This is a genomic window from Leptolyngbya sp. FACHB-541, assembly GCF_014695875.1.
Taxonomy (GTDB): domain Bacteria; phylum Cyanobacteriota; class Cyanobacteriia; order Elainellales; family Elainellaceae; genus JAAUTN01.
Genome location: NZ_JACJPC010000130.1, coordinates 1 through 114,847 on the forward strand (window position 1 = coordinate 1; position 114,847 = coordinate 114,847).

The following is a 114,847-nucleotide window of genomic DNA, read 5'->3' on the forward strand; positions in this document are numbered from 1 at the left end:
GCTGGAATCGCACGGGGGCGACCGCAGGGTTCCTTTTTCTCCAGCATCTCGCTGAGTCCTCCTGCTCGATAGCGCCGTAACCACTTCTGAACGCTGACCCGGTTGCGTCCAAGCAATTGCGCTGCTTGCTGTATCGTTGCCGCTTGCCTACTTTTGAGCAGATACAGCAGTTGTATCCGTTCTTTGCCTGATGCAGTTTTCTGCTCTCTCAGTAACCCTTTGAGGTCTTCCTCACTCTCACTAATCTCTAGCTTGTATACCCCTGCCATCCTTCGTCTTTGAACCCATCAAAAGCTTTGTACCATCTGTAGCCTTACTTTGAAGAATTGGTATTATAACGTGAATCTAATCCAACAGCCGCAACGAATTGCTTTCAGCCTCGCCCTGCTGACCGTTGCTCTAGAACGCCGTTTTCGGTTTCACCAAGCTTTTCTGCAAAACCAATTGCAACAACTAATTCCAAAAAATTGCTGAATTAGCGCGATTACTTAATAGGGCGATCGCTGATTCAAGAAGTATTAGTTTTTAGTGGTGTGACAAGGAGGAAACTGTGAGAGTCCTAACCGTTTTTGGAACGTGTTTTTTGCTGCTGTTGGCTTTATTGTGGTCCCGTACAGAGAGCTATTTTCCGCTCTATCCCTTGATTGATACTCGACTACCGCAGGGCTTTTCAGAGCAGAAGTTTAAGCAAATTACACCCGGAATGAGCAAAGCAGAAGTTGCAGCCGTTTTGCCTGGTTCACCTGAATCTAGCAGCACCCGGTGGCAAGAATCATATTGGTTCTATGGAAACGATGGCGGATGCCACGGCATGTGCGATTTAGCCTGGGTCGGCTTCGAGGTTCAGTTTGATGAGGCAGGAAACGTCACTACGACTAAACGCTCGGTATTCGGGGATTAGTTCCTGTTTAGACTTAGCTCAATGTCAAAAATTTCTCTAGTGCATCTACCAAGGCGGGTGACCAACGGCGCGTATGAGCTACCCAGTCAAGGTTTTTGTAGCGCGAGTCCAAGCCAATGGTCGCGACCCAGTTGCTTTCAGCTTCGCCCTGCTGCCCGTTGACCCAGAGGGCTGCCGTGAGAGCCGCCCGCATGTCGGCAAAGCGGGGATATTTACGAACCAGGTTTCGCATGGTGCGGATTGCTTCTTCGGTCTCGCCAACCTGGTAGAGGGCGATCGCATAATTCGCCCGCGCAAATGCATACTGAGGAGCCATGTCAGCCGCCGTTCTGTAATCGGCGATCGCCTCTTCCCATTGCCCTAATCCGGCTTTGGCGTTGCCGCGATTGTTGTAAGCAGCTGGGTCTTGGGGTTCCAGTTCCAGAACGCGATTGTAGTCGGCGATCGCTTCTTCCCAGCGACCCAATCCTTCTAAGGCAGTACCGCGATTCAGATATGGGTCGGGTGCATCCGGTGCCAGTTCAATCGCTTTGTTGTAGTCGGCGATCGCTTCCTCTAGCTTGTTCTGGCTGACCCTGGAATTTCCCCGATTGCTCCAGAGAGCAGGGTTATCAGGTAGCTGTTCGATCAGCTTCGTCCAAGACTCTTCTGCGATCGCAAACTTTCCTTCATTAGTTGCGGTAAACGCCTGGTCGCGGAGCGTTTCAACCGTTTCTATCTCAGCAGCAGACGGGGTTTCCATCGCCTGAGCTTGAGCAGGAAGAAGGCTTCCTGTCCAGGTCATAATCAGCAGCAGCAGTGCAAGCAAAAATCTCAGCATAATTCCTGATCATGGCAGGTCTTTCAAATCAGGACAACTGAGTTGGGCAGTGTTTTCTGATCCGGGTACATAGCGCTATGGCAGATGGTACTGATTCACCTGGCTTTCCCTCGCGTTGAAAGCCATTATTCTTGCATCAAAATCAGTGTGATAAACCCACTGCTGTCCGCCGTCCGTGACAACGATGCGCCAGCCCGTAATTCCAATTGCAGCACATCCAACCTCTTCTGGTTCACTAATGCCCATACAGCCATCCCACTCCCGTTCTTCGATTTGGGTAGCGCGCAGTTGCCCAACTGGAATGTTAGATTGTCGTGCAGTAGCGTGAAGAACTCGATCAAGAGCGGTTTGCAAAAAACGGCTAAACTCTGTTGTGGAGTATTCAGACTTCACTTGCGGGGCATCAGCGTTTGCGCGATATTCCCAAGTTTGATCATTGGCTGATGCAGTAATGCGCCAGCCCTCAGTTAGCTCCTGAGTGCAAGATTCTCCTGAGACGGGTATGCCAAGACAATCATCTGCCCACGTAGCTGCTCAATTCTGACAATTCGCACCTCGCTGCGATCGATATTGAGCTGTTGTGATAATTCTTGCTGTACTCTTTGCAAAATTGATTGAGGTGCTGCATTAGGTTGTGGCAGTAGAATGGGCTGCGGTGTAGAATGCTGCACTACTGGTGAGGTGAATTCCGTTAGCGATAAAGCGCTTCTATTCAGTTCTTGAAGCAGGAGAGTGCCTACAATCAGAAGAACTGTACTGATGGGCTGGAGCAAACGAGGCGAGTAGTTGTTGTCTTTCATAGGGCACTCGTTCAATAGAAAAAACGGGTGAATGAACTACAGATGAGCTAACATTTCTCTGTTGCACTCACCTAAGAACACTCTATTTAGCTAACTCAGGTTCGGCAGCCTGAAAAAGTTAGCTTTGGTACTTTGAGAAAGTCAGAAGATATGTAGATTTGAGGCAATTAACGCTCAATCCACAACTGCTGCTCACCGCAATTCAATTGCGCTCCACCTCAAAATTCTTGAGGAGCGCTGCGGAATTATTGAGAAGCGCTACAGAATCACTGAGGAGCAGTGCGGAATGGCAGAGAAGCACTGCGGAATGACTGAGGAGCACTGCGGAAATATTCAGGAGCATTGCGCAATGACTGAGGAGCACTATAGAATTACCGCGAATCGCTGCAAATCACTGCAAAGTTACGACTGATACGAAATCCATTTCGTAAAGAAGAACTCTTTGGTGTGCGGGCGAAGCATTAGTCACAATTCCTGCCACTGAAGCACAGTTCTTTTGCCGAATGCTACGCCCATACCGATACCGCTACTCCACAGACGGGTTTGGTATGAGTACTTTAGGGGCTGTTATTCAGCTATTGCAATTTGGCGATCGCTCCCTTATTGACCAACACCTCACCCGTCAGCAAATCTTCCACTGTTGCAACCAGTACCCGCTGTTCATTCACTTCAAATTGAACTGAGACGCGATCGATACCCACTTGTCCGGGTGGGTTAAGGTGAGCAACGCAAACCTGGTCGTGCTGCGTGTCGAGCGAGCGATAGGTTTCCTGTTTACGGAGAGGAGCACTGGTCATTCTGCCTTGAGCATCGAAGGCAACTTCTGCCTGGGCGACTTCTGCCACTTCGCCAATATCTAGACGAATTTCTCGCTGTCCATCAATAGCCACCTGAAGCGTGAGAGGTTCTGGACGCTGACAGGGATATTTTGCCCCCTGAGCAAACAGCGAAAAGTAGGAATAGTTTTTGCTGTAAGGTTCCCAGAGGCGAATGGCGTAGCTGTGGTGCAGGTAGTCCTCTATGCTAGACAGTTGGCTAAGCGCCAAAGCACCGTGGGCAACGGCTTCAAAGGGTTTGTCCATTTTGACCCGCTGCCGCCCAAAGTAGGAAACGATGAGTTGCTGCACCGCCGGAATCAGGCAACTACCGCCAACTAGCAGCACTTGCTCGATGTCTGATTTGGCAATACCTTTGCTGAGGGCGATCGCCAGCGTTTCGTCGAGTGCCTGCCGCAACTGTTCTAGAAACTGACGGACTTCTAAAATTTCCTCAAGCTGGCTGCGGCTAAGCTGTAGCTCGTAGGACGTAAAACTTTCCTCGTCGAGCCAGCTTTCTTTAGCGACTTCGGTTCCAGATAGGCGAATTTTTAGGCGTTCGGCGATCGCCAGCAAATTCTGCCAGCCAACTTCCCCGATTAATTGTCGCGACGAGCCAACTTGACGCAAATAATCTTCCACAATCCACTGGTCAATGTCCTCACCACCCACATAAGCATCCGATTTTGCCAGCACCTCCGCCCGAATAGCTGCCTGTTCTTTGCCTGCGATCGCATCTCCTTGGGTTGCCGTGCGAACTAAACTCAGGTCAAGCGTGCCACCCCCAAAGTCAATGACTAGCACGAGCGAACCAGGTCGCTGCACCGCATAACCTAGCGCCGCAGCAGTCGATTCATCTACCAGATGCACTTCAGCTACGCCCAAGCGTGACCCGACTTCACGAAACCAGCCCAGGTAACGCTCAAAAGCTCCAATCGGAACGGTAAAAATGACTTGATCAGGCTGAATTTGGTGCAAAACTTGCTGCCAGATTTGCTGCAAAAACTGCTCGGATACTGTGGCGGCTGAGTAGCTTACCCCATCAATCTGACGGGGTGGCGGCTGAAAGTCAGCGGCAAGATCGCGCTTAAAGGCTTTGAACAGGCGATCGGGTTGGGTCAGCCCCAATCGTTGCGATCGCACTTGTTCGCCAATCACCCACTGTTCCTGAGATTTGACAAATACCAGCGTTGGCACAACCGGAATTTCTTGCTCCCCCTTCGACGTACTCAGGCGAAACAGCCGGGAAATAGCACTAAATCTAAGGGATTTAGGCGTTTGCGTATCTGGTTCTAGGATACTGACGACCGTATTACTGGTACCAAAATCAACCGCGATCGCAATCACTGTGCCCCTCCCGGCAACGTGCGGCTGACTTTCGCGGGACAAAGAATGCGATCGCCCTGCCGATAGCCCACAAATCGAACGTAAACCTGTTCCCCGACCGTAACGTCATCCTCATCGGGCTGGTGAATCTGGGGATCATAAGCAACCTGCTCCCAAGCAGAACCAATCAACTCAACACCCCAACCTTGCAGCAAATTTTCTAATGGTGTGAACAGTGCAATCAAGTTTTTGGCAGGCAGATCGGGCTTTGCTTGAGCCATTTTTTGAGCGCTGGGGTAGTTTGTTAGCAGCGTTTGAATTTGCTCGAACGTCGCCTCCTGAAAGTCGGCTGTGAGTTGAGTTTTTTGCTGCTGAAGTTGTTCTCTCAGTCGCAAACATTGCTGCTGCAATGCAGCCATTTCATCTGCCATTTCCTGAGTGTGAGAGGCAGGAGGAACAGGGGTAGTAATTGCTTCCTGGCTCTGAGCATTGTTCTTTGCAGGTTGTTTTCTCGACCCAACAAAGCCCAGAAATAGCGCAATAGTACCTAACGTTAGGACATAGTCAAATCCTATAAGGCTAGAATCATCTCCCATAATGTGCTTCAAGCTAAATCATGAAGTACTCAGACAAACTCTAAAGACCAAGAGCCAATAGGTTGGGTGAAGCGCAGCAGAACCCAACACTTGCAATTGCCAAAGGCCTTTCGTTGGGTTGCGCCTTGCTTCACCCAACCTACATTTGAGTTAAAGATTGAGTTTCATCTGTTTCAAGATCAATCTCAGTCTCGTAGTACTGCGGCAAAAGTTCTTGAGATTCCACTTCACCTAATGCTTGCTCTATCGCTGAAGTCGTCTCAATGCAGTCTGCACCAGAGGCGTTGAGTACGGTTTCAACAATCTTGCCGTCTTTGCCAATGCGGTACTCAATTTTGCGATATTCAGCCATAGCAGTTTTGTTTAATCCGATTTGTTCAATTATGGCTGACGGAAGGGAGGGGCTAGGGGAAGGAGGTATTTCCTCATTCTGCATCCCTCATCTCTCAACCTTCTCTCGCACTTCTATCCAGAGGCGACGATACAAGGCGATCGCCCCCTCTGATAGCGGTTCAAGAAATTCGCTGCGCTCCAGCACTGCGGCAGAGGGTAACAGCACACTATTCTGCTGAATCGGAGCAGGCAGATCGGTACGATTTAGTATGGTCAACACTGGGGAAGCGGCTGTACCTAGCAGCGAGAGATTGACTGCATTTTGGCGCTGCCAGCAAAAGTTAATCCATTGCTCGACCAGCGTAAGTTCATCCCCTGTGCGGGTAACAGGTTTTGCTGCTGCCGGACGCACCCAGACATCAGCAGTGAGAATGGTGCCCGATTCTGGCACGATGGCAGCAATACGGCGATCGCGCTCCAGCACAGGCAACACATCCGTAGACCAGCCCAGCGCTATCCAGGTGTCTCCTAGCAACAGCGGTTGTAAATAGTTGTCAGAACTGTAAAACTTGGTCTGCTGGTGGAGCGCTTGCAGTTCAGCTTGCAGTTCTTCACCCAAATCCGTTGGGTTGAAGGACTGTCCTAACTTCTTAGAGGTCACTCCGATCACGGCTGTAGGGCTATCCAGCAGTGACACATGTCCTTTTAGCTCTGGTCGCCACAGGTCTTGCCAGTCGGTAGGTGTCCAGCCCAGTTCCTCAAATTCCTCAATCCGATAGGCAATTACAGCACTGCCCCAGCGATAGGGAGCAGCCCAAAGTTCTCCTTCAGGGTTAAGCTGTCCCTGGCGATCGCGTCGAACGAGTGCCTGCCAGCGATCCGGCAGCTTTTCCCATTCCGGCAAAGTCTCCAACTCAAGCGGCTGAATTAGCTCCTGTCGAATTGCCGAAGCTAACCAGTAATCTCCCAAAGTCACTAGATCCGCCACGTTTTCAGGTTGGCGGTTTGAGTTGAGGAAAGGGATTCTTTCCCTCCAGCCTGAGCGAACGGGTTCGGCTTCAGCTTGCTTCCAGGTTTGCAGCAGATCATATAAGTCAGAAAGTTGGGGCTGAGGCAAAAAATCTAGAGCAAGCTGTTGCTCCAGGTCACGCTGAAAGGCTCGCAACAGTTGCACCGGAACGGAGCCATCGAGCAACCGCACCCGCAGGGCCGCATTGCTGCGACTATTGCATCCTGCCAGGAGTTGAGCGAGTGCCAGTGCCCCTGCGCCTGCCAAAAGCGATCGCCGCTTGATCATGCCTTCCTGTTCCTACTGTTTTTTCTACTGTTTGCGTTCTACGCCAAAGCCAATCGGGTCAATCACCGTTAGCGTTGTTCAAAACGTCTGGCGATCGCCCCTGTTTCAGGATAGCCCTTGTCTCGCCAGTAATAGCCCTGAACCACTTCACTGTCAGGCGCAACCTAGATCTAGGCGGCAAAAGGAACGGCAGTGGCACAACCTGCAAGTAGGTATTAGGCAGAAACAGCACCTTTCAACTCATCGATACTTCTTGCTCAGTTTCAGAGCGGGTATCAAAGGCGATCGCAAATTCTGGGGTTGCATCAGGCTGTAAAAATCCTGAAAACTTAACGTTTTCTGATGCAGCCCTCTCTAATTTCTTGCCCCTCTCATCTGTCCAAAGCATTCTAAAACTTACATCAGTACACTGCTCTCTCCATTGAAACGGATAAACGAACTCTAGTATGCATAAATACTCAATCCCTTAGAAAGGATGACTCTGTTGGAATAATTTTGAGCGGCAATAAATTGTTGATGTAGATCGCTTTACGCGCGATTAACAACTTCATAGCAGATCGAAATAACTCGACTAAACGGTCAAAAATAGCAGTTTTACAGATATTTTCGACGGCTATTTTTAGAATCCAAGTATTTCAATTTAAAACTTTTAATTTCTATACTTAGCGATGACCTGAAACCAATATCTGGACGGCACTTCAGTATTTATGTTCTTTCGTGAAGAAGACGGATTTTAGCAATCATGCAGGTAAGATAGATGAGTAATCTGATGAAGATGAAATTTAGGGTTTTCAAGTTACTTCCTAGTTAGGAATACTTAGATTCTTTGCAACAGCTTTCTGAAAAACCCAAATGGTACTCCGACGGCTGACTTCTAATTTCTTCATCCCAAGCGTGGGCTAAACGTTAAATGATTCAGGAATAAACCTGGATATGCCCAATGCTTTTTTAGTATGGACTGTAAGCAATTCAAAAAATGGGGCATTGCATGGATTCCCTTCAGGAACAAGTTACGGGCTTAAGTTTGAAAGTTGACGCACTGCACCAGACTATTGAGCAGCTCGGCAACAAAATTTCAACAGCTCTGTCTGACACAAAAACGACATCAGATAGCAGCTTCCTGGCTGCATCTGGAATTAGCATAGGGCGCAGCTATTACCAACGTAGTCGGACGGTGGATAGCTCAATGGAACACAAAGATGTGCTGGTCGACTCTAATTACCCCGAATCTGACAGCCAAACAGGCGATCGCGCCCTCGCTCCAGAGATTCAAATTCAGCGTCTAACGGCTCAATTGACCGCAGCCTACAACCGGATTGCGGCATTAGAAGAGCAATTGCTGTCTCAGCGTATTCACTAACTCTGAATACTCAATCTGAATACTCACTCACTTTGAACGCATTCGAGACGTTCTGCTAAAGCCTCGATCGCTTGCATCAGCCTAACTTGATTCCATTGCTGGTAGAGGTGAGCGGCGATTGCACATCCGCCTGCGCCAACGCCTTCTTTGACATACCCCTGCTCATAGGCCCGCAGTTGAGCATACCGAGAATTCGCAAAATTAAGCTGTGTCGCCATCAGGGGTGCATTTAGAAGTTTTGCCAATTTCACGGTGTCGCCAGTTGGGTCTTCAGCCACCCAGCGTGTTGTACCCACTACAACTTGTTGAGGGTTCCAGGGATGAGTACGCGTTTGGCTAATGGCTTCTGCTAACGTGTAAACTGCCAGCATTTGAGTGCCGCCTGCCAGTAAAACGCCACAGGTGCGGCTGGCTGCAATTGCCATCCCTGCCACCACCACCTGCATCGGATCGCCCACTGCCGCTACGACAGCCAGGGGATCAGGAGAGTTATCTAATCGATGCGCCTCTCGAAGAAAACCTGATTGAGCTAGCCCAGCCGTGACAACTGCTAGCTTTTGGTCATGATTGCAGGTTGGGTGACTGCTGTTGACTTTACCCGCAGCATCCCAACCCAGAGCTGTCAGCACAGATAGAGCCGTGGTTGTTCCTCCAACCACACATTCTCCCAAGATTAGATATCCTTGGGGATTTTGCGCTGCCAACTTTTCACCCCAAATTAGTCCTTGCTGCAGCAAGTGCTGCACGGTTGCGTGATCTAACGCTTTCCCTTGGGTTAAACAGCGAGCTGGAGTTCCTCCTAGATCAATACAGGGAACTGAAGGTAGGTGCGGCAACCCAGCACTAAATAGGTATAGGGGAATTTTTTGGGCTGCGACAACAGCACGAGAGATCAGAACAGGAGAAGCACCTGCGTGTAGCGGTGGCAGTGGATATTGAGGAGCAGGTTGAGGCCCATTGTAGAGAAACTCAGCATCTGCGATCGCCGTGTATTCCCGATCTGCTGGAGTTGCCCCCGCTGCTGAAATCCCGGGGATCAATCCCGTTTCTGTAAAGCCCAGCACGCAGGCAAAGAGAGGCGATCGCCCCTCAAACTGTTGCAACCACTCCCGCCCCCACTCAAGCTGGGAGTAAACCCGAATCATTCTTTATCCCTCATCCTTGGATCCTTTATCCTTCCTCTTCCAGCAACACCTGCACCCAGCTTGGAGGTTCTGGAATCGGGTTGCCCAACCGTTCCAAGAGGAGCCATGCCGCCAAATGGACCGTGAACAGGTAAACCAGATCACTACAGATGATGGCCCCAATCGTCACAAGCTGAATCACCGTCAAGTCAGGTTGTCCCAAGGCGCTAATTCCAAGTAGTCCCCAATCAACCAGCTTGGTTAAGATCCATTCGGTGAAATCTGTGATTCGGTTAGTTAAGTAAATCCAGAGGTCTTCACCCAGGAAGGTCGATAGCAGCCAAATTCGGAAGAAGAAGCCAAAGGTAGAAATTAGCGTTCCGGTGCCGATTGACATCGTCCAGCCAGCCTGTCGCTTCCACAATGCTCCAAGCTGTACGCCCAACAGCCCATAAGGGACGAAAAATAATAGGCTCAGGTAGGGGCCCATCAGAACGGATAACAGTAAACCTGTTACTAGCGCTGACATCCAGGCAGCTCGATGTCCCCAACGCAGATAGACTAAGGCGATTGGAGTGGGAAATAAAATCCGCATCCAGGCACCAATACTGAGGTAATAGCTGACGAGCCAGAGCAAGCTAGCCGTGCTGGCAAGAAACGCTGTCTCTACCATCGCGAGAGGCGGTAAAGCAGCCTTGACTTCGGGAACGACCAATTCAGGCTGTCCTGTTTGCTGTTCTTCTGCTGAATCAGCCACCACTGCGAAGGGATCGTCTAAAAATTTTTCTTCAGCTTTAGCTTGAGCAGATTGGTCTGATTCAAAGGCAGGATCGCTTTTCGGATCAGAGGAAGATTTAGGTGAAGATTCCTGTTTCCGAGTTGGGTCAGATCGATCGCCTTCAAATGAACCACTCATGCAAAATCCGAGAAGATAGCAGATCTACTCTATCGCTATATCTGCTCAATCAGCAGGGGCTAAATTTGAAACGCTGTTATACGGTAGGTTGAAGGAATGAAGCATTGCTTGTCTTGTAACCTTCTATGACCCTCAACTGGTTTGCCCAAGCGTTCCGCTTGAAAGGCTCGGTAGCGCTGACGGTGCTGCCGCGATCGCTGCTATTTGGGATGTTTGGCTTACTTGTTTCACTTCTGCACTACTTCTATCCCCTACTTTCGCTGAAAGTACTGGGAGACTTGACCACCAATGTCGTTTTTAATCTAGTACTGGGTTTGCTGCTGATCTTTCGCACCAATTCAGCCTACGACCGTTACTGGGAAGGACGCAAAGCTTGGGGACAGTTGGTTTTTAACATTCGGAACTTAGCTAGAGAAATTAAATTGGGGATCGCAGCCCCAGAGCCAGCCGACGAAACAGAAAAACAAATGGTACTGCGTCTATTAGCGACGTTTGCTCTGACGACGAAACATCATCTTCGGCAAGAGTCGGTCGGTCATGAAGTCTCCGACCTCATTGCTGAAACACAAAATCTAGTGCTAGAGGGCTCTAGCAATTCTCCATTAGAAATTACTCTGTGGCTGGGTGATTATCTTCAGAAGCAGTTTCAGCATAATCATCTGGATTCGATGCGGCTGGTGGCACTTAACGGAATGCTCAGCAATATGGTTGAAGGGTTGACCAGTTGCGAACGGATTCTACGAACCCCCATTCCGATCGCCTATGCAATTTATTTAAAGCGCTTAATTTTAATCTACTGTGTGGGTTTGCCGTTTCACTTGGTTGACGATATCGGCTGGCTAACTGGCATCAGTCTAGTGATTGTCAGCTTCATTCTGTTTGGGGTAGATCAGATTGGCGATGACATCGAAAACCCGTTTGGGTGTGATGCAAATGATCTGTTGCTAGACTCGATTTGCGATACGGTCAAAACTAGCGTTGATCAGGTGATTGAATTTATGCCGGTTGGCGATCGCCCCCTTCCACTCGCATTTTAGTCAAAGAAGTTTGAGCAGTTGGAGCTTGAATGATCAGCACGGCACAGGGGGCATGGTGTAGCACATAGTTACTGACGCTGCCCAAAATTGCCTCTGTCAGACCTTTTCGTCCTCGTCGTCCAACTACTATCAGGTCAGCATTCCAATTTTTTGCGATTTCGCAAAGCCCCTGCCCTGGATCAGCAACTCGGTAGCTGATTTCAGTCGCAATGCCTTGGCGAGTAGCAGTTTCACCGTAGTGACTGAGTAACGCCTTTGCCGCCTCGATCTGTTGCTCTAGATAGGTGTATTGTGCCTGATGAGTTTGGCTGACAAAATGAGCCGACAAACCCAATTCACCGGCCGCAAAAGTGGGGGATGTGGTCACAACATCTGCCGTCAGGTAATGACAAAGTAGTAGCTTGGAGCGATTGGTTTGAGCCAACTCCAGCGCTTGCTCAAACACCGGTTGGCTGAGTGCAGCGTGATCAATGGCAACCAAAATTCTTTTGAAGCTCATAACCTCTCCTTGAGACAGTCCGTGGGGTGGAAGACGGCTCAAGCGATACGTAACTCAACCAAAGCGTTTTTAACTAATGGCGATCGCCTCACCCACCCGTCTCACGTCCGCTTCAAGCCTCACCTAAAACTTATCTCAACTTTCAGGTAAAACCACGGTTTTGCAACATGGCTTCAAACATCTCAAAAGCGCAGCCTTGGCACCGTGTTTGAGCAGAAGATTACTGCTTTGCACAAGCATCATCAGCGGGCGTTTGGGTTTCAACAGAAGAGTTGGCATAGCCTGCGGTGGTCAGCAGTTGGCTAACCGCCAATTCTGCTTTGACGTTGGCTTCTTCAAGAATGCCTTGAGCGCAAGCCGCTTCTACTACCTTTTGCAGCGTTTCCTGCTGGGCAAGCTGCTGAAGATCAGGGGCAGCATCTGGACCTAAACCCAAAAAGCCTCGGTCATAGTCATAGACTTTCGAGCGGTTTACATCAATTTTGCTGTCCAGAATTTCGGGTGATGGCAACTGCAGGCGAATAGCGTCACCCGTAACCTGAATATCATTTTCGTCTAGCTCAGCCAGGTCAACTCCAGCCCGAACTTCTCCGTAGGCGATGTAAAGCAGAGTCGTCTTGCCGATTGTGTAGCCACCCAGAGTGCGATCGCGACTCGCAGGTACAACTGCCTCCATCGCAAAAATCGCCGTGGTCAACTCGCTAACTCCGCGTACTTGCTGTACGACGAGCGATCGCACATCCACTTGGGGAGGGGGTTGCGGTGCGGTAAACATTGCCTGCACATTCTCAAAAAATCGTTCGCCACTACGCCAAACGCCCACGACCGTAAATAACGCCAGCAAAACAGTGCCACCCGTCGCCATCAAGGACAGGTTTCTGAATACGGCACCAATATTAAGCCTCTGTCGCTTTTGAGACTCGTAGCTGCCCATGCGATCGCTCCCTCTGCTGGCAAACCGAACACGGCCGTTTCCAGTCTACTGTTAAAGGCGAGAGATAGGGATGGGGCAAGGATGAAGGGGTTGGGAATTGGAAGGGGGGAGCAGGGGTTAGAGACTGGGGTAGGAATGAAGGATGAAGGCTTCCCACCTGTCCGCCAGTCCCTAAACCTCAACTCCTCATCCCTAAGCTTGCTGCTGTTTGAGCATGAATTTTTTTAAGCTTACAGCCACTACTAGGCAACCGACCTGAATAAGTGTGGGGGCAATGATGATTCCTGCGACGAGGAAAGTAATTGCCAGCATTCCAACAACAAGGGCTGGAATTTCTTCGGTAGTTTGCATGAAGAGGCGGCCCAAACAGAAGGCGATCGCAAACAGAAGCAGGCAGCTTAAAAACATGAGGTATTAATTTTCTGTAATTTTTTGACCAGAGTTAGACACAGTGCGAATGACGAAGTTTCCGCAAAGGTTGACCCGTATTTTGATATTTTAAGTAGCTTTCTTTGCTTCGAGAAGGCGGATTCTACGGAGAAATCTGTTCGGTCTGCTGAGCAAAGTTTGCAAAATTTGCTGATTTTGATTGAAGAGTTCAGAAATGGTGATGAGAGAGATTGGGTTAAAGGGCTGCGATCGCCCCGTTGACGCTTTAGAATGAATCAGAATCCTGCCGCATCCGTGTGAACACCCTAATTTCTTATGCTGCTTAAGTCCACTACCCGGCACATCCGCATCTTTACGGCTGAAGTTGACACTGCTAACGATGAGCTTCTACCCAGCGAGGATAAGCTGACATTAGATGTTGACCCAGATAACGAATTGCTCTGGAATGATGAGGCACTCCAGGAGGTTTATCGCAAGTTTGATGAGTTAGTTGCTGCTTCTGCCGGGGCAGACCTGACTGATTACAATCTGCGTCGAATTGGCTCTGATCTAGAGCATTTTGTGCGATCGCTACTGCAAGCAGGCAAGATTTCCTATAACCTCAAAAGCCGCGTCCGCAACTACAGCATGGGCTTACCAAAAGTGTCTGTTGACGAGTCTATCTAGGGATGTAATTGATTTTTGATAGCACATCCTGCTCGCAAGAATTAAGCCAAACCTGGTTATACCCGTTTGTGTAACACGTGTAAGATGGTCTGTTGGCGGAAGTCTGAGATATCCTGAGAAGACCGCTGTATTCCTGGCTTCATGCAAAACGCCACAGCAACAATCTATTGCCCCAACTATAGTTGTCAGGCTCCCAATCCGGAGGGTCATCGGTTCTGCCAGAAATGCCGTACCTTTTTGCCGAGGCATTATCTCTGGGCAGTGGGACACGATGCCGATGCCTATCAACCTGGAGAGGTGCTGGCAAATCGTTATATCTGTAAGAGTCCTCGGATCTTCCTGGATGCAAAACCGGGCATAGTTTCCCAGGCTCCGACGGAAATTCCTCAATCGATATCGGCTTATCTGCGACTTTCCCCCTATCGGCTCCACGTTCCTCAGGTCTACGGGCTGGTGCAGGCAGATCAGTCTGGAGCAGACATTCTGCTGTTGGAACAGGCAGCCCTGTTTGTGCCGCCTCTCTCTACTCAGGCTGGTACTGAAGCAACCATTCCCTCCTTGTTACCTGCCCTGACCGAAGTGTGGCAACAGGCAACAGGGTTGCGCCAAATCAATTGGCTGTGGCAGATCGCTCAACTCTGGCAACCCTTAACGCTAGAGCTGGTTGGAACCAGTTTGCTGGAGCCTGATCTGCTGCGAATGGAAGGACCCCTAATTCGCTTGCTAGAGCTACACCCCGAGCATGGAAGCAATCCGCCAACGTTGCCTCAATTGGGTCATCTCTGGGCAGGATGGGCTGAGACGGCTCAAGCAGCGATCGCCCCTTTCCTCCGGCAGCTCTGCCAAGATCTAATTCAAGGAACTATTCGCAGCGGCGAACAGCTTGTTGATCGGCTAGATGAAGGCTTGTCACTAGCAGGACAGCATCAGTCGAGGCAAATTCAAGTTGCGACTCGCACAGACCAGGGACCAAGCCGCCAGCGCAACGAGGATGCCTGCTACCCGCCCGGTGGCACCTTCAAGACCATTACCCTGACTGCTGGAACAGCGGCTCCTGATTCTTCGTTGGTGATTGTCTGTGACGGAATTGGTGGTCATCAAGGGGGAGATGTCGCCTCGAACCTGGCGATCGAGGCAATTTGGGAACGAATGCAGCCGCTGCGCCCAGAATCCCTATCGCCTGCTGCTCTGTCGGTTGAAATTGAAAAAGCTGCCTGTGCTGCGAATGACCTGATCAGCCAGCGCAACGACAGTGAAAAACGGCTCGATCGCCAGCGTATGGGTACAACGCTGGTCATGAGTTTGGTTAGAAACCACGAACTTTATACTGCTCATGTGGGTGATAGTCGCGCCTATCTGATTACTCGCTGGGGCTGTCACCAAATCACCTTGGACGATGACATTGCCTCACGGGAAGTGCGCCTGGGCTACGGATTTTATCGGGAAGCTTTGCAGCAGCCGAGTTCTGGTTCGCTGGTGCAGGCTTTGGGCATGGGGTCTTCTAATAGTCTGCATCCGACAGTGCAGCGGTTTGTGTTGGATGAAGACTGCATTTTCTTGCTCTGTTCTGATGGCTTAAGTGATGGCGATCGCGTTGAGGAATGCTGGGATACAACTATTTTGCCGGTGCTAGACGGTAAGTTTGACCTGGCTGCGGTGAGTCAGCAGTTGGTTGAGATTGCCAACACCCGCAACGGACACGACAACGTAACAATTGGGCTAGTGTACTGTCGGCTGAGCGAGCAGGGGTTAAACATTGCTCCGGGTGCATTGATGTCAGCGGTGCAGCCGCCACGCCAACCCATGCCTGCTAAAACCGTTCTGCAGACAGGTCGGGGAGCGCGGATTCAGCCAACTCAATCTGATGCAACCACTTCAACCCTGAAGACTCAAGTGTTGGAACCATCTAAGCGACGGCGTCCCAGCATCTTCCCGTTGCTGTTAGGGATCTTAGTGCTGTTAGGGTTGGGGGGAATGCTACTGGCGCTACTGGTGCCGTCGATTGGCAACCGCATCGCTCCTTTGGTTGGCCTAGGCCCAAATTCCGAACCTGCTCAGCCCTCGTCTGAACCCACAATTGTTTCAGATGAGTCTCCTGAGCAAACTACAGCAGCGATCGCCTCTCTGGAGGTTGGTTCTTACATTCGAGTGGAGCGATCGCCCTCACCGGGTTCTCTAAGTGGCAACGAGCCATTGGTGCTGCTGCCTCAGCTTGCATCTTCTACTGCTGACCCTGGGAGTGCCGCTCCGGGTGGCACTGCTGATGACTTTCCTGCCCCACCATCTACTGCAACCGGGGAGATTCCTTCAGGCAGTGTCCTTCAGGTTTTGAGCCGGCAAGGTGCGTCTGGACAAGAGCGATGGGTAAGGCTGCGGGTTTGTTCTGTCCCAACGGCTGAAGGCTCGATTGGGCAGCCCCCTGAAGAGGGTACTGCTGACAGTCCGACAGCAAGCCCAATATCTAGCTCGACAGTTAGCCCCGATGCAGGCAACCGATCGCCTGTCCCGATTGAACCAACGGCACCGGCACCGGAACCGGCTACACCGCTGCTTCAACCTGGGGCAGAAGGCTGGATTCAGGAAGCGGCGATTGCCTCCCATGTCCAACCGCAAAACGGACTAACTGCTGCTCAACGAGGAGAATGCGCCCCACCAACCGCATCGACTACACGCATCCCAGCTAGCCCTCCAGCCACCCCGATTCCTAGCCCTGCTGCACCAGCAGGTAGCTGACCTAGGTAGGCAAATCCGCCACTGCTAGTTCGGTTCCGCCCACTTCATGCCTGAGGGGGGGATTGGTAGATTAGGTGTAGGTGATAAATCCGATTGAGTGAGGTTCCTAACGTGAACAACGCATCAAATCAAGTCTCAGAGTTTTTTGGTAACGAAGCTGAATCTGGTAGCCAGTTTTGGCAGTATGTCCAGTCGATGAATCCAGAAACGATTGCTCAGCTTTCTAAGCCAGGTTCTTCTGAAGTCTTTCAGGTCATGGAACGGAACATCATGGGGCTGTTGGGAAACCTCCCACCGGAGCACTTTGGTGTTGCCATTACAACCAGTCGTGAGCATTTAGGACGTTTGCTGGCTTCGGCAATGGTCAGCGGCTACTTCCTCCGCAACGCAGAGCAGCGGATGGTGTTTGAGCGGTCTCTACAAGCGAGCGAAGCAGTTTCCGACGCTGAATAGTTAGCAGGTAATTTATTTAGCGGTGCGTCATTCTGGTGGCTTCGGTAAATCAAAATTCATCTGTAGATATTAACCCAGACTCGGCAGGCTTGAGTGCAGACCTGTCGAGTTCTGCTATGGAGACTTTGCAGCAGTTGCCGTTGATGAGTTTGCGACGATCGCTCCTTACCTGGTACGCCACCTCTGGACGCAGTCTGCCCTGGCGGGAAACCCGAGACCCCTACCAAATCTGGGTTTCCGAAATCATGCTGCAACAGACTCAGGTAAAAACCGTAATTCCCTACTATCAGCGATGGATAGAGCAGTTTCCTACAGTCGAGGCGCTAGCGCAGGCAGACCAGCAGCAGGTCTTAAAAGTTTGGCAAGGGCTTGGCTACTATGCTCGGGCGCGAAATTTGCACCGGGCAGCCCAGGAGGTTGTGGAAAAGTTTGGTGGGCAGTTTCCCAAAAATTTAGAAGAGGCGATCGCCCTCCCAGGAATTGGACGCACCACTGCCGGGGGCATTCTCAGCGCAGCATTCAACCAACCCGTGTCGATTTTGGATGGCAACGTCAAACGAGTTTTAGCCCGATTGATTGCACTAGAGCGATTGCCCAGTAAAGCGCTTAAGCTACTATGGCAGCTATCTACAGATCTGCTGGATTTACAGCAGCCGCGTGACTTTAATCAAGCATTGATGGATTTGGGAGCAACAGTTTGTACACCCAAAAATCCAGCCTGTTTGCTCTGTCCCTGGAATGAATCCTGTCTGGCTCACAATCTGAACATGCAAAACGAATTGCCTCTCTCTGAAAGTCGCGCTCCCCTGCCCCACAAAAAGATTGGCGTCGCCGTCATTTGGGATGATCAGGGCAAAATTTTGATTGATCGCCGTCGTCAAGAAGGGCTGCTCGGCGGACTCTGGGAGTTTCCTGGTGGCAAAATTGAGCCAGAAGAAACGGTAGAAGCCTGCATTAAACGAGAAATTCAGGAAGAGCTGGGAATTGAGGTGGAAGTGGGCGATCGCCTCATTACTATCGACCACACCTACACTCACTTTCGCGTCACGTTGAATGTACATCACTGCCGCCACCTGAGCGGCGAACCCCAACCGATTGAGTGTGACGAAATCCGCTGGGTAACACTAGCCGAAATCGAACAATTTCCTTTTCCCAAAGCAAACGTACAGATTATTCAGGCACTACACGAATTTGCTGCTGAATCGTGACGTTTAGAGCAAGGAATCGTGTAGGTTGGGCGGAGTAGCGAAACCCAACTTCTGTATGGGTTACACTGCGCTAACCCATTCTACGGTTATACAGCTAACATCAGCTAACTAAGATTACGCTTGAAAGAGGTAGCGATCGCCATCATCACTTCGCTTGAGTTTCAGCAAAACAGACAGTCTAGAACTGAGCCTCTGGCTCCATTCAGAGCTGCGAAGATCGTCTTTGTCAGATTGAATAGGGGCATTAGAGGAAAACTCACCGGGCAGTGGGCTACCCTTTGGCACGACGAGTAGAGTGATTCCCTGCCGTCCCACAATAGTTACAACTTCTTCAGGATTTGCAGACAGGTGAGAATCTGGATAATAAAACTGAGCGGGCCAATAGCTTCCTTGAAACTTCACCCGTCCCGACTCAGTAGAGGTGATGGTTTGCTCGACCTTACCTGCTTCTGGTTTGGAGAAAAGCGTAATAGTTTGGGAATCTTGCGAAGATTTCATGAATAACCTCTAAAAGTGCTAAAAACGGTTTTTCTCGACGAAACAGGACTCCGGGTTGTTGACTCTCACTATCGAGCATTCTTCTCAACGGTCGAGTGACGCAGCTACTCGATCGCCTGTGATTGTTCAGAGAGCTTTAGGTGATGGAGAATACCCTAAATGGGTGATGTCCTTCACTCAACCCACTGATTTTGGTCACTGCCTAGTCTGAAAGGCAGACTATCAGAGGACAGCAAATTAAAAATTATGGTCAAAGATAGAAGGGCATCCCACGGAGTGGGATGCCCTTCTATCTTTGACCCTTTTCAGAAGATCATTATTACTTTTGGCGTTCGTTGCGGTTATATTTGCCGTCTTGCCAGGCGGTGCCAACCCCTTTAAGAATGCCGCGACCGATCAGCCCGATGCCGCGACCAATTACTTCGGTCAGTACATAAATTAGCCCAGTGCCGACAAAAGAAATAGCGGAACGGAAGCGAGGGGCGATCGCATCACGGGTTTCTAACGCTAGAGTCACCGTAAACTGAAGCCCTGATAATTGCTCTAGCTCTTGGGCACGAGGCGCATAAACTGCTACTCTCTGAATGCCACGACCATAAAGAATAAACAGGGGATACTGGCTTTCAAAGATTGCTTTAGGTTCGCCAAAGTATTTTTCTAAGCGATATTTCCAGGACAAGTTATTTCTAAATCGTTCTACTTCTCGAATTGAAAGTAAGCGATATTCATAAAAGTTTTGCTTAATTGTTTCTGCATTGGCAAAGCGGTTGAGTAAGGGCTGCACCACAGCATTAGCAACCTGAATAATCAGATTTTCAAGAATAGATTCCGCTCGTCGCATTGCTTCAGGTGAGCCAGGTACATAGGGAATCCCCTCGAGAATTAGTGGCGTTTGAAAGAGCAAATGAGACAGCAAATCGTCAAAAAATGGGATTTTATCCAGAATGGCGCTCTGCACAACTTCAACATCTTGAAGTAATGTGCTAGCTACTTCTATTTCGGCGTTGCCTATTGAAATGGTGTAATATTTGCCAAAAAAATCTGTAACTACGGCTCCCCAAAGGTCTTGCAAAAGCAGCGATCGCTTCTCCTCTAACTGTCCAGGTTGCACCTGTGAAAAGCGCAGTTCATCCAAAATTTCCTCTAACTGCCGCAAGATTAAATAGAGCAATTCCCGCTTTTTTTCTTCTCGCAGAATATCAATTTCTAGCGGTGTTTTAGTTTGGTTTTGCAGAGTGCTTTGCAGTTTTGCGGCGATCGCATCAAACAGCGCTGCCTGCAAATTACGGGCATTAGCTAATCCATTTTCTGATGGCGTTATCACCGTGAGTTCTGCGTCCCCGGAAGGCTGAGTTGCGTTGGTTTGCTCAAGTTGTCGAGCAGGGCGATCCGACGGTGCTGCATCTGACTGCGGCGTCACTGCATCTGACGGTTCTAGTACAGTCGGAGTTGCCAATAACCGTCGCACCAGCCAGCGAGAAGCCCGCAGTTCGCGCTGTTGCCCTGCTAAAACTGCCCGATCCAGCAGCGACAAATCTAAGTTTTGCAGTTGGTTTGTTACATCAGACAGTGCTAACTCAATCTGCTGTAATCCTGACAGCCGCAAATTTCGCCGAAAAATAGCAAATGGAGTCGGCAACTTCACGATAGGTTGCGATCGAACAGAACCCGAAGTAGGGGAAGCGACAACTGCCGCAAGTCCCTCTGTTGTAGGCTGAACCCAGCGAAATCCACCTCTTGCAACCTGCCGAATGATTGCTGCTAGTTCCGCTGCTTCAGTATGTTTAGGGCAATATCCTCTCGCGCCCGATCGCCGTGCCGCTGCTAGCATCACAGGTTCCGTCATGGAACTGAGCAGGAGGATGGCGATCGCCGGATACTGGGAGGAAATCTGCCGACACAAATCTAGCCCTTGAATCTGCTCAGGATCAGCACTGCCCAATCCCAAATCCAGGATGACCAAATCAATTGCGATTGAGGATGCAGAAGCCGTGCTATAAGTTGCTAGCGCTTGCAGAGCAGCAGTTCCATCTCCTGCTTCAGTGATCACTTCCAAGTCTGAGAATTGCTCTAGCCAAATCCGTAGCCCCGCCCGAAAAGCCCGGTCGTCGTCAACCAACATCAGCCTGAAGGGGCTATTGCTCCTGCCGCTATCTGTCATGCGCTTTACCCAAAGGGCAATCCCTTTGCTCCATCCACTCAGCCTAATGTATAACAGACAGCCTCATTTTTAACGGAATGACCACGGATTGCACGAGTTTAGCGATGGCTCAATTGTTCTAAATGTGACAGTATTTCGTTGAAAGATTTTTCTAATTCTCGATAAATTTGATCAGTCGCACTTTCGGGTCAGGTAACTCTGCATATTTTGTTGCCATTGTTTCAATCTGGCGCAGTTGCCCGATCGCCAAACTACACGAAAAGCCGTATTTTGCTTTGACGCGATCGCTAGCAATATTCAAAGCAGTGCGCGATCGCTCAACAAAATCTGTTAACGGATACTCACTTCCTTCCTCAAAATACTGACGCACAACTAGAGAAGGTGAGTAGCAAACTTCCTGAGAACCGTCGGGTAGTTCAATTTGAAAGCGGATTTCTGGCATGGTGAGATTGAGGGTTAGGGACTGGAGAAGTTGAAAGCTGTTGATAGTGAGTTAAGTGGAGCTTGGCAGACTGTTTCCAGGTGTAGCGCTTAGCCACCTGAATGCCTTGCTCCTTAAAAGACTGGGCTATCTGAGGTTGAACAATGGTTTGCATGGCTTGGGCGATCGCCTCCTCACTCTCTGGATCAACCAAAAGTGCTTCTCGCTCAGACAAAAACTCAGTAAATGGAGCAATATTTGAAGTAATTACGGGAATACCAGAAGCCATTGCTTCCAGCACCACTAGTCCCCATCCCTCCTTGAGGGAAGGAAAAACAAAAGCATCGGCAATGCGATAAAGAGCAGGCAATTCAGCGGTGGAGATGACTCCCGGTAAGATGAGTGACTTGGCGATCACCACTCCTAACCTTTCAGCAAGTTGGAAAAACTCATCGCGATAAGGCTGATAGTCAAACAGCGTTGCCCCTCCTGCAATCACCAGTTGAGCATTAGGATAATGAGTTAACACTTGAGCAAAGGCTCGCAGGAGAGTGATCGAGTTTTTGCGAGGCTCAATGCCGCCGACGGTGAGGTAAATTGGCCGACCGCTCAGTCCTAGCTTTTTCACATCGGCTTCAGAACCATCATAATTAGAGGAAAAGTAAGTCGTATTCACACCATTAATTACTTTGGGGGCATGAATTTGGTATTGCTCCTGTAGGGCAGTTTGCCAGCGATCGCTTACACAAAGGCACAAATCAGGTTCCCGAATCGATCGGTCCTGGCAGGTTTGCAGGTAAGGACTATTAAACGCATCAATGTGATGCACCGTTCGCACAAAGTGAGGAATGTGATGGCGCGATCGCAGCTCCGACAAAGCATTTGCACTTAAGCAATCCTGCGCGTGATAGTAGTCATAAACTGGTTTTTCCTGGCTCAGATAGTCTACAAACTCCTGAATTCTTTGTTTGATTAACTGGTCGATTCCGCCTATCACCTCTTTTGCAGGTACCAAAACATAATCACACTGGAGCGATCGATAAAATCCTGTGCCGTCTTTATCCAAAGCATAAACACAAACAGAGTGCCCCAATTCCTGTAAAGCCTCCGCCACCTCTAGCGTATGCACCACGCTGCCTCTAGGCTTTGTCGAATAGGTAAAAAAGGCAGTCCGAAGTGAGTTCATCGTTAACTAGAATTTCCAGGGGAGATGTACGTATTCCTGTCTGATCCTGTAAACGTCTGCCAAAGTTTCTTTGAAATACGTTCTCACTGACGCCACATGATCTTCCCCTGATATAAAGGTGTGTAGAGGTTTTACCTGCATGATGCTTGCCCAGCTTTTTACTTGAGCTAAGTTGTTGCCACGCCACTTGCCAGAGCTAGATTGTACAATCTCAAGCATTGCTTTCAAAATCTGTTCTCGATCTGTAGCATTTGGAATTGCCTCAATCAAAATACCAACTTCAGGATAATTTGTCGTAACGGATGGATTCATCCAGTAACCTAGCCCAACCCAAATATCACCTCTGCGATCGCTGCTGATAATATATCGGTTATGTTGTCTAAGTTGAGTCGAGGCAGTTCCAATTTCAGACATGGAACCACAGACTGATCGAAATACTTCAGCGACTTCTCCTAATAATGTCTCATCCATGATGCTTCTTGCGTTCGAGAAGTTCGTCAAAGCTAAAATATCGATCGCGCTAAATTGACCGCTCTGAGACATATTATTAATCTCCATGAAGCTTTTAATTTCTTTGAGTAGAAAATCTTCCTGGTATTTACTTAGAAAATGATATATCTCATGCCAACGAAGCTGTAAAAATTTTATTTTTGTGCGATCGCAGATCTTTAGAATTTCATCCTGATTCTTCGGCTCATAATCCCTTGTAATGAATAGCAAAATACCATTGTTGATATTGTGCAAATGATTTAGATGTTCCGCATACCGCTTCAACTGCTCCCAGCCTTCGGCTGAGCCAATTTTTGACTCTATAAAAATGATGTCTCTCTGATCACCTGATGCCACTTCAATAAACACATCTGGTCTACTCGCATGAGCATGATTTGCCAAGGTATCAAAACTCTCCTGGGTTGAGAGGTAGATAAAATCTGGTTGCTTAATGGATGAGATGGTGAATTGATTAAGTAGATCAACCAGAATGCTGGTCCGCGTTTTGAGTAGAAAAGCGAATATTTCAGTGAAAAAATCTTCTAAGGGAGTTCTATCACTGTCTTTATTCTTTAGCTGCAACAACTTATTGAAGAGTGATTCCAATTGCCTTGGGTGGAAAATTTTGACGAATCAAGAGTAACCTAATCATCCAGTTGGTGCAAACCCTGTCAAGTTCTCTTGTGTAAAATCCCAAAATATCTCTGTTTCACCTTTGTGAGTCAAGATTAATCGTTGAGAATCCGTAATTTGGGCGATCGCCTCACAGCTCAATTCTTTTTCCCGAAAACAGGTTTGAACGGCTGCAACATGTTCGGGACGAACGCTGAGCAAAAAGCCATAGCTGGGGAAACAGAGCAACCACTTTTCTAGGGTTAAGTCTGGGGGGGGAGCGATCGCCTCTAAATCAACCACGCCACCGCATCTAGAGGTTTCTAGCAGCATCAGGAGAGTGCCAATAATACCTCCCATGCTGACATCTTTAGCTGCATCACAAAGTCCTGTCTCTGCTAGTTTTGGCAATAGCTCCAAGTTTTCTCTAAGACGATTGGAAGCACCAGAGGTAGCAGCATTCCAAAACGGATATTTGGGATGTGCCTTACCCTGGAGGTCGATCGCCAGCAGCAATGTATCTCCCGGCTTAGCATTAAAGCTGCTGAGCAAGTGAGTTGCTCGTCCTAAAATCGCCACCGACAGCGCATTGTAGGGGCTGTGATAGTTACTGTGCCCGCCTACAATTGGCACGCTGTAAGCTTTTGAAGCAGCCGTCATCCCTGCCCAGACTGCTTCTATAACTGTTGCAGATGTGCCCCATAGGGTGTCTACAACGGCGATCGGGTGACCTCCCATTGCATAGATGTCACTGACGTTTACCATAACGGCGCACCAACCCGCAAACCAAGGTTCTGACTCCACTAGTACATCCCACATCCCTTCTGCTGCTAGGAGAAGGTAGCCATCCCGGTCAGGGATGGCAGCACAGTCATCACCAATGAGGGGGTTCGGGGATTGGGGATTAGGGATCGGGAGTGAAGGTGAGAATTGCTTTAGGTATTTAGCGGCAAGCTGGATATCTTGCTTTTGTAGCACCCCGATGGATTGACGTAGGGTTGTTACCAATTCAATGAGTTTCACAATTGATTGTTATGAGGCTTCTAGTTCTCTCATTCCTAATCTCCAATATCCAATAGCGGGACGAGGTTCGCTGCTGGGAGGATAGTATTCCAGGTCTGCTTGCATCATGTGGTGGGGGCGATCGCAAATCACTATTTCTTCAAGTGAGTGCCAATGCTGCCGCCGGAAAAACTTCACGTTTTGAAGCTGCACGGTTGCCAGAAATTGACGACAGCCCCAGGTGTTTGCAGTGGTTACAGCTTTGTAGATCAAACCACGCCCAATTTGCCCAACACGACGGTAATCAGGATGAACACCAAGCCTGCCGCCATACCAGACTTCTGGCTCTGTCTCATAAATTCGCACTACACCAACCACTTGTTTTGATGCGTTGAGAGTGACAATAGGATAGGCGATCGCGTCCCATTGATCCTCATCATTCCGTTCAAACAAGCCTTGTTCTTCTGCAAAAATCATTTGCCGCAATTCGCAATACGCCTCATATTCAGAAGCTGAAGCCGCTAACTTGTAAGTGTAGGATGAGGTAGTCATGAATGATATTGCAGTGTATGGTTACGGAGGACTAAGCAGACGTTTCAAAGGTTGAAAGAGCAGAACAAGCACCACATTTGGCGCAACCTGCTTTAACTTCCGTAGAAGCCAGTCCCGATCGTTGCAGCATTGCTCCAATTTGCTGATAGAGCGCAAACATAAACTCACTATTGGGTGGTCTGTGATTTGCTAAAGGAGTACCGCTGATCGGCACAAACGGCACTACAAAAGGATAAACACCGACATCAATTAGCTTTTGCGAGACTTCCAACAACGTAGAAAGTGAGTCGCCCAATCCTGCCAACAGGTAAGTACTCACCTGTCCCCGACCAAACACTTTCATAGCCGCCTCAAATGCCTCAAAATAATACTCAAGCGGTACTTCTGCTTTACCTGGCATAATTTTGGCTCGAACCTGTGGGTCAGCCGCCTCCAAATGCATTCCCAGGCTGTCTACTCCAGCCGCTTGCATTCGCTCGAACCAGATAAAGTCATCGGGTGGTTCACACTGTGCCTGAATTGGGAGATTTACCCTAGATTTAATCACTTTGGCGCACTCAGTTAGATAAGCAGCACCGCGATCGCTTGTATTTGGCGTTCCTGTCGTCATCACCATGTGTTTCACCCCATCCAGACGCACAGCGGCTTCTGCCACTTCTGCCAACTGTTGAGGTGATTTACGGGCGATCGTGCGTTCTGCTGCCAAAGATTGACCAATGGCGCAAAACTGGCAGGCTGTGGCGCGATCGCCATAGCGCATACAGGTTTGCAGTACGGTAGTTGCCAGCACATCATGAGAATGGAGCAAAGCAATCTTCCAATAAGGAATGCCGTCAGCAGTAGTGAGACTATAAAACTTTGGCTGTGTAGGAAATGAGATGGGGGCGATCGCCTTCCCGTCTAGCTTCAGTATTGGCAGCACTTGAGCATCCCCAACTTCAACCGCATAGGGTGATTCAGCCGCTCCATCGGTGAAAATGGGTACCATCACCGTCGTGTCATCAATAGTTATTGCTTTATGGTCTGAAGGCCCTGCACCACCCTTACGCCCTGATGCACCAACGGCTGAATCAATCCATCGCAAACCGTGAGACTGTAACTCCGTAATCAAGTTTTGTTTGTTCATGCTCGTTAGCTGCTTCTCCATTCAGCAATTGTTCAGCAGGGATTGCCTGATGGTGCATCTCTGCGCTCATAAACGGTCTTGCATCGATATTGAGACGAAGCTGAAGTAAGTCAGGACGGGCATAGTGACCGACCGAATCCATCATTCGTTTACGCTTAGTGATAAGAGAGAAGTCTAGATCGGCGATCGCCATCCCCTCCCCTTCTGTCACAGGGGGGCAAAGGTGAGTTCCCTCCGGACTAATGATCGCAGTGTGGCAGCCACCTGTTAACACCCGCTGCATCTTTTCGTCTGGCGTAATTTGGGCAAGTTGCTCAGGTGTGAGCCAACCTGTTGCATTCACCACAAAGCAACCTGACTCTAAAGCGTGATGGCGAATCGTGACTTCCGTTTGGTCAGCAAAGATTTGTCCCACCATTGAGCCAGGAAACTGAGCACAGTGAATTTGTTCATGTTGTGCCATCAAAGCATAGCGGGCAAGCGGATTGTAATGTTCCCAGCAGGCAAGAGCACCAACCATTCCCACCGCAGTGTTCACCACTTTTAGCCCCGACCCATCTCCTTGCCCCCATACCATCCGCTCATGATAAGTTGGCGTAATTTTGCGCCGCTTCAACACAAGTGTTCCATCTGCATCAAAGATGAGTTGAGCGTTGTAGATGGAACCATTCTCCCGCTCATTTACCCCTAAAACTACAACGATGTTGGCAGCCCGAGCAGCCTGACTCACTGCCTCTGTCACTGCTCCCGGCACCTCTACAGCTTCCTCATAAAGCCGCATGTGTTCCTTACCCATCAACACGGGGGGTTGAATGAATGAGAAATAGGGATAGTAGGGAACAAAAGTTTCTGGAAATACAACCAGATTTGCCCCTGCTTTGGCAGCTTGGGCGATCGCCTCTAACACTTTCTCAACCGTTCCCTCGCGGCTAAACAGCACTGGACTAATCTGCACCGCAGCCGCCCTAACAGTTCGTGAGTAATCCATAGATTTTCCTTAACGGGGGAGATAGTGAGTGATGTTAAGTCGGGTCATCGGTCACTTGTCATTAGTTATTTACAAGTGTAGAAGCCAATGAAGAATGACAAGTCACAAATGATAAACAAGCAATGACAAGTGACCAATCACTAATGACCGATGACCAATACCTCTTCCCTACAGTGTCCAGGTGTCTAAAATGAAGGCTCCCTCCTTGCGGTGCATCAGCACCAAGTCCAACACATCGAGGGGGCTGATCGGGCGAATTCCGGCGATCAGAGACGGTTCACCATGACCATACAGCGCTTGCAGGGCAAAGCGGCACGCATAAACCTTTCCCCCTTCAGCCATAAACTTGCTGAGCTGATTGTTGAAGTTTTGGTGTCCAGGAAATGCTTCATCTCCAATTTTTGGGAAGCCTCGCTGAACGCCCAGGGTGACTCCGGGCCCATACAGCAAAATTGAAGTCTCAAACCCTTTACGCAGCAGACGCAGCGATTGCAGTAGATTGACCAGACCAATCGATCCTTCAAATGCAACAGTGTGGAATGTTACGAGAGCTTTTTCGCCCGGTTCTGCCTGCACATCGGGAAATACTTTCTCTTCGTAATCAACAAAAAAGTCACCTGCTTGATGCGCGGGAATTTCAACTGAAGGCATAGTTGTCTCCTGAAAAGTGGGTCAAGTCCAACAGTCTCTTAACTAACCTGAGTTAAGAGTCCAAATATCTGCTGAGATTGAGACAAATGCTCGATCCGAGATCCATTTCGTTGCGCTTGTCTGCAATCTAATTCGGCTGTTGATTGCAGGTTAAGAGCTTGACTCACTTACTCTTGTATAGTTAGTAACGAAAAGCAGAGTTCTGTTGGTAAGTACAGGCAATATTGAAGGGGTGTCGGAGTGGATTAAGAGCGATCGCCTCCAACAACCTGCCTAAAAAGACAGGTAACTACTTTCTACTAATTACTACTACTAATTACTAACGGCTATTAATAACCCAATCGTTCTCGTGCTTGCTGACGTAAAGGGCCAGCTTGTGGATGATCGGGCTGAATTTGTAAGGCTTTATCGAGAGATGCGATCGCCTGATCAAAGCGACCCAAGTTCCACAGCGCTTGCCCTCTAGTAGCCCAAGCTTCTACGGAATTGCGATCAAGGGCGATCGCTCGGTCTAGCGCCGAAATTGCCTCCACCGATCGCCCAAAGCTTTGTAACGTGATGCCCATATCAACCCACGCCCCAACCAGGTCTGGCTTTAGTTGGGTTGCCCGTTCAAATAGCCTGAGCGACTGGAGCGATCGCCCCTGCTCTCGGTAAGCTCGTCCTTTACTCCAGTAAGCTTCAGCATAATTGGGGTTGATCGCCAAGGCATCGTCACAGGCGACAGCAGCTTCGGCAGGTTGCTGCAAATAGGTAAGGCTGTGACAACGTCCCCAGTACGCCTTAGCATTCGCTGGCTCAAGGGCAAGTAGTCCGTTGTATGCTTCTAGCGCTTGTTGAAACTGCCCACTCTGTAGCAGGCGATCGGCACGGCTTTGCATTTTTGCTGCCCATTCTTCTGGTGCAGGCAGGTTTGGAGCCGCAAGGGAGCGAATCATTGGCATAGCGGGAGTGCCCGCATGAGAACCAACCGTTTCAATCGGAGGGCTAACAGGCTGCAAAAAAGCATCCGTCTGCATCGCGACGAACGTTGTACCTGCGGTGGCGAGCCCAGCCAGTCCTAACCCAAAGCCAAGCTTTGCCAATCGCCGCTTATAGCCGAACGACCGTTCTTTCTTCTGTGAAGCCTGGAGTGGAGTGGATGCTGGCTCAGGGTTCTCAAGCCCATTTCCATTCAGTTCATCCGATTGAATCTGGCAGGGAGCCGTCTCTGACTCTAGAGATAGCATTGAAATTTGAACGGTCGTGTCGGAAGGATTAAACACGCTCGTGGAGGCGGATATCAGCTCTGACGCGGTCGTCTCTGTACCTGAAAAGGAAGATTCCAGTGGTGTGTCGACAAATTCAGGTAGGGGCGGTAAAAACTCGGTCACCCCAACTGGGAGTTCTTGAAAGGCTTCCAGGGCTTCTACGGCAGTCGGGTAGCGATCGCGGAAGTCATAGCGCACCATGCATTCCAAAATTTCTGCAAGTTCAGAACTGACTTCGGGGACGCGATCGCGCCAGTCTATTTCTCCAGTTTCAGGATGGTCTCCCAGGCGTTTTGGGTGAATGCCAGTTAAAGCCTGAATTCCAATCACTCCAACTGCGTAAACGTCACTGCTAAAGCGCGGCTTGCCGGCTAATTGTTCATTTGGAATGTAGCCCTGAGTCCCAATCGAAACCGTCAAATCAGTGATGCCTGTGTCAGGATTGGCGCTTTGAGTGCTGACCTGCTTCACTGCACCAAAGTCGATCAGCACAATTCGTCCGTCTTTGCGCCGCCGCATCAGGTTAGAGGGCTTGATATCCCGGTGAATCACCTGCTGCTCATGCACAAACACCAAAACCTGAAGAATATCTCGCAATAAGGCAATTACCTGATCTTCGGGCCAGGTTTTTCCTTTCCTCAGCGGGTGGGTGAGCGATTCACCTTCAATAAATTCTTGAGCCAGATAAAACTCTTGATTTTCCTCAAAGTGAGCAAACAAAGTCGGAATCTGGTTGTGGCTGCCCAACTGGTAGAGCGCTCGGGCTTCGGTGTCAAACAAGCGTCTCGCCATTTGCAGGCTTTTGTCGTCACTCGTCTGTGGCAGCAAGCGCTTAACGACGCAGCGAGGATGCCCTGGTAAATGGAGGTCTTGCGCCAAAAAAGTTTGACCAAACCCACCAGCACCCAGTTGGCTGATGACTTTGTAGCGTCCCCCTAAAGTGGTAGCAGGATGGGTCTGTGGAATTTGGCTCATCGTCGATGGGTGGCTGGTCGGTTGATGGAACCACTGATGGAACCACTTAGGTCAGGTAAAACTAACTCAGAGAAATACCTGTATTTAAAACCCTCAGTACTCGAAGAAGATGCATTCCCGTCAATTCTAACGACTTCAATAATCTAAATTGTGTTGCTAGAACGAGGACAAAATCTATAAAGTCTCTATGATGCATCTTTAAATATTTAACTTTTGGCAATTCAGATTAACCTGCCCAAACCTCCATTAACCCTTTGCTAGTCAGGCGATCGCCCAAACGACCCTCCCTTTAAGTAGGCTCTAAAATTAAACTTTTGGACTGAGGCTATGCTGCCTATTTTTTATTCCGATGAATTTTTGGATCATGATACTGGCGTTTATCATCCTGAGAAACCAGGTCGCTTAACTGCCATCACAAAAGCTCTCAAAGCTGCACCCTGGGCTGATCAGTTGGATTGGCGATCGCCCACACCTATCCACGCTCAAAGCGATCGGCTCATGGCTGCTTTAGAGGCAATTCATCCCCAGCAGTACATCGCTGCGGTGCAACAGCTAGCTAACCGAGGCGGTGGCTATATCGATCAAGACACGATTGTTTCCCCCCGCAGCTATGATGTTGCTCTGCTTGCGGCTAGCGCTTGGCTGGACGGCATTGATCAAACACTGGCAACCGGAGAACCTGCCTTTGTGCTGGCGCGTCCACCCGGACATCACGCGATGCCCCAGCGAGGCATGGGGTTTTGCATCTTTGCAAATGCAGCGATCGCCGCTCACTACGCCCTTCAGCAACCGGGGGTAAATCGCGTCACAATCCTTGACTGGGATGTGCATCACGGCAATGGCACTCAAGCGATCGCCGAAAACCATGCCCAGATAGCCTACTGCTCACTGCACCAATCTCCTTTCTACCCCGGTACTGGCGATGCGGACGAACGGGGCGCTTTTAATAACGTGCTGAATTTGCCGATGCAACGGGGTAGCACCCTGGCAGACTACCAGCCCTTGTTTGAGCAAAAAGTAATTCCGTTTCTTAGTACCTTCCAACCTGACTTGCTGATTGTCAGCGCTGGATATGATGCGACCCAAGCCGATCCGCTAGCAGAAATCGCACTCCAACCAGAGGATTACGGCGTATTCACAAGACTCTGTCTGCAAATCACCCGACGCACTGTCTTTGGCTTGGAGGGCGGATATGATTTTGATTCTCTATCACAATCCGTTGTAGCTACCGTTAGTCAATGCCTTAAGTAGGGGCGAACGGCCGTTCGCCCCACAAGAAATGACTTTCCCCGGTATCTCTCAAGGCTAATTAGGGCACTGCCCGTCCTGGCATTCTGGGCCACGAGCAATGTGAGCGTTGTAAAACTCATCAACTACAGCAGCGTCATAAGCTTCTAGCTCTTGCAGGTAGCCCCAAGCAGTCAGGGCGATCGCCTTTGGCATTTCTGAGCGTGGTGTGACAATAATTCGAGGATTAATCGCGCTTAACTCCTCTGCCTGTTGTCTAATCTGCTCCAGATCTTCCGCCTCAACCAGGGCAGGGTTATAGCTGATGATGATGCCACCGTGTTCCAGGTTGTGAACAAGCTGTTCATCTGAAGGAGCTTCGTTATAAATTCCCCAGCGGGCCCACTCTTCATGGTGTGGGCCAGAGGTTGGTGGATTTGAGTTGTATTCAACCTGCTGGTCAGCCGGGACGTGTTCTTGTCCTAAATCGGGAATTGCGGTGCCTGGCAAGGCAATTCCTTCAGGAAGAGGCGGCAAAGTTGCACCAGGCGTATCCACCACAAATTCATCAACGAGTCCAGCTGGCTCTTCCTGGCTCTGCTGCATGTTTCGCCCTTGCATCAGAGCAAAAACGGCTACTAACCCGACGACTCCTAATGGGATAGCCAGCCAGATGTACTGAAGCAGTCGCCCCTTTAAGGTGTCCTGGTGTCGTCGCGATTTACTCATGTGTTTCAATACCTGCTGAATTGATTTGCAACTAGCCCATGAATGGCTAGCCGTATCACTACTTCCATCCTAATTCTCAAAAACATGAACAAATCAAGGCTCTGTTGCAGACAAAACACGATAATGGCTGGCAACATAGCTAAAAAATTTGTAGTAATCCTCAAATTGCTGACTGGGCGATCGCCCCTGCCAGCGATAGATCACGCCTTCGTGCTCCAGCGTCAGATTGAGTGAGCTAGTTTCTGCGGCGATTTGCACCTCTAGCTCTCCAGACAATCCTTGCTCAGTGACAAAATTCTCCTTAATGGGATCGAGCAAAACGCTATTTGGTTCTGTCGCTTCATCCTCAGTCCCTTCACCTAAATCAGCCGGAATTTGGCTGGCCCAGCCTGCAACCTTCACACCAGGGCGGTCAGGTGCACGAAAAACTTGCCCATCCTGGTTGTCGGGTGGCGGTTCAGCAATCCAGTCTTTGGGATAGAGAAACTCAAAACCGTAACGTGAATTTCGGTATGTTTCCCAACCACTTTCAGGGACAAGCAGGCGATCGCACCCTAAAAGCAATGCTGTTGAAACCACCCCAACCGATAGCAAAGCAAAGCGGTAGAACTTAAGAGACGCGATCGCTCCAAATAATCGCACCAGAGATAGATGCATTAGGGTAGGACCTCGCTTGCTTGTAAAGGAATGTAACAATAATGCCGTCATAGCGTCTTGCTGTCTTGACAGGACACGACTGCGGCAATTATTCTGACAACCATACCCGGGTATTAACCATGTAGTCGTTCTATGCAAGACAAGCACAAAGTTACGCTTTACCTTCCACCAGAGCTTCATCGTCAGCTCAAGATTCGTTCCGCAGTCGATGCCGAGCCGATGTCAGCAATTGCAGAACGAGCAATTGTTTTCTATCTGACACATTCAGATGTGGTGGATGAGGTAGAAATGTCTCACGGACAGGTCTATCAAGTCTATGACTGCCCTGAGTGCTCAAGCTCGGTCGTTCTGCAGGAAGGCAAAATGATCTCCCTAAAGGAGCAGCCCAGCATTCTAGTTGAAGAAGGGCTCTCACCAGCCATTCAAGGGCAACGTTCTGGTTCTAGCCAGCAGGGTGAGGAAGAGTTGGTTCCGTGCTAGCGAGTGTTACCTGAGCTTGAATGTTTGCTGCTTTAAGTAGCTAAACTCTCAGGTCTTCAACTCTAAGCTTAAGTTGATTGTCTGCTTACTATGTCCGCACTGTCTCTACAAGGTCGATGATCATGAAAGAAGAGCTAAATATACTCATCCAGGCTCAATATCCTCTGATCTATCTCGTGACTTCTGAAGAAGAGCGGGCTGAACAGACGATTGCAGCGATCGCCCAACAGTCCAAACCTCAACAACGAGTGTTTGTCTGGACGATGACACGAGGACTGATTGAGTACGGGGCTGGAGCTAGAAACGCATCACAGCACAATACGCTCTCTCCTCAGATTGCTATCGAACACACGATTCGGCAGCGAGAGCCAAGTATCTTCATCTTTAAAGATCTGCATCCTTTCTCTGATAGCGCCGAGGTAACCCGCTGCTTGAGGGATGCGATCGCAGAATTTAAGGGAACTCAGAAAACCATAATTTTGATGTCTCCCGTTCAGCAAATTCCAATCGAGTTGGAAAAAGAAGTTGCAGTATTAGATTTTCCGCTGCCCGACATGGCAGAGCTGAATCAAGTTTTGTCTCAACAGCTAGAGCAGCTTCGTGCCCGTCGCACCACTACGGAAACTCGGGAGAAATTGCTGAAGGCGGCCTTGGGTCTAACTCGTGACGAAGCTGAAAAAGTCTACCGTAAGGCTCAGGTCACAGCGGGCCGTTTAACGGAAGCTGAAGTAGATGTAGTTCTTTCTGAAAAGAAGCAGCTCATTCGGCGCAACGGCATTCTGGAGTACATCGAAGAAGACGAAACCCTCGATTCTGTCGGTGGCTTGGAGGAACTCAAGCACTGGCTCAAGCAGCGCTCTAACGCCTTCACTGAACGCGCCAGAGAATATGGTCTTCCCCAACCAAAAGGGATGCTAATTCTAGGTGTTCCAGGTTGCGGTAAATCTCTCATCGCCAAAACGACCTCCCGCCTTTGGGGTTTGCCTCTACTGCGGTTAGACATGGGACGAGTCTACGACGGTTCTATGGTGGGTCGCTCCGAAGCGAACCTCCGTAACGCCCTCAAAACGGCAGAATCAATCTCTCCCACTATCTTGTTTATCGATGAGATTGACAAAGCCTTCGCAGGTAGTACAGGATCTGCTGATTCAGATGGTGGCACTTCCAGCCGTATCTTCGGCTCCTTCCTCACCTGGATGCAGGAAAAATCGTCTCCGGTGTTTGTCATGGCAACCGCCAACCGCGTTGAGCGTCTGCCTGGTGAGTTCCTCAGAAAAGGACGATTTGACGAAATCTTCTTTGTCGATCTGCCTAATGCTGAAGAGCGTAAAGAAATTTTCAGAATTCATCTTTCCAAGCGTCGTCGGGAAATTGCCCGGTTTGATCTAGACCAGCTCGTGATGACGTGCGATGGATTTTCTGGAGCAGAAATTGAGCAAGCTCTCATTGCTGCGATGTACGAAGCGTTTGCCCAAGAACGGGAATTTACCCAATTGGACATTATTGCTGCAATTCGAGCTACTCTACCGCTTTCTAAGACGATGAGTGAGCAGGTCACAGCCCTGAGAGATTGGGCTAGGCAGCGCGCGCGACCTGCTGCGTCCTCAGTTGCTGAATATCAGCGACTTGAGTTCTAACAGGCTTTCACTCCTGCTCCCAACAGGAGGAAAGGCTAGCGATAAGCTAGCAGTTTGACAAAACAGCCGTAACAGTTTGCCTTCCAAACGCTAAGCCGTGCGGCGCTTTCTATACCCAAACGTTGTCGTTTCTCTCAATTTCTCTACAGGAGGAAATCCAAATGTCTCACTTTAGCACTCTGCGCACCAAGATCACCGATGCAGAAATCCTCAAGGCTTCTCTGCGTGACCTGGGTATCTCAGTTAAGACCGAAGCTGATGTGCGTGGCTACAATGGTCAGCGCGTTCGTTCTGACATCGTAGCTGTTCTCGAAGGTGAGTATGACTTGGGCTGGTCTCGCAATGCTGATGGTTCCTTTGACCTGATCGCTGACCTCTGGGGCGTTGCTAAAAAGCACAACCAGACCGAGCTGATCAACTCAATCAACCAGAAGTACGCTGTGAACAAGACCCTGGCAGAAGTCAAGCGCCCCGGTCTGCAAAATGCCAACGTCAAATTGGTGCTGCAAAAGTAGTTTCCTTAAGCGTTCCCAAATAGGCGGGTTAATCCAAGGCGGGTTAACCCGTTTTTTCATGTGTTTTTTTGTGGGACTGTTAGGCTTGAAGTTTGTAGATAAGTTTAGTTAACCGATGACTACCGCAAATCGCTCAAACCTCCTATTGAGGCGTACACTATTCGCGGTGATGGGTTTGGTTATCTTGTGCGTTTTCCTTTTCCTTTGGCGACTTGGCAGCTACAGCTTATTCAACGTTACAGAGGCAAGGCAGGCAGAAGTTGCCCGCCAGATTTGGGTCCGTCAAGATTGGGTTACGCCTGTTTACAATGGTAAGTTTTACTTTGACAAACCTATTCTGCTGCACTGGCTAATTGCACTTGGCTTCCCTATTTTTGGGGTAGGGGAATGGGCAGTTCGGCTACCTTCTGCGATTTCGGCGATCGCCCTAGTTCTTAGCACTTGGCTGTTTACGGTTCGCTTTGCTACTCAGCGAATGGCGCTTTTAGCAGCTACTATGATCGCGGCCAATCCTTTTACCTTTGCGTTGGGGCGAACTGGGCAGCACGATATGTTGCTGGTTTTTTTCATGACGGCTGCGCTCTACTGCTGGTACTGGGCCTATAGCACCCGTCAAAAGGTTGGCTATTTGCTTTTTTTTGGGCTGCTTGCCTTTGCGGTCTTAGCAAAAGGGCCGCTGGCTCTGATTTTAAGCGGTTTGATTATCGGAATTTTTCTAGTTTGGGTTAACCGTTGGCAAAAACAGCTAACTAGTGTGCCTTGGGGCTGGGGAATCTTAATTTTTGCTGGAATTACGCTGCCCTGGCACCTATTAGCATTTCAGGCAAACGGATGGTATTTCATCAACAGCTTCTTTGTGTTCAGCAATGTGACTCGGTTTGTCAGCGTCAATCAAAATCAGGCAGGTCCGTGGTACTACTACTTACTCTGTGTAGCAATTGGCTTTTTCCCCTGGCTAGTTCTTATTCCTAGTGCAATTAATTGGCAATCTTTGCGGCAGTGGCTGCGGTTAGACTACTGGCGACAACAGGACTCTAACCAACAGGTTGGTTTATTTATGGGGATCTGGTTTGTGATGGTGCTGGTGTTTATGAGTGCCGCTGCAACGAAACTGCTGTGGTACGTCTATCCCGGCATTCCAGCGCTGGCTTATCTGTGCGCTCAAGCCTGGGAACAGCAGATCTCGGAACCGAAGCGATCGCTTAAATTCTGTTTAGGATTTATCAGTCTGGTCTATGCTCTGCTAGCTGTCGGGTTCACGCTCGTTCCGCATCTGGTCGATCAGCCCTTCCTACAAACTGCTGAGATTACTCAAATCATTTGGCAATGGTTTTTGCTTTACTCATTAGCGACAGTGGCGATCGCCATTAGCCTGATTCGAGTGCAGCCCCTTTGGGCGTGGTTGGTTGGCGTTGGAACCTTTAGCCTGTTTGCACTAACGGTAGTTGATCCGCTGCTGCCAACGCTAGACGGGCAGGTTTTAGGGGGACGGCTGATTCCAGTTGCTCAGGTGTTGCAGCAAGAGCTTTGTGAGGAGTGCGATCGCGATTTGCCTGCGGCCCTTGGTGTCACGTGGCCTAGCCTCAATTTTTATAGCCAAATTGATCGAATTGAACGGTTTAAGAAACCCTGTGAGACACAGATGCAGCTTAAGCGTGACCAACGGTTGCTGCTGGTGACAACGGATGAGGAGATGCAACGGGCAAATCTTGATTTAAGTGACTATCAGCCTACTTACGTTTCTGATGTGTTTAAGCTCTTTATCATTCCCCCTGATGATGACCTGGCACAGCGACAGTGTCTCTTTAATCAGTCAAAGAGTTTTCTCAAACCGAAGTCAGACAACACTTTAATGCAGTCATTGGACTAGAGCCTAGATGTTTCATCGTCGGTCAAAGGTAAATCGCTTGGATTATCAGGATATTTCTGCTGACAAGTTTGGAGTGAGCGTTAATGCCAGCGGTTGGGCGATCGCACTCAGCAGCTTAGTCTTTTTTATCGGTAGCAGCACTCGACATGCCCTGTTTCAGTCCAACGCCTTTGACCTGGATATCTTTGACCAGGGGATTTACCTGAGCAGCCAAGGTTAAGCCGCCGATTTGTACGCTAATCGGGTTTCACATTCTAGGCGATCATGCAGCCTGGGTTTTGTACCCGTTGGCGTTGTTCTACTGGATCTATGCGGATGGCGATCGCGCAGGTGCAGCCAACTGGAGGACAGCGGCGATCGCCCCTCACCTTACCCACCGTGTCTTAATTGAACGAATTAACATCCCTACCATTACAGCGGATCTGATAGAGTTCAAGTCCATCTTGCTAAACTTGCGCCACCCTGGAGGTAGGCGCAAGCGAGAAAATCGAGAATTTTCTGCTAGCCTGCTAAGCCAGCTCAAAAGTTTAGAATTGTTTCAGCTTAGCTACCAGCAAGATGATGTTTACCTGTTCACCAGACTAGATCAACCGTGACTATAACGATGGATGCTGAGCGACTTCTCAAAATTCACCACTTGGTGCAAGGTTGTGGACAGCAAGCAAAACAAATGGCGACTCAACCCCTGCAGGTGTTTGAGAAAAGCCGCCACGACTACGTAACCAACGTCGATCGCCTGCTAGACCAGCAGCTTTCTAAAGGAATTGCCAACTTATTTCCCCAAGATGGCATCATCACAGAGGAAAACGCTCACTCCAGACAATCCTTTCGGTCAGAATATTCTCGGTTTTGGTTTATTGATCCAATTGACGGAACCAGCGACTTCATTCACGGCAAGCCTCACTATGCCGTTATGGTAGGACTTTTAGAAGCAAACCAACCTACAGCCGGTTGGATTTACGCTCCCGCTTTAGACCAAATGTATTGGGGTGGATTGGGTTTGGGGCTGTTTCAGAGTACGGGGCGTACTCCGACTGATGCAGTTACTTCAGATGCAGTTACTTCAATTGATCAAATCACTCAAAACCCTTTAATTCTTAAGGAGCCAACTCCTCCTTCTCAAACGTTTTGTCCGGTACTGATTGGCAGCACCGATCGCCGACGCTATGGGGAAGCGATGACTCACCTGATTCCAGAAGCCCAGTTTACCTCCATTGGCAGCTTTGGACTGAAAGTGATGGAAGTTGTTTGTGGCAGAGCAGGACTTTATGTCTATCTAAGTGGGCGAGTCAAGCTTTGGGATACGGTTGGACCGATTGCTCTAGCAAGAGCTGCAGGCTTAGTTTGCTGCGACTTGGCAGGTAATCCACTGCATTTCACTCCTGATGCAATCGAGCCAGAAACACTGACGCATGGACAATCAATCGTCGTGGGTTGGGCTTCTTATGTAGAAGCGCTGCGATCGCGGCTACAAAAAGCCGTCTTGCTGAGCCAACCGTAAAGGTGGCGACACATCAACCCCGTGATATTCTAGTGGTGCAGGCAATCTGTAACATCTAGTTGACAGCTTACGGGTATCTATGATCCTCAAGAGCTAGAAGTTTTTAGATGTTTTTGGGTAGCATAGTCAGATAATCAATGTCCGGTCAGTTTTACCTAAGCGCCTTTCATGCAGACCGAAGCTTTTAGTGAGCTTTTCCCGCTCTTTAACGCCGCTAGCCCAGAAACTTTAGAATGGCTGCTGTCTATTGCTGTTGAGCACGACTACCCAGCAGACAGAGCCGTTCTCATGGAAGATGCCTGGGGAAATGCAGTTTATTTTGTTGAGTCGGGCTGGGTTAAGGTTCGTCGTCATGCAGGTGAAGAGGTCGTAACGCTGGCAATCTTGGGTCAGGGCGATTTTTTTGGCGAAATGGCAATTTTAGACGAGTCGCCTCGCTCAACCGATGTTGTGGCGCTTTCTCAAGTCAAGTTGCTGAGTATTTCCGCTCAACGGTTTATTCAAACTCTTTTCAAAGATTCGCAGCTCCATCATCGAATGCTGCAACTGATGGTGAAGCGGCTGCGGCAAAACAATCTTCGGTTTCAGCTACGGCATCAGCCACCCGCTATCAAGCTGGCTAATACGTTGGTTGCATTCGGCGAAGACTATGGTCATCCTTCTGAGCAGGGCACCGAGATCTTCAACGTTCCGCTTAAAGATTTGGCGGAGGTAACAGATGTCAGCGTTGAAGAAGCAACCAAAATCATGGAAAAGCTGGAAAGTAAGGGGTGGATTGCGACTGATCCGCATCGCGATGTGCTTCATCTAGTCAACATGAAGCAGCTTGCTCACCTAGCTGGAAAAGGCTGATTTTTGGGTTGATTTTAATGACACCGAAGCTGTCAACCGCGCAATCATCAACGGTACTCTAGTGAGTCTTTGATAAATTCGCGATCGCCTGATCAACTAGCCCTGATAGCACTTGGCGCTCTGTTTCAGACATTCCTTCTAGAGTTTCTTCTCGAATGTCTTGGGCGATCGGCAGTAGCTCTTGCTTGAGTTGATCTCCGGCTTCAGTTAGCCAGATTCGCCAGATTCGACGGTCTTGGCGATCGCGCTCTCGTCGTACCAGACCTCGTTCTTCCATGCGGTCTAGAACGCCTGTCAAAGTTCCACCAACCTGCTGCAATTTTTCACCAATGCTAGAGGTCGCTAGACCATTCTCCTCCCATAGGCAACACAACACTACCCAGTGGAATGGAGTCAGCCCGAATGGATCTAGGCGCTCTTGAAATTTTCTTGCCATCAGTTGGGAGAGCAGCTTGATGCGGTAGCCCAAACCATAAGGAGCCATTACCTGCTGCCACTGCCTCAAAGATTTTTGGCTAATCTCTGGGTTGGTTGACTGAGGAACCATAGCTGACTAGTAATAATTTTTACTAGCTTATACCAATTTGATCTGAGCTTGCACTAGGACAAAGTTTCCCTAAAAAGAGATTGAGTCCCCCTTTTTTGTAGAGCTCTGCAGAAAAAGGGGACTTAATGCTTCTCAAATCAGGAACTTCAAACCAAGTAAAATTGAAGTTGCAGCAGGTTCCCATGCTGACCTAGCAATGCTGCCCTCGTTGTAAAGTTCGATTTGTCGCAAATTTTGCTTAAATCGGCATCAAAACTTGTTGGTCAGGCTAGATCAAGAAATATTGAATTGAAACTAACTCCCTACCGCTCTTTACAAGTTACAGACAGACAAATTTTGAAATGGGCACTAGAGGAGTAGCTAGTACGATTGAATTAATACACAGCTAGCCACGCTTTACCTAAGTAACTCCTGCCTTCTCGATCTTTTGTAGAACGGGTTGAGTCGAGACGATATGACGATCTAACCCAAGTTGCTTAGGGCTGATTCCCAAAGCAAGCGCAACGAGTTGCGGCAAATGCAAAATGGGTAAACCTAACTTCTTGCCAATGACTTGCTCAACTTCGGGTTGGCGAGAGTCTAGATTGAGATGACAGAGGGGACAGGGTGTCACGATGCAGTCAGCACCCGCAGCGATCGCCTCTTGAATATGTCCTCCCGCCATTTCAAAAGCTTGAGTTGTAGCGTAGCTAGAGAGCGGCCAACCGCAGCATTGAGTCCGCCCTCGATAGTAGATTGGCGTTGCCCCAACTGCCCGAAACACATTCTCCATTGACTCCGGGCTATAGGGATCGTCGTAGGGTAAGTGCTTCTGCGTTCTCAATAAATAGCAGCCGTAAAAGGCAGCACACTTCAGACCCGATAGTTTACGGGTGACTCGCTGCTGAAGCGCCTCTAGTCCATAGTCACCGACCAATGCCCAGAGTAAATGTCGGACTTCTGTGCTGCCTTTATAAGGAGAACATCCCTCATGCTCAAGCAGTCCATTGACCTGATGGATGTAACTAGGATCATGCTGCTGGGCCGCTTTGAGCCGTTCATCGACCCGCCCAATTACGCCCTGACAGGTGCTGCAATGAGTCAAGAGCGGTAGGTCTAATTCTTCTGCCAAAGCAATGTTGCGGGCATTGACCGTATCTTCTAAAAGCTGAGAATCTTCTTTGAAGGTGCCAGAACCGCAGCAGGCGGCCTTTTTCAGCTCCACCAACTCAATTCCTAAAGCTTGAGTCAGCGCCGCAGTTGAAAGGTATAGTTCGCGGCAGGCACCTTGAGCCACGCAACCCGGAAAGTAAGCGTATTTAAGCGTCATGGATAACGGACAGGGGTTAAATTGACACACTCGATGGATTTGAGTGTCGCCCTAAATTTATCATCGCTTATTTACCTGGCACTGGGGGGCTGACTTTGTATCAAAGCTTTTCTTAAAAGCGATGGGCAGGTTTAGGCAGGTTTCAGACCTGTCTATAGAAGCGACATAAACTGCTTGCCTTGAGATAAAAGTAAGGGGGTAGAGAGCGATCGCCAACAATCATCTGTTGCATACCGCTAACCCGGTGACGCTTTCAGATAAGATGAAGAGATGCTCAAAAATCTGGTGAATCTGTAGATCAGGTCACGATAGTTTCGTACCCGCTTCTACTAGAAACTGTTTGCTGCTAAGTAATGACCCTGTAGGCTGGCTTGGAGTGAGTAAAAGTTTGCTTGCAGCACCAGAGGATTTGGGTCAACAATCTGTGTGTGTTCGCCATACTTAACTAGGAACAAGTAGGAAATTGTTATGAGTCAAGAAGAAATCTTTCAGAAAGTTAAGAAGATCGTGTCTGAGCAGCTTGGTGTTGAAGAAACCGAAGTCAAGCCAGAAGCTAGCTTTGCAAATGACCTGGGTGCCGATTCTTTAGACACCGTTGAGTTGGTAATGGCGCTGGAAGAAGAGTTTGATATTGAAATTCCTGATGAAGCCGCAGAAGGAATTGCGACGGTTCAGGCTGCGGTAGACTACATCAACAGCAAGGCTGCGGCATAGATCTATGTTTATTAAGTAGCAGGGTGAACGCTCCAAGCCCCCTACTTCCAATCTTTATTCGTCATTTTGTGCCTGGGTACTTGAACCCTTGAAGCTGGTGTCATGAGTAGTTCTGATTCTGAGTTTAAGCGTGTTGTCGTAACGGGTTTAGGTGCAGTTACGCCAATTGGCAACACCCTAGCCGAGTACTGGGAGGGGTTGCTAAGCGGACGCAACGGCATCGGTCCGATTACCCTGTTTGACCCCTCGCGGCATGATTGCCGAATTGCAGGAGAAGTTAGGGGCTTCGATCCGCATGACTACATGGATCGTAAAGATGCAAAGCGGATGGATCGGTTTTCCCAGTTTGGTCTGGCTGCCAGCAAGCAGGCGATCGCCGATGCCAAATTTGCAATTAACGATCTCAATGCCGAGCAGGTTGGCGTCATTATCGGCACTGGAATTGGCGGTCTAAAAGTCTTGGAAGACCAGCAGGAGGTCTACCTGACTCGCGGACCTGACCGCTGTAGCCCGTTCATGATCCCGATGATGATCGCGAACATGGCAGCTGGGCTGACTGCTATTCATGTAGGTGCAAAAGGGCCAAACTCCTGCCCAGTGACAGCCTGTGCTTCTGGCTCTAATGCTGTCGGTGATGCCTTTCGTTTAGTGCAGCGAGGCTATGCTCAGGCTATGATCTGCGGCGGCACTGAGGCGGCGGTTACGCCCCTGTCGTTAGCAGGGTTTGCTGCAGCTAGGGCCCTCTCGACCCGAAATGATGATCCGGATCACGCTTGCCGTCCTTTTGATCGCGATCGCGATGGCTTTGTCATGGGTGAAGGTTCAGGCATTCTTCTGATTGAAGAACTCGAACACGCGCTCAGCCGCAATGCCCGGATCTACGCTGAGATTGTTGGCTATGGTATGACCTGTGATGCTTACCACATGACCAATATTGCCCCAGAAGGAGAAGGAGCCGCCAGAGCAATTTCCCTTTGCTTGAAAGATGCAGGCTTGACTCCTGACCAGGTGAGCTATATCAATGCTCATGGCACCAGCACACCGGTCAACGATCCAAATGAAACGTCCGCAATTAAAACGGTGCTGGGCGAACACGCGTACAAAATTGCTGTTAGCTCAACCAAATCCATGACCGGACACCTGCTCGGCGGCTCCGGTGGAATTGAGTCTGTTGCGGCCGTCCTGGCAGTTGCCAATGATCAACTTCCTCCAACTATCAACCTAGAAAACCCTGATCCTAAGTGCGATTTGGACTATGTGCCAAACCACAGTCGGGCACAGGCAGTGGAAGTTGCTCTTTCTAACTCTTTTGGGTTCGGTGGACACAATGTAACGCTAGCATTTAAGAAATTCAGACAGTAGCAAAAAGCTGCAAGCTTTGGAGTTAGGGCTTCGACAAATCCCTAGATCAATTGCCCAGTAAGCTATAGACTTGAGATTATGAGCAGTAAGTAGAATTGCTTATTGCTCATAACTGTTTATATTGCTTCGTATTTGCCTTGCCCTGTACATTGCTTCTATTCTGAGAGATTCTTGCCCGTCGATCCGGCTAGTGGGATGATGGACATACAGCTTTAAGGCGATCCAGAGTACCCAGTTTTAGCTCATTCTGATCCAAGTGATAACCCGTCGTTGAGTAAAAGAGATCATGGCTGTCGCAACTCAATCCCTCCAAGAACTTTGCATTAATTCAATTCGCTTTTTGGCAATTGACGCTGTAGAAAAAGCTAAATCTGGTCATCCAGGGCTACCTATGGGCGCAGCGCCAATGGCCTTTGTGCTGTGGGATCAATTCCTGCGGTTCAATCCTAAAAATCCATATTGGTTTAACCGCGATCGCTTTGTCTTGTCTGCTGGTCATGGCTGCATGTTGCAGTATGCCTTGCTCTATTTGACGGGTTACGACAGTGTCACCATTGACGACATTCAGCAATTCCGCCAGTGGGAATCTCGCACGCCAGGACACCCGGAAAACTTCATGACTCCTGGGGTAGAAGTGACCACTGGTCCACTTGGTCAGGGAATCTCTAACGCAGTCGGTTTGGCAATGGCAGAAGCTCACTTAGCTGCCCGTTTCAACAAGCCCGATGCCACCATCGTTGACCACTACACCTACGCGATCTTAGGTGATGGCTGCAACATGGAAGGAGTTTCCGGCGAAGCTTGCTCCCTGGCAGGGCACCTGGGCTTAGGTAAACTGATTGCGCTCTACGACGACAACCATATCTCTATTGACGGTTCCACAGACCTCTCGTTTACAGAAGATGTAGCCAAGCGGTTTGAAGCATACGGTTGGCATGTGCAGCACGTCGAGGGTGGAAACACCGATTTAGATGCAGTGAAAGCGGCGATCGAAGCGGCAAAAGCGGTTACAGATAAGCCTTCCTTCATCAAAGTTACGACCACCATTGGCTACGGTTCACCCAACAAAGCCAACAGCCACGATGTTCACGGTTCTGCATTAGGCAGCGCAGAAGTGCAGGCCACCCGTGAAAATTTGGGCTGGGAATACGAACCTTTCGTGATTCCAGAAGATGCCTTGAATCATTTCCGCAAAGCGGTACAGCGAGGTGCAGATCTGGAAGCCGAGTGGAATCAACTCTTCACCCACTACAAGTCCGAGTATCCAGAAGAAGCGGCTGAACTAGAGCGGATGCTTAGTGGCAAGCTACCCGAAGATTGGGCAAAGAGCTTACCCACCTACACTCCCGATGACAAAGCGGATGCGACGCGTAACCAATCGGGTAAAACCTTAAATGCGATCGCAGGCGCTTTACCTGAGCTAATTGGCGGTTCTGCTGACCTGGCTCCTTCTAACAAAACATTGTTGAAGTCATCCGGCGACTTCCAGGCAGGACAATATGCAAATCGCAACTTGCGCTTTGGGGTCCGTGAGCATGGCATGGGCGCAATCTGCAATGGCATCGCGCTGCACAATTCAGGCTTAATTCCTTACTGTGCAACCTTCCTGGTCTTCACCGATTATATGCGCGCAGCAATCCGACTTTCGGCTCTGTCGCGTGCTGGCGTGATTTACGTCATGACCCACGACTCCGTTGCGCTGGGCGAAGATGGTCCAACCCATCAACCCGTTGAACACGTCGCGGCTCTGCGGGTGATTCCCAACCTGAACGTGATGCGTCCTGCGGACGGCAACGAAACCTCTGGTGCCTACAAGGTTGCGGTAGAAAGCCGTGAAACGCCTACCCTCATTGCTTTATCTCGTCAAAATCTACCCAACTTGGCGGGTAGTTCAATTGAAAACACTGCTAAAGGGGCTTACATCCTTTCAGACAGTGACGGTACGCCTGACCTGATCTTGATCGGTACGGGCGGCGAACTACACCTTTGCGTTGATGCAGCAGAGCAGCTTCGTGGCGAAGGCAAGAAAGTGCGAGTTGTTTCCATGCCTTGCTGGGAACTGTTTGATGCTCAGGATGAAGCCTATCGCGAGTCTGTTCTGCCCAAGGCTGTAACGAAGCGATTGGCAGTAGAAGCAGGTTCCAGCTTTGGCTGGTGCCGCTATCTGGGTAGCGAGGGTAGCTCGATTAGCATCGATCGCTTTGGTGCATCGGCTCCTGGAGAAGTTTGTCTTGAGAAGTTTGGCTACACTGTTGAAAATGTAGTGGCTCAAGCTAAGTCTTTGCTGGGCTAATTCTTCTGGAATGAAAAAGCGCGCCTCTATTCAGAGGTGCGCTTTTTTGTTGAAAGGTTCTCGGTCACGCTACCTAACATGGTTGCTTCGAAAACAGCAAGCTTGATTCTAGGCGTACAGCGATTTAATCCACTGCCATTCTTGAGTCAGACCTTCCTTCAAGGAAATCTGGGGCTGGTAGCCCAGGATTCTCTTTGCTTTGGAAACGTCAGCGGCTGTATGGCGGGCATCTCCCATCGCTAAACCGATGTGGTTACGGCGAATCGGTTGACCGGCGATCGCCTCCATCGTATCAATCACCTCGGTCAGCACAACTCGGCTACCACCTCCGATATTAAACACCTCTCCGATCGCCTCTGGAACTGTCGCTGCAGCAAGGTTGGCAGCGACAGCATCGCTGACAAAGGTAAAATCTCGCGTTTGCTGCCCGTCACCGTAAATTGGAATCGACTGATCTTCCAGCACGGCTTTAAAAAATTTGTGAAATGCCATATCTGGACGCTGCCGAGGTCCGTAGACCGTAAAGTAGCGCAGAGCCGTTACAGGCAAATCAAAATTTTGATGGTAGAGCCAGCACAACCGCTCAGCCGCTAACTTAGTAATTCCATAAGGCGAGACAGGCTGGGGACAAATCGTTTCTGCGGTAGGGAGGGTTTCAGCATTGCCATAAACCGAAGAGGTAGAAGCAAATACTAAGCGCTTCAAATGCTTGGCTTCTTTAGCGGCTTCCAGAAGAATTTGCGTTGCGTTAATGTTGCGTTCGGTGTAAGCGCGAAATCCACCTCCCCAACTCGCTCTCACGCCAGCCTGAGCCGCCTGGTGATAGACAAACTCAACATCTGTCAGCAGTGTTGACCAATCGATTAACTGAATGTCGTCCTCAATCAACTGGAAGTTAGGATTAGCTGCGAAAGAGTGGACATTCTTCCGCTTCAAGGCTGGGTCGTAATAATCGTTAAATTGGTCAATTCCTATCACCTTCTCCCCCCGATTTAGCAGGGCTTCTGTAAGGTGAGAACCGATAAATCCTGCAACACCTGTCACAATACTAGTTGTCATAATTTTTGCGATTTACAAGTACGACAAAAGCACAAACCTTGAAACAATCGGGTAGATGCACTAGAGAGCACGCTTAACTTGATTGACAACCTTCCGCCAGAGCGGGTCCTCAGGCTTCCTGACAAACGGTTGGGCTGGTTCAGGCCCATCCAGGTGGCGGTAATGTTCCCAAATATCCCAGTAGGGGCAGCCTGGTTCCATTCGAATGCCTGCCCAATGCAAATATTGCAGCGGCTGGTTCAAATTTGGATCAACTAAAATATCTCCTTGACGGACAAAGTGACGGCTTCCTGCCCAATTGCCTGGACCTTTACCAGGTTTGCGAACGATATTAAAGCGCCGAGGCAAGCGCTTCAGAATCATGTAGTTGATGATTGGCTGATCTGACGTTTTTTGAGAAAAATCAAAGTATTCGGGATGAGCCGCACACTCTGCGAAAGTTTTATACAAATCTTCCTCAGAAATTAGATTTTTCTTTGATCCCCAAAATCCACCATTAAAAATGCCTTTCAGCTCATCTTCAGTAAAAACCTGATCTTCGATTACCCTAGACGTAAAGACATTAGTAATGCCACCAGCGTGCTGATAATCAGAGCAAATGAAGTCGTACTCAGCTAGATAGTTGGTGTTGTCAATAATCTTTTCAAAGACAACGACATCAGTATCGATATAGACAAATTCATCAAAGGGTCCGAACCAGCAAGCCTGTTTACGAAACTGATTGGGGCGAGCAAAAAACTTCTCGCCAAAACACTGATGAAGTTTCTTAGACAGCCGATCTATGAATTCTAGATCTTCATAGACTTGTACCCCATAAAACTGATTTAAAGTATTAGCAACAGCATGATACTGATCGTCATAAGGAATCAGTACAACGGGCGTTTCAGGATCGTAAAAGCGAATGCTGTTGAGCAGGGCGATCGCCTGTTCGGTCACTCGGTCATTAGCCGTGATATATATGCCGCGACTCATTAGGCAATCCTCAGTAAGATAGTCCAAGCTTGCGTAAAACTCGTTTCTTTAAGTTGGGAGAAGACTTTTGAGGTCTGGGGACATCAACCAACACAGGTTTTTTCTCTGGCTCGTGCAGAAAACGATAGTGAAGAAAAAGATCTTGATAAGGAAAATTAACATTTTCACCCTGACACAATCGAGCAAAATGTTTGGATTTAAGCCCAATGTAGTGAATATAAGTTAATCGATTTCCCCGATCATAAAGGAGATGATCTTGCTCACTAAAATTTTGTGAGGTTACACAGCAACCTGTTCTAGCCTCAGCAGGTAAACGGAGTGAAAAGTTGTAGCTTGAAATGCCTGAACGCATCACCATATAGTTAAGAATGGTTTGGTCAGGAGCCATATCATAGAGAATTCCTGCTTCTCCATCGCGTAATTTTGTGAGTAGCCAGCTCTGCATTTCTGGACTAAAAACGTTTCTTTTAGAAGCATAAAATCCAGAACAAAAAATTTCAGACTTGATACGCTCTTGTGGAAATACCTGCTTCAGTTTCTTTGAGGACAGATCGTAGACATGGCTTGGATCTTTGTGTTGGAAGTCGTAAACAACCCAATCAGCATTGTTTAGTTGCTCAAAAATTGGCTTGACCGGACTCATTAGCAGCGTGTCTGCATCCATGTACAAGAATCGGTCAAACGGTCCGTCAAAAGCACAAAAGCGACGATGAGTACCGACACGATGGTAGGGTTCATAACCCGCTTTTTGCCAGCGATCGCGAGCCGTAGGGTGAGCATCCCAAATCTTGCAGACGTACTGGTCCCAATGCTGGATTGAATCTTGATCATCATAAAGCTGCACATTAGGACGACGAGCAATTTCTGCCGCTATTCGTTCAGTTTTATTGTCATAAGGGTAAACACAGACGGGCATCTCTGAACCTGCAATTGCCTCAATGCTATTTAGCAAAGCGACTAACTGGTCATACACATAATCATTAGCGAGAGTACAAATTCCGTCCATGGTGTTAGGCTCTCAATTTCTTTTGAACGAGAATAATTTGAACGAGAATTAACAAGAACAACTCATTGCAGTTAGTCAAATTTTTCGACAAATTCAGATAGCCAGTTCAGCAGATTCAGCTTGTGTAGAATGATCTGCCGAGCTTCTGCGATCGCTGGTTTGGCGGCATACCAAGCATCTGGAGTAGAGGTAACTTCTTGGATATAAGCTATTCCTTTTTCGTCCAAACTCGGTAATCGTAGAAAACTTCCTTCTGGTAAAAGCCGATCAGCCGCAGGCCCACCATAGTAAATTGGCAGACACCAGGCTAGAAGAGAGTCCCACAGTTTTTCACTGACGTACCAATCGTTATCAGCATAGTTTTCGATCGCCAGGTTGTAATAGTAGGGTGCCATTCCGTACCATTTGTTCTTTAGCTCCCCCGAGCTATTACTTGTCTCTGGCAAATTACGCCCATAGAGATCAAAGTCAATCTCATTGGAGCGCAAATTCTGTAAGAAATCTAAGCGCTTTCGGTGATTAGCAGTGCGGTTGATTCCCGAAGTAATCCAACTACAAGAGCTGACCTTGACTGGAGGAGGCATTTCATTCAGGTCACGAAAGGAGTTGGAGTGGTACCAGATAGCTGGCATATAATCGGGCACAGGAGCAAAATCATCTGGTCCTGAAATATACCCACAATAGTTTTGAGCTGCTTTGTAATTTTTCTGGTTGCTCTTGACCACCTCTTCTAAGGGTGGTTCTCGCATCAAATAAATGACTCTTCCTTTTGGGACACCTCTAAGATCCGGTTCAACATTTACCGTTTTAACCTGCTTATTTTGAAATCTAGATAACCAGGATTGTTTAGCAGAAACTCTACGTTTAAAGTCAAACTGATACATCAGCAAAAAATCAGGCTGCGGCTCTTTCGCGAGCATTTGGATATTGCCCCAAATTCCAAAGGGGTTTGGAGTCTGCTGCCACAGCCAATCACTCTGAGTGACGCTTTGGTATCCAGTAATCATGCCTACGGTTCTGATGCTCATATCCTGTCTAATAGCTAGCCTTTGTGATTCTAAAAACCTTCAACGAATTCACATAACTCTGACGAAAATTTGAGCATTCTGTTGCAGAATCCAAGACTGCATTTAGAGAGAGCAAGAGAGAAGGAGCCGTGAATGCCACCTGAAATGCTATCCTCAAACAGAGTAAAAGGACAACCGCTAAACGCTCTAGAAGCTTGGATCTTAAAGCTTTCTTTTTAGAAGCACCTACGTGGCTTCACCTACTTTTTACATTGCTTACCTTCAGAGAAAAGTAAAACTCTGGTCGCCCTAGTTCCTGATCTGTGCAGCGAGAATTTTGAATATATAGTGCTGGCTACTTAGAACTGCGTTAAAAGCGATGTAAATACTCAGCTTTATATTTCCTTCGTTGCAATCCGTTAAAGCGGTGAACACTTCCTGGTTCGGCAAAAATGTAGCTTTCCCACGATTGGGGTAAAAGGGCGAAGGAATTTTGCGCCTCTATGCTCTTCTTGCTGCAGAGGATTCAGACAGATTGGTCAATAGGATGTCTTCTAGAAGAATGGATTCCTCGGTAAGGCAGATACAATGATTAGCAAAGGTCTGACTTACGTTAATCTATGACTGCCCCTTCAGAACTAGAGACTTCATCCTCAGAAGAGTTGAATACGAACGGTTCTACCGCTAAAACGGCTCAAACTCGTAAAGCTATGGCTGCTTCGGACGATGACGATTTCTCCGACGAAGTTCCAGACGATGTTGAGATGTCGCTATTTGACCATCTGGAAGAACTGCGGCAGCGGATTTTTTATGCTCTGGTTGCAGTAGTGTTGGGTGTCATCGGCTGCTTTACAGTGGTGAACAAAATTGTTCAACTGCTGGAGGTTCCCGCGCAAGGCGCTAAATTCTTGCAGCTTTCCCCAGGCGAATATTTCTTTGTCTCGATCAAGGTAGCCGGATACAGCGGTTTGCTGGTCGCCAGTCCGTTTGTGCTTTACCAGATTGTCCAGTTTGTGCTGCCAGGACTAACTCGACGAGAGCGACGGTTTATCGGACCGATCGTCTTCGGCTCCACAATTTTGTTTGTAGCAGGTTTGGCATTTGCCTATCTAGCCCTGATTCCAGCTGCGCTGAATTTCTTCATTAATTATGGGGAAGGGGTAGTCGAACAGCTTTGGTCAATCGATCGCTACTTTGAGTTTGTGCTGCTGTTGCTATTCAGTACGGGGCTAGCCTTTCAAATTCCGGTGATTCAGCTACTGTTGGGTTTGGTTGGAGTGGTTTCATCCAAGCAGATGCTATCAGGCTGGCGCTATGTGCTGTTGGGAGCAGTTGTTCTCGGCGCAGTGCTGACTCCATCAACCGACCCAGTTACGCAGAGCTTGCTGGCGGGCGCGGTGCTGGGGCTATATTTTGGCGGTGCTGGAATGGTGATGCTGACTGGACGTTGACCGACAGGATATTAACCCGTTTAAAATTCTTCCAGAATCCACTCGGAGGCGCGATCGCCCAAGTCAACTGGGATATTCACCGCTTTTCCCAGGCGAGGGCGATCGCGGGTTTGCTCAATAAAATCCTGCACTTGTTCAGTGCTACCCCAGGCATTTAGATAGTCTGCCACCATGTTCAGGTGCGCCAGGTAGTCGGGCTCCGTCATTGGGAAAGAAGCCTGCTCCAGGTACTTCCACATGACTTGGACAAAAATTTTGCCTTGCGTCCGCCGCAGTTGAATGTCGTAAGAGCGTCCCCATTTGCTCAGCAATAGCTGGTGTAGGTCTTGTCCGGTCATAGCTCCCTTCAGGTTAAATGCTTCACAACTCGTTGCAAAAGCGACGCTTTTAGGATCATCTATTTACCTTTCTTTACAAAGAAACGGCTCCTTTGCTTAAAGCTATGATACTGATTCTAGAGATGTAATAATACTTTTAGAAAAACGTGAACTGCCGTTGTTGCGCCACTCATAGCAATTCGTCATCGACTTGCTGGACGTGTTGCATTGACGGGCGGCGATTTGATTCGCAATCATGCTATCCTCTGCAATGCTTTAGCTTAAAAAGCAGGCTTAAAAAGTTACAATTTCACGCCTAGATCACGTATAGAACCGTTCACTTAAGCTCATTCCTGACGCATAACTTCAGATCAACTCATGGCTCAACTCTCTGGAAACCCGGACGTACCCGATATGGGTCGTCGTCAATTCATGAATTTGCTCACGTTTGGGACGATCACAGGCACCGCCTTGGGCGCTCTCTACCCAGTCGTGAAGTATTTTCTTCCTCCTTCTAGCAGCGCAGGTGGCGGTGGAGTAACTGCCAAAGACGCACTCGGCAACGATGTGATTGTCAGCGATTTCTTGAATAGTCATGCGGTGGGCGATCGCGTCTTAACCCAGGGTTTGAAGGGCGATCCGACCTATGTGGTTGTCGAAAGTGATAGCGAGATTGCAAGTTTTGGGCTAAACGCAGTTTGCACCCACTTGGGTTGCGTCGTTCCCTGGAACGCGGCTGAAAACAAGTTCATGTGCCCCTGCCACGGCTCTCAATACAACAACGAAGGCAAAGTTGTGCGTGGACCTGCGCCTCTGTCGCTGGCGCTCGTTCATGCTGACGTGACTGAAGATGGCAAAATTTCTCTGACTCCTTGGACGGAGACTGACTTCCGTACCGGAGAAGACCCCTGGTGGGCTTAAGCCAATCCCCTTCCCGATCCTTTGACATTTACTGATGCCGTTTAACCCATGAAATCCATTTTCTGGTCGATCTTGCCGCAGAGCGGCAGAGCAATTGCTAAAAGTATGCTGGTGGCGATCGCCACGCTAGCTCTTCTAGTCACGAGTGACTTTGCTTTCCCTCAAACTGCTGCTGCTTATCCCTTCTGGGCACAGCAAAACTACGACAACCCTCGCGAAGCAACAGGGCGAATTGTCTGTGCCAACTGTCACCTGGGAGCGAAACCTACTGAGGTTGAGGTACCGCAATCCGTTCTACCCGATTCGGTTTTCAAAGCTGTCGTAAAGATCCCCTACGACACCAGCGTCCAGCAAGTTCAGGGCAATGGTGAGAAAGGTCCGTTAAACGTCGGCGCAGTGCTAATGCTGCCAGAAGGCTTCAAGATTGCTCCACCTGAAAGAATTCCTGAAGAGATGAAGGAAGAGGTCGGAGAGAGCTATTTGTTCCAGCCCTACAGTGAGACTCAAGAGAATATTGTTTTGGTAGGGCCACTTCCGGGTGAGCAGTATCAAGAAATTGTTTTCCCTGTCCTTGCCCCTGATCCTGGTTCTGACAAGTCCGTTTACTTTGGTAAATATCAAATCCATGTAGGCGGCAACCGTGGTCGAGGACAAGTTTACCCAACGGGTGAAAAGAGCAACAATGCGGTCTACAACGCTTCTGTTGCTGGCACAATCGCTCAGGTCACCAAAGCTGAAGATGGTGGATACCAGGTCAAGATTCAACCGGATCAGGGCGAAGCAGTGGTGGATACGATTCCTGCTGGTCCAGAGCTAGTTGTCTCTGAGGGTGAAACCGTAGCAGCGGGCAGTGCCTTAACTTCTAATCCTAATGTGGGTGGTTTCGGACAAAAAGACGTTGAAATCGTGCTGCAAAGCCCCAACCGGATTAAAGGATTGCTAGCTTTTATGGGAGCTGTAACGCTGTCACAAATTCTGCTAGTTCTGAAGAAGAAGCAGGTTGAAAAAGTTCAGGCAGCCGAAATGAACTTCTAGTTTCTTCTGACGTTAACTCTTAATTTATAGAGGGCATCTCCAACCGAGATACCCTCTATTTTTTCTTTTTGGAAGAATTTTTAGCTGCTTGAATAACGATAAAACATAGCTTGTTTGGATTATCTTTCATTATTTTATTTCAGGTTGAATTTGTCTTAAATCAATCGAAGTTGATATGTTAATGGGGAACTTTTGAGTTGGCGTAATAATCATTATTCTGGATAGTTAAGTAAAACTAAGTTTAGTGCAAAAGCAGGTGACTGAATGGTGAAGTCAGAGGTAAAGGATATCTGCTTTGGTACGTTAGCTTTAGGACAGAAATATCGCTCTCTTGCATTAGATTTAGCAGCCGATATTCAGCAATATTCTCCCGGCACTACTTTTGTTGTGCTAACGGACAAACCCAGCGACTTTGCACATTGTTCTCATGTTTTGGCAATAAAACATCAGCAACAGGGAGTTTACCCTTATCACGATAAGAGGTTTGTAATTGCAGAGGCGATCGCCCGATTTGAGACCTGCATTTTTATCGATGCAGATATGCGAATTTTGGGACAAGTACCAGACGAAATTGATTGGTATAGCGGAATTACGGCCAGATCAGGTTCTGGCATTATTAAGCATAACCAAGAGAAAAAGCGAGACTTTGAGGTTATTGCAAAAGTTGCAGAAAAGCTAGAGTTAAATCTAGAAAACGTCAAGTTCGTCCACGAGTTCTTATTCACGGTTAAAAGATCTGCTGGACGCGAAATTGAATTCCTCAAACATTGGGACGCGATCGCCGCTTTTTTTGAATTAAACGGCGTTTATTTAGGGGAAGGAAACGCAATGGGGCTTGCTGCTGCAAAAGCTGAACTCTCCGTTCAGTTTGATTCGGAGGATCGGTTTCCCTTCTTTAAAGATCGAATTGAGAAAATCAGAATCTCTAAAGGGCAAGCTGATCCAACCGAAAAGCTTGCCTATTTTGATCGGCAAAAAGCACTCGAACATCCTAAACTCTCAAAATCAGAAAAACGTGTGCTATTTGTGCGCAGAAATTTGGAGAAAGTTTATCGCTTACTGCGTCTCAGGTTAACGACGCTAGAAAATTTCAAATTTTATTACTGGTAAATCCAATAGATGAAGCTTTGCTACTACAAGCTACCCAACGGGGCGCAAAATTTTGGTGACAACTTAAACCCCTGGCTCTGGGAAAAGTTGCTTCCTGGGGTGTTGGATGACGACTCAACCACTGCGTTTGTAGGAATTGGCACTTTGTTTAATAACACTTTGCCTGACCGAACTCGTCACGCCCGCAAAAGAGCCGTATTTGGAACAGGGGTAGGCTATGCCAAAGGCATTCCGGCGGTTGATGATTCCTACAAAATTTATTGTCTACGTGGGCCGCTTTCAACCCAAGCTTTAGGTCTGGCAGACGAGTTGGCTGTGACAGATGGAGCAGTGCTGCTCAGACGATTGGTTAAACCTGGCGATCGCAAACGCTATAAATTTGCCTTCATGCCTCACTATGAACTGGCAGGAGAAGGCTGGAAATCGGTCTGCGAGGCAATCGGATTTGGCTACATTGACCCACGCTGGACAACCGAAGCCGTGATTACTGCAATTGGGCAAACCGAAGTTGTGCTGGCAGAGGCAATGCATGGGGCGATCGTAGCGGATGCTTTGCGGGTTCCCTGGGTGCCCGTGGTAACTAGCCCGACTATTTTGTCTTTCAAGTGGCAAGACTGGTGTGCGTCAGTTGGCGTTGAATATCAGCCCATGCAAACCCAGCGTGTCTTTGATCCTCGCAAGAAGACAGACTTGCTAACACCTGTATCCACTGTTCGACACTGGCTAAGGGTGAAATCTGCGGCATCACGGCTGAAGCAGCTAGCGCTGCGATCGCGCCCCATCCTTAGTACTGACAACCTGATTGAACAACGAACTGTCCAATTGGAAGAAAGACTGCAACAGTTTAAAGATGATGTTGCCGCAGGCTATTTTACTAGTCCTCAAACATAACTCCATTGAAAAACCGTAGATCTCTCTAAGTTCAACTGATTGTCTGGGTCAGCAGCTTGAGAAAATCTACGGTAAGGAGTTAGAGATGTTCGCCTGATGAAGTATGAGAAACGATTCCGTAGGAATACATAAAATATCACATACTCCTTTAGGAGGATGCCAACTTTTCTTCGCGAGTTCACGGGACTTTTATAGTCTTCAAAGTTCTTCTAAAGTTCTAGCCTTACACCAATTCTCTCTAGAGCGGTCGATAAACTCGATAGTTGATTTGGGGGAAGATATTGTCGATTTTTTCGACTTTTTCTAGCCAGCCAGAGTCAATCTTTTCCTGAAGAATGTCGTCGCGCAGTTTGTTGAAGCGCATCAGGTGCGATCGCGTCCGACGTACCGCATAGGGAACCATCGTTCCAGTACGCATGATAAATGCCCAGTCTGATGACTGTGCCAGCAGCAATTCCCTGGCTGCCTGATTGAGCGCCCGCCACTCTAGCTCATCAACAGGTTCACGCTTTGATAAGTCAATCATTCGCTCTGCTGCTTTGTGCAGGTGTGGATAAATCCAGGCGTTGGTTTCGTTCAGCCAATATTCATGGAAACCACGGAACCCCCAACTTGACTGAGAAGGGCGACACACCTGCTGTGTTGGGTGCATTCGCAGATAGTCTGCCAGGTGCGTCATCTCAAACGTGCCCTGGTCAAACCAGGCTTTGCGGAACAGGTAGTCGATAAACCAGGGACCTTCGTACCACCAGTGCCCAAACAGTTCTGCATCGTAGGGTGAAACAATAATTGGCGGACGCTGCATGATCCCATAAAGATGCTCAACCTGACGCTCCCGATTGAAGACGAAGTTGCTGGCATGTTCCGCAGCTTTTTCTCGCGCCCAGTAAGGGTCATACCAGGTCTTATCACCCAGCCCTAAGCCTTTGCCCGTAATCTTGTGGTATTTGATGCCCGTATTTTTACGTTGACCATTGGGCATGATGTAGGGCTTAATGTATTCGTATTCGGCGTCCCAGCCCAAATCTCGGTAAAATTCTCGATATTCGGCTGCCCCTGGGTAGCCAACTTCAGAAGACCATACTTGCTGAGAAGATTCGTGGTCCCGTCCAAAGGCCGCAACACCCGCTTCAGTAAAGATAGGTGCATAGGTGCCAAATCGAGGGCGAGGACGGGCATAGAGAATTCCATGTCCGTCAGTGAGGAAGTAGCGCAGACCCGCGTCTGCCAGCATTCGCTCTAACCCTTCAAAGTAAGCACATTCGGGCAACCAAATGCCTTTAGGCGGGCGACCAAAGTTCTGTTCGTAGTGTTCACAGGCAACCTCAATCTGCGCCCAGACCGCCTGCGGATACATTTTCATCAGGGGCAAATAGCCATGAGTTGCCCCACAGGTGATAATCTCCAGGTTATTACTATCTAGAAACTGTTTAAAGGCAGTAACTAGGTCATGGTCGTAACGCTCCCATACCTCTCGCACCTTGTTAAACTCACTGGCATAATGTTCTGCCAGATAGCGGAGATGCCCGTTATGAACATTACGCTCAACTTCCATCTCTGCCAGCTCTTCCAGTTGAGTCAGATGCGCGTCATAACGTTCTTGCAGCAGGGGATCGCGGAGCATGGAAATCAGTGGCGGAGTCATGCTCATGGTCATTTTGAAATCGACCCCGTCTCGTTTCAGCCCTTCAAATGCCAGGAGTAAGGGAATATAGGTTTCGGTAATGGCTTCAAACAGCCATTCTTCTTCTAAAACATAGTCACTTTCAGGATGGCGAACAAAAGGCAAATGGGCGTGGAGGACGAGGGCAAGATATCCAATACTCATATGGCTGAAAGATACGGGAAAATGACAAGCTGGAGACGGAACTAGGCAAGCTGGACGGGTTGAGCCGTTGCCAAGATTGTAGAGCAAAAGATAAACAAAACGATTGATAGATTGGATCAGTTATGACACAGTCGAATCTTCTAGAACTGGCAAAGCAGGGTGATCCCCAGGCGATCGCCACCCTGATGAATCGCTCGCTTCAGCCGAAAGGGATGACTGCTTCGGTGGGTTTGCAGGGCGATCGCTTAAAGGTTTTGCTGGAGTCTGCTCAAATTCCGAATCGACAAGCCATGATTGCGTTTGTCCGAAACGGGATCACCAGTCTGGGACTCCAATCTATTCAATCGATTGAAATTGCCAGTCGGCAAGTTGGGAACCCTTCCCCCGTCTGGACTGAAGAAATTTTTCTGAAGCCACCCACTACACCCGTTCCACCAGACCTGGAGTCTGCTTCTGTCCCTACGACTTCAATTCAGCCTCCTGTCTCCAGGCGACCTGCGGCACCCCCACCTCCACCCCCACCCCGCCGCGTGCCACCAGCGGAACCTGTATCTCCACCTCCCGTTGCGGCTGACCGCATTGGCAACGGAGCAGCCCCTGTAGAACCCCGTGCAACAGTTGAGCCTGTAGTTGTAGAAGACCTTGCGGACTTAGAGGAATCTCCGCTTGTAAATGAGCCTGCGGTTATTAATGAACCTGCGGTAGTAGAGGAAGAAACTTTAGCTCCCGATCCGGTAATTTATTCAGGATCTGGAACTGGCGATCGCCTGGATGACCAACCTGCATCTGTAGTCACTCCAGCCCATGATGAGGTTAACTTCACCCCAGACGAATCGTTGGAATATGTTGCCTACGAAGAACCTAATATTCCACCTGTTGACGCTGAACCTACCGCTCCTGCAGAACAACTGACCTGGACGGATGCAGATGGGGTGGAACACGCGGTAGACGCACCTGTACCAGAGCGTCCGACGAGGACGGGGCGATCGCCCTGGTTTTACCTAATTTTGTTGGTCGTAGCAAGCTGGATTGCTGCGATTGTTGGCTTCTCAATTTGGTATTCGCGCCAGGAAAGGTCCTTGCAGCCTTCGGCATCTGAGATTGCGCCTGATCCCGCAGCCGAACTAGATGCCGACGAAGATGAAATTGAGCAACCCCTCTCAGAAAATCCGTTAGAAAATGCAGCCAGTCGGGCAGAACAGGCAGAAACGCTGGCAGAAACAGCCCGATCTGCCGATGATTGGGATTTGGTCGTCAGCCAGTGGGAGCAGGCGATCGCCCTCTTGCAAGCAGTACCCGCCGATAGCCCAGACTATGCCACAGCCCGAAACCGCTTGCCTGCCTATCAGCAGAGTCTAGCCGCTGCTCAACAGCAAGCCGCCAATCTTCCTGCTAACACTAACGCGTCGGCACCCACATCAAGCATCACCGTCTCCAATCAGGTAACTTGCCGTGAGGTGGAGTCTACTCCTGAGTCTGACCCCGTTCAGTTGACCAATGTGCAGTTTGATCCTGAAGCGTTTGAAAACGGCGGTAATTTTGTAGTCGGATGCGTTACCAATCATAGCGACCAGACCGTTAGTGACGTGTCGGTTTCCTACCGAGGTGGCTCCGCTGAAAATCCCAACTTGTTTCAAGGTGGTTATAGTAGTCTGGGCGTTGCTGCCCTAGAGCCAGGAGAAACGGTACCCTTTAGAAGCTCGTTTACTATTAACCCAGACGTTACAACCGTCAATGTGGAAGCCGTATTTTGGACACCAGAAGGAGCTTCAGAACCTCAGCGGATCGAAGCCCCTGTCACGCTAGATCGTCCAAGCTCAGGAACTCGCCCAGCTCGCCCGCAAGCTAGCCCTACTCGCCCAGCGGACAGTCCAACCACCAGCCCACAAGCTAGCCCTACTCGCCCGGCAGCCAGTCCAACCACTAGCCCACAAGCTAGCCCCACTCGCCCGGCAGCCAGTCCGCCCGCTAGCCCCAACTCAGCTGGCTCTAATTAGAATGGCTTTGTGTCCCTACCAGGCTCTACCAGGCATGAGATATTTTGAATTAAACCCCCTTTGACCCAGCGGACTCGTCGGTCATGACCCAATTCAGTCTTGTCGAACTTGCCCAGCAGGGTGATCCTGGGGCGATCGCCACGCTGCTCAATCAAGCCTTACAGCCCAGAGGGGTGATGGCAAAAGTCTTGTTGATGGATAGCTGTCTGCAAGTCTTGCTTTCATCAACTCGTCCACTTGCACAGCAAACTTTTGTCTCCTTCCTCAACCGTCAGATTAGCGACTATGGAGCCAAGTCGATTCAATTAGTCAAAGTTTATGGGCAGCAGATCGGCGAAGACGTACCTACTTGGTACGCAGAATTTGTACCCCTGTTTGATGATTCATCCGAACTTTTGTCAGAACTAGAGCTAGCAGAGCTAGAAAAACCCCGCCCCGAAACCAACGATTTTTTGGCAACGCTAAGAACGTTTCAATTTGCGGCCGTTTTTCCCTATCGAGACGTGATCAGTCTAGGGCTGTACCAAAACCACTTAGTCAAAATTTTGTTGTTTTTTGGCTTATTCCCTCTGGTTGTGGATCTAGTTACACCCGACAAAGCCAGCCTTCAGCAAACAGCCTGGATGCTAGGAATCTACTACGCCTCAATTTGGGGCGTGGTGCTGTACAACTTGATTAAGCCACCCCAATTTTCCTGGCGCGATACGCTGAAATGTGTTTTGTTTACTGCCTTTGTTGGCATTCCAATGCTGCTGTTTTTTCAGCAGGTGCCGCCGTTTAGCGCCTTCTACGCCGTGATTGGGGCAGGGATGATTCCCCGAATGATTGGTTTCGTGTTGGGCGTTGGGGTGTTAGAAGAACTGTGCAAAGCCTTACCCGTGTACCTGTTTTTGCTGCGTCCAGGAAAACTTCAAGACCCGCTCACCTCTGCCTTCTATGGCGCAGCATCAGGATTAGGGTTTGCGATGGCTGAAGGAGCAACCTACTCATTGATCTATCGCTTTAGCTTGACCAGAGGAGATCTAGACGTTGGCTCCTATGTCATCGCCAATACGATTCGCTTTGTTTCCCTGCCACTCTTTCATGCCATTCTCGCCGGAATTGTCGGCTATTTTATGGGCCTCGCAGCAATTAACCCCTCACGGCGCAGCGCCATTATTTTCATCGGCGTGGCGATCGCTGCTGCCCTGCATGGCTTTTACAACACGTTTGCGGGCAACGTTTTGGGGCTGCTCGTCATTGGCTTCTCGATTCTGCTGTTCGTCACCTATATTCGCCGCAGCAAACAAATGGTGGAAGAAATGCAAAAAGCAGAGATGGGCTATCGAGGAGTAAAAATAAATCCATGAAGGTGTCGCAACACGACTAGCTATAACGTTATCTCTCAGATGGAAGGGCACCTCGCTCCGCGAGGTGCCCTTCCATCTGTAGCCCTAATTTGTGGAATTGGTATTAGATTGCTACACCGTTATAGATTTATTGGAATAGCTTCAAGGAACCTCATGCTCCACTTGAGGCTTCGGTTTATGACTGTGAAAGCGAATTCCCAGGAAAATGTCGTAAAGGAAGCTAAGAAAGTCTTTGCCCTGGAGCAGCCCTAACGACTGGTGACAGCCCTTTTCATCGAGCAAAGGCTGAGTTGCGCGGTAGGCAGGCTGATAGTTGTACCAGGGAATTGAGGGCCAAAGATGGTGAATCAGATGATAGTTTTGCCCCATGATCAGCAGATTGAGAATGGAACTTGGATAGACTCGGGCATTCTTCCAGCGATCGCGTTCTTGAAACGGGCGATGGGGCAAGTAGTCAAAAAATAGCCCTAACGCCAGCCCTACCACTGCTGCTGGGGAGAACCAAAAATTGAGAACGTAGCCCAGGAAATGGTGTTGAACAGAGACATAAACAATTGAAATAACAACCAAACGCGCCAAAAACCACTCCAGCAGCTCATATTTGCGCCAAAGCTTGCGTTTGAAGAAGAAAATTTCGTGGTAAAAAAACCGAGCTGCAATCAGCCATAGCGGACCGCCGGTTGAAACAAAATGGTCGGGATCATTATCCGGATCGTTTACGTTCGCGTGATGCTGCATGTGAACTCGCGTAAACACCGGGAAGGAAAACCCCAACATTAAAGCGCTACCGTGTCCCAGCACAGCGTTGACGATGCGATCGCGATGCGCCACATGATGCGAGGCATCATGAATCACCGTCCCTACCATGTGTAAGGCAATTACGTTAATCACAAAACAGCACCAGTCCACCCAATGCCAGCGCCAATATCCCAACGTTGAGATCACAACCATCACAACTGCTGCTAGAAACATCAGCAGCGTGGGGTTAAAGTCACCTGGCGCACCTAGCAATTCTTTAGGCACTGTCAGGGGCTTTTCTGCCTCCGACATCGTAACCTCACTCTCTTCAACTTCTATACTGCTTTCACGTAACGCTGTTTTCATGTAACGCTTTTTTATAACACTTTCCCCTAATGCTTCGTTTTGCGTACACGCTCTACGAAACCAAGTCCTTCCGCCTTAAAAATTTATCATCTTTACATTCTGTTAGATCCCTCTAATAAGCGAATCAAAAGCTACAAGCACCCAGCACTCCATTATCGCTGATTAGAATTTTGTACCGATATTAAATGGATTTTGCGATTCATCAACTTCTGTAAGGGCGCATCGCGACGCGCCCCTACCCACATTTGCAACATCTTCAAATTAAATTGGTATCAGAAATTGATTCGGATGGTCTAGCGGAGGCGATCGCCTTCTTCAGATACCCCAATTTCACCTTAACGCTCCCCTAAGCAGATCCTAGAATAAAGGTGGGACCATCAGTAAGGACTTCTTGTAGCTATGGATTTTAGCAACCTGGAGCGACGACAAGAAGCGGTGAGAGTAGAGACAGACTCTAAAGTTCACAGAGTAGCCAACAAAATAGAAAATTTGGATGATGAGATGCATTCCCTACGGCAGAAGGTTGAGAAACTTTCTTTGAGCTGTCAGGCAATGTGGGAGTTAATTAAAGACAATACAGATCTAACAGAAGAAGAACTGTTTGTGAAGATGACTGAGATTGACCTGCGGGACGGCAAGCTAGATGGCAAACTGGGTCCACAGGTTTTGATTTGTTCTAACTGCGGCAGGAAAGTCAGTTCAAAACGCAGTACCTGTTTTTACTGTGGGTATGCGTTAGCCAAAAACTCCGCATTTGAATAGTCAGCAGGAGCAAACCTACTGTCTGTCCTACAACAATCTATCTCGTAATAAGTAAACCTGCATTTTGCCTTTTCCTTTGATCTCCAAGATGCCGCGCTCTTCAAACAAGAATTTGTCTTGCAGCCGCTCATAGACGGATTTTGTCACCTGAATGCAGCCCGGTAATCCTTGAGATTCCATCCGACTGGCAATATTTACGGTATCGCCCCAAAGGTCATAGATAAATTTCTTTCTGCCAATTACGCCTGCTACAACGGGACCGGTGTTGATTCCAATGCGAATGCGGAAAGGCTGGTCTTGCCGAGTTTTGAATTGGGCGATCGCCGCTTGCATATCTAGTGCCATGCTAGCAATCGATTCCACATGGTCGCCTCGCTCAATGGGCAACCCCCCGACCACCATGTAGGCATCCCCAATCGTCTTAATTTTTTCTAAATTGTGTTGTTCTGCCAGTTGATCAAAAGTGGAAAAAATTTGGTTGAGCAGCGTCACCAGTTCACGCGGCGGAATTCCGGCTGAAATTTGGGTAAAGCCAACGATATCAGCAAACAAAACCGTTGCTTCGGCAAAGCTTTCTGCGATCGTGCGATGGTCCTGTTTAAGCTGTTGGGCGATCGCTTCTGGCAAAATGTTGAGCAACAGCCGCTCTGACTTCTCCTGTTCAGCCTCTAACTCACGTCGCGTCTGAAACTCAGTTCTTTGCAGTCGCTCATACAAAAAAACAGCCAGATCACAGATGCCACAAAACCAGAGCAAGTAAAGCACCTGGATCGGGTCCCAAAGGGGCTGACCGTCGTTGGGGTAAAGATTCAGAATGGTGTTTACGCCGAAGTAGTAGGACAGTAAACCAACCTGAGAGATCAGGTGTAAATACCAGCGGACAGGTACCAGAGTCGCCTGAGTCAACAACACCAAAGTCCAGGCAAAAAGCCCCGGAAAGGCAAACCCGTTAAGCGTTGCCCAAACCTGCTCCACTAGCGTGATTGACCAGGAACCCCCCAAAAAGAGTAGTCCCAATCGGTGCTTGCCTTGAGGCGATCGCACTCCCACCAGACAGGCAATCAGTCCTAGCTCCGCGACACTGGCCATGACTAGCCAGCCCGGGTCCCACACTTTGATCTGAGCGGCAGTCAGCACCAGTTCTAGCAAAATGAAACTCAGGTAAGCTGCAACAGCAAGCTGTAACCCTAGCTGCAAGCGCTGTTGCAGAAACCGTTTTCGCCAAGCCTTATATGCCGGGTCAGTCGACTGTTCCCGGCTAAGTTGGTCGAGCCACGTCCTGAGTACAGCCAGTTTTGCTTTGCTGATCACCACACCTCTTGTAGCGCGAGGAGGAGAGGAAAAAGGGCGGGGAAAGGGCGATCGCCCCACCACCCATTTCCTTAAAATTCAAGGCTGTCTCAACTATATCTTTAAGGGGGTTAGACCCTTCACTGCAAGCAAATCTACCAGAATTTAAGCAGAATTTGTACGGCTTGAGCTAAAAGACTCTGCATCCAGCCCATACTCAGCTTTCCTCTAAAGGTTTCAAATTCAGGCTTCGCTGTAGCTCTGCTAGTTCGTCCCGATGGGCTGTGACCGTCACCAGGTTTTGCACAGACTCATCTCCTTGCAACTTTGCGACCTGTAGCCGAACCTGCTCAGGACGGGCAGACTTACGCCAGTAAAAGATGCCTGCGATCGGCGAAAACACAACTAAAATCGGCAAGATGTTTGCCCAATCGGGTAACAGCAGCGCCAAAACCAACGCCAAGCAAAGCAAACCGACCGCCGCTAGCAGCGTCAGGAAAACAGCTAGAAACACGCTGGGGCGAACAAATCCTTCAAACGTCACCTGATTCTTAGCTGCGTCTACTGCTGCAATTCGATAAGCCCGCTGTATAAAGTACGCCTGTAGCTGCTCTAGCAAAGATTCTTCAGGTTGCTCTGTAACTAGTTTGGCAACTTGGATTCGGTCTTTAGTTGAAGCCCGAATAAAGAAAAACAGCCCAACCGAAAGCAACAGCGTCAGCAAAACAGTAGAGGAGAGAACGGGAATATCCATTGTTAGCGAATTAGTGGCTAGTTCAGGCGCAAAGTACGATCCTATCTCTACTTTACGCAAGTTTACGAAGCAACAAGCTTGTGAACCCTTTAAGGAGCAGCCAGTGCAGATACACAAAAAGGGTGGGCAATGCCCACCCTATAGGTCTAGCTAATTACCAATTAGTTGTTGCTGTTCTCTGCAACGGAGTTGGTGCTAGCTTCTAGCGTTGGGGTTGATGCACCTGATAGTTCACCCAGATTGACTTTAACGACTCGGTTACGTGCCTCTGTCACCTTGGGTAAGGTCAGCGTCAAAATGCCGTTGGTAAAGTTTGCACTCACCTGATCGTTTTGTACGGCTACGGGTAGGTTGACTACACGCTGAAACTTGCCATAGCGGAATTCAGAGTGCAGATAATTTGCCTCTTGGGGTTGTGGGCGATCGCCTGCAATGGCGACTGCATCACGAGTCACCTGAACATCCAAATCCTTGCCTTCAATACCGGGTAGCTGCACTCTAAGAATCAGGTTGTCGCTATCGTCCTGCATCTCGATTGCAGGACCCCAAGCGGCGGGTGAATCGCTTTGAGAATTGGTAATTTCGTCAAACACGTGATCAAGCTGACGACGCAGAGTTTCGATCTCACGGAAAGGTTGCCAGTAGCGAATCATCATAGTGTCACCTCTACAATAATCCTTCAACAATTCTTGGATCTTGAACAGTTTTTAGAGCAGTGCGGTTCGTAACCGCTTTTGCTTACAGATTTATATTCACCCAATCTCCTGCTCAACGCGAGTCAGGAGAACCTCACCCCGAAGTCGTAGTTTCTCGCCCATCTTGCTGCTGCTGAAACTCTTCCTAGAGAGGGATCTTGGGATTTACGAGCGATCGCCTTAAGTGCCTTACCAGGCAACGTTTTTGTATTAATTGACGCGCTCAAAAAGTGTGGATTTCCCGCATACTTAAGGGTAAATATACCTATTGTCAAAAAAAGTAAATCATTCATACACTTCAGACACTTCGTCACAAGTTTTAGCGTTTATTAAACTTGCTTAACGATCTTTAATGTATAAGCTCTCAAGCAAATGAGTCGCTTGAAAGCACTCCGTAGACGAAGGGCTGGTCAATTTAGCTCAAGTCTTATATTCCTTAAGGAGGTTTGTAATGCGGATTGCTCAAATCGCCCCGTTATGGGAGAGAGTTCCCCCTCCGGCTTATGGCGGCGTTGAACTGGTTGTTGGACTGCTGACCGATGAACTGGTTCGGCGGGGACATGAGGTGACGCTATTTGCATCGGGCGATTCCATTAGTCTGGCTAAGCTTGAATCTGTTTGTCCTCAAGCACTGCGTCTAGCTCCTAATGTGAAGGAGTACGGCATCTACGAAATGCTGCAATTGAGCCAGGTATACGAACGGGCGCAGGAATTTGACATCATTCACTCTCACATGGGTTGCTCTGTACTGCCCTTTGCAAATCTGGTTAAAACCCCAACAATTCACACACTTCACGGCATCTTCACGCCTGACAACGAGAAGATGTTTGGCTACGCCAAAAAACAACCCTACGTCAGCATCTCTGACGCTCAACGGGAGCCACGGTTAGACCTAAACTGCGTCGCAACGGTTTACAACGGCATTGATCCCGATAGCCATCAGTTTTATCCTCAACCAGATGAAGAGCCTTATTTGGCATTCTTGGGGCGGATATCACCTGAGAAGGGAGCGCACCTGGCGATCGCCATTGCCAAGCAAACAGGCTGGAAGCTGAAGATGGCAGGCAAGGTCGATGTGGTGGATGTGGACTACTTTGAACAGGAAATCAAGCCGCTGGTCGATGGTGAGCAAATCCAGTATTTGGGTGAGGCAAACCACTTCCAGAAAAACGCACTTTTGGGCAATGCGGTTGGAATGCTGTTTCCCATTACCTGGCGTGAACCGTTTGGGCTAGTGATGATCGAGTCGATGGCGGCTGGCACTCCTGTAATCGCAATGGAGCTAGGGTCTACGTCTGAAGTGATCGTTCACGGCAAGACAGGCTTTTTGTGCCATAACCTTGAGGAATGCGCGGAGGCGATCGCCCGTCTCCCCGAAATTGACCGCTATGCCTGCCGAGAACATGTTTTGACTCACTTTAGTGTGCAGCGCATGACTGATGGCTATGAAGCGGTTTATCGTCAGGTGCTATCTGAACGCTTTGTCAAAAACGGGCGCGTCCTTTCGATGATGAGGTCGGGCAACAGCCAAAACTAGTTTCCCTGGCGTATAGCATTCAGCAAATCGCCTGAGATCAAAATAGAACAGGATTTTGGGTGGCAGAGATTGTTTCTCTATCGCCTAAAATCCTTATTCAAATTCCACCCTCAAACCAGCAATGCCCCCTGGGTTCGAGATAGGATAACAGGTAAACAAAAATGCTGAATCATGGTAGAACGTCCTATTAAGAAGTCTGAGCGTCAGGCAGTCGAGTCTCAGACTGTTGAATCTAATGAAGTGGCGATTGAGGCTATAGTCGAGTCTCCGTCTGAGGCGGCTCCGGCAAAACGCGCTCCCGCTCCGGTGAAGCGATCGCCCGAAGAACGGAATGCCCTGCGTTCATCGGAAGGCAAAGAAGGTCGGAGTAGAGACAGAGACAAAGATCGCTCGAAGGGGAAAGGGAAAGGGAAGGGCGATCGCGACAGAGACGAACGTCCTGCACCCGCAAATCTTGCTTTGATGCGTGGGCCTAGACCCACCCAACCCAAGCCACCCGTCGAAGAGGTTCCAGAAGAAACTCCAGAAGAAACCTTGGAGGCATCAGCGGAAACAACTGAAGTAGCGGCTGAAGAATCAACGGAAGCCACTTCTGCGGCTGAAGTAGCGCCTGAAACCCCAGAACCAACTGAGCCAGTTGTCGAAGCGGCAACTGAATCCGCCGAAGCAGTTGCCGTAGAAACAGAATCAGTAGCCGAAGTAGCATCAGAACCGACTGAAGTAGCTGTGGAAACTGAAGTAGCTGTGGAAGAAACCCCTGAACCTGCTTCTACATCTGAACCTGCTTCCGAAGCACCAACGCAAACTGTGGAATCAGCCAGTGAAGAAGCTGTCGCTGAAAAGTCCAGTTCCTAAACCTGGGTAAATTCAATAGCACCATTTCAACCACACAGAATGTAGTTGAAACGGTGCAAAGACGTATCGCCCGCAATGCGGGCGATACGTCTTTGCACGTTCATCAAATCTTAGTTCCGCTTTGCTCTATCCAACTCGAAAACGGACATTACAGAATAGATGCCTAGAATTTTACACGGGTTATTAGGTGCTGAGGACTGCTAATTGACAGACGCAACTGGTCAGCATAGAAAACCAACCGAGGTTGATCAAGGCAAAGATGGTGAAAAGGGCTACCGCTTGGCACCTGCAAGTCAGCGCCTACCAAACTAAAGTTGGCTGATGCTTCTGCTTCAAATGAGAGTAAATCGGCATCCAGCGTACTAAAGCTTATCGCCTTGAGAGGCTGTCGCCATGCTGGAATCTGCCAACTGTATTCAAACCGACAGAGCAACTGATTTTCCTGATAGACCGATACCCGTTTTTGGGTGCCCTGCTCCCAGGTAAATTGAGCTAGTTGCTTGGGCAGTCCCCAAATTTCTCGCCCCCCGGCAACAGAATCAGGATTGTCTACATAAATGTGCGACACCCAACTGCCAACCTGGTTCTCATAGCGAGTCAACGCGCCCACCACGATTAGCTCGTTGTAGAGCAATGTTGAACCTGTGCCATAGGAGGCAACATAAACGCCGCCTAGAGTTTTACCTGGAAAGACTGAAATAATCTCTAGCTCAGCCGGAATTAGCGGGCGAACTTGCTCAACGTCGATGGGTTGAAGGCTTTGGATAGAATAGCCCTGAAGCGTCCAAGGTGCTTGAGGATAAGTCACTTTACAGTTCTCCTGCGGATGAGCTGCCCGTAAACGCCTGAGTCGCTAGCAGGGCAAGGGCTGCGGCGCTGGCGATCGCTCCCCATTTCACGGTTGGATTGCGGTCAAACCAATCGCTGACACTAGGAATCGTGAGATTGCCAAAATCGCCTTCTACTCGGTCATAGCCTGCCGCTGGATCAGCAGGAGCAAACAGATTATTGGGAGCATCTTCAGACTTCAGTTCATCGGTTCGCTGGAGCGGGAAGGCGATCGCCGACAGCAGCACATCCACCAACTGTGGCGACAACCGTTGCAGCACGTCCACAATCTTGCCTACATCCCCCACGATAAAGTCGCGAGTTGGATGCTCCGCGGTGTGCAAAATCGCATCCGCGACCAAACTCGGTTCATAGTAAGGCGGAATTCCAGTTGGCTTCACGCCCAACTTGGTCATCGCCTTGTTGTAGTAGGGCGTATTAATTACTGCTGGCAAGATATTAGTCACACTAATGGGAATGTTGTCGTGCTGTAGCTCTACCCGCAGCGCTTCCAGAAACCCTTCTACTCCATGCTTTGAAGCAGAATAGGGGCTTTGTAGCGGTATACCACGCCGTGCCTCTACCGAGGAAATGTGAATCAGTGCCCCTCTGCCTTCGCGCTTGAGGTGGGGCAGTGCTGCCATAGCACCATGTACCTGCCCCATCAGCGTGACATCGACGACGCGTTGAAATTCTTCTGGCGTAATCTTTTCAAACGGTGCTAAAACGCCCGTCGCCGCTGCATGAACCCAGGTATCGAGCCGTCCGTAGGTTTCAACAGTTTTGTCGGCGATCGCCTTCACCTGCTCAAATTCGGCTACATCCGCAACAATCGCCAGTGCATCCCCGCCTGCACTCTTGATTTGGTCAACTAGCGTTTGTAGCCCGACCTCACTGCGGGCGGCAACTGTGACTTTTGCTCCCCGTTGGGCAAACCGCAGCGCTGTCTCACGACCGATGCCGCTTGAAGCCCCCACAACGGCAACCACCTGCTGATGAATTGGCTTTAATTGCATCTCTTATTTCCCTTCAAAAAAGTTAATTGAATCTCTTTATCTCAGTAGGCAAAATTAGACCGCTAACAACATCCTTCTTTTGGCTGAGGAATTCTTACAAAAAACAAACGAAATTCAAAATCTTCAAATGGGCTGAAAAGCAATTGAGAGAAAAAGTTTGTTCCCTGATCTATCCCTTTAGAATGAAGAATTTCTTTCGCTCACATTCCTAAGCTGAAGTCACAATTAATGAATTAGGAACTGCCTAAAAAGCACTCTAAAAAGCATCTGACGGTAGGTTAACAGCCATAAATAGCCGCAAATAGCTATTGCAAAATAGCTGTTACCGGTAGCTGTGCTATTTCAATCATTCATTTCGCCAGGAATTGAGGCTCAAGTTTAATCTCTGAGTATTTGGGTTGATTTATTGAAATGAAAATACTTTAGAGAGAGTAATTTTGATTAGTTTGGCGCATTTCTGACCACTTTTGAATCACTTTAATCATCAAAGAATCCAAAGCGGAAAACCTAAACAAACACTATGGAAGAAGTAACAAATCAGCCGAATCTGCAAAGCCAATCAGCACCGGACAGCAAAGGTGATAACGAGCGCTGGGCTTCGATTATTGGCGGCAGCGCAATGGTGTTAATGGGTCTACAACAGCGTTCTTTGCGGGGCGCATTGATGGCGCTCGCAGGCGGCAGCTTAGCATTGCACGGGGCAAAGAGTGAAAAGAGCCTACCTGCAACCATCGCAGATGCTACAGGCATTAACAAGAGCATTCGCGTTGAAAAGACCGTCACCATCAATCGCTCAGCCTCTGACCTGTACAACTTTTGGCACGACCTTGAGAATCTGCCGACCTTCATGCAGCATCTCAAGTCCGTCAAAGTGCACGACGACAAACGCTCTCACTGGATCGCAACCGCGCCTCTGGGAGCATCAGTGGAATGGGATGCAGAAATCGTCAGCGACCAGCCCGATCGCCTGATTGCCTGGGCTTCAGTAGAAGGCGCTGATGTAGATAACTCTGGCTTTGTTCGCTTTCAACCTGCTCCTCAAGGACGCGGCACTGAAGTCAAAGTCGTGCTGGAATACAACCCACCGGGTGGAGCCTTGACCGGAGCCTTAGCGAAGCTATTTGGCGAAGAACCAGAACAACAAATCGGGGCAGAACTGAGCCGCTTCAAGCAACTCATGGAAGCGGGCGAGATTGCAACGACTGAAGGGCAACCCAGCGGTCGGAGATAAGAGGACCCTGGAAAAGGTTTATCGAAGTTTGAAATTTGAAAACAAGAAGGAACGAGAACATGAAACAGGTGTTGAACGGATTGAAACAAGTTGTCTTTGTTTTTCTGACCGGAATTCTATTTCTGACCGCTAGCTTTGGTGCATTTGGTGGAAGTGAAGCAATCGCCAACCCGATTGAAAAACCACAGGCAACCACCTACGACCGGGGCAATTACAACAACGAAATTAGCGAACCGGGTACCAAAAGACAGGTTAACCATAGCAGCAGAAACAATAGTCCGGGTACCGCCATCGAAAATAGCCCCCAGGTGGAAACGCAAGAAGGGTTGAAGGGTATTGCCGATAATGTCCGTGAAAAACTCAACCTTGATCAGCCAATTTATCCAGGCACAAAAGAGTTCATCAACGACGTAAAAGACAAGGTTGAGGACACAGTCGAAGGCGCAGAAAGAGCCGTAGGAAGATAAGGAGAATTGAATGAAAGCTGTTTGCTGGCATGGCGCAACAGATGTTCGAGTAGATAACGTACCCGACCCCAAAATTATCAATCCGCATGATGCCATTATCAAAATTACGCTAACTGCAATTTGTGGCTCGGATTTGCACCTTTACGATGGATTTATTCCGTCGATGCAGTCAGGTGACATTCTCGGTCATGAATTTATGGGCGAGGTGGTTGAAGTTGGTAGTGACGTTAAACGGGTTAAGATTGGCGATCGCGTCGTTGTTCCGTTCACCATCTCTTGCGGCAATTGCTTCTTCTGTCAGCGAGATCTGTGGTCGCTGTGCGATAACTCGAATCCGAATGCGGCGATCGCCGAGAAACTCTACGGACACTCAGCCGCTGGGCTATTTGGCTACTCTCACATCTTTGGTGGATATGCTGGAGGGCAGGCACAGTATGCCCGCGTTCCCTTTGCAGATGTCGGTTTGTTCAAAATCCCAGATGGTTTAACCGATGAGCAAGTCCTGTTTCTCACCGACATTTTCCCTACGGGCTACATGGCTGCTGAAAACTGCAACATTCAACCTGGCGACACAGTAGCCGTTTGGGGCTGCGGGCCAGTTGGACTATTTGCAATTAAGAGTGCCTACATGTTGGGAGCAGATCGAGTCATTGGCATCGATCGGGTTCCAGAACGCCTGCAATTGGCAAAAGAGTTTGGCAAAGCCGAGGTCATTAACTACGAAGAAGTAGACGCAGGCGAAGCGGTGAAAGAGATGACAGGTGGACGCGGTCCCGATGCCTGCATTGACGCAGTGGGCATGGAAGCGCACGGCACCGATGCTGTCGCCATCTATGACCGGGTGAAACAAGCCGTGCGTTTGGAAACCGATCGCCCTACAGCCCTACGCCAGGTTATCGTTGCCTGTCGCAAAGGCGGCACCGTCTCGATCCCGGGAGTTTATGGCGGACTGCTCGACAAGATTCCCTTTGGAGCCGCTTTCAATAAAGGCTTGAACTTCAAAATGGGACAAACTCACGTTCACCGTTATCTCAGTCCTTTGTTGGAACACATTCAAAAGGGTGACATTGATCCCTCCTACATCATCACTCACCGGATGAAGTTAGAAGACGCACCTAAGGGCTACGAAATCTTCAAGCAGAAGAAAGATAACTGCATCAAAGTTGTGCTTGATCCGCTCTAAAATTCCCTTGAAATTTGGAAGCGCCCCCTTTGACCTAACATCAATTAACTTCATCCTCAGGCAAAACCTGGGGATGTTTTTTTTAGCGAAACTTTGCTTAGCTGCTCCTATTCTTAGAGCAATTTGCAACAGCTTAAGCAGTCAAAAAAAGTATTTAACAAACTAAATAATTCTACCTTTAGCTACAGTTAACCTCCGAAAGGAATAGAACTCATACTTATAACCCCCGAGAGAAGAACATATTCTCTAATAAAACTACTTTGGAGTGGTCGACCGTTTAAGAACCCGACCATAACAACGAGGTAATTATGGATAGAAAGAACCACGACCCAATGGACAAAAGAAACCACGATCCAGCGGACGCAGATGCAAACCGTGACCCGATTACGGGTGAGCCAGGGGCACATCCGGTTGGAACTGGAATTGGAGCAGCAAGTGCAGGTGCAGTCGGAGCTGCGGTCGGTGCAGTCGGCGGCCCAGTTGGATCGGTTATTGGAGCTGCGATCGGCAGTGTGGTCGGTGGCTTAGTGGGTAAGAGTGCTGCTGAAGCAGTCAATCCAACGGTCGAAGATGACTATTGGCGTCAGAACTACACTTCCCGCCCTTATGCCAAGTCTAGTCACACCTACGATGACTACCACCCTGCCTACCGGACGGGTTATGAAGGATACACTCGCTATCGCGATCGCAACACCACCTTTGATCAGGTCGAGCCAGATCTGCGACGCGACTACGAAACCAACTACAGCAACTCACGCTTGCGTTGGGATGATGCTCGCCATGCAACCCGCGATGCCTGGGATCGGGCAGATCGCAACACACGGTATGTCGGTGAAGACGATTACTGGCGGAGCAACTACACCTCCCGCCCTTACTACAGCCAGGGAACAACCTACGAAACCTATCAGCCTGCCTACGAGATGGGCTATGACAGCTACGGTCGCTATTCTACGAGTGGTAGAACGTTTGATCAGGTTGAACCTGAATTGCGGCGCGACTATGAGCAGCGACACGGCGGTGCTGGCTTAGCCTGGGACAAAGCAAAGTATGCCGTCCAGGATGCCTGGAATCGCGCATCCAATACAGTAAGAAGAGATCGATAAAGCCAGACGGTTCTAATCTACGCTTTATCTCACGGAAATAATTGAACTGGCGGTGTGGCTTTGCTGCGCCGCCATTCTCGTGTGGTGAACTTATTTCAAGCCGAAAAGCTCAACTCACCATTTCCTTCGATCACCTCACCGATCGCCCATGCAGGTAAATTCTCAGCTTTAAACCATTGAATCGTTTGCTCAACCTGAGCCGGGGGAACCAGCAGCACAAAGCCAATTCCCATATTAAAGGTGTTAAACATCTCAGCCCGATCAACAGAACCCGTAGCAGCTAGCCATTCAAAAATGGGGGGAATTGTCCAACTTTGCGAATTAATTTGAATCGACTGATTTTCTCCCAAACAGCGAGGCAAGTTTTCGGGTAAACCACCCCCCGTAATGTGTGCCATTCCATGAATCGCGAGTTCAGACTGACGGGCGGTCAAAATCGGTTTGACGTAGATACGGGTTGGGGTCAGCAATTCTTCAAGCAGAGTCTTACCCAGCAGGGAGGGGCGATCGCCCACATTCACACCTGCCGTCTCAATAATCTTTCTCACCAAACTAAACCCATTGCTGTGAACACCCTGACTCGCTAGCCCGATCGCCACATCCCCAACTTCAACCTGAGAACCATCTAAAATCTGGCTCTTCTCCACAATGCCCACACAAAAGCCTGCCAAATCATATTCCCCAGGCTGATAAAATCCGGGCATTTCAGCCGTTTCTCCACCCAGCAAGGCACAGCCTGACTGCCGACATCCTTCTGTAATTCCGGCAACGACTTGAGTCAGTTGGTCAGGCTCTAGCTTGCCTGTCGCCAGATAATCGAGAAAAAACAGCGGCTCTGCCCCACAAGTGAGAACATCGTTAACGCACATGGCAACCAGGTCAATTCCGACAGTGTCGTGGCGATCGCCATTCTGCGCCAGTTTCAGCTTAGTCCCTACCCCATCGGTGCCCGACACCAACACAGGTTCTCGATACCCAGTCGGAAGCTGAAACAACCCACTAAAGCCCCCCAACCCACCCAAAACCTCCGGGCGACGGGTGCTATTTACCAGGCTGCGAATCTGCTGCACAAATGCCCGACCCGCCTCAACGTCTACCCCTGCCGCTCGATAATCCATACGTTCCCTAACCCCATGCTGTGCAGGATGTATTTTATAGCAATCCTGGAGTTTGTTTTGGGAAAGTATGGGAGGGGCGATCGCCAGCCTCCTAGCTTTACAACCAGTCGCTAATAGTGCTCAACTTCCCATGCTGCCTGAAAAAAGTCGCGTTCACACTGCATGGCGTAGCGATAAGTTGACCGTACTATTTCAGTCATTGCAGCATATCGGTTAGCGAGTTGAGCAAGCTGATCTGCTAAAGGCTCAAATTCAGAACTGCTGTAAGTGCGAATCCAGTCTGAATAGGCATGATCTGGAATTTGTGGCTGGGCTAGCTTTTGACCGATAAAAGCATACAGCCGCATACAGGGCAGCATTGCCGCTGTAGTCACACCCGCTTCCTGGCTCCAGGCGGTAGCTAGCAAAAAATCGGTATAGCGACGAGTTGCCGCCCCAGGCTCAATAGCTTGAAGGTTGACTCCCCACTGAGCCGCATAGCTTTGATGGAGTTGGAGTTCTTGTAAGACCCCGGCTGCCAGATTGTGAAAAGTACCGAACCCTTCCCAATCAGGAGCTTTAGCGGCAGCAATGCTGTAGGCACGGGTAAAGGCTTCCAGGAAAAAGGCATCTTGACCGACGTAGTAGGCAAATTTAGACTTAGCTAGCGTCCCATTACTAATGCCTTGGACGAAAGGATTGGTGAGAGAAGCGATCGCCAAATCTTGATTTGCCTGCCACAGGTCTTCTGCAAGAGTCATAACAATCTCTAAAGCAATGAAATATCAATAAAATTAGGAGCCAGACTTTAGCAGAAGCATCATATCACTGCTAAATTCTGACTCCTGAATTTTGAATCTAACCTGAGTGCAACTAGTTTGCAGCCACTTTCGCTGCCAGAGGTGCCTCAGCAGCGGAAATCAGACGTTCGTAGGTTGCGCGCATCTTTAAGCCAACCAGCACTTGGAACAAACCTGTACCATTCGTTGAACCAGGATATTCGCGGTGCTTGAGCAGCAGCTCAGTCATTTCACCATAGAACTTGGTGGATGTGTTGCTGAGGTGGCTTTCAAGGTAAATTACCTCTTCCAGCCGATCAAACTGACCATCGACTTCCAGCACAGAGACGCTGTTGCCGTAGTACTCATCCGGTCCGTAGAACATCCGAATGCCAGGATAAGAGCAGGTCAGCTTACGACCACAAGGAATCCAGTCGATCGTAGAACCTTCATCAAACAGATAGACGGGTTCCATTCCCTCTACATCATCTTTTTGAATCAGGCGGACGCGCAGCACTTTACGCTCCGTGTCGTCTTTGATCAGGCGCGTTGGTAGGATTTGAATGACTACGTCAGCGTGCTGCTTTTGCGGATCAATGTAGGCATCAAAGTCAGGGCGGCGAGAGTTAATCGAAGCCAATATGTCTTCATAGCGATGCCCACGCTCTGCCATGTCTCGCTGAATCTTCCAAGCAATTTTAACCTCGTCATCTAGATCGAGATAAACGCTGAAGTCAAGCAGCGATCGCACCCGCTCGTCATACATCGGATGCAACCCTTCAATCACCACAATCCGGTTTGGATTCACCCGTTCGGGGGGGTCAATCATCCCCGTTTCGTGGTTATAAATAGGCTTGTCAATGGGATGACCTTCTTTGAGCGCTTTGATTTGCTCATACATCAGGTCAAAGTCGTTTGCCTCTGGATTTAGCGCCGTTACCCCAGCCTCTTTCCGTTGCTTCCGGTCCAGACGGTGGTAGTCATCCAGGCAAATGACAGTCATCAGCTCTTCCCCAAACAGGTCTGCCAATCGGCGTAGGAAAGTCGATTTACCGCATCCGGAGTCTCCGGCTACGCCAATTAGAACCACACGGTCTGGCTTAATGGTCATAGGTACCCTCTAACGAAGTTAAAACAATTCAATAAACTGAAACCCGAGCCGACTAAACCCACAAGTTAGGGCCGTCCCGCCAATTTCTCGCCAATTTGAAGTGAGACTCTCCCTATAGACCGTCAAGCGTTTCCTTGCTGCCTTAAACCTTCAGTCAAAGTACGAAGACAACGACGAAGGGGCGCACGAACTCAGGTACCGCCTAGCGGAAGAAGACCCATGCTTTATTTTGGTAAGTATTTAGTACTACCGGATACACTAGATCCTACCAGAATGCGATCCTCCCTACAAGGTTCGCCTGAATTGAATCTTGCTGCTCAATAGCACCGTTAATATCACCATGCTAAATGCAATTGTGCATTTAGAAATAATGAAATTGCTCGACCTTGACATTCTCTCAAAGAATTGCTCGTTATCGTAGAACAGTGGCAAGTGCAGGATTTTATGCCAAACTTGCTGCCTTTGATGAGTGAGTGTCGTCTTGCAATGCTACGCTAATACAGACTAGCTCTAACCTTCGGACTAAAATCCGTAGTTTGGCTGGGGCGTGATCAATGGCACGCGACTTCTGTGTGTCTCAGTTGGGTTCAGGATTTATTGATTAGCGATGTATAATCCAAGCGCAGCGGGTGGCGCTGCCAACACAGCCTACGGTAGCCGCCTCTTTGTCTATGAAGTTGAAGGGCTTCGTCAAAACGAAGAAACCGACAAGACTGACTATCCAATTCGTCGAAGTGGCACTGTGTCTATCATAGTGCCCTATAGCCGGATGAATCAGGAAATGCAGCGAATCACCCGACTGGGTGGCAAAATCGTCAGCATCCGCCCTGCAACCATCAACGGCGTAGCAAACGGCAAGACCTCCTCATCGGGTACTGTATCTCAGACATCAGCAGAGGAGAGTAAACCCGTGACCCAAGCAGAACAAGCTCAACCAAAGCCTAAGAAAGAAAAAAAGGACGTTCCCGTCAACACTTACCGCCCCAATGCTCCGTTTGTGGGTAAGTGCCTCTCTAACGAGGAACTGGTTGGCGAGGGCGGCATTGGCACCGTTCGTCACCTCATTTTCGACCTTTCTGAGGGTGATCTACGTTACGTAGAAGGTCAAAGTATCGGCATCATTCCTGACGGCACTGACAAGAATGGTAAGCCTCATAAGCTCAGGCTGTACTCTATTGCCTCTACCCGGCATGGTGACAATCTGGACGACAAGACCGTTTCACTTTGCGTCCGGCAGCTAGAGTACAAGCATCCTGAAACGGGTGAAATGGTTTATGGGGTGTGCTCTACCTTCCTGTGCCATCTGGACCCAGGAGCAGATGTTAAGATTACTGGTCCTGTGGGCAAGGAGATGCTGCTTCCTGACGACCCCGAAGCAAACATTATTATGCTAGCGACGGGTACTGGAATTGCGCCTTTCCGGGCTTACCTGTGGCGAATGTTCCAGGAAGGTGAGCAAAAGCTCAATACTGATTATCCGTTTAAGGGCTTTGCCTGGCTGATCTTTGGAATTCCGACTACGCCTAACATTCTTTATAAGGAGGAGTTGGAAGCGATCCAGGAGAAATATCCTGATAACTTCCGCCTCACCTACGCAATCAGTCGTGAGCAGAAGAACTCTGAAGGCGGCAGAATGTATATTCAGCACCGAGTTGCTGAATATGCTGACGAACTCTGGAAGCTTGTCCAAAATGAGAAGACCCATACTTACATTTGTGGTCTGAAGGGCATGGAAGGCGGCATTGATGAAGCAATGACTGCTGCTGCTGCCAAGGACGGCGTGGAATGGAAGGCTTACCAGAAATCCATCAAGGAACGCTGGCACGTAGAAACTTACTAGGGAAATTCCTTAATTTCAATCTTCAAGACGGAAGTGTGGCGATGCTGCGCTTCCGATTTTTTTATCAGGCTATCGTGATACGAAGCGATCGCCCGCTAAACTACAGACCGTATTACACAGGAGTTCTATGGTTAAGAAATGGGGCATGGTAGCGCTGCTGGCAGCAGGAAGTTTCTGGTTTTCAGGCAATGCCAGGGCACAGTTTACAGGCAATCTGACTGTAGAAGTGAGCGGTTTGCAGAGCCAGGAAGGGAATGTTTGCTTCAAGGTTTTTTCTGGCAGTCCGGGTTTCCCCAACGATAACGATAGTGCGGTGACGCGGGCGTGTGTGGCGATCGCCGACAACTTACCTGAAGACCCTGAAGCCCCATTTGCTTACACCTTTGAGGATTTAGAAGCGGGTAGCTACGGTGTCGCTATTTACCACGACAGCAACGGGGACGAACAGCTCAATCGGGGCGCATTGGGAATTCCTGTAGAGGGCTATGGATTTTCCAATGATGCACCTGCTGTGACGGGGCCTGCTCGGTTTGAAGATGCTGTCTTTTTCTTAGGAAATAACACCACTGTTCCCATTCAAATGAGATATCCCCAGTAAGGTGTAGCACTAAGCACACGCTCTAGGATGCATTTTTGTGTAGGAGCACCCGCTGTGCTGGTTGACTGACAAAACTCCTAAAACCACTGATATCTCGTAGGTTGGGTGGAGCAAGGCGGAACCCAACAGAACCGAGGCAGGAGTTGGGTTCCGCCTTGCTCCACCCAACCTACATCTACTCCAAGCATTAGAGCAAGCGCAGTAGTTAACCTACTGCGTGAATCGTTGCGCGGCGGAGCCGCGCAACGATTCACGTTTCCAGAACAGTATTCATGCAAGAAGTCTAGTGTGTAAAAAAGCTGTGAATTCCGGGGGATGCGTCCTGTCTTTTCAAGCAAGTGACTGAATAACTGCAGTGTTGATAGGTGTTTGAGCCCTATCCCTGATCACAGTCCACAGCGGTCAAAGCTGAACTTGCCAATGCCAGTATCTGAGCAAAAGAAACGACAGCAAAAAATAGGCAAAGTGCTTCAGAGCTTTTTGCAGGAGAGCCTGAAAACAACTCACGGTCGGATCGTCTTGTCTGGTCTGCTGGTGGGGCTGTGCTATTTCCCAATGTGGTTAGGCGTTTTGATTGAGAGAGCCTTTCAGGGTTCACCAGGTTTGCCGCTGATGCTAGGAGTCGTGGGTCTGGCGCTGCATGAGCTTTGGAAGAAACGGACTCAGCTTGCGAAGGAAACGGTTGCTGATGAAGATCGACTGTTGGGACACATTTTGATTGTCAGCGGAGTAATTTTCTTCCCGTTTTACCGCACCGCCATCTGGTCACAGTCCCTAATCTGGCTGATCGTTCTAATCGGCATTGCGTGTAGCTCTTGGGGAATTGGTTTCTTTCGCAAGTACACGATTCCTACTCTGCTCATGGCGTTGAGCGTCTATCCCAGACCGGGGGAAACCACTCGTTTGCTATGGGAACTGGTGACTCCTTATCGAGCGCTAGATCATTTCATGGCTTGGGCAGGTAGCCTGACGTTAAAAGCAATCGGTCAAACCGTTGAAGTGCAAGGGGCGTTCGTCTCTTTGCCGCAGGGAGCCGTAGAAGTGGGCTGGGGCTGTAACGGCTTCAGCATGGCGGTGAATATTGCAATGGCTGGTTTGGTGATGGGGTTGTTGCTCAAGCAAAGTTGGCAAAAGGTACTCCTGATCATGGCGTTTGGCGCGGGTTTAGCGCTGATTCTCAACATTCCACGCATTACGCTGGTTACCCTCGCGTCTGTTTATTGGGGACAATACTGGTTTGACTTCTGGCACGGTTCCTGGGGCAGCCAAATCTTCATGAGTGTAGTTTTCACGATTTACTACTACATCATCATGGGCGTGACAAAGAGGCGATCGCCCAAAGCCCGCACTTGATAACCAGAACTGCGCTAGAGGGCTGAGCTTACAATATCTGTATCTGTAAGCGGTGTCTTTTGCTGGGAGTGCTGATTTGTGGCTGATGGCGATCGCCTAAAACCTGCTCTGGAATGGTTTGAGCAACAGGGATGGCAGCCGCTGCCCTTTCAGCTAGAAACATGGCAAGCTTACCTGGCTGGCAAAAGCGGCATGATTCAGGTGCCGACGGGTTCCGGCAAAACCTATGCCGCCGTCATGGGAGCCATTCTAGAAATGTTGCATGATCCCAGTTCTGGGCTGAAACTGCTCTACATTACGCCACTGCGGGCACTATCACGGGACATTCAACAGTCCATTTTGCGTCCGATTCAGGAAATGGGCTGGAACTTGCGGGTAGAGTCGCGCACGGGAGACACCAGTTCTTCCCAAAAGAGCAAACAGCTCAAGAACATGCCCGACATTCTGATCACAACGCCCGAATCTCTGGCAGTGATGCTGTCCTACAAAGGCGCGAAGGAGCGGTTTCAGTCATTACGGGCAATCATTTTAGATGAATGGCATGAGTTGCTCAGTGCCAAGCGTGGCACTCAGACAGAACTGTGCCTGTCTCATCTGCGGCAGCTTCAGCCTCAGCTTAAAACCTGGGCTGTTTCAGCGACATTGGGCAATGTTCGAGAAGCGGCGCAAGCTGCTGTAGGACTGGGCTGTGAGCCTGTAGTTATTCAATCAAATTTGCAGCGGCAAACGATCATCAAAAGCATTTTGCCTGCCTCTGTGGATAGTTTTCCGTGGGCGGGACATCTGGGGCTACGAATGTTTCAAGAGTTGGTGGATGCGTTGGACATTAATCGTTCGACGCTGATTTTTACCAACACTCGCGCTCAGGCAGAGCGGTGGTTTCAGGCACTTTTGTTTGCAGTTCCAGAATATGTTGACCGGATTGCGCTGCATCACGGCTCGATCGATGTGCAGGAACGGAAGGCGATCGAGGCAGGTGTTAAAGCGGGACACATCAAGTGGGTGGTGTGTACGTCGTCGCTGGACTTGGGCGTAGATTTTCAGCCTGTCGAGCGAGTGGTGCAGATTGGAAGTGCAAAAAATCTGGCAAGGTTATTGCAAAGAGCGGGGCGATCGGCTCATGTCCCTGAAGGCACTTCTGAAATTTTGTTTCTTCCCACCAATGCTTTAGAACTACTTGAGATTTCAGCCTTTCGTAGCGGTTTAACAGCGGGAGATATCGAAACAAGACGACCTTTAGAAAAGCCTTACGATGTGCTAGCTCAACATTTGGTGACGTTAGCCTGTGGAGATGGATTTAAGGCTGACGAATGCTTAGAAACGATTCGACAAACGGTGGCTTATTCACAGTTAACCGCTGAGGAATTTGATTGGACACTCAACTTCATTGAGAAAGGCGGGAAATGTTTGGGTGCCTACCCTCGGTATCAAAAGGTAGTTCAAACAGAAGGGCTTTATCAGGTAACCGATCAAAAGATTGGTCGAATGCATCGGATGAGTATTGGCACGATTACATCGAATCAGGCAGTGCAAATTGTCTATACGAATCGGAGAAGGATTGGCACAGTTGAAGAAAATTTCGTATCGAGATTAAAAAAAGGCGATGTGTTTTTCTTTGCGGGTCGGCAGCTAGAGTTTTTCATGATGAAAGATATGGTTGTCTATGTCAAAAACACTACTCAAAAATCTACTGTTACGCCAACCTGGGGAGGAGGAAATTTAGCCATATCCGATTCGTTGAGTATGCATCTTCGATCTGAAATTGAGAAATTTCAACCGGATGCAAGCTCAAAGCAGAAGTTGAATCAAGAGTTGGAGTGTATGTTGCCGATCGCCTCTACTCAAAAAAGAATCTCTCATCTACCTGCATCGAATGAACTATTGATTGAAGTGTGTAAGACAAGAGAAGGACAGCATCTCTATGTCTTTCCATTTGAAGGGCGATTTGTGCATGAGGGTTTAGGTTTTCTGTGGGGCTATCGCTTTGCCAGTCAGCAGAAAGCGACTTTTACTATTTCAGTGAATGATTATGGATTTGAGATTTTAGCGCCCAAAGATTATCCGTTTAAGCAGTTATTTGGCGATCGCTTCCTTGATCTAGAAAATCTCTACGAAAATATCAAGTCAGGCTTAAACATCTCTGAACTAACCCAACGCAAATTTCGCGGTATTGCTCAAGTTGCAGGCTTAGTTTTTAAGGGATATCCTTCGGCTCGAAAAGACGCAAATCAATTGCAGGTTAGTTCTTCATTGCTCTACGGCGTTTTCTCAAAATATGAGCCAGATAACCTGCTACTGAAACAGGCTGAACAGGAAGTGTTACGTGATCAGCTAGAAACCCATCGATTAACTAAGACGCTCGATCGCCTGAGTCAATTAAATGTAGTTTGGAAAGAAACAAAGCGCCCTTCACCCTTTGCCTTTCCTTTATTAGTGGAACGGCTCAACTCGCGTATGTCTAACGAAAGTTTGTTGGATAGAATTGAGCGCTTAAAACAGCAGTGGATAAATAAATGAAAGAAATTGATGTGCTGGGGGCGCGGCTTCAGCTTCTTGCAGAAAAGGCAGTCTATCTAGAAAGCGATCAAATTCTTTTAGTTGCTGATATTCATTTAGGCAAATCAGAAACTTTTCAATCCCTCGGAGTTCCGATTTCTAATCGAGTTAATCAAACGACTCTGGATCGACTGCAACAGCTTTGCTTTAAATTTAAACCTCAAAAGCTGTTTATCTTAGGCGATCTGTTTCATTCTAGATATGCGCTGGTAAATGAAGTTTTAGATAGCTGGTCACGATTTCAAGCCGCTGTAGATGCAGAGGTTGTATTGATTGTTGGCAACCACGATCGCCGCTTGATTCAAACCTTAAAGAACACTTCAATTCAATATTTAACTCATGCTATTGAAGTCGGTAACTTGCTGTTGAGCCATGAGCCTTCTCCTCAGCCTAGATTCCTAAATATCTGTGGTCATATTCATCCTTGTGTCCATCTCAAGGAAAAATTAGACCAATTGCGGCTACCTTGTTTTTATCTCGATCGCACTCAAAATCTTCTAGTTTTGCCCTCTTTTGGGGAATTTACAGGCGCTTATGAGGTTTCGCTAAAACGCAATTCAGCCGCCTATGTCATTGCTGATGATTGCGTTGTTTCTTTAGAACGATGATGGTAAGAGTCGTAGTAACTCAGCAAGCTCAAAGCGTTGGGTTTCGCTCTGCTCCACCCAACCTACGGTTCTACTATTACAGGATTCCTTAGATTCGTAGTTGCAAAAATTGATTTTGCTTACCTGGAACTTGATTCTGCTAACCCGAAAAGCGAATTCGCCTACCTGGAAATTGATTTCACCTACCCGAAAAAGGAATTCGCTTACCCAAAAAGCGATTTGCTTGCTTGGAAATTGATTTTGCTTGCTTGGAAATTGATTTTGCTAACCCTAAAAGGGAATTCACCTACCCAAAAAGCGATTTTGGGTACCTGAAATTTGATTGCACCTACCCGAAAAGCTTTTTCGCTTATCTTTCTGCTTCCTGCTCCTTACTTTTCTTTTAACTACTGGTGTGAATGCCACGTTGACGAAGCTGATTGACAAAAAATTCTTCTAACGAAGGGCGAGATAGGTTCATCGAAACCAGTTGAGCATTCATTAGGCGAAGACTTGCCATGAAGTCTTGGGGATGTCCTTTGAGGTGCCCTTGCCAGTAGCCATCCTGAAGCTCTAGGTCAGAAATCCATTGCTTCAATACTTCTGAACTGCCGCCATTGACTTTGACGTGATAGATTTCGGGAGTGCCCAACAGCTCGGTGAGTGAGCCGATGCAGATCAGTTCGCCTTGCGCCAAGATTGCGACGCGATCGCAAATCTTTTCGACATCCGATAAGACGTGGCTGTTAAAGAAAATCGTTTTGCCCTGCGCCTTGAGGGACAGAATGATTTCGCGAATTTGGTAGCGTCCCAGCGGGTCAAGTCCAGACATCGGCTCGTCCAAAAACACCAGTTCTGGATCGTTAATTAGTGCCTGAGCCAGTCCAATTCGCTGCAACATGCCTTTAGAATATTGCCGCAGTTGTTTTTTGCGGGCGGCAGACTGCGCTAACCCAACCAGTTCCAAAAGCTCTGGAATTCGCTGACGCTGCACTGAGGCAGGAATTTGAAACAATCCGGCAGCGTACTGCAAGAACTCCCAGCCCGTCAGGTAGTCGTAGAAGTAAGGATTTTCGGGCAGGTAGCCGACTCGCTGTTTGACGGTGCGATCGCCCAGTGGTTTTCCCAATAGAGAGGCTTTTCCCTGAGTCGGTCGGACAATTCCTAGCAAAATTTTGAGTATCGTCGTCTTGCCTGCTCCATTCGGTCCAAGTAAGCCAAACGTTTCCCCTTGAAAGACTTCAAGTGAACAGCTTTTCAGCGGCACCACTTTTTGATTGAGCCAAAAACCAGTGCGATAGACCTTTCGCAATTCGGCAATCTGCACTACAGCCAGACGTTTGGCAATCGCAGATTCGGCTGTGGGTTGAGAGGCAGTATCCATGAGATGCAAAGCTATTGAATCGTCGCAGTCACGTTGATAGTAACTAACTGAGTATAGTAGTCCCCATTTCGCAAATCACTACCAGTCAGCAACACCAGCGCAGTCAATGTTAGGTTAAAGATTGAGGCAAAAGTTTACAAAGTCTCACTAGCAGCTTGAAATTGAAGGAATTAGCAGAGCTATCATGCGTAAACCGCGTAAACTATTCGGAATTGCCATCATAACGATGTTTTTGGTGTTGCTATGGGCGCTGTTTAATCCCCTTAGCGATCGCCTTTCAGTTGCCCAAGAGTCAAACCGGGATTACGCTAGTCGGCTGATGGAGTCTCACCGGGCTGACTTACCCATTGCTTCGGATGCTGTAGCTCAAGCTCCCGCAACGGCCGTTGAAACCGAGGAAGTCACCTATGCCACCATTAATGGCACCCCTGTAACGGGCTATCTGGCTCGTCCGGCTGATGCAACCGAGCCGCTGCCTGCACTGATTGTGATCCACGAATGGTGGGGGCTAAACGACAACATTAGAATGATGACTGAGCGTTTGGCTGGTGAAGGCTACACAGCGCTGGCAGTCGATCTATACAACGGGGAATTTGCAGAAGATCCTCAGACTGCGCGTGGTTTGGTAGATGCAGTTGCCCAAAATCCTCAACTGGCTCAGGAAAATTTGCGTCAGGCTTACCAGTATTTGGATGAGCAGTCAGCAACGGCGATCGCCAGCCTTGGCTGGTGTTTTGGGGGAAGTTGGTCGCTCAACACAGCACTGCTTTTGCCTGATCAACTCGATGCCGCAGTCATTTACTATGGTGGACAGCTAGAAACTGATCCGGCTCGTCTCAGCAGCCTACAAATGCCTATTTTGGGAGTTTTTGGCGCACTCGATGACAACCCACCCGTTGAAACCGTGCGTGAGTTTGAGTCTGCTCTCAAATCTCTGGACAAGTCGGTTGAGATTTATGTCTATCCCGGTGCAGACCATGCTTTTGCTAACCCCTCTGGCATGAACTATGACCCAGAAGCGGCTGAAGACGCCTGGGAGCGCACGACTGCCTTCCTGGAACAACATCTCAAATAGCGTTTGAAATCACCCGTTGAGGATGTCAGGACTATGGATCGTTCAAAGATTGTGGCTGTGATTACGGGGGCGATCGCTCTCCTCCTGGGCATCGCCTACCTGGTCATGGTGCAACTCCTTGACTTTCGCGGCGAAATGTTGCCTGCTCCGGTTGATCTGTCTGAGGTTGATGGCTCTCAACCTGCGTTAGTTCAACCAGCTTCAAGCTCCTCACCCCTCTCGCCCTGAGAGACAGAGGCATCGTCCGCTGTAGGTTGGGTGGAACAACGTGAAACCCAACATTTGCAAAGATCCTGCTGGGTTCCGCTTTGCTTCACCCAACCTACGAGTTAGCTTCATTCCTTATTCCCCATCCTTTCCCTTTGTCTAATCATCACATCTACCAAATTGCTGTTCTGGGCGCGGGTGCCTGGGGTTCCATACTGGCAAAGCTAGCCAGTCAGAAGGGACATCAGGTGAATCTGTGGACGCGTCAAGGTGAGGTATCTTTGGCAGATTGTCTAACAGAAGCAGATATCGTAATTTCTGCGATTTCCATGAAAGGGGTGTCAGAAGTTGCGAAGCAGGTCAAGGCTAGTCAGCTTCCTGCTCACACAATTTTGGTGACTGCAACAAAAGGGTTGGACGCTACCACCAGTCGCACCCCTTCGCAAATCTGGCAGGAAGGTTTTCCACAAAACTCAGTAGTGGTGCTGTCTGGGCCAAATCTATCCAAAGAAATTGGGCAAGGGCTTCCTGCCGCCACAGTAGTATCCAGCGCAAACAAAGCTGCTGCCGAAACGGTGCAAACTGCTTTCTCGTCTGATCGCTTTCGGGTCTACACAAACACCGACCCAATTGGAACTGAGCTGGGCGGAACGCTAAAGAATGTAATCGCGATCGCCGTTGGAGTATGTGATGGGCTTCAGCTTGGCACCAACGCCAAATCTGCCCTAATCACCCGCGCCTTAACTGAAATTATTCGCGTCGGCACTCACCTTGGTGGACAAACCGAAACATTTTTTGGCTTATCAGGTTTGGGCGATTTATTAGCAACCTGTAGCAGTCCGCTCAGCCGAAACTACCAAGTGGGTTTCAGGCTGTCTCAAGGCAATTCTTTAGAGCAAATTTTGGCAGAACTGCAAGGCACAGCTGAAGGCGTGAATACTGCCAATGTGCTAATTGATATTGCTAGACGAGAAAATATTCCAGTTCCCGTTTCGCTGCAAGTTTATCGCTTACTCAACGGCAAAATTACACCTCGGCAAGCAGTAGAAGCTCTGATGGAACGGGATTTGAAGTCTGAGGCGTAGTGAGGGAGGGGGCGATCGCCAGTCCGACTAGATTAGGAAATTTAGAGAATGCAGGAAAGCCCTAACTTGTTGCTCAATACCTGTCTGCATCAGGCAAAAAATCAAATAGGATTTCGTCAGGCTCATCCTCAATCTCGTCTTCCTCTAAATCAACAGAATTTAAAGGAATAACAGAACTGGCTATAGAACGTGTTACAGACAAATACTTGACTGATTGATTAATTGCAGTAACCTGCTCCGCTAGATTCTTCACCCAGTTTTCTAATGCTTCAACCTGTTTAACAGAGGCATAGGTTGGAATGTTGGACTTCCCTTCAAAAAACTTTTGAAGCACATCCCTGATTGCGTCCGAAGTAGATTCAATTCTGTTTTCCTGCCGATATTTCTCTAAAGCCTGCTGCAATTCGTCAGGAATAGAGAGAGAGACAAAAGGTTCATTAGTTGTCATTGTTGCCCTACATCGAAGCCTTTTACTTAAAGTACTGGATCACAGCGAATTTCAACTAGTAAACCGTCTGGGTCGTAAAAGTAAATTCCTCGTCCTGTAGGGCGGGTAACCGGCCCATGATCAATCGGAATCTGGTTTTGGCGAATGACTTCAACTGCCTGGTCAAACAGATGTGGCTCAATGTCGAACGCTAGATGTCCAGTGCGAGTAAAGGTTTTGTCGGGGTCAGGGTGAGGAGGTTCTAGGTGAGGCTTCCAAAAGAGGTCTATCACTGTGCCGTCAGGCGTGACGAAGTTCGCTGCTTCACCTGCTTCAAACAAAGCCTTTAGCGTTTCTGGAACTTCCTCTCCCTGGAGTTCACGAAGTCCCAAGATGGTGCCATAAAAGTGGCGAGATGCCTGCATGTCTTTGACATTCAAGGCAATGTGGTGAACTCGACGCAACATTCCCTGCTGCAGCGCTGGTGAGGATTGGGAGGTAGATAGCATGGCGGGAGATGGGGGTTGGGGGTTTGGAGTAAAGGGAAGTCTGCTTTTAGCTTAGGAGTTTTGACGGGAGGTTTTGGAGAAGGGTTTTGTCTTTGTGGGGGCGATCGGCGATCGCCCCCGCTTCCCCCTCAAACGAGAATGAAATTGGATACTTCATTATCTATCATTCAATCTTCAACCCCCAATCCCTAACCCCCTAATCCCCATCACCCATTACTCATGACCAATACTTTCTCTGGAGGAGTCGTAACCAGAGGGTCATAGCCTAGCTGTTGCACAATTCGCTGGCGGGCAATGGTGCGGTATTCCAAAAAATGTTCACCAGCGGCACACAAGCCAAGGTACATGTTGAGGAATTGAGGTTTTGTTCTAAAAATTGTCCAGAGTTGCTGCCAGAACTGAACTCGATTTCCAGCCCGCTTGATGCCTTGTAGCCAGAGTAAACGCGCTACCAGCTTGAAGCTTTTGCCAGGGGGGAAGTATACGTTTTGCTGGAGTTGAGGGTTAGGAGTGATGCTCAAACAGTGCTGGAAGCAGCGCTTGAGGTAATTTGAGGGTTCGTACATTGTCCACAGTGCTTGGACATATTCTTTGGCGACTTCTGCTAAGGGTCGAGTTGGCGTAAAGTTCATCAGACAGTTTTGGTCGCCTACTTCGGTGACGCCTTGATTTTGGAATAGCCGCTGTTCTTGCTTGAGTCGATCCCAGAGGGCAGTGTTGGGAAGTGCCTGAAGGATGCCTAGCATCGGCTGAGGAATGCTGGTGGCTTCGACAAATGCCTGGATGCGATCGCCCGCCCCCGTCCGTTCCCCATCGAACCCAAGAATAAATCCGGCATAAATCATCAGTCCTGCCTGGTTAATCGTGCGACAGGCTTCAACCAATGGATTGCGCGTGTTTTGTACTTTGCGAGTCACCTGGAGGCTGTCTTGATCAGGCGTTTCAATTCCCAGGAACACGCCATAAAAGCCTGCTTTTGCCATCAAGTCCAGCAGTTCGGCATCTTCGGCTAAGTTAACAGAGGCTTCAGTGAGGAAAGTGAAGGGATATTGCCGCTGCTGCATCCAGGGAATCAGTTCTCGCAACATAAGCTTGACGTTGCGCTGATTACCAATGAAGTTGTCATCTACAACGAAGATGGAGCCGCGCCAGCCCAGGTCATAGAGGGTTTGTAACTCTGCCAGGGTTTGCTCTGGGGACTTGGTGCGGGGTTTGCGCCCGTAGAGGCTGATGATGTCGCAGAATTCGCAGTTAAACGGACAGCCGCGCGAAAACTGGATTGCCATCATCAGGTATTGATCGCGTTGAAGCAGGTCAAACCGAGGGATCGGGCTGAGGGTGACATCGGGCTTTTCAGCAGTGCGAAAGATTCCTTCCGGTTGTTTTTGGGCGATCGCCTCCAAAAACATCGGTACCGTAATCTCGCCCTCATCCAAAATCAGATAGTCGGCTCCGGAGTCCAGCGCATCCTGCGGGACAGAAGTCGGGTACGGGCCACCCACCGCGACCTTCTTGCCCAACTGCACAGCTTTGCAAATCATCGCATGAAAGTCTGGTTTTTGCGCCAACATAGCCGACAGAATGACGATGTCGCACCATTCCCAATCCGCTTCCGTTTCAGGGGTGACATTGCGATCGCGAAACCGAATTTCCCAATCTTGAGGCAGCAGCGCAGCGACGGTAAGAATGCCTAGAGGAGGAATGGTCGCCTTCAGGCTGGCCATTTCCATGAAGCGATCGTATGACCAAAAAGTTTTTGGGAACTGGGGATAGAGCAGCAGGGCTTTCATCTTCTAGGCTCCAGTAGCGAGAGAATAGGGGGCATAATCCTCCCAGTCTTATTTCTGCTCTACTACTTCCGACATCTACCCGTAGATGGATGCCCTGCTTGCCAGTTCTTAAGTTTTCCTGCGACTTTACATTACGCAATCATCGCTTTTTGATATCACGCGCCATGTTGCGGAACATATCCATGCTGGTGTCAGCACTACGGCGATCGCTAGAACCCGTTTGGCTGCTGGGTGCCTGACCGTTTTGAGCAGCATTGTCTTGCTTAACGGCTTCGATCTGAGCATCAATCTTGGCGATCGCTTCTGGTGCAACAGAGGCAGCAACTTTCTTCATTGCTTCTAATTGTGCAATAGAGGAAATCTGGTTGATCTTCTCAAACCCTTGTGGATTAGCCAATGTCTTAGGAAACGTGCGTCTCACAGCTTTAGCAGTCCGCATATACTCCAGATCGCCTAATGTTTTTGCTGAGTCCGCATCCAAAAAATAAGCCTGCGCTCTAGCAGCCTTTTCAGATGGAGTTAAATCCACCTGCTCCACTTCACTTTGCTTCTTTGCCTTAGAACCGAAAAAGCCTTTGATGAAACCTACCATCGCGCTTGCTACCTACAGATACGGTGATGTTATGTAATGTAAAGCATTGTGAATAAACGTGTCACTACTCGGACTCGAATTTGCTCATCTGCCCGAAGGTGAGTTCTCCATCCATTCCCAGCAAAGGTCTTGCTAAAGATGGCAAGATCGTTCATGAATACAGGTGAGTAAACGCTACAAATGCTGAACAGGTTAAGAATTGGCACCAAGATAGGCATCAGTTTTGCAACAGGTGTAGCGATTTTTGCAGCATTGGGCTGGCTTTCCTATCGAGGTGCGCTTCAGGTTAGAACAGCCTCTCGTATGGAAAGCCATACTTACCAGGTTCTCAATGAGCTTGAGGGGTTAATTTCTACTATCAAAGATGCTGAAACGGGACAGCGAGGCTACATCATCACAGGGCAGGAGAGTTATCTGGAGCCTTACACTGCGGCAATCAGCACGCTGGATGGAAGAATTGAGCAGATTCGAGACTTAACGCAGGACAATCCAGTTCAGCAGCAACAGCTTGATCGGCTTGTGCCACTGGTAGCAAATCGTCTTGAAGTAATGCAGCGGGTCATTGATATTCGGCGTACCCAGGGATTTGATCCCGCTTTGGAAGTGGTTCAGGTTGACCAGGGCAGGCAGGTTATGAATGAGATTCGAGACCTGATTGAAGAGATGGAAGCCACAGAGACAGAACTGCTGGACCAGCGCACCGCCCAGGCAGATTTAGCCACCCGGCAAATGCTCTATGGTGTAGCTTTTGGCATTCCGCTCTATTCCCTTTTGTTAGCGTTACTGGGTTTTTTCCTGGCGAAAAACATTTCTCGACCGCTGAAGCAAATTTCAGATGCAGCAGAGGACTTAACCGATGGAAATTTAGCGGTTAGTTTGCCAGAGAGCGATCGCCACGATGAAATCGGCGTGCTGACCCAGACCTTTAACCAGATGATCGCCAACCTGCGAGACACCACTCGCGAAAACGAGGAACAGGGTTGGCTCAAATCTAACCTGACAGAGTTCACCCGCATGTTGCAGGGTCAGCGCAGCATGGAAACAGTTTCCAGAATGATTTTGTCTGATCTGGCACCACTAGTTGGGGCAAGTCAAGCGCTGTTTTATTTAATGCAGGTCGAAGATGAGCAGCCGACCCTAAAGCTATTGGGCACCTATGCCTATCAGGAACGAAAACATCTGGCGAATCGGTTTCGACTGGGTGAAGGGCTGGTCGGGCAATGTGCCCTGGAAAAGCAAAAAATTCTGCTGACGGAGGTTCCCAGTGACTACATTCGCATTAGCTCTGGACTGGGGCAAGCGCCGCCGCTGAATATTTTGGTGCAGCCCGTTCTGTTTGAGCAGGAAGTGATCGCAGTAATTGAGCTAGCGTCTTTTCAGCAATTTAGGTCGATTCACCTGACGTTGCTCGACCAGGTGACAGAAGGCTTGGGAATTGTATTAAACACGATCGCCGCTGATATGCGAACGGCTAAACTGCTGCAACAATCACAAACCCTGACCGAAGAGCTACAGAACCAGCAAGAGGAGCTAAAAGCCAGCAACCAGCAGCTTGAAGAACAGGCTGAGACCTTGCGCGAATCAGAGATAATGCTGAAGCAACAGCAGGAAGAATTGCAGCAAACCAACGAGGAATTGCAGCAACTCAATGAGGAACTGGAAGAAAAAGCTAAGCTTTTGTCCTCTCAGAATCGTGAGGTAGAGCGCAAAAATCAGGAAATTGAATACGCCCGTCAAGAATTAGAGGAGAAGGCAGAGCAACTGGCTTTAAGTTCGCGCTACAAGTCCGAGTTTTTGGCCAATATGTCGCACGAATTGCGAACGCCGCTCAACAGTTTGCTAATTTTGGCGCGGCTGCTAACGGACAACATCAATGGCAACCTCACCAGCAAACAAGTTGAGTACGCCAAAACAATTCACTCTGCCGGAACGGACTTGCTGGAGTTAATCAACGACATTCTTGACTTGGCAAAAATCGAGTCGGGCACGATTTCGCTAGAGTTTGAGCCCGTTCAGTTTGATGATTTGAAAGGCTACATTGAACGAACTTTCCAACAAATTGCTGAGAGTAAAGGACTGGGCTTTACCGTTGAACTGGATGAATCGCTGCCAGGAGCGATCGCCACCGATTCAAAGCGCCTGCAACAGGTGCTCAAAAACCTACTCTCTAATGCGTTGAAGTTTACTGAGCATGGACGGGTGACACTGCGAATCACGTCGATTGCCCAGGGACTAAAGCAGGAGGATGGCAAAACAGTGGATGCGATCGCCTTTGCCGTCAGCGACACAGGCATTGGCGTCTCACCCGAAAAACAGCAAATCATTTTTGAAGCCTTCCAGCAAGCAGACGGTACCACTAGCCGCAAATATGGCGGCACTGGCTTAGGGCTCTCGATCAGCCGCGAACTCGCTCGACTGCTAGGCGGCAAAATTCACCTGACCAGCCAAGTCGAGCAAGGCAGCACCTTCACCCTCTACCTGCCCCAAACTGCTCCCGCTCCAGTCGTCCAAACTCCAATCTCCAAGACCCAAACTCCAAAACCTACTCTCCCACTCTCCCATTCCACTTCTGAACCCCCAGCCCCCAGCCCCCCGCCCCCAGCCCCTTCTCCAGCCCCCAACCCCCTCCTCCCCGACGATCGCCACAACCTTCAACCGGGCGATCGCACCCTGCTAATCATCGAAGACGACATCAACTTTGCTCGAATCCTGCTAGAAATGGCGCGAGAACAAGGCTTTAAGGGATTAGTGGCGCTACGCAGCAATCCAGGGTTGGCAATGGCGCGAGAGTTTAAGCCTGACGCGATTATGCTAGACATTCACCTGCCCGATATGGATGGGTTGACGCTGCTTGACCGACTGAAACATGACCCAACCACTCGCCACATTCCGGTTCACCTGCTCTCAGTGGAGGAGTCCCAGCAGCGTGGACTGCAACTGGGAGCGATCGCCTACCTGCAAAAGCCCGTTTCCCCCGAAACGCTGACTCGGGCGCTCACCGACATCAAAGGCTTTGTCGAACGACAGGTAAGAAACCTGCTCGTCGTTGAAGATGACATCACTCAGGCTGAAAGCATTCGAGAGCTAATCGGCAATGGCGACGTTCAAACCACAACGGTTGCCACCGGAGCCGCAGCACTGGAAACTTTGCGTCAAGGGCACTTTGAATGCGTCGTGCTAGACCTGGGATTGCCTGACATGAGTGGCTTTGAGCTAATTGAGCAGATCAAACAGCAGGACAGCCTGGCAAACTTGCCAATCATTGTCTACACCGGCAAAGAGTTGACCAAGCAGGAAGAGACTCAGCTCAAGCGAATGGCAGAAACAATCATCATTAAAGATGTGCGATCGCCAGAACGCCTGCTCGACGAAACCGCCCTTTTCTTACATCGCGTTCAGGCAAACCTGCCACAGCCCAAGCAGCAAATACTAGAACAGCTTCACCAAAGTGACCCAATTTTGGCAGGCAAAAAGGTGCTGATTGTAGACGACGACGTGCGAAATATCTTTGCCCTCACCGGACTACTAGAGCGCTACGACATAGAAGTGCTGTATGCCGAAAACGGTCGAGAAGGACTTGAGGTTCTGCAAACCCATTCTGATGTTGATGTCGTCTTAATGGACGTGATGATGCCTGAAATGGATGGGTACGATGCAACCCGTGCAGTTCGAGAACAGGATGCCTTTCGAGATTTGCCGATCATCGCCCTCACCGCAAAAGCAATGCAGGGCGATCGCGATCGCTGCATCGAAGCCGGAGCTTCTGACTACATCAGCAAACCGATTGATACCGAGCAATTGCTTTCCCTGCTGCGGGTTTGGCTATATCAATAGGGATGAGGGATGAAAGATGGGCACGCTTGGCTTTGTCTGTCCCACTAGGATCTCAAGCTTGGGGTGTTGGGTTCCGTTGCACTTCACCCAACCTACACAAATTAAAGATAGTAGAGCTGTAGGTTGGGTGGAGCAGAGCGAAACCCAACGCTTTAGACCTGCCGCGCCACCGCGATTAGAATTTTCTAGGTTGGAGTAGGAGCGATCGTCCCCTAAACCTGGAACGTTGCTGTTTCAACCTGGAACGTTGCTGTTTCAACCTGGAACATTGCCATTTCGGATCGGAACTGTGTCGTTTCAAACTGGAACGTTGCTGTTTGAACCTAGAATTTTGCTGTTTCAAACTAGAACGTTGTCGTTTGAACCTACAACGTTGCCGTTTCAGATCGGAACTTTGGTGTTTCAACGCACAACGTTGCTGTTTCAACCCACAACTGTGTCATTTCAACCTGAAACTTTGCCTTTTAAACTTGAAATCTGGGGAACTGGAACAAAAGCGATCGCTTTTAACTTCAAGAGATCTAACCCTACAGCTGCATCTTCCCCTTCATCTCCAACCCTCTATCTATCCTGAGGTCTATTCCTAGCCTAAGACTGAGGACTAATGACTCGTCGTACGGCATCATGTAAACAAGTGTATAGGTTGAGTTTGCAACCCTTAGCGCTTGTAGGGGTGCGATCGCGACCTCATTTATGAACGACGATTCAATTTGTTTAAAAAACTTGCTCCAGCTCTGAAGTTCTCAGTTTTGTCTCAGTCCTCAGTTCTGTAGCGATTAACCGATTATGACTTTAGCAAGACCCAAACTGGAGGATATTGAAGTTCAGTTACTCCTTGAAGGGGTGTATCGCTATTACGGCTTTGATTTTCGTAACTATGCGCCCTCTTCCCTCAAACGACGTATCTGGAACATCCTTTGCTCTGAAAAATTGCCCAACGTTTCGGCACTCCAAGAGAAAGTGCTGCACGATCCGGCTTGCCTCGATCGCTTTTTACTGGGGCTTTCGGTTAATGTCACCGCGATGTTTCGCAACCCCAACTTTTTCCTGGCGTTTCGAGAAAAAGTCGTACCAATTTTACGGACCTATCCCTTTATTCGGATTTGGCACGCAGGCTGCTCAACCGGGCAAGAGGTCTATTCAATGGCAATCTTGTTAGAAGAAGAGGGGCTTTACCCGCGCTGCCGCATCTACGCGACCGACATGAACGAGATGGTATTGAAACAGGCAAAAGGCGGAATTTTTTCGCTGCAATTGATGCAAGAATACACGCAACTCTATCTCAAGGCAGGGGGAAAACGCTCGTTTTCCGAATACTATACAGCAGCTTACGATAGTGCAATCTTTCGCACTTCCCTAAAAGAGAATATTGTCTTCTCGCAGCACAACTTGGCAACAGATAGCTCCTTTAACGAATTCAACGTAATTCTCTGCCGCAACGTTTTAATCTATTTCAATAAAGCTCTTCAAAAGCGAGTTTATGAGCTATTTCACGCCAGCCTGTGTCCGTTTGGCATCCTAGGGTTGGGGCGACAGGAAACGCTGAAATTTACACCCTACGAAGCCTACTATGAAGAGCTAGCAGGAAGTGAAAAGCTTTATCGGAGGATTCACTAGCGGTGTTCAAGCTGGTTGTCATCGGTACCTCGCTGGGCGGGCTATCAGCTCTAAAGGTGTTGCTATCTGGGCTACCCTCCAATTTTCCCGTAGCGATCGCCGTCGTACAGCACCGACACAAAGACTCCGAAGATATGATGAGTTCGTTCTTACAACCTTACGTCACCCTACCCATTAGAGAAGTAGTGGACAAAGACGACTTACTGCCCGGAACAGTGTATGTCGCCCCAGCAGATTATCACATGCTGGTTGATGTAGGCTATTTCACGCTCTCTATTGACGAACCCGTATCCTATGCTCGCCCGTCTATTGATGTATTGTTTGAATCGGCGGCAGATGTATATGGCGAGTTTGTCATCGGGATAATTTTGACGGGCGCTAACCAGGATGGGGCAAAAGGGTTAGCTGCAATCAAGGCTCAGGGTGGGTCAACGATCGTTCAAGAACCAGCAACGGCCGAAAGTGCGACCATGCCAGCAGCAGCGATCGCCACTGCTGTCGTAGACTGGATTTTACCGCTTCCAAAAATTGCCCCACATTTGATCAACCTTTGCCAGCCCATGTGGAAGTAAACTCATGCTGTCTGAACTCACCGTCAACATTCTCCTAGTGGATGACCATCCAGAAAATCTTCTGGCTCTGGAAGCCATCCTAGATCCATTGGGAGGAAACTTGGTCAAGGCTCATTCTGGTGAAGAAGCTTTGCGATCCTTGCTGCATCAGGATTTTGCGGTGATTTTACTAGACGTGCAGATGCCGGGGATGGATGGGTTTGAAACTGCAACGTTGATTCGCAGTCGAGAGCGATCGCGCCACACCCCGATCATTTTTCTGACTGCTTTTAACACCAACGACAGTTTAGTATTTCGAGGCTACTCCCTCGGCGCAGTGGACTATCTGCTTAAACCCATTGAAGCCGACATTCTCACCTCAAAAGTCGGCGTATTTATCGAGCTATTCAAGAAAACCGAAGAGGTAAAACGACAGTCCAGGCAGCTTGCTAGCATCAACACCGAACTGCGAGAAAGTGAAGAACGGTTTCGGTTGCTCAGCGCTTGCTCTCCGGTCGGCATTTTTTTGACCGATGTGAATGGTTCTTGCACTTACACCAACCCTCGATTTCAGGCAATCTGCGACTTGACGCTACCTGACGCACTAGGGGACGGATGGCTACAAGCCGTTCATCCTGAAGATCGGCAGCAGGTCATAGCCGACTGGTTCGCCTACACGCGAGAAATTCGAGAATATTCTAATGAATTTCGGTTTCAAACTCGGTCGGGTGAAGTCCGCTGGACTCACGTTCGCTCATCACCCATGTTTTCTAACACCGGTGAATTGATGGGGCACGTTGGCACCGTTGAAGACATCACTGGACGCAAAAACGCCGAAGCCGCCCGCGTCCAAATCATTCATGAACAGGCAGCCCGCCAGCAAGCCGAAGCCGCCAACCGAATGAAAGATGAGTTTTTGGCAGTGCTGTCACACGAATTGCGAACGCCGCTCAACTCGATGATGGGTTGGGCACGGCTATTGCGAACTAAAAAGTTTGACGAAGAAACCACCGCTCGTGCCCTGGAAACAATTGAACGCAACGCCCGCTCTCAGGCCCAGCTGATCGAAGACATTCTTGACGTTTCGCTGATTGTGCGAGGCAAACTGCGGCTCAACCTGTGCCCCATTAATTTTGCTTCAGTTGTGGAGCAGGCGGTCGAATCAGTGCGTCCCCTGATTGAAGTCAAGGCACTTCAGCTAGAAATGAGCGTGGCGAACTCTGCAATCCCAGTCTGTGGCGATCCAACTCGACTTCAGCAGATCGTCTGGAATCTGCTAACCAACGCGATCAAATTTACTCCAGAGCAAGGACGCATCGTGGTGGAGTTGACCCAGCAGCAGGAGCAAGCCCAACTACGCGTAACAGATTCTGGAATTGGCATCCAGCCTGAATTTTTGCCTCACGTGTTTGATCGCTTTCGCCAGGCAGACGGAACTACAACCCGTCCCCATAGCGGTTTGGGACTGGGGCTGGCGATCGTCCGTCACCTCATTGAGCTACACAGCGGTACCGTGCAGGCAGCAAGTGAGGGTGAAGGGCGAGGAGCTTCCTTTACCGTTCAGATTCCCCTATTGCGCCAGAGCGAAGGGCAAGAGGACCATGCAAAACCACTCAACTCAGCTCACGCCCTAGCTTCAGACCCCTTAGAAGAAAACCTTCATCCTTCATCCTTCATTCTTCATGCCTCATCCCTGCCTGATGCCTTTGACGGCATCAAGGTATTGGTCGTCGATGATGAAGCTGACACACGGGAAGTGCTCGCGGTGACGTTAGCAGAATCTGGAATTGAGGTAACGACGGCTGCCTCAGCTCAGGAAGCCCTAAAATTACTGAAATCTTGGCAGCCTAAGCTGTTGGTCAGTGATATTGGAATGCCCGGAGAAGATGGTTATAGTCTCATTCGGCAGGTGAGGCGGCTGTCGCCAGCGGAAGGTGGGTCTATTCCAGCGGTAGCGCTGACGGCCTATTCTCGCGAAGAAGACCGCAAGCAAGTATTATCCGCAGGCTTTCAGATGCATGTCTCTAAACCCGTTGAGGCAACAGAACTGCTGCAAGCGATCGCCACTCTCAGCGAACAAGCGATCGCTCCTTCATCCGTTTGAAAAGTTTAGTTTGCGACGGCCTACCTATCGAGAGATGAATTAACTCCAAGATGCTGTGAAGATGTACCCACACTGACAGCACTCAGCACGACACCCGGCACTCGCTGCCGGGTTTTATTATTGGAGCCCAGAGTTGCAATAACACTAGCAGTTCGTCATCCCCCTAGAGGAAGAGTTTAAGTAATAAATTTATAAGTAGAAAATCCTCACCTGGAAGGGGGATTCCCATTCGATTTTAGAAGTAGTATTCTCTTGGTCAAATATTTATATTTTTTCAAATTCTTTAAGATTTGTTAATAGTTAGACAGTAGTTCCGTTGCTCTACTAGGGGTGCTGATATGACTTCTATTCGTGAAATTGTTCATTGTGCCTTAGAGACGGGATATCTGAGCGTATCGGCAGAAGATCAGCTAAGACACCTTCTCCAAAAGACTCAATACGATTGGGAAGACCTAAACGCTTTCATTCATTTGCAGCAGGCCGCCATGAGAGGGCACATCCACCAAGAATCTAGAGAAGTGCAAAGATCAGCAGAATACCAGTATTTCTAGCAGTTAGAAACGAGTAGCTAGAAGCGATTATTTGAGCTAGCAAGCCACTGAGAGAGGAATTTTTCTAACCAGGTGGCGATCGCAGGAGTATAAACAGGATATTTTTCAAGCTGCTGCTGTCGGGTTTGGGCACCTACCAGAGTTAATTGTTCGGCTCCCAAGGTCGTCCACTTATCAATCATTTCCGGAGTCATTTCTGGGTGAAACTGTAGCCCGTAGGCGTTTCCATAACAGAATGCTTGATTAGTAAACGTTTCTCCCTGAGCTAGCAAAGTTGCCCCTTGAGGCAATTCAAATCCCTCTCGATGCCAGTGATAAACGTAGTTGGGTAGAGGCAATTCAGTTTGCTCAACTGATGTTGGTCGCACCGGGAAATAACCAATTTCAGCAATGCCATCAGGATGGGGAGCAACTGTAGCACCCAACACTCGGGCTAAAAGCTGTGCCCCTAAACAAATTCCTAAAAATGGTTTTCCTGCATTGAGAACGACGGAAATCCAATCCATCTCAGCTCGAATGAAAGGCAAAGTGTTGTCGTCGTTTGCACTCATAGGTCCACCAAAAATTATGGTGCCCTGATGCTCATCGGTTCCGGTTGGGAGGCGATCGCCCCCAGCTAGACAGCGAATATCTAGCTCATAGCCTCTAGCCTGCAATATTTGCCCAACTAGACCCGGCTCAGACGTTTCCTGATGCACAATCAAAAGAATTTTGCTCACAAGCACCAACTACAGGGTGAAGTCTCATTTATCTCTACCTAATGTATCGCCTTGGAGTAGGGTAATGTTGCGCGCCTTGTTACTGCTAGTTCCGGTTACCGCCAGGCCAAAACGCATTCCCGTTGCCGCTGTGTGAAACGATCTGCCATCAGCAACAATAGTTCTTCAGGAAACACTTGCTTAGAAAGCTTAAGGCGCTTAGGGTGCCTGGAAGTGTAGGTAAAAAACAAAGCCGAACGAGCAGGATGGTTGGGTTGAGGCACTTTACCCCGATGAAACACGTTCGCCGTATCGGTAAACACGACTGTGCCCTGCACACCTGTGCAAGGTATCCAATATTTACTTGGCACCATGTTTTGCATGTCTGCATCGCTGATTTTGCGGTAGATGCGATCGAACTTTTCCTGATCAAAAATTTGGCAATAAAGGCGATGTAAAGGAGCTTGAGTAGGACGAATAGAGCGAGGAATGTACTCAAACGGGCCACCTTCTATCCCAACATCAGTCAGGTAGACAATAACTCGAATCATGCAGTGATCTTCACCATCTAAGTGCCATAGTCTTGTCCCAGTTTGCTGCCCGTCTGGCACTTCTACCCGATGTGATACCCCCAAAAAGGCTGCGGGGTAGCCAAAGTAACTCTCAATGATGCATAGGAGCCGCTCTTCTAATCCCCATAGAAATATCTCAGGATATTCAGTCACAATTTGGCGTTTGCCTACTCGTAAAGGAAAGGTTTTACCATTCTCTGACTTGGTTTTAGTCAGAATGCGATTAGTTGCGTCTAGTAAGCGTGAGTTAGCAGGAAACGACAGATCATTCAAAGACGTAATACAAGTTCCCTCATGGCGAAGGGTATCGACAATTTGGCTGTCTTTTTCGGAGAGGGAGTTTACTTCTCGCCTTCGCCTGGAAAGGATTGCGGCGTAAACTCGCTCAACTGAGGACTTAGGAAAAATTGTGTGGATTTTTTGCAGCATAAAGTACCAACAAAGTTATCGTGTGAGAGGTTGTTGGAAAAGTATGAAACCGAAGTTTGAATCCCCTTCACTTTGGTTATCTTCGAGTGCAAAGGAAACCAGGAACTAGCCTCCCTTCACTGGAAAGATAGGAGATGAAGGTTAGAAACTTTCTTACTTCTCAGGCATCCTCTGAGAACTATGAACGTGACAAAATCTCAAAGTCGGATCGCAACACTACCTGTAGATCCTTTCCTGACAAAAGCTGCGGATGATAGGAATAACGCGCTAGCCCAGCTTCAAAACCAGGGAAAAGGAACAGTTCAATCTCATTGCCCCTTACTTTAGTAATAGTCGCGATAAGTCACTAATAATACGACTAGGGTCGAGACTTTACGGTTTCTTTTTGCTCAATTAAAATGCATGTTGCTTAATTAAAGAAAGCTTTGAAGAAAAATCTATAAATGTGATTGGTTAGTGTTTAGGATTACAGAATAGAAGTTGCTACTTTCTGGCGATCGCTGCAATTACAAACCCACTTCTACTCAAGTGATTTGAGGGATTAGTTAGCGTACAAAAGTTGGGCAATGAGATGAGTACAGTAGTCAACCGGTCTACCGATTCAGAAATAGTTTATCTGCTTAGTAAGGGTCTTCAACCCCCAACTTTTTCTAGCAAATCTTGTGGCTGGGACAAAATTTAGTTGAAGAGTTTTGTCAGCCTGCAAGGTACGAGAAATATCAAAACTCAGTAGAACATACGACTTGTATTTCTCTTAATCCGCGTCCGGGTCGGTTGCGGCAAGTGATGGGTGATTGCCGTCACACTAGTCTTTCTAGCAAAGGCGATCTGTCCATTGGACAAGCAGCTGTATGTCGAGTCGCTCACCAATTTATTAGCGAAGAAAGCTTATACATACTTGGCATCTTTTATAAGACCGTGTTCCTTCGCGGAATTTAAACAAATATCCGGAAGATTGCGATGCATTGCATCCCACTTGGTTTGAGCTTGCAGCGCTTCTATCACAACTTGAAGCGGTTCAGCAAAAATGGTCTGAAAATCTGCCTCTTTGGGGAACCGTATCTCGTATGCTAACTGCTCCTGAGGCGGAGTAAATTGAGCATTGATTCCGGTTTTGTTGCCCCTGGCATCAACCCTATACCAGCCTATTTCAGATAAATGAATGGCATTGAAACCATGCAAACTATAAGGTGCACCTTGATCATCAATGCTCAATCGCTGGTAACAGAATCCTGTTGGAACCTGGTTTGCTCGTAGCAATGCTGCCAGCAAATGGCTCTTAGCGTAGCAATAACCTGTTTTGTATTTAAGAACATCAGAAGCGCGACAAGTGACAGGATTCATCTGATAGTCAACGCTATGACAAATCTGATCTCGCACCCACTCGAAACACGCCTTTGCGATCGCTGTTGATGTTTGATGACCTGATGCAATTTGTTTAGCAAGCTCAATGACTTCAGGATGTTGCCAATCAATTACTTCAGTTGCTTTCAAATATTCTTTCATATTAGCCAAGTACTCTTAAAAATCTCTAAGTCTCCCTTGCTAAGGGAGACTTTAAGTAGATTAGCTTTCTCTTTTCCAAGAAGAGCAAGGAGGATCAAAAGACTTTGAAGCATAGCTTAGCGGTAATAGCGCTGCTCTAACCAAAATCGAACTTCTAACTCAGAATTGAAGCGAGCAGATTCGCCAGTGGTCGGATCGTAAACCCGCCAGAAGACTTCACCAGAGCGATCGCGCTTTTGGCTAATTTGTGGTTCTTCATTGCCAGCCAATATACTTAGAATGGACGATAAAATCTGACCTAAACCAGCTAGAAACTTAGATTCACGTCTGTTCTTTTGTGCCAGACCACGGTCAAGATTAGATATCTTCGAAGTGGAGAAATTAAGTGTAGATTTCATAGCTTATTGCTTCCTGGTAGGGTGACGATGGATAAAGAGAAAAACTTCTTTCGTCGATGGATTCAATCTACGGTTTTCTCACTTGATATTCAAAAGGTAGTTTGAATAGCTTCTATCAATAAAATTCATGCAACATCCTCTGACTCTTCAGACATTCTCGAGACCAGTCAATATCCTTCAAATTCTGGGAACAGGAGGATTTTGCAAGCTGTCCTTGAGTCAGAACTAGCAACTTAATGGTTAAACCTATCCGGATCACCCTTCCCAGTTTGGAATGTATGTCCAGGATGACTAATTTGTAATCAAAAAAAATTCGAAATTATCCAACTGCATCAGTCTTCAGAGGGTGCAGAGGCTGAACTTGGGTGTCTAGGGCTGGCAACTATTGAGGAGTATCCAGGATAGTGAAACAGATTTATCACTTTGAATCGGTGACTGTCTCAGCAAGCAAAACTACTAATGCTAATCTGGCTGTTGCATAGATGGCTGTTTTGCTGATTGTTACTCTTTTCGGTGCAGTTACCTTATGTCAAACCTTTTTGAGAAAGCAGGTCTGTTGCTCGTCTCTGTTTCGATCGCTGGCTTACTCGGTGAGGAACAGACGCAGGCTTATGTGCCGACGTTAGAGGCTGCGGGAGAGGCGATCGCCGATGTGGGAAGCGATCGCACTGCTGCTGTTGGTTTACCGGCTGGTTTAGCTACCCCGACTCCGCCAGAGACGTTTGCAGTTGAGTTTGCAGGGGACGTTGATAGGGCGATCGCTTCCTCCCCAGCACCCACCTCAACAAGCCCACAGCTTGTCGCGCAAAACATTACTCCCGCAGCCGACGGTACCAACACACGGGTTACTGAACAAGGACGACGCACAAATATTAGCGGCGGGACTCTTTCTGAAGATGGAGCCAACCTGTTTCACAGCTTTGAAGAATTTGGCTTAGGCACAGGCGAGATCGCCAACTTTCTCTCAAACGACCAGATCCGCAATATCATTAGTCGTGTAGTTGGGGGTGATGCGTCTTATATTGACGGACTGCTGCGCGTTAGCGGAGGCGACTCTAATCTATTTCTACTCAACCCAGCCGGAATTTTGTTGGGTACAAATGCCCGATTAGATTTGCCGGGTTCTTTTACGGCAACGACTGCCAGCGGAATCGGGTTTGGCGATCGCTGGCTGAATGCGATCGGCAGAAACGATTACTCCTCCCTGGTCGGCAATCCGGATGCCTTTGCCTTCAGCAACAGCCAGCCTGGTTCTGTCTTCAACGCCGGAAATCTAGCGGTTTCAGAAGGGCAAAATCTCTTCCTGATCGGCGGCGCAGTTATCAATACAGGCACCCTAACTGCACCAGGCGGCAACATTACAATTGCTGCTGTTCCAGGAGAAAGCTGGGTACGAATTAGCCAGGAAGGACGGCTGCTAAGCCTTGATCTGGAAGCGATTGGGAGACGGGCACTAGGGAATGGAAATCGGGGATTAGTGCCATTTACGCCGCTGTCCTTGCCCGCTCTTTTGACTGGAGGAAATATTACCAGCGCAACGGGGGTAACGGTTGAGTCAGATGGCTCTGTGCAACTGACGGGCTCCGGGATTGCTATTTCTCCTCAACCTGGAACGGCGATCGCTTCCGGCACCCTTAACACCTCCCGCCGATCCCCAACCTCTAACCCCCAGTTCCCAACCTCCCAAATCAACATCCTGGGCGATCGCGTTGCTATCCTTAACGCCAACCTGAATGCTTCAGGCAATGGTGGCGGTGGTACCGTGCGAATTGGCGGAGATATTGGAGGACGAGATACATTGCCTGCTGCGTCTCGAACGCTGGTCGATGAAAATTCGACTTTTCGAGCAGACGCACTGGGTGGAGGTAATGGGGGCAGGGTAATCGTTTGGGCAGACGATACGACCGCATTTTATGGGGAAATCAGCGCTAGGGGGGGCGATCGCACTGGCAACGGCGGTTTTGCAGAAGTATCGGGTCGTCAATCTCTGATTTTCGATGGAACGGCCGACCTTACAGCAACCGATGGTCGCTTGGGTACCTTACTGCTTGACCCCACTGATATCTTGATCGATGACCTTGGACCAAACTCTCCTGGAGTCGATGCAACGCTGCCCGACATTTTTGATGACGAATTTGTTGGGGAACCCATCACCATTTCACGAACGGCACTGGAAGGGCTACCCGCAACTGCCAATGTTGTGCTAGAGGCCACGGAAGACATTAACATCAATGTTTTTGGCGATTTTGTATTTGCCGACGGCCCAGGCGGCTCGATTCGACTGACGGCAGACTCAGATGAGGATGGCGTTGGTAGATTTGATACGCCAAACACCATCATCGCCAGAGGGCGTGACATCACTATTTCAGGTGCTATCGTCGGGTTGACTAATATTGAAACTAACAGCTTGACGGGCGGAACCAGCGGCTCAATTAGCATTACCGCAACCGCAGGAAATATTGTTGGCGCAAACCTAACCACCTCTGGAACTACCGCAGGGGGAGCGATCGCCCTCAATGCTGCAAACAACATCCAAATTGGGGATTTGAATACCTCTTCAACCGGGAATGCAGGGGCAGTCAGCCTGGATGCAGTTAATAGACTGGAAGCAGGCAGCATCAACAGTACAGGGCAAGCAGGTAGCGGCAATCAAACCCTCACCGCTAGCGAGATCGACTTCACTGGAGCTGTCCAGGGATCGGGAGAACTGGTGCTACAGCCTACTGATCCGGCTCAGGATGTGGCGATCGCAGGTGCGGCTGACTCTGCTGCGCTGGACTTGACCGCAGCTGAACTAGATCTTTTGCAGCCAGGATTTAGCCGCATCACGATTGGCAGAACTAATGGCAGCGGCACAGTGAGCCTGAATCCGTTTACGTTTAACGCTCCGGTGGCGATCGCTGGAGGTTCAACCCTAATTGGCGCTGACCAAAACACCACCTGGCAACTGAGCGGAGCTAACCAGGGGACAATCGGCGGATATGCTAACGGGCTTAGCTTTAGCAATATTGAAAATCTGCAAGGCGGCAGCGGCACCGATATTTTCCAATTTCCCGATACCAGCTTTGAAGGGGCGATCGATGGCGGCGGCGGCACGAATCGGTTGGATTACTCGGCGATCGCCACATCCCTCACCCTCGACCTAGAAGCAATTCAACCCGAAAATATCCAGGAAATCGTGGCGGGCAGCGGTACGAACACCCTGGTCGGTCAAAACCTAGCAAACACTTGGACAGTCACAGGCACCAATAGCGGCACGTTGAACGGTGCCACGTTTTCTGGATTTCAAATCTTGCGCGGCGGCACGCTCAACGACAGTTTCCGGCTTAATGGCGGTCGTGTTGACCAGATTGATGGTGCAGCAGGAAGCAATACCTTAATTGGCGACAACACAACCAACACCTGGCAGCTTACAGGCACAGATATCGGATCGGTAAACGACGCAGTTGAGTTCTCCAACATTGATAATCTGACAGGCGGCGATGCAGCCGATACTTTCGTCTTTAGTGATGGGGCAACGCTCAGCGGCATCATTGACGGTGCAGCAGGATTCGACACCCTCGACTACTCCGACTACACTACGCCCGTTACCGTCGATTTTGACCAAAATCAGGCAACCGGAACTGCTGGAGTGTTCAACACCGAAGGGGCGATTCTGCCACCAGAACCACCAGAAACACCAGAACCACCGGGAGAACCACCATCTATCCCTGACGGCAACGGGTTGCCTCTGCCCCCAGATGTCAATGTCGCTGAGACAGCAGAGCCGCCTGGGCTCTACCCAACAAACCCCGTTTTGACTGACATCCTGCGTCAAGACATTGCTGAGGCACTCGATAGTGGCAACCTCACCGATGCGGTTACCCTAATTGAGCGACTATACAGTCAAGAATTTCAGCAATATCTAGGTTTACAGGAAACGCCAAATCTGACGCTGTCAGAGATTCAGTCTCGTCTGGCTGAGCTTGCCGTTCAGACTGGCAGAACGCCTGCCCTGGTTTATCTATTTAGTCGTCCAGAGCAGCTTGATGTCATTCTGGTAACGGCGGCAGGCGCACCTATTTACCGCAGCGTCGCGGCAGCCGATCGCGATTCTCTACTTCAAGTCACCACCGCGCTCAGACGAGAACTCACCGATCGCACCAAACTTCGCTCTACCAGCTATCTGCCTGCTGCCCAGCAGCTTCAGACCTGGACAATGGCTCCCATCCAGTCCAATCTGCAAGCAGCAGAAGTCGATACGCTGCTATTTTCTGTGGATGCTGGCTTGCGCTCAACGCCGTTGGCAGTGCTTCAGGATGGTCAGCAATTTTTGATTGAACAGTACAGCCTCTCACTGATCCCCAGCTTTAGCCTGACCGATACTCGCTATTCCAGCATTGCCCAGGCGCGAGTTTTGGCAATGGGAGCTTCTGAGTTTACTGACTTTCCACCACTGCCTGCCGTACCCGTTGAACTGGCGGCGATCGCTGGACGACCTACCCTGATTCCCAATCCGCCTGAAGATTCCAACAACAGCGACAGCAACCGCGAACCCACTCAAGGCACTGTAATCTACGACAACAACATTATTACTGGAACGGTAGTGCCCTCTAGCGCATCTTCGCCTGCTCCTGCAGGTTTAGCCGTTCCCCTAAATGGACTCTGGCAGGGGCGATCGTTTCTAAATCAAGCTTTCACTTTAGATACCCTGAGCCAACAACGGCAGCAGCAGCAGTTTGACATTATTCACCTGGCAACCCATGCCGAATTCCATCCTGGCGCACCTGGCAACTCGTTTATTCAACTCTGGGATACTCAACTGCGGCTCGATCAGTTGAGCCAATTGGGTTGGAGAAACCCAACGGTTGAGTTAGTCGTCTTAAGTGCTTGTCGCACTGCACTAGGAGATGTGGAAGCAGAACTAGGCTTTGCCGGATTCGCCGTACAGACGGGTGCAAAATCGGCGATGGCAAGCCTCTGGTCAGTTAGCGATGAAGGCACGCTGACTCTAATGCAGGAGTTTTATCGACAGTTAAGAACAACTCCTATCAAAGCAGAAGCACTCCAACAAGCACAACTTGCCATGCTGCGAGGAGAGGTCCGCATCGTTAACGGGCAAATTCAATACCCTGAAGGCGTTTTGCCGCTGCCACCCGAACTGGCAGAGAGCAACAACGTCAACCTGACTCATCCTTACTTCTGGTCTGGCTTCACACTAGTCGGGAGTCCCTGGTAAACGCTTTATCTCAACCTTGTGCATCGCCAATTTATCTTTAATCTGTTTATTCCTGATTCGGGAGCGTCACTATGAATTGGAAATGCTTTTATCACCCTTTCTTTTCTCTCTCTTTTATAGTGGGGGCGATCGCGATTTGGTCATTCCCCCTTCCAACGCTGGCTCAGACGACTTCCAACCCATCTGCTAATCGTCCTGTAGCTCAGCAGTCCCGTTCTAGAACTAGCAGAATTACCTTTCGCCCGCCCAACCGAGGCGCACCTCCCGTCACTTCTGGAGCAGCAAGTCGCGGCGATTGGGGCGACTGCACCTCTAGCAGCGATGCCCTGACTGCATTGATTCCTTCCAGCACCGTAGGACTTTCCATTTCTCAAGAGCCAGTTCTAATGGTGTACGTCCCCGAAACCTCCGCCACATCGTTAGAACTGACTTTAGAAAACGAAGACGGCACAGAAGTTCTCTACCGACAGCCCCTAGAAACTCCGAGCGCTGCTGGTATTGTGCAATTCAATCTAGCTGACTACACATCCACCCCATTAGCTCAGGGAACTCTTTATCGCTGGTACGTTTCTCTCGTTTGCGACAACGACGATCGCTCCAGAAATGCAGTCATAGCAGGCTGGGTTGAACCCGTTGCACCCAGTGCGGCTTTACTCAACAGCTTGCAGCAGGCTAATCCGCAAGATCGACCCCGGCTCTACGCCGAAGCCGGAATTTGGTATGATGCGCTACAAGCCTTGGCAGATTTACACCAGTCCCAGCCTCAAGATGCTATGTTGACCGCAGACTGGCAAGCACTATTGCAATCTGTTGGACTAGACGCAGCGATCGCCCAAGCCCCCCTAATCAACTGCTGCACCTCGACAAACTAAGCCAGGTCTAGCCCCCCAATTCCACAGCATCAAGGCAAACGCTCCTTCAAGAAGCGTCTACCTTGCCCAACTTACTACTGACCTGACTATGTGGACGAAGCTGAAGCCAATCCTCTGGCATTGGCGGGGTGTGGCGATCGCAGCCCCTTGTACTGCTGCTGCTGTGATCTTGCTTCGGCTGACTGGTCTACTACAAACATTGGAATGGGCGGCTTACGACCAGTTTTTTCGGCTGCGTCCGTCAGAACCCCATACCTCCCGCATCATCATTGTTGGCATTACAGAACCAGACCTACAGGAATATGGCTGGCCGCTTTCTGATGCTACCTTGACCCAGCTTTTAAACCAGATTAAGCAACAGCAGCCCCGAGCAATTGGGTTAGACCTTTATCGCGATGTGCCAGTCGATTCAGGATATGCCGATCTGGTCGAAGTTTTTAGGACAACGCCTAACCTGATCGGGGTTGAAAAAGTAGTCGGGACAGCCAACGCCGGAGCTGTTGCGCCTCCACCTGTGTTAGCCGAATTAGGGCAGATTAGCGCCAGTGACGTGATTCTGGATGCCGATGGCAAGATTCGACGAGGATTACTTTCCCTCTCCAACAGCAATAACGAACTCGTACTAGGATTTGCCTTCACCCTAGCCGCTCTTTATCTAGAACCAGAAGAAATTTATCCTGAACTCACTGATGAAGAGTACATCCGTTTAGGACAAGCCGTATTTCCACCCCTGGAACCCAATGATGGCGGCTACGTTCGCACGGCAGCAGACGGATATCAGATTTTGGTAGATTTTCGGGGCGGCACGGGCAGTTTTGAAGTGGTGTCTGTGCAGGACGTGCTGGAAAGTCGCATTCCACCAGATTTAATGAGCGATCGCATCGTCATGATCGGCGCAGTCGCAGAAAGCCTGCGCGACTTTTACTACACTCCCTACAACAATGAACTGCTACAGATCCTACCGCCTACGCCAGGGGTTGAAATCCATGCCAACCTGACGAACCAGTTGCTCACCTCTGCTCTAACCGGACGCACTCCCCTACAAACCTGGTCTGAGCCGCTGGAATGGCTGTGGATTCTAGGTTGGTCAGTCGTGGGAGCATTTTTAGTCTGGCAGCAACGACACCCCCCAGTTGCGGCTTCGGCGAGTGACAGAGGCATGACTTCAAACAACACAACCCTGATTCAAAGCCTCAAAATTAGTCTCAGCTTGGGATTAGCAGGCGGTGGAATATGGGGTATTAGCTACCTCTTATTTTTGGCAAATTGGTGGGTTCCTATCGTTCCAGCATTTCTAGCATTAGGTGGGGCAGCGATCGCCACTACGACCTACATCGCTCAATCTGCTGAAGTCATCCGCAATACCTTTAGCCGCTATTTAACTGAAGAGATAGTAGCGAATTTACTAGAAACTCCAGAAGGTCTAAGATTAGGCGGTGAACGCCGTAAAATCACAATTTTGATTTCTGATTTGAGAGGCTTTACTGCCATCTCTGAACAGCTTTCGCCAGAGCAAGTCGTCACACTGCTCAACCTCTATTTAGAACGAATGACTCACGTCATTAGTCAATATAACGGCAACATTAATGAGGTGATTGGCGACGGCATTGTTGTCCTGTTTGGTGCACCCACTCAAAGATCAGATGATGCAGCAAGAGCGATCGCCTGTGCAGTAGCAATGCAGTTGGCGATAACAGAGATCAACCAGCAGAACCAACAGCTCAATCTGCCAACCCTAGAAATGGGAATAGGAATCAATACTGGAGAAGCAATTGTCGGCAATATTGGCTCCCAAAGGCGGGCAAAGTACACCGCAATCGGCAGTCAGGTCAATTTAGCATCTCGGATTGAGTCTTCCAGCATAGGTGGGCAAGTGCTAATCTCTGAGGCAACTTTTACTGAAGTTGAACCCTTGCTCAGCATCTTCAGCCAAACCGAGGTTGAGGTGAAGGGATTTCATACACCCGTTAAGCTGTACGAAGTTGGCGGCATTGGGGGTGCTTATCGCCTGTCGCTCCCTGATCCCCACACTGTTCTCGTCCCCTTAGTTCCAGAAGTACCCATTCGATACGCCCTAATTGACGGCAGAAATCTAGTTGGTCAAATGGTCTCAGCCACTTTAGTCAAGTTTTCAGGAAAGCGGGCAGAGGTGCGATCGCCTCATCCAATGCCATTCTTCAGAGACATCAAGCTCAGTTTGCTCAACCCTTACGAGGGTACAACTATTCCCGGCGATCTTTATGCCAAAGTCATAGGACAGTCTAGCGACGTTGAACCCGGATTCTATATTCATTTCACGAACCTTTCCCCTAGCGCCTCCACGCTTCTACAGAATCTGACAAAAGTTTAGAAATGTATCGTATATGACATTTTTACAGCATTGTCATCGCCTTACAGGATGAATTTACCAAAAACGTCCGGACGAAGAATCAAGGGGCAGTAGTATGGCTTATTACTACTTAACATAAACGACCGATTGGCTGATAGGAATTCTTTCAAGGCACACCATATTTCATCTGTTCCGAAGCTGTGATCCTGTGTTCTCTCTAGAAATTGCAGAAAGATGAAGGAAAGTTCCAGAGTGTTGGTGATTGCTGCCGAAGAACTGCGTTCTAGAGGCATTGGTTATGGTTCCGCTGCTGAATTAACGTTTGAAGAAAAGCAGTTTAAAAGAGTCTTGTCTCTGCGAAAACTTTTTCACAAAGTGGCAACTGACTACTGTGAAAGAGAATCTAAAGCTGGCAGATTTTGTTTGCTGGTTGAAGATGAAACTTTATTTACGGTCTGGCAAACTGAAAAGCTACTGGAGCCCATTCGTAATCAGCCAAATAAATTAAATTCTCAAGTTACAGAAACCTCATTTAACGACCAACTTAACCAAAGTTTGGGAACGAAGAGGCTCAACCCATCCTTACCTTCAAGCCAACCTCCAGTTAGAAACCTGACTGATATTGAGCCTTGGTTTGTAGAACGTTGTCAGCAAGCTCTGTCCTACTACGTTGGAGCGATCGCCAGCGTATACGTTCAGGAAACTCTCGATAAGTTCCCTCAAATTACCTACCATCGCTTAATTAACGAACTCGCCGCTAAAATTCCTGATCCTCAACAAGCAGAAGAATTTTGGCAGCAGGTACTAACGTTAATTACTGCTCCAGCCAAACAGAGAGATTCGCGCCCTCAACGCGATCGCCCCCTTCCAACTCAATCTCCCCCAAAACAACTTCCTGCTCAAGAGACCAAAGCTTTGCCAAATGCCCCCTACCAACGAACCTACCGAGGGATAGCTTACTAGAGCAAATCCACTAATACCTTTCATAACTTAACGATCTGCAACTCGGATGAGCCCTGGTCAATGATTCCTCATGCTTCATCCTTGCCGTAGCGGTGGAATTCCTTTCATTAAGGTGACGATAAACTAGGAATAGTCTGCGAGCGGTCTGCATTACCCAAATTAAGCAGCGCCATCTAAGCAGACAAACTAGAGCAGCCCGACTGGTCTACCTTGAAAAGGCAACTTAGATGACAGATATCTACGAGCAAGAGGAAGCACAAGAAATCCTCAAAATTGCGTTCACTCGTCAAATTGAGCGCGGAGAAATTTCCAAACTGCAACTCCTGGAAATTGCAGCAGAACTGGGAATCTCGCCAGAGGAATTTCAATCCGCAGAGCAAGAATGGTTGACGCAACAAGGAGAAGTACGAGAGCAACGTGCCTTCGCTATGTATCGGCAAAGCAGGTTGCGTAGAAGCGTAGCCAGGTACGGCATTGTCAATACATTTTTGGTGATGCTCGATTTGCTCACCAGTAGTCCACTTAACTGGTCGCTCTACATTGCTTTGATTTGGGGACTGTTCATTGCTCTCAATGCTTGGAAGACTTACCAGACTGATGGAGAGGACTACGAAAAGGCATTTCAACGCTGGCGCTTAAAGCAGCAGGTGGGGCGATCGCTCAAAAACCTCTCTAACCGTTGGCTCAAAGGCTTATCTAACATCAGCTAGAGCTAGGAAACCCCTAAGCTAAGACAAATACGCCCTACGACATATCAACCTGCTTCATAAATTGAACCAGTTAGCAGCAATCCCTTTCGCAAGGGTGACGCTTCTGACCCGTTTGCGCTGGTTACATTGACTTTTGATAGTCAAGTTGCCTAGCCATCCAAAATAATATACTTTTGTAAAGTTAAAAAATTGGTATGTATCCAGCGGGGGATAAGAAATGTACATTGTGCAGATTGCCTCTGAGTGCGCTCCAGTTATCAAAGCTGGCGGTCTAGGAGACGTAGTCTATGGTCTTAGTCGCGAACTAGAGGCTCGGGGCAACACAGTAGAAATTATTCTGCCCAAGTACGACTGCATGAGGTACGACCATATCTGGGGGCTTCACGAGGCCTACCGTGATCTGTGGGTACCCTGGTACGATGCTGCTGTCCACTGCTCTGTATACTGCGGTTGGGTTCACGGCCGGCTCTGCTTCTTCATCGAGCCGCATGACAACGACAACTTCTTCAACCGAGGCTGCTATTACGGTTGCTCCGACGACAATATGCGGTTTGCATTCTTTAGCAAAGCCGCATTAGAGTTTCTGCTACAAAGCAACAAACGCCCTGACATACTTCACTGCCATGACTGGCAAACTGGACTCGTTCCAGTCATGCTTTTCGAGATGTACAAGCATCACGGAATGGCAAACCAGCGTGTTTGCTACACCATCCATAATTTCAAGCACCAAGGTATGGGTGGCGTTGAAACCCTTCAGGCAACAGGACTAAACCAGGAAGCCTACTACTTCCAATACGATCGCCTCCAAGACAATTTCAATCCTTTTGCCCTCAACTTCATGAAAGGGGGCATCACTTACTCAAACTTTGTCACGACTGTTTCTCCCCACCACGCTTGGGAGGCTCGCTTTACTGATACCGGCTATGGTCTAGGTCATACCCTACACGCTTTTCAGGACAAATTTAGAGGAGTCCTCAACGGCATTGACTACAACGTCTGGAACCCAGAAGTTGATCGCTACATTCCTCACTATTTCAACCAAGAGAATTTGGAGGGCAAAGCAGAGAATAAAAAGGCGTTGCGCGATCGCCTCCTCTTACGTCACGAAAACAAACCTATCATTTGCTATATCGGTCGCTTAGATGACCAAAAAGGCGTTCACCTCGTACACCACGCCACTTACCATGCCTTGTACCGCGATGCACAATTCGTGCTTCTAGGCTCAGCAACCGAAGCCAGCATCAACTCTCACTTCCAGCACGAAAAACGCTTCTTAAACGACAACCCAGACGTTCACCTCGAACTGGGCTTCAACGAAGAACTATCCCATCTCATCTACGCCGGAGCAGACATGATCGTAGTCCCAAGCAACTACGAACCCTGCGGCTTAACCCAAATGATCGGACTGAAATACGGCACCGTACCCATCGTCCGAAGTGTAGGAGGGCTGGTAAACACAGTCTTTGACCGGGACTTTGATCAAGACCACCTACCCGAACAGCGTAACGGTTACGTATTCCATCAATCAGACTTTCCTGCCTTAGAATCCGCTATGGATCGGGCTATAGATTTGTGGCACCAAGAACCCAAAGAGTTTCAAAATCTGATCCAACAGGGCATGAGCTACGACTACTCATGGAACTACCCTGGCAAGGATTATATAGAAATCTACGACTACATTCGTCATAAAGAATAGCCAACATTTCCCTCTCCTCAGATGAAGGAGAAAACCAAAGTTCGTAAGGCGTGAAAGTAATACTTTCACGCCAAAAATCATCCTGATTTAACGACTCTGACCGAAATTTTAAGTTAAGCTGCTTCCGCTCTATCAGCTTTCAACAACGGAAAATCCAGCTCCTCTCGCTGCTTCAAATAGAGATAAGCAACCTGCCGTGCCAACCCGCGAATTCTGCCAATGTAGCGCG

Annotated in this window: 107 protein-coding genes and 1 pseudogene (1 of these 108 cut by a window edge); 55 read left to right on the forward strand and 53 right to left on the reverse strand. The window is 49.0% G+C overall.

Translation table 11 applies throughout. The features are described 5' to 3' along the window. A partial coding sequence (locus tag H6G00_RS28170) for a helix-turn-helix domain-containing protein (protein ID WP_190796376.1) occupies window positions 1-269 on the reverse strand: 269 nt, incomplete at its 3' end. Window positions 270-550: 281 nt separating this feature from the next. Between H6G00_RS28170 and H6G00_RS28175 the strand changes: the two genes are divergently transcribed. Beyond that, the gene (locus H6G00_RS28175; RefSeq protein ID WP_190799264.1) at window positions 551-901 is read left to right on the forward strand and encodes a hypothetical protein; all 351 of its coding nucleotides are present in this window, start codon (window positions 551-553) and stop codon (window positions 899-901) included. Between the two features lie 13 nt (window positions 902-914). Here H6G00_RS28175 and H6G00_RS28180 read toward each other — a convergent pair whose 3' ends face one another. From H6G00_RS28180 to H6G00_RS28210, 7 genes are all read right to left on the reverse strand, one after another. Then, on the reverse strand, window positions 915-1,721 hold the full coding sequence (locus H6G00_RS28180; RefSeq protein WP_190799265.1) for a tetratricopeptide repeat protein: 807 nt from the start codon (window positions 1,719-1,721) through the stop codon (window positions 915-917). Window positions 1,722-1,796: 75 nt separating this feature from the next. Continuing rightward, window positions 1,797-2,114 carry a hypothetical protein gene (locus H6G00_RS28185; protein ID WP_190799266.1) on the reverse strand — a complete coding sequence of 106 codons (318 nt, stop codon included), beginning with the start codon at window positions 2,112-2,114 and terminating at the stop codon, window positions 1,797-1,799. Between the two features lie 74 nt (window positions 2,115-2,188). Further along, window positions 2,189-2,521, reverse strand: coding sequence for a hypothetical protein (locus tag H6G00_RS28190; RefSeq protein ID WP_190799267.1), 333 nt, complete (start codon window positions 2,519-2,521; stop codon window positions 2,189-2,191). A gap of 575 nt (window positions 2,522-3,096) precedes the next feature. Further along, a complete protein-coding gene (locus H6G00_RS28195) occupies window positions 3,097-4,683 on the reverse strand; it encodes an Hsp70 family protein (protein WP_190799331.1) in 1,587 nt (528 codons plus the stop codon). Further along, on the reverse strand, window positions 4,680-5,258 hold the full coding sequence (locus H6G00_RS28200) for a molecular chaperone GrpE (protein ID WP_190799268.1): 579 nt from the start codon (window positions 5,256-5,258) through the stop codon (window positions 4,680-4,682). The genes H6G00_RS28195 and H6G00_RS28200 overlap by 4 nt, the downstream gene beginning before the upstream one ends. A 139-nt stretch (window positions 5,259-5,397) precedes the next feature. Beyond that, window positions 5,398-5,610: a DUF2997 domain-containing protein gene (locus tag H6G00_RS28205; protein ID WP_190646457.1), complete on the reverse strand. Its 213-nt coding sequence runs from the start codon at window positions 5,608-5,610 to the stop codon at window positions 5,398-5,400. Between the two features lie 87 nt (window positions 5,611-5,697). Next, window positions 5,698-6,888: an extracellular solute-binding protein gene (locus tag H6G00_RS28210; RefSeq protein ID WP_199318762.1), complete on the reverse strand. Its 1,191-nt coding sequence runs from the start codon at window positions 6,886-6,888 to the stop codon at window positions 5,698-5,700. Between H6G00_RS28210 and H6G00_RS28215 the strand changes: the two genes are divergently transcribed. Both H6G00_RS28215 and H6G00_RS28220 read left to right on the forward strand, forming a co-directional pair. Further along, on the forward strand, window positions 6,887-7,204 hold the full coding sequence (locus H6G00_RS28215; RefSeq protein WP_190799269.1) for a hypothetical protein: 318 nt from the start codon (window positions 6,887-6,889) through the stop codon (window positions 7,202-7,204). The two genes, H6G00_RS28210 and H6G00_RS28215, sit on opposite strands and share 2 nt — an antisense overlap. Before the next feature lie 672 nt (window positions 7,205-7,876). Next, window positions 7,877-8,248, forward strand: coding sequence for a hypothetical protein (locus tag H6G00_RS28220; RefSeq protein WP_190646454.1), 372 nt, complete (start codon window positions 7,877-7,879; stop codon window positions 8,246-8,248). 23 nt (window positions 8,249-8,271) lie between these two features. Here H6G00_RS28220 and cobT read toward each other — a convergent pair whose 3' ends face one another. Next, on the reverse strand, window positions 8,272-9,393 hold the full coding sequence (gene cobT, locus H6G00_RS28225) for a nicotinate mononucleotide-dependent phosphoribosyltransferase CobT (RefSeq protein ID WP_190799270.1): 1,122 nt from the start codon (window positions 9,391-9,393) through the stop codon (window positions 8,272-8,274). Between the two features lie 25 nt (window positions 9,394-9,418). Further along, on the reverse strand, window positions 9,419-10,288 hold the full coding sequence (locus tag H6G00_RS28230; protein WP_190799271.1) for a DUF2232 domain-containing protein: 870 nt from the start codon (window positions 10,286-10,288) through the stop codon (window positions 9,419-9,421). Window positions 10,289-10,413: 125 nt separating this feature from the next. Between H6G00_RS28230 and H6G00_RS28235 the strand changes: the two genes are divergently transcribed. After that, entirely contained in the window at window positions 10,414-11,325 is a 912-nt protein-coding gene (locus H6G00_RS28235; RefSeq protein WP_190799272.1) for a bestrophin family ion channel, read from the forward strand. Here the strand turns inward: H6G00_RS28235 and H6G00_RS28240 are convergent. The 3 genes from H6G00_RS28240 to H6G00_RS28250 form a co-directional block, all read right to left on the reverse strand. Continuing rightward, window positions 11,285-11,824, reverse strand: coding sequence for a universal stress protein (locus H6G00_RS28240; RefSeq protein WP_190799273.1), 540 nt, complete (start codon window positions 11,822-11,824; stop codon window positions 11,285-11,287). The genes H6G00_RS28235 and H6G00_RS28240 overlap by 41 nt on opposite strands. Before the next feature lie 220 nt (window positions 11,825-12,044). After that, window positions 12,045-12,758 carry a DUF4230 domain-containing protein gene (locus H6G00_RS28245; RefSeq protein WP_190799274.1) on the reverse strand — a complete coding sequence of 238 codons (714 nt, stop codon included), beginning with the start codon at window positions 12,756-12,758 and terminating at the stop codon, window positions 12,045-12,047. Between the two features lie 192 nt (window positions 12,759-12,950). After that, the gene (locus H6G00_RS28250; protein WP_190799275.1) at window positions 12,951-13,166 is read right to left on the reverse strand and encodes a hypothetical protein; all 216 of its coding nucleotides are present in this window, start codon (window positions 13,164-13,166) and stop codon (window positions 12,951-12,953) included. 24 nt (window positions 13,167-13,190) lie between these two features. On the opposite strand from H6G00_RS28250, the gene H6G00_RS28255 reads away from it, so the two are divergent. The 5 genes from H6G00_RS28255 (at window position 13,191) to mutY (ending at window position 18,208) form a co-directional block, all read left to right on the forward strand. Further along, a complete protein-coding gene (locus H6G00_RS28255; protein ID WP_190799276.1) occupies window positions 13,191-13,409 on the forward strand; it encodes a hypothetical protein in 219 nt (72 codons plus the stop codon). Window positions 13,410-13,463: 54 nt separating this feature from the next. Further along, the gene (locus H6G00_RS28260) at window positions 13,464-13,814 is read left to right on the forward strand and encodes an NAD(P)H-quinone oxidoreductase subunit M (RefSeq protein WP_190646446.1); all 351 of its coding nucleotides are present in this window, start codon (window positions 13,464-13,466) and stop codon (window positions 13,812-13,814) included. 141 nt (window positions 13,815-13,955) lie between these two features. After that, window positions 13,956-16,547 carry a protein phosphatase 2C domain-containing protein gene (locus H6G00_RS28265; protein WP_190799277.1) on the forward strand — a complete coding sequence of 864 codons (2,592 nt, stop codon included), beginning with the start codon at window positions 13,956-13,958 and terminating at the stop codon, window positions 16,545-16,547. A gap of 111 nt (window positions 16,548-16,658) precedes the next feature. Then, complete coding sequence (locus H6G00_RS28270; RefSeq protein ID WP_190679504.1) at window positions 16,659-17,000, forward strand: DUF760 domain-containing protein; 342 nt, start codon at window positions 16,659-16,661, stop codon at window positions 16,998-17,000. 116 nt (window positions 17,001-17,116) lie between these two features. Beyond that, window positions 17,117-18,208 carry an A/G-specific adenine glycosylase gene (gene mutY / locus H6G00_RS28275; RefSeq protein ID WP_190799333.1) on the forward strand — a complete coding sequence of 364 codons (1,092 nt, stop codon included), beginning with the start codon at window positions 17,117-17,119 and terminating at the stop codon, window positions 18,206-18,208. A 114-nt stretch (window positions 18,209-18,322) separates the two neighbouring features. On the opposite strand, the gene H6G00_RS28280 is transcribed toward mutY, so the two are convergent. The 11 genes from H6G00_RS28280 to H6G00_RS28330 form a co-directional block, all read right to left on the reverse strand. After that, the gene (locus H6G00_RS28280; RefSeq protein WP_190646443.1) at window positions 18,323-18,706 is read right to left on the reverse strand and encodes an NfeD family protein; all 384 of its coding nucleotides are present in this window, start codon (window positions 18,704-18,706) and stop codon (window positions 18,323-18,325) included. Window positions 18,707-19,025: 319 nt separating this feature from the next. Further along, window positions 19,026-20,867, reverse strand: coding sequence for a DUF3685 domain-containing protein (locus H6G00_RS28285; RefSeq protein WP_190799278.1), 1,842 nt, complete (start codon window positions 20,865-20,867; stop codon window positions 19,026-19,028). 151 nt (window positions 20,868-21,018) lie between these two features. After that, complete coding sequence (locus H6G00_RS28290; protein WP_190646441.1) at window positions 21,019-21,309, reverse strand: MSMEG_0570 family nitrogen starvation response protein; 291 nt, start codon at window positions 21,307-21,309, stop codon at window positions 21,019-21,021. Further along, the gene (locus H6G00_RS28295) at window positions 21,284-22,474 is read right to left on the reverse strand and encodes an MSMEG_0565 family glycosyltransferase (RefSeq protein ID WP_190799279.1); all 1,191 of its coding nucleotides are present in this window, start codon (window positions 22,472-22,474) and stop codon (window positions 21,284-21,286) included. The genes H6G00_RS28290 and H6G00_RS28295 overlap by 26 nt, the downstream gene beginning before the upstream one ends. Window positions 22,475-22,480: 6 nt before the next feature. After that, window positions 22,481-23,548, reverse strand: coding sequence for a PD-(D/E)XK nuclease family protein (locus H6G00_RS28300; protein WP_190799280.1), 1,068 nt, complete (start codon window positions 23,546-23,548; stop codon window positions 22,481-22,483). A gap of 63 nt (window positions 23,549-23,611) precedes the next feature. Beyond that, on the reverse strand, window positions 23,612-24,598 hold the full coding sequence (locus H6G00_RS28305) for a sll0787 family AIR synthase-like protein (RefSeq protein WP_190799281.1): 987 nt from the start codon (window positions 24,596-24,598) through the stop codon (window positions 23,612-23,614). A gap of 9 nt (window positions 24,599-24,607) precedes the next feature. Further along, window positions 24,608-25,129 carry an MSMEG_0567/Sll0786 family nitrogen starvation N-acetyltransferase gene (locus tag H6G00_RS28310; RefSeq protein WP_190799282.1) on the reverse strand — a complete coding sequence of 174 codons (522 nt, stop codon included), beginning with the start codon at window positions 25,127-25,129 and terminating at the stop codon, window positions 24,608-24,610. 31 nt (window positions 25,130-25,160) lie between these two features. Next, a complete protein-coding gene (locus H6G00_RS28315) occupies window positions 25,161-26,255 on the reverse strand; it encodes an MSMEG_0568 family radical SAM protein (RefSeq protein WP_190799283.1) in 1,095 nt (364 codons plus the stop codon). Continuing rightward, a complete protein-coding gene (locus tag H6G00_RS28320; RefSeq protein ID WP_190799284.1) occupies window positions 26,200-27,243 on the reverse strand; it encodes a Nit6803 family nitrilase in 1,044 nt (347 codons plus the stop codon). Before H6G00_RS28320 ends, H6G00_RS28315 begins: the two co-directional genes overlap by 56 nt. Before the next feature lie 168 nt (window positions 27,244-27,411). Next, a complete protein-coding gene (locus H6G00_RS28325) occupies window positions 27,412-27,894 on the reverse strand; it encodes an MSMEG_0572/Sll0783 family nitrogen starvation response protein (RefSeq protein ID WP_190646435.1) in 483 nt (160 codons plus the stop codon). 329 nt (window positions 27,895-28,223) lie between these two features. Beyond that, on the reverse strand, window positions 28,224-30,119 hold the full coding sequence (locus H6G00_RS28330) for a serine/threonine-protein kinase (protein ID WP_190799285.1): 1,896 nt from the start codon (window positions 30,117-30,119) through the stop codon (window positions 28,224-28,226). 327 nt (window positions 30,120-30,446) lie between these two features. Here H6G00_RS28330 and H6G00_RS28335 point away from each other — a divergent pair, with 327 nt between their 5' ends. After that, window positions 30,447-31,370, forward strand: a complete 924-nt coding sequence (locus H6G00_RS28335; protein ID WP_190799286.1) for a histone deacetylase — start codon at window positions 30,447-30,449, stop codon at window positions 31,368-31,370. 54 nt (window positions 31,371-31,424) lie between these two features. Here H6G00_RS28335 and H6G00_RS28340 read toward each other — a convergent pair whose 3' ends face one another. Then, window positions 31,425-32,075, reverse strand: a complete 651-nt coding sequence (locus H6G00_RS28340) for a DUF3105 domain-containing protein (protein WP_190646432.1) — start codon at window positions 32,073-32,075, stop codon at window positions 31,425-31,427. A gap of 93 nt (window positions 32,076-32,168) precedes the next feature. Beyond that, the gene (locus tag H6G00_RS28345) at window positions 32,169-32,732 is read right to left on the reverse strand and encodes a hypothetical protein (protein ID WP_199318763.1); all 564 of its coding nucleotides are present in this window, start codon (window positions 32,730-32,732) and stop codon (window positions 32,169-32,171) included. A gap of 132 nt (window positions 32,733-32,864) precedes the next feature. Here H6G00_RS28345 and H6G00_RS28350 point away from each other — a divergent pair, with 132 nt between their 5' ends. The 7 genes and pseudogenes from H6G00_RS28350 (at window position 32,865) to H6G00_RS28380 (ending at window position 39,587) form a co-directional block, all read left to right on the forward strand. After that, the gene (locus H6G00_RS28350) at window positions 32,865-33,212 is read left to right on the forward strand and encodes a hypothetical protein (protein WP_190646431.1); all 348 of its coding nucleotides are present in this window, start codon (window positions 32,865-32,867) and stop codon (window positions 33,210-33,212) included. A 122-nt stretch (window positions 33,213-33,334) separates the two neighbouring features. After that, window positions 33,335-34,849, forward strand: a complete 1,515-nt coding sequence (locus H6G00_RS28355; protein ID WP_190799287.1) for an AAA family ATPase — start codon at window positions 33,335-33,337, stop codon at window positions 34,847-34,849. 161 nt (window positions 34,850-35,010) lie between these two features. After that, window positions 35,011-35,364 carry a DUF1257 domain-containing protein gene (locus H6G00_RS28360; RefSeq protein WP_190646429.1) on the forward strand — a complete coding sequence of 118 codons (354 nt, stop codon included), beginning with the start codon at window positions 35,011-35,013 and terminating at the stop codon, window positions 35,362-35,364. 115 nt (window positions 35,365-35,479) lie between these two features. Then, window positions 35,480-37,234, forward strand: a complete 1,755-nt coding sequence (locus H6G00_RS28365) for a glycosyltransferase family 39 protein (RefSeq protein WP_190799288.1) — start codon at window positions 35,480-35,482, stop codon at window positions 37,232-37,234. Between the two features lie 73 nt (window positions 37,235-37,307). After that, window positions 37,308-37,551: pseudogene (locus H6G00_RS36865) on the forward strand (DUF2079 domain-containing protein); the annotation flags it as partial. Between the two features lie 275 nt (window positions 37,552-37,826). Then, window positions 37,827-38,735, forward strand: coding sequence for an inositol monophosphatase family protein (locus tag H6G00_RS28375; protein WP_347277762.1), 909 nt, complete (start codon window positions 37,827-37,829; stop codon window positions 38,733-38,735). A 168-nt stretch (window positions 38,736-38,903) separates the two neighbouring features. Then, window positions 38,904-39,587, forward strand: coding sequence for a Crp/Fnr family transcriptional regulator (locus H6G00_RS28380; protein ID WP_190799289.1), 684 nt, complete (start codon window positions 38,904-38,906; stop codon window positions 39,585-39,587). A 58-nt stretch (window positions 39,588-39,645) separates the two neighbouring features. Here H6G00_RS28380 and H6G00_RS28385 read toward each other — a convergent pair whose 3' ends face one another. After that, on the reverse strand, window positions 39,646-40,134 hold the full coding sequence (locus tag H6G00_RS28385; protein WP_190799290.1) for a MarR family transcriptional regulator: 489 nt from the start codon (window positions 40,132-40,134) through the stop codon (window positions 39,646-39,648). A gap of 400 nt (window positions 40,135-40,534) precedes the next feature. Next, entirely contained in the window at window positions 40,535-41,443 is a 909-nt protein-coding gene (locus H6G00_RS28390; RefSeq protein WP_190679487.1) for a CoB--CoM heterodisulfide reductase iron-sulfur subunit B family protein, read from the reverse strand. Window positions 41,444-41,911: 468 nt separating this feature from the next. Here H6G00_RS28390 and acpP point away from each other — a divergent pair, with 468 nt between their 5' ends. From acpP to tkt, 3 genes are all read left to right on the forward strand, one after another. Beyond that, the gene (gene acpP, locus H6G00_RS28395; RefSeq protein ID WP_190646423.1) at window positions 41,912-42,157 is read left to right on the forward strand and encodes an acyl carrier protein; all 246 of its coding nucleotides are present in this window, start codon (window positions 41,912-41,914) and stop codon (window positions 42,155-42,157) included. 102 nt (window positions 42,158-42,259) lie between these two features. Next, on the forward strand, window positions 42,260-43,519 hold the full coding sequence (gene fabF, locus H6G00_RS28400) for a beta-ketoacyl-ACP synthase II (protein WP_190799291.1): 1,260 nt from the start codon (window positions 42,260-42,262) through the stop codon (window positions 43,517-43,519). A gap of 286 nt (window positions 43,520-43,805) precedes the next feature. Beyond that, window positions 43,806-45,812 carry a transketolase gene (gene tkt, locus H6G00_RS28405; RefSeq protein WP_190799292.1) on the forward strand — a complete coding sequence of 669 codons (2,007 nt, stop codon included), beginning with the start codon at window positions 43,806-43,808 and terminating at the stop codon, window positions 45,810-45,812. 108 nt (window positions 45,813-45,920) lie between these two features. On the opposite strand, the gene H6G00_RS28410 is transcribed toward tkt, so the two are convergent. The 4 genes from H6G00_RS28410 to H6G00_RS28425 form a co-directional block, all read right to left on the reverse strand. Then, window positions 45,921-46,871: an NAD-dependent epimerase/dehydratase family protein gene (locus H6G00_RS28410; RefSeq protein WP_190646420.1), complete on the reverse strand. Its 951-nt coding sequence runs from the start codon at window positions 46,869-46,871 to the stop codon at window positions 45,921-45,923. 60 nt (window positions 46,872-46,931) lie between these two features. Next, the gene (locus tag H6G00_RS28415; protein WP_190799293.1) at window positions 46,932-47,843 is read right to left on the reverse strand and encodes an Npun_R2821/Npun_R2822 family protein; all 912 of its coding nucleotides are present in this window, start codon (window positions 47,841-47,843) and stop codon (window positions 46,932-46,934) included. Between the two features lie 10 nt (window positions 47,844-47,853). Then, the gene (locus H6G00_RS28420; protein ID WP_190799294.1) at window positions 47,854-48,849 is read right to left on the reverse strand and encodes an Npun_R2821/Npun_R2822 family protein; all 996 of its coding nucleotides are present in this window, start codon (window positions 48,847-48,849) and stop codon (window positions 47,854-47,856) included. A gap of 71 nt (window positions 48,850-48,920) precedes the next feature. Further along, window positions 48,921-49,877: a glycosyltransferase family 10 gene (locus H6G00_RS28425; RefSeq protein ID WP_190799295.1), complete on the reverse strand. Its 957-nt coding sequence runs from the start codon at window positions 49,875-49,877 to the stop codon at window positions 48,921-48,923. A gap of 599 nt (window positions 49,878-50,476) precedes the next feature. Between H6G00_RS28425 and tatC the strand changes: the two genes are divergently transcribed. After that, entirely contained in the window at window positions 50,477-51,307 is an 831-nt protein-coding gene (gene tatC, locus H6G00_RS28430) for a twin-arginine translocase subunit TatC (protein ID WP_190799296.1), read from the forward strand. Window positions 51,308-51,327: 20 nt separating this feature from the next. Here the strand turns inward: tatC and H6G00_RS28435 are convergent, their stop codons facing one another. Beyond that, the gene (locus H6G00_RS28435; protein WP_190799297.1) at window positions 51,328-51,645 is read right to left on the reverse strand and encodes a DUF3067 family protein; all 318 of its coding nucleotides are present in this window, start codon (window positions 51,643-51,645) and stop codon (window positions 51,328-51,330) included. A gap of 357 nt (window positions 51,646-52,002) precedes the next feature. Here H6G00_RS28435 and petC point away from each other — a divergent pair, with 357 nt between their 5' ends. The 4 genes from petC to H6G00_RS28455 all read left to right on the forward strand — a co-directional run bounded on the left by petC (window position 52,003) and on the right by H6G00_RS28455 (window position 55,581). After that, a complete protein-coding gene (gene petC, locus H6G00_RS28440; RefSeq protein WP_190799298.1) occupies window positions 52,003-52,545 on the forward strand; it encodes a cytochrome b6-f complex iron-sulfur subunit in 543 nt (180 codons plus the stop codon). 48 nt (window positions 52,546-52,593) lie between these two features. Continuing rightward, a complete protein-coding gene (gene petA, locus H6G00_RS28445; RefSeq protein ID WP_190646413.1) occupies window positions 52,594-53,580 on the forward strand; it encodes a cytochrome f in 987 nt (328 codons plus the stop codon). Between the two features lie 264 nt (window positions 53,581-53,844). Beyond that, complete coding sequence (locus H6G00_RS28450; protein WP_190799299.1) at window positions 53,845-54,690, forward strand: hypothetical protein; 846 nt, start codon at window positions 53,845-53,847, stop codon at window positions 54,688-54,690. Between the two features lie 9 nt (window positions 54,691-54,699). Next, entirely contained in the window at window positions 54,700-55,581 is an 882-nt protein-coding gene (locus H6G00_RS28455; RefSeq protein WP_190799300.1) for a polysaccharide pyruvyl transferase family protein, read from the forward strand. A gap of 238 nt (window positions 55,582-55,819) precedes the next feature. Here the strand turns inward: H6G00_RS28455 and H6G00_RS28460 are convergent, their stop codons facing one another. Then, window positions 55,820-57,409, reverse strand: coding sequence for a glycoside hydrolase family 57 protein (locus tag H6G00_RS28460; RefSeq protein ID WP_190646410.1), 1,590 nt, complete (start codon window positions 57,407-57,409; stop codon window positions 55,820-55,822). A gap of 122 nt (window positions 57,410-57,531) precedes the next feature. Between H6G00_RS28460 and H6G00_RS28465 the strand changes: the two genes are divergently transcribed. Next, complete coding sequence (locus H6G00_RS28465; RefSeq protein WP_190799301.1) at window positions 57,532-59,406, forward strand: hypothetical protein; 1,875 nt, start codon at window positions 57,532-57,534, stop codon at window positions 59,404-59,406. Between the two features lie 83 nt (window positions 59,407-59,489). Next, window positions 59,490-60,755 carry a PrsW family glutamic-type intramembrane protease gene (locus tag H6G00_RS28470; RefSeq protein WP_190799302.1) on the forward strand — a complete coding sequence of 422 codons (1,266 nt, stop codon included), beginning with the start codon at window positions 59,490-59,492 and terminating at the stop codon, window positions 60,753-60,755. A gap of 141 nt (window positions 60,756-60,896) precedes the next feature. Here H6G00_RS28470 and crtR read toward each other — a convergent pair whose 3' ends face one another. Further along, a complete protein-coding gene (crtR, locus tag H6G00_RS28475) occupies window positions 60,897-61,805 on the reverse strand; it encodes a beta-carotene hydroxylase (protein ID WP_190799334.1) in 909 nt (302 codons plus the stop codon). A 453-nt stretch (window positions 61,806-62,258) separates the two neighbouring features. On the opposite strand from crtR, the gene H6G00_RS28480 reads away from it, so the two are divergent. Continuing rightward, on the forward strand, window positions 62,259-62,621 hold the full coding sequence (locus H6G00_RS28480; RefSeq protein WP_190646407.1) for a zinc-ribbon domain-containing protein: 363 nt from the start codon (window positions 62,259-62,261) through the stop codon (window positions 62,619-62,621). 27 nt (window positions 62,622-62,648) lie between these two features. Here H6G00_RS28480 and H6G00_RS28485 read toward each other — a convergent pair whose 3' ends face one another. The 3 genes from H6G00_RS28485 to H6G00_RS28495 all read right to left on the reverse strand — a co-directional run bounded on the left by H6G00_RS28485 (window position 62,649) and on the right by H6G00_RS28495 (window position 65,321). Continuing rightward, the gene (locus tag H6G00_RS28485; RefSeq protein ID WP_190646406.1) at window positions 62,649-63,992 is read right to left on the reverse strand and encodes an adenylate/guanylate cyclase domain-containing protein; all 1,344 of its coding nucleotides are present in this window, start codon (window positions 63,990-63,992) and stop codon (window positions 62,649-62,651) included. Window positions 63,993-64,128: 136 nt separating this feature from the next. Beyond that, on the reverse strand, window positions 64,129-64,665 hold the full coding sequence (locus H6G00_RS28490) for a cofactor assembly of complex C subunit B (RefSeq protein WP_190646405.1): 537 nt from the start codon (window positions 64,663-64,665) through the stop codon (window positions 64,129-64,131). Window positions 64,666-64,826: 161 nt separating this feature from the next. Beyond that, window positions 64,827-65,321 (reverse strand): Hsp20/alpha crystallin family protein, encoded by a 495-nt coding sequence (locus H6G00_RS28495; protein ID WP_190646404.1) that lies wholly within the window; start codon window positions 65,319-65,321, stop codon window positions 64,827-64,829. Window positions 65,322-65,811: 490 nt separating this feature from the next. On the opposite strand from H6G00_RS28495, the gene H6G00_RS28500 reads away from it, so the two are divergent. Together H6G00_RS28500 and H6G00_RS28505 are read left to right on the forward strand one after the other, a co-directional pair. After that, complete coding sequence (locus tag H6G00_RS28500; protein ID WP_190646403.1) at window positions 65,812-66,897, forward strand: glycosyltransferase family 4 protein; 1,086 nt, start codon at window positions 65,812-65,814, stop codon at window positions 66,895-66,897. Between the two features lie 171 nt (window positions 66,898-67,068). Continuing rightward, the gene (locus tag H6G00_RS28505; protein ID WP_190646402.1) at window positions 67,069-67,752 is read left to right on the forward strand and encodes a hypothetical protein; all 684 of its coding nucleotides are present in this window, start codon (window positions 67,069-67,071) and stop codon (window positions 67,750-67,752) included. Window positions 67,753-67,915: 163 nt separating this feature from the next. Here the strand turns inward: H6G00_RS28505 and H6G00_RS28510 are convergent, their stop codons facing one another. Both H6G00_RS28510 and H6G00_RS28515 read right to left on the reverse strand, forming a co-directional pair. Then, window positions 67,916-68,560 carry an acetoacetate decarboxylase family protein gene (locus H6G00_RS28510; RefSeq protein ID WP_190799303.1) on the reverse strand — a complete coding sequence of 215 codons (645 nt, stop codon included), beginning with the start codon at window positions 68,558-68,560 and terminating at the stop codon, window positions 67,916-67,918. Window position 68,561: 1 nt separating this feature from the next. Then, a complete protein-coding gene (locus H6G00_RS28515) occupies window positions 68,562-69,596 on the reverse strand; it encodes an SDR family oxidoreductase (RefSeq protein ID WP_190799304.1) in 1,035 nt (344 codons plus the stop codon). Window positions 69,597-70,116: 520 nt separating this feature from the next. Between H6G00_RS28515 and H6G00_RS28520 the strand changes: the two genes are divergently transcribed. From H6G00_RS28520 to H6G00_RS28535, 4 genes are all read left to right on the forward strand, one after another. After that, complete coding sequence (locus H6G00_RS28520; protein WP_190799305.1) at window positions 70,117-70,827, forward strand: SRPBCC family protein; 711 nt, start codon at window positions 70,117-70,119, stop codon at window positions 70,825-70,827. A gap of 59 nt (window positions 70,828-70,886) precedes the next feature. Further along, window positions 70,887-71,294, forward strand: a complete 408-nt coding sequence (locus tag H6G00_RS28525) for a hypothetical protein (RefSeq protein ID WP_190799306.1) — start codon at window positions 70,887-70,889, stop codon at window positions 71,292-71,294. 10 nt (window positions 71,295-71,304) lie between these two features. Then, entirely contained in the window at window positions 71,305-72,477 is a 1,173-nt protein-coding gene (locus H6G00_RS28530; RefSeq protein ID WP_190799307.1) for a zinc-dependent alcohol dehydrogenase, read from the forward strand. A gap of 308 nt (window positions 72,478-72,785) precedes the next feature. Next, entirely contained in the window at window positions 72,786-73,580 is a 795-nt protein-coding gene (locus H6G00_RS28535; RefSeq protein ID WP_242042557.1) for a glycine zipper family protein, read from the forward strand. Between the two features lie 95 nt (window positions 73,581-73,675). Here H6G00_RS28535 and purM read toward each other — a convergent pair whose 3' ends face one another. From purM to H6G00_RS28550, 3 genes are all read right to left on the reverse strand, one after another. Next, window positions 73,676-74,698, reverse strand: a complete 1,023-nt coding sequence (purM, locus tag H6G00_RS28540; protein WP_190646396.1) for a phosphoribosylformylglycinamidine cyclo-ligase — start codon at window positions 74,696-74,698, stop codon at window positions 73,676-73,678. Between the two features lie 110 nt (window positions 74,699-74,808). Then, the gene (locus H6G00_RS28545; protein ID WP_190799308.1) at window positions 74,809-75,438 is read right to left on the reverse strand and encodes a TenA family protein; all 630 of its coding nucleotides are present in this window, start codon (window positions 75,436-75,438) and stop codon (window positions 74,809-74,811) included. Window positions 75,439-75,550: 112 nt separating this feature from the next. Further along, window positions 75,551-76,567 (reverse strand): phosphoribulokinase, encoded by a 1,017-nt coding sequence (locus tag H6G00_RS28550; protein ID WP_190799309.1) that lies wholly within the window; start codon window positions 76,565-76,567, stop codon window positions 75,551-75,553. A gap of 607 nt (window positions 76,568-77,174) precedes the next feature. Between H6G00_RS28550 and petH the strand changes: the two genes are divergently transcribed. The 6 genes from petH (at window position 77,175) to H6G00_RS28580 (ending at window position 83,837) form a co-directional block, all read left to right on the forward strand. Beyond that, on the forward strand, window positions 77,175-78,407 hold the full coding sequence (gene petH / locus H6G00_RS28555; protein ID WP_190646393.1) for a ferredoxin--NADP reductase: 1,233 nt from the start codon (window positions 77,175-77,177) through the stop codon (window positions 78,405-78,407). Between the two features lie 127 nt (window positions 78,408-78,534). Beyond that, a complete protein-coding gene (locus H6G00_RS28560; protein WP_190799310.1) occupies window positions 78,535-79,005 on the forward strand; it encodes a DUF2141 domain-containing protein in 471 nt (156 codons plus the stop codon). A 420-nt stretch (window positions 79,006-79,425) separates the two neighbouring features. Then, window positions 79,426-80,358 carry a cyanoexosortase C gene (gene crtC / locus H6G00_RS28565; RefSeq protein WP_190799311.1) on the forward strand — a complete coding sequence of 311 codons (933 nt, stop codon included), beginning with the start codon at window positions 79,426-79,428 and terminating at the stop codon, window positions 80,356-80,358. A 78-nt stretch (window positions 80,359-80,436) separates the two neighbouring features. Further along, the gene (locus tag H6G00_RS28570) at window positions 80,437-82,875 is read left to right on the forward strand and encodes a ligase-associated DNA damage response DEXH box helicase (protein WP_190799312.1); all 2,439 of its coding nucleotides are present in this window, start codon (window positions 80,437-80,439) and stop codon (window positions 82,873-82,875) included. Then, on the forward strand, window positions 82,872-83,522 hold the full coding sequence (gene pdeM / locus H6G00_RS28575) for a ligase-associated DNA damage response endonuclease PdeM (protein ID WP_190799313.1): 651 nt from the start codon (window positions 82,872-82,874) through the stop codon (window positions 83,520-83,522). The genes H6G00_RS28570 and pdeM overlap by 4 nt, the downstream gene beginning before the upstream one ends. Before the next feature lie 36 nt (window positions 83,523-83,558). Continuing rightward, window positions 83,559-83,837, forward strand: coding sequence for a hypothetical protein (locus H6G00_RS28580; protein WP_190799314.1), 279 nt, complete (start codon window positions 83,559-83,561; stop codon window positions 83,835-83,837). A 67-nt stretch (window positions 83,838-83,904) separates the two neighbouring features. On the opposite strand, the gene H6G00_RS28585 is transcribed toward H6G00_RS28580, so the two are convergent. Continuing rightward, complete coding sequence (locus H6G00_RS28585) at window positions 83,905-84,885, reverse strand: ABC transporter ATP-binding protein (RefSeq protein WP_190799315.1); 981 nt, start codon at window positions 84,883-84,885, stop codon at window positions 83,905-83,907. A 184-nt stretch (window positions 84,886-85,069) separates the two neighbouring features. Between H6G00_RS28585 and H6G00_RS28590 the strand changes: the two genes are divergently transcribed. The 3 genes from H6G00_RS28590 to H6G00_RS28600 all read left to right on the forward strand — a co-directional run bounded on the left by H6G00_RS28590 (window position 85,070) and on the right by H6G00_RS28600 (window position 87,252). Next, the gene (locus tag H6G00_RS28590; RefSeq protein ID WP_190799316.1) at window positions 85,070-85,960 is read left to right on the forward strand and encodes a dienelactone hydrolase family protein; all 891 of its coding nucleotides are present in this window, start codon (window positions 85,070-85,072) and stop codon (window positions 85,958-85,960) included. A 33-nt stretch (window positions 85,961-85,993) separates the two neighbouring features. Then, on the forward strand, window positions 85,994-86,188 hold the full coding sequence (locus H6G00_RS28595; protein ID WP_190646386.1) for a hypothetical protein: 195 nt from the start codon (window positions 85,994-85,996) through the stop codon (window positions 86,186-86,188). A 134-nt stretch (window positions 86,189-86,322) separates the two neighbouring features. Further along, window positions 86,323-87,252 (forward strand): NAD(P)H-dependent glycerol-3-phosphate dehydrogenase, encoded by a 930-nt coding sequence (locus tag H6G00_RS28600; RefSeq protein WP_199313473.1) that lies wholly within the window; start codon window positions 86,323-86,325, stop codon window positions 87,250-87,252. A gap of 73 nt (window positions 87,253-87,325) precedes the next feature. Here the strand turns inward: H6G00_RS28600 and H6G00_RS28605 are convergent, their stop codons facing one another. The 4 genes from H6G00_RS28605 to H6G00_RS28620 form a co-directional block, all read right to left on the reverse strand. Then, on the reverse strand, window positions 87,326-87,700 hold the full coding sequence (locus H6G00_RS28605; protein WP_190799317.1) for a ribbon-helix-helix domain-containing protein: 375 nt from the start codon (window positions 87,698-87,700) through the stop codon (window positions 87,326-87,328). A 26-nt stretch (window positions 87,701-87,726) separates the two neighbouring features. Then, window positions 87,727-88,188 carry a VOC family protein gene (locus tag H6G00_RS28610; RefSeq protein WP_190799318.1) on the reverse strand — a complete coding sequence of 154 codons (462 nt, stop codon included), beginning with the start codon at window positions 88,186-88,188 and terminating at the stop codon, window positions 87,727-87,729. 206 nt (window positions 88,189-88,394) lie between these two features. Then, window positions 88,395-89,978 (reverse strand): B12-binding domain-containing radical SAM protein, encoded by a 1,584-nt coding sequence (locus H6G00_RS28615; RefSeq protein WP_190799319.1) that lies wholly within the window; start codon window positions 89,976-89,978, stop codon window positions 88,395-88,397. Window positions 89,979-90,117: 139 nt separating this feature from the next. After that, entirely contained in the window at window positions 90,118-90,570 is a 453-nt protein-coding gene (locus H6G00_RS28620; RefSeq protein ID WP_190799320.1) for a hypothetical protein, read from the reverse strand. Window positions 90,571-90,750: 180 nt separating this feature from the next. Between H6G00_RS28620 and H6G00_RS28625 the strand changes: the two genes are divergently transcribed. From H6G00_RS28625 to H6G00_RS28650, 6 genes are all read left to right on the forward strand, one after another. After that, a complete protein-coding gene (locus H6G00_RS28625) occupies window positions 90,751-94,404 on the forward strand; it encodes a response regulator (RefSeq protein ID WP_190799321.1) in 3,654 nt (1,217 codons plus the stop codon). 226 nt (window positions 94,405-94,630) lie between these two features. Next, entirely contained in the window at window positions 94,631-94,978 is a 348-nt protein-coding gene (locus H6G00_RS28630; RefSeq protein WP_190646380.1) for a hypothetical protein, read from the forward strand. A 212-nt stretch (window positions 94,979-95,190) separates the two neighbouring features. Continuing rightward, window positions 95,191-96,021: a protein-glutamate O-methyltransferase CheR gene (locus H6G00_RS28635; RefSeq protein WP_190646379.1), complete on the forward strand. Its 831-nt coding sequence runs from the start codon at window positions 95,191-95,193 to the stop codon at window positions 96,019-96,021. Window positions 96,022-96,023: 2 nt separating this feature from the next. Continuing rightward, window positions 96,024-96,593: a chemotaxis protein CheB gene (locus H6G00_RS28640; RefSeq protein ID WP_190646378.1), complete on the forward strand. Its 570-nt coding sequence runs from the start codon at window positions 96,024-96,026 to the stop codon at window positions 96,591-96,593. 4 nt (window positions 96,594-96,597) lie between these two features. Then, the gene (locus tag H6G00_RS28645; RefSeq protein WP_190799322.1) at window positions 96,598-98,676 is read left to right on the forward strand and encodes a response regulator; all 2,079 of its coding nucleotides are present in this window, start codon (window positions 96,598-96,600) and stop codon (window positions 98,674-98,676) included. Between the two features lie 338 nt (window positions 98,677-99,014). Beyond that, on the forward strand, window positions 99,015-99,227 hold the full coding sequence (locus H6G00_RS28650) for a hypothetical protein (protein ID WP_190646376.1): 213 nt from the start codon (window positions 99,015-99,017) through the stop codon (window positions 99,225-99,227). A 17-nt stretch (window positions 99,228-99,244) separates the two neighbouring features. Here H6G00_RS28650 and H6G00_RS28655 read toward each other — a convergent pair whose 3' ends face one another. The 4 genes from H6G00_RS28655 to H6G00_RS28670 form a co-directional block, all read right to left on the reverse strand. Next, complete coding sequence (locus H6G00_RS28655; protein ID WP_190646375.1) at window positions 99,245-99,946, reverse strand: glutamine amidotransferase; 702 nt, start codon at window positions 99,944-99,946, stop codon at window positions 99,245-99,247. Between the two features lie 95 nt (window positions 99,947-100,041). Further along, window positions 100,042-100,926, reverse strand: a complete 885-nt coding sequence (locus H6G00_RS28660) for a 2OG-Fe(II) oxygenase (protein ID WP_190799323.1) — start codon at window positions 100,924-100,926, stop codon at window positions 100,042-100,044. A gap of 888 nt (window positions 100,927-101,814) precedes the next feature. Next, window positions 101,815-102,432 (reverse strand): transglutaminase family protein, encoded by a 618-nt coding sequence (locus H6G00_RS28665; protein ID WP_190799324.1) that lies wholly within the window; start codon window positions 102,430-102,432, stop codon window positions 101,815-101,817. Window positions 102,433-102,548: 116 nt separating this feature from the next. Continuing rightward, window positions 102,549-102,830, reverse strand: a complete 282-nt coding sequence (locus H6G00_RS28670; protein WP_190646372.1) for a hypothetical protein — start codon at window positions 102,828-102,830, stop codon at window positions 102,549-102,551. A gap of 526 nt (window positions 102,831-103,356) precedes the next feature. On the opposite strand from H6G00_RS28670, the gene H6G00_RS28675 reads away from it, so the two are divergent. From H6G00_RS28675 to glgA, 6 genes are all read left to right on the forward strand, one after another. After that, the gene (locus H6G00_RS28675) at window positions 103,357-108,048 is read left to right on the forward strand and encodes a CHAT domain-containing protein (RefSeq protein ID WP_199318767.1); all 4,692 of its coding nucleotides are present in this window, start codon (window positions 103,357-103,359) and stop codon (window positions 108,046-108,048) included. A gap of 71 nt (window positions 108,049-108,119) precedes the next feature. Then, complete coding sequence (locus H6G00_RS28680) at window positions 108,120-108,920, forward strand: DUF928 domain-containing protein (protein ID WP_190799325.1); 801 nt, start codon at window positions 108,120-108,122, stop codon at window positions 108,918-108,920. 88 nt (window positions 108,921-109,008) lie between these two features. After that, complete coding sequence (locus H6G00_RS28685; RefSeq protein WP_190799326.1) at window positions 109,009-111,270, forward strand: adenylate/guanylate cyclase domain-containing protein; 2,262 nt, start codon at window positions 109,009-109,011, stop codon at window positions 111,268-111,270. A gap of 213 nt (window positions 111,271-111,483) precedes the next feature. Next, window positions 111,484-112,212: a hypothetical protein gene (locus H6G00_RS28690; RefSeq protein WP_190799327.1), complete on the forward strand. Its 729-nt coding sequence runs from the start codon at window positions 111,484-111,486 to the stop codon at window positions 112,210-112,212. 227 nt (window positions 112,213-112,439) lie between these two features. Continuing rightward, window positions 112,440-112,922: a 2TM domain-containing protein gene (locus H6G00_RS28695; protein WP_190799328.1), complete on the forward strand. Its 483-nt coding sequence runs from the start codon at window positions 112,440-112,442 to the stop codon at window positions 112,920-112,922. 217 nt (window positions 112,923-113,139) lie between these two features. Continuing rightward, entirely contained in the window at window positions 113,140-114,618 is a 1,479-nt protein-coding gene (glgA, locus tag H6G00_RS28700; RefSeq protein WP_190799329.1) for a glycogen synthase GlgA, read from the forward strand. 113 nt (window positions 114,619-114,731) lie between these two features. Here glgA and glyQ read toward each other — a convergent pair whose 3' ends face one another. Further along, on the reverse strand, window positions 114,732-114,847 hold the final stretch of the coding sequence (gene glyQ, locus H6G00_RS28705) for a glycine--tRNA ligase subunit alpha (protein ID WP_190799330.1). Its footprint extends 772 nt past the window's final position; the window shows 116 of its 888 coding nt (coding positions 773-888); its start codon lies beyond the right edge, outside the window — the gene reads right to left on this strand; its stop codon occupies window positions 114,732-114,734.

What these genes read in the sequence shown, in the direction of transcription:
- H6G00_RS28265 (WP_190799277.1), top strand. Translation starts at nt 13,956, where the DNA reads ATGCAAAACGCCACAGCAACAATCTATTGCCCCAACTATAGTTGTCAG.
- H6G00_RS28635 (WP_190646379.1), top strand. Translation starts at nt 95,191, where the DNA reads ATGACTTTAGCAAGACCCAAACTGGAGGATATTGAAGTTCAGTTACTC.
- H6G00_RS28310 (WP_190799282.1), bottom strand. Translation starts at nt 25,129, where the DNA reads ATGACTACCTCATCCTACACTTACAAGTTAGCGGCTTCAGCTTCTGAA.
- H6G00_RS28315 (WP_190799283.1), bottom strand. Translation starts at nt 26,255, where the DNA reads ATGAACAAACAAAACTTGATTACGGAGTTACAGTCTCACGGTTTGCGA.
- petH (WP_190646393.1), top strand. Translation starts at nt 77,175, where the DNA reads ATGTATAATCCAAGCGCAGCGGGTGGCGCTGCCAACACAGCCTACGGT.
- H6G00_RS28295 (WP_190799279.1), bottom strand. Translation starts at nt 22,474, where the DNA reads ATGAACTCACTTCGGACTGCCTTTTTTACCTATTCGACAAAGCCTAGA.
- H6G00_RS28680 (WP_190799325.1), top strand. Translation starts at nt 108,120, where the DNA reads ATGAATTGGAAATGCTTTTATCACCCTTTCTTTTCTCTCTCTTTTATA.
- H6G00_RS28590 (WP_190799316.1), top strand. Translation starts at nt 85,070, where the DNA reads ATGCGTAAACCGCGTAAACTATTCGGAATTGCCATCATAACGATGTTT.
- H6G00_RS28210 (WP_199318762.1), bottom strand. Translation starts at nt 6,888, where the DNA reads ATGATCAAGCGGCGATCGCTTTTGGCAGGCGCAGGGGCACTGGCACTC.
- H6G00_RS28610 (WP_190799318.1), bottom strand. Translation starts at nt 88,188, where the DNA reads ATGCTATCTACCTCCCAATCCTCACCAGCGCTGCAGCAGGGAATGTTG.
- H6G00_RS28260 (WP_190646446.1), top strand. Translation starts at nt 13,464, where the DNA reads ATGCTGCTTAAGTCCACTACCCGGCACATCCGCATCTTTACGGCTGAA.
- H6G00_RS28695 (WP_190799328.1), top strand. Translation starts at nt 112,440, where the DNA reads ATGACAGATATCTACGAGCAAGAGGAAGCACAAGAAATCCTCAAAATT.
- cobT (WP_190799270.1), bottom strand. Translation starts at nt 9,393, where the DNA reads ATGATTCGGGTTTACTCCCAGCTTGAGTGGGGGCGGGAGTGGTTGCAA.
- H6G00_RS28345 (WP_199318763.1), bottom strand. Translation starts at nt 32,732, where the DNA reads ATGCATCTATCTCTGGTGCGATTATTTGGAGCGATCGCGTCTCTTAAG.
- H6G00_RS28425 (WP_190799295.1), bottom strand. Translation starts at nt 49,877, where the DNA reads ATGAGCATCAGAACCGTAGGCATGATTACTGGATACCAAAGCGTCACT.
- tkt (WP_190799292.1), top strand. Translation starts at nt 43,806, where the DNA reads ATGGCTGTCGCAACTCAATCCCTCCAAGAACTTTGCATTAATTCAATT.
- H6G00_RS28200 (WP_190799268.1), bottom strand. Translation starts at nt 5,258, where the DNA reads ATGGGAGATGATTCTAGCCTTATAGGATTTGACTATGTCCTAACGTTA.
- crtC (WP_190799311.1), top strand. Translation starts at nt 79,426, where the DNA reads ATGCCAGTATCTGAGCAAAAGAAACGACAGCAAAAAATAGGCAAAGTG.
- H6G00_RS28520 (WP_190799305.1), top strand. Translation starts at nt 70,117, where the DNA reads ATGGAAGAAGTAACAAATCAGCCGAATCTGCAAAGCCAATCAGCACCG.
- H6G00_RS28675 (WP_199318767.1), top strand. Translation starts at nt 103,357, where the DNA reads ATGTCAAACCTTTTTGAGAAAGCAGGTCTGTTGCTCGTCTCTGTTTCG.
- H6G00_RS28685 (WP_190799326.1), top strand. Translation starts at nt 109,009, where the DNA reads ATGTGGACGAAGCTGAAGCCAATCCTCTGGCATTGGCGGGGTGTGGCG.
- H6G00_RS28355 (WP_190799287.1), top strand. Translation starts at nt 33,335, where the DNA reads ATGAAAGAAGAGCTAAATATACTCATCCAGGCTCAATATCCTCTGATC.
- H6G00_RS28365 (WP_190799288.1), top strand. Translation starts at nt 35,480, where the DNA reads ATGACTACCGCAAATCGCTCAAACCTCCTATTGAGGCGTACACTATTC.
- H6G00_RS28380 (WP_190799289.1), top strand. Translation starts at nt 38,904, where the DNA reads ATGCAGACCGAAGCTTTTAGTGAGCTTTTCCCGCTCTTTAACGCCGCT.
- H6G00_RS28360 (WP_190646429.1), top strand. Translation starts at nt 35,011, where the DNA reads ATGTCTCACTTTAGCACTCTGCGCACCAAGATCACCGATGCAGAAATC.
- H6G00_RS28390 (WP_190679487.1), bottom strand. Translation starts at nt 41,443, where the DNA reads ATGACGCTTAAATACGCTTACTTTCCGGGTTGCGTGGCTCAAGGTGCC.
- H6G00_RS28285 (WP_190799278.1), bottom strand. Translation starts at nt 20,867, where the DNA reads ATGACAGATAGCGGCAGGAGCAATAGCCCCTTCAGGCTGATGTTGGTT.
- H6G00_RS28525 (WP_190799306.1), top strand. Translation starts at nt 70,887, where the DNA reads ATGAAACAGGTGTTGAACGGATTGAAACAAGTTGTCTTTGTTTTTCTG.
- H6G00_RS28435 (WP_190799297.1), bottom strand. Translation starts at nt 51,645, where the DNA reads ATGACCGGACAAGACCTACACCAGCTATTGCTGAGCAAATGGGGACGC.
- H6G00_RS28325 (WP_190646435.1), bottom strand. Translation starts at nt 27,894, where the DNA reads ATGCCTTCAGTTGAAATTCCCGCGCATCAAGCAGGTGACTTTTTTGTT.
- H6G00_RS28465 (WP_190799301.1), top strand. Translation starts at nt 57,532, where the DNA reads ATGACACAGTCGAATCTTCTAGAACTGGCAAAGCAGGGTGATCCCCAG.
- H6G00_RS28665 (WP_190799324.1), bottom strand. Translation starts at nt 102,432, where the DNA reads ATGAAAGAATATTTGAAAGCAACTGAAGTAATTGATTGGCAACATCCT.
- H6G00_RS28620 (WP_190799320.1), bottom strand. Translation starts at nt 90,570, where the DNA reads ATGGTAGGTTTCATCAAAGGCTTTTTCGGTTCTAAGGCAAAGAAGCAA.
- tatC (WP_190799296.1), top strand. Translation starts at nt 50,477, where the DNA reads ATGACTGCCCCTTCAGAACTAGAGACTTCATCCTCAGAAGAGTTGAAT.
- H6G00_RS28455 (WP_190799300.1), top strand. Translation starts at nt 54,700, where the DNA reads ATGAAGCTTTGCTACTACAAGCTACCCAACGGGGCGCAAAATTTTGGT.
- glgA (WP_190799329.1), top strand. Translation starts at nt 113,140, where the DNA reads ATGTACATTGTGCAGATTGCCTCTGAGTGCGCTCCAGTTATCAAAGCT.
- H6G00_RS28490 (WP_190646405.1), bottom strand. Translation starts at nt 64,665, where the DNA reads ATGGATATTCCCGTTCTCTCCTCTACTGTTTTGCTGACGCTGTTGCTT.
- H6G00_RS28350 (WP_190646431.1), top strand. Translation starts at nt 32,865, where the DNA reads ATGCAAGACAAGCACAAAGTTACGCTTTACCTTCCACCAGAGCTTCAT.
- H6G00_RS28530 (WP_190799307.1), top strand. Translation starts at nt 71,305, where the DNA reads ATGAAAGCTGTTTGCTGGCATGGCGCAACAGATGTTCGAGTAGATAAC.
- H6G00_RS28180 (WP_190799265.1), bottom strand. Translation starts at nt 1,721, where the DNA reads ATGCTGAGATTTTTGCTTGCACTGCTGCTGCTGATTATGACCTGGACA.
- H6G00_RS28245 (WP_190799274.1), bottom strand. Translation starts at nt 12,758, where the DNA reads ATGGGCAGCTACGAGTCTCAAAAGCGACAGAGGCTTAATATTGGTGCC.
- H6G00_RS28335 (WP_190799286.1), top strand. Translation starts at nt 30,447, where the DNA reads ATGCTGCCTATTTTTTATTCCGATGAATTTTTGGATCATGATACTGGC.
- H6G00_RS28235 (WP_190799272.1), top strand. Translation starts at nt 10,414, where the DNA reads ATGACCCTCAACTGGTTTGCCCAAGCGTTCCGCTTGAAAGGCTCGGTA.
- H6G00_RS28670 (WP_190646372.1), bottom strand. Translation starts at nt 102,830, where the DNA reads ATGAAATCTACACTTAATTTCTCCACTTCGAAGATATCTAATCTTGAC.
- H6G00_RS28410 (WP_190646420.1), bottom strand. Translation starts at nt 46,871, where the DNA reads ATGACAACTAGTATTGTGACAGGTGTTGCAGGATTTATCGGTTCTCAC.
- acpP (WP_190646423.1), top strand. Translation starts at nt 41,912, where the DNA reads ATGAGTCAAGAAGAAATCTTTCAGAAAGTTAAGAAGATCGTGTCTGAG.
- H6G00_RS28660 (WP_190799323.1), bottom strand. Translation starts at nt 100,926, where the DNA reads ATGCTGCAAAAAATCCACACAATTTTTCCTAAGTCCTCAGTTGAGCGA.
- H6G00_RS28560 (WP_190799310.1), top strand. Translation starts at nt 78,535, where the DNA reads ATGGTTAAGAAATGGGGCATGGTAGCGCTGCTGGCAGCAGGAAGTTTC.
- H6G00_RS28385 (WP_190799290.1), bottom strand. Translation starts at nt 40,134, where the DNA reads ATGGTTCCTCAGTCAACCAACCCAGAGATTAGCCAAAAATCTTTGAGG.
- H6G00_RS28645 (WP_190799322.1), top strand. Translation starts at nt 96,598, where the DNA reads ATGCTGTCTGAACTCACCGTCAACATTCTCCTAGTGGATGACCATCCA.
- H6G00_RS28690 (WP_190799327.1), top strand. Translation starts at nt 111,484, where the DNA reads ATGAAGGAAAGTTCCAGAGTGTTGGTGATTGCTGCCGAAGAACTGCGT.
- H6G00_RS28515 (WP_190799304.1), bottom strand. Translation starts at nt 69,596, where the DNA reads ATGCAATTAAAGCCAATTCATCAGCAGGTGGTTGCCGTTGTGGGGGCT.
- H6G00_RS28205 (WP_190646457.1), bottom strand. Translation starts at nt 5,610, where the DNA reads ATGGCTGAATATCGCAAAATTGAGTACCGCATTGGCAAAGACGGCAAG.
- H6G00_RS28250 (WP_190799275.1), bottom strand. Translation starts at nt 13,166, where the DNA reads ATGTTTTTAAGCTGCCTGCTTCTGTTTGCGATCGCCTTCTGTTTGGGC.
- H6G00_RS28280 (WP_190646443.1), bottom strand. Translation starts at nt 18,706, where the DNA reads ATGAAATCTTCGCAAGATTCCCAAACTATTACGCTTTTCTCCAAACCA.
- H6G00_RS28420 (WP_190799294.1), bottom strand. Translation starts at nt 48,849, where the DNA reads ATGGACGGAATTTGTACTCTCGCTAATGATTATGTGTATGACCAGTTA.
- purM (WP_190646396.1), bottom strand. Translation starts at nt 74,698, where the DNA reads ATGGATTATCGAGCGGCAGGGGTAGACGTTGAGGCGGGTCGGGCATTT.
- H6G00_RS28290 (WP_190646441.1), bottom strand. Translation starts at nt 21,309, where the DNA reads ATGCCAGAAATCCGCTTTCAAATTGAACTACCCGACGGTTCTCAGGAA.
- pdeM (WP_190799313.1), top strand. Translation starts at nt 82,872, where the DNA reads ATGAAAGAAATTGATGTGCTGGGGGCGCGGCTTCAGCTTCTTGCAGAA.
- petA (WP_190646413.1), top strand. Translation starts at nt 52,594, where the DNA reads ATGAAATCCATTTTCTGGTCGATCTTGCCGCAGAGCGGCAGAGCAATT.
- H6G00_RS28330 (WP_190799285.1), bottom strand. Translation starts at nt 30,119, where the DNA reads ATGAGCCAAATTCCACAGACCCATCCTGCTACCACTTTAGGGGGACGC.
- H6G00_RS28495 (WP_190646404.1), bottom strand. Translation starts at nt 65,321, where the DNA reads ATGATGATTCGCTACTGGCAACCTTTCCGTGAGATCGAAACTCTGCGT.
- H6G00_RS28650 (WP_190646376.1), top strand. Translation starts at nt 99,015, where the DNA reads ATGACTTCTATTCGTGAAATTGTTCATTGTGCCTTAGAGACGGGATAT.
- H6G00_RS28240 (WP_190799273.1), bottom strand. Translation starts at nt 11,824, where the DNA reads ATGAGCTTCAAAAGAATTTTGGTTGCCATTGATCACGCTGCACTCAGC.
- H6G00_RS28220 (WP_190646454.1), top strand. Translation starts at nt 7,877, where the DNA reads ATGGATTCCCTTCAGGAACAAGTTACGGGCTTAAGTTTGAAAGTTGAC.
- petC (WP_190799298.1), top strand. Translation starts at nt 52,003, where the DNA reads ATGGCTCAACTCTCTGGAAACCCGGACGTACCCGATATGGGTCGTCGT.
- H6G00_RS28545 (WP_190799308.1), bottom strand. Translation starts at nt 75,438, where the DNA reads ATGACTCTTGCAGAAGACCTGTGGCAGGCAAATCAAGATTTGGCGATC.
- crtR (WP_190799334.1), bottom strand. Translation starts at nt 61,805, where the DNA reads ATGTCGGAGGCAGAAAAGCCCCTGACAGTGCCTAAAGAATTGCTAGGT.
- H6G00_RS28340 (WP_190646432.1), bottom strand. Translation starts at nt 32,075, where the DNA reads ATGAGTAAATCGCGACGACACCAGGACACCTTAAAGGGGCGACTGCTT.
- H6G00_RS28500 (WP_190646403.1), top strand. Translation starts at nt 65,812, where the DNA reads ATGCGGATTGCTCAAATCGCCCCGTTATGGGAGAGAGTTCCCCCTCCG.
- H6G00_RS28625 (WP_190799321.1), top strand. Translation starts at nt 90,751, where the DNA reads ATGCTGAACAGGTTAAGAATTGGCACCAAGATAGGCATCAGTTTTGCA.
- H6G00_RS28470 (WP_190799302.1), top strand. Translation starts at nt 59,490, where the DNA reads ATGACCCAATTCAGTCTTGTCGAACTTGCCCAGCAGGGTGATCCTGGG.
- H6G00_RS28585 (WP_190799315.1), bottom strand. Translation starts at nt 84,885, where the DNA reads ATGGATACTGCCTCTCAACCCACAGCCGAATCTGCGATTGCCAAACGT.
- H6G00_RS28615 (WP_190799319.1), bottom strand. Translation starts at nt 89,978, where the DNA reads ATGAAAGCCCTGCTGCTCTATCCCCAGTTCCCAAAAACTTTTTGGTCA.
- H6G00_RS28190 (WP_190799267.1), bottom strand. Translation starts at nt 2,521, where the DNA reads ATGAAAGACAACAACTACTCGCCTCGTTTGCTCCAGCCCATCAGTACA.
- H6G00_RS28480 (WP_190646407.1), top strand. Translation starts at nt 62,259, where the DNA reads ATGGATTTTAGCAACCTGGAGCGACGACAAGAAGCGGTGAGAGTAGAG.
- H6G00_RS28550 (WP_190799309.1), bottom strand. Translation starts at nt 76,567, where the DNA reads ATGACCATTAAGCCAGACCGTGTGGTTCTAATTGGCGTAGCCGGAGAC.
- H6G00_RS28415 (WP_190799293.1), bottom strand. Translation starts at nt 47,843, where the DNA reads ATGAGTCGCGGCATATATATCACGGCTAATGACCGAGTGACCGAACAG.
- H6G00_RS28215 (WP_190799269.1), top strand. Translation starts at nt 6,887, where the DNA reads ATGCCTTCCTGTTCCTACTGTTTTTTCTACTGTTTGCGTTCTACGCCA.
- H6G00_RS28605 (WP_190799317.1), bottom strand. Translation starts at nt 87,700, where the DNA reads ATGACAACTAATGAACCTTTTGTCTCTCTCTCTATTCCTGACGAATTG.
- H6G00_RS28450 (WP_190799299.1), top strand. Translation starts at nt 53,845, where the DNA reads ATGGTGAAGTCAGAGGTAAAGGATATCTGCTTTGGTACGTTAGCTTTA.
- H6G00_RS28320 (WP_190799284.1), bottom strand. Translation starts at nt 27,243, where the DNA reads ATGGATTACTCACGAACTGTTAGGGCGGCTGCGGTGCAGATTAGTCCA.
- H6G00_RS28460 (WP_190646410.1), bottom strand. Translation starts at nt 57,409, where the DNA reads ATGAGTATTGGATATCTTGCCCTCGTCCTCCACGCCCATTTGCCTTTT.
- H6G00_RS28230 (WP_190799271.1), bottom strand. Translation starts at nt 10,288, where the DNA reads ATGAGTGGTTCATTTGAAGGCGATCGATCTGACCCAACTCGGAAACAG.
- H6G00_RS28535 (WP_242042557.1), top strand. Translation starts at nt 72,786, where the DNA reads ATGGATAGAAAGAACCACGACCCAATGGACAAAAGAAACCACGATCCA.
- H6G00_RS28505 (WP_190646402.1), top strand. Translation starts at nt 67,069, where the DNA reads ATGGTAGAACGTCCTATTAAGAAGTCTGAGCGTCAGGCAGTCGAGTCT.
- fabF (WP_190799291.1), top strand. Translation starts at nt 42,260, where the DNA reads ATGAGTAGTTCTGATTCTGAGTTTAAGCGTGTTGTCGTAACGGGTTTA.
- H6G00_RS28595 (WP_190646386.1), top strand. Translation starts at nt 85,994, where the DNA reads ATGGATCGTTCAAAGATTGTGGCTGTGATTACGGGGGCGATCGCTCTC.
- mutY (WP_190799333.1), top strand. Translation starts at nt 17,117, where the DNA reads ATGGAGACTTTGCAGCAGTTGCCGTTGATGAGTTTGCGACGATCGCTC.